The organism is Serratia sp. DD3, from assembly GCF_000496755.2.
Genome location: NZ_AYKS02000067.1, coordinates 1 through 115,343 on the forward strand (window position 1 = coordinate 1; position 115,343 = coordinate 115,343).

117 protein-coding genes and 1 pseudogene (1 of these 118 running past the window's edge) are annotated in these 115,343 nt (G+C 50.1%); 83 read left to right on the forward strand and 35 right to left on the reverse strand.

The window, feature by feature from the left end:
- Both IO95_RS11625 and IO95_RS25180 read left to right on the forward strand, forming a co-directional pair.
- Positions 1-315 (forward strand): integrase core domain-containing protein (locus IO95_RS11625; RefSeq protein ID WP_037385466.1); only part of this gene is annotated, 315 nt, incomplete at its 5' end.
- Positions 316-691: 376 nt separating this feature from the next.
- A complete protein-coding gene (locus IO95_RS25180) occupies positions 692-994 on the forward strand; it encodes a hypothetical protein (protein WP_023492354.1) in 303 nt (100 codons plus the stop codon).
- Positions 995-1,132: 138 nt separating this feature from the next.
- Here IO95_RS25180 and IO95_RS11635 read toward each other — a convergent pair whose 3' ends face one another.
- The 3 genes from IO95_RS11635 to IO95_RS11645 form a co-directional block, all read right to left on the reverse strand.
- Entirely contained in the window at positions 1,133-2,332 is a 1,200-nt protein-coding gene (locus IO95_RS11635) for a M20 family metallopeptidase (RefSeq protein WP_023492355.1), read from the reverse strand.
- A gap of 245 nt (positions 2,333-2,577) precedes the next feature.
- Positions 2,578-3,015, reverse strand: coding sequence for a type II toxin-antitoxin system HicB family antitoxin (locus IO95_RS11640; protein ID WP_037385471.1), 438 nt, complete (start codon positions 3,013-3,015; stop codon positions 2,578-2,580).
- Between the two features lie 24 nt (positions 3,016-3,039).
- Positions 3,040-3,222 (reverse strand): type II toxin-antitoxin system HicA family toxin, encoded by a 183-nt coding sequence (locus IO95_RS11645; RefSeq protein ID WP_037385474.1) that lies wholly within the window; start codon positions 3,220-3,222, stop codon positions 3,040-3,042.
- Between the two features lie 263 nt (positions 3,223-3,485).
- On the opposite strand from IO95_RS11645, the gene IO95_RS11650 reads away from it, so the two are divergent.
- A complete protein-coding gene (locus IO95_RS11650; protein WP_037385477.1) occupies positions 3,486-4,181 on the forward strand; it encodes a pirin family protein in 696 nt (231 codons plus the stop codon).
- A 44-nt stretch (positions 4,182-4,225) separates the two neighbouring features.
- On the opposite strand, the gene gntR is transcribed toward IO95_RS11650, so the two are convergent.
- On the reverse strand, positions 4,226-5,221 hold the full coding sequence (gntR, locus tag IO95_RS11655) for a gluconate operon transcriptional repressor GntR (protein WP_023489086.1): 996 nt from the start codon (positions 5,219-5,221) through the stop codon (positions 4,226-4,228).
- Positions 5,222-5,606: 385 nt separating this feature from the next.
- Here gntR and asd point away from each other — a divergent pair, with 385 nt between their 5' ends.
- The 6 genes from asd (at position 5,607) to glgP (ending at position 16,612) form a co-directional block, all read left to right on the forward strand.
- Positions 5,607-6,710 (forward strand): aspartate-semialdehyde dehydrogenase, encoded by a 1,104-nt coding sequence (gene asd / locus IO95_RS11660; RefSeq protein WP_023489087.1) that lies wholly within the window; start codon positions 5,607-5,609, stop codon positions 6,708-6,710.
- 423 nt (positions 6,711-7,133) lie between these two features.
- A complete protein-coding gene (gene glgB / locus IO95_RS11665; protein ID WP_023489088.1) occupies positions 7,134-9,317 on the forward strand; it encodes a 1,4-alpha-glucan branching protein GlgB in 2,184 nt (727 codons plus the stop codon).
- A complete protein-coding gene (gene glgX, locus IO95_RS11670) occupies positions 9,317-11,320 on the forward strand; it encodes a glycogen debranching protein GlgX (RefSeq protein WP_023489089.1) in 2,004 nt (667 codons plus the stop codon). Before glgB ends, glgX begins: the two co-directional genes overlap by 1 nt.
- 12 nt (positions 11,321-11,332) lie before the next feature.
- Positions 11,333-12,610, forward strand: coding sequence for a glucose-1-phosphate adenylyltransferase (gene glgC / locus IO95_RS11675; protein WP_023489090.1), 1,278 nt, complete (start codon positions 11,333-11,335; stop codon positions 12,608-12,610).
- Positions 12,611-12,706: 96 nt separating this feature from the next.
- Positions 12,707-14,140, forward strand: a complete 1,434-nt coding sequence (glgA, locus tag IO95_RS11680; RefSeq protein WP_023489091.1) for a glycogen synthase GlgA — start codon at positions 12,707-12,709, stop codon at positions 14,138-14,140.
- Positions 14,141-14,164: 24 nt separating this feature from the next.
- On the forward strand, positions 14,165-16,612 hold the full coding sequence (gene glgP / locus IO95_RS11685; protein WP_023489092.1) for a glycogen phosphorylase: 2,448 nt from the start codon (positions 14,165-14,167) through the stop codon (positions 16,610-16,612).
- A gap of 57 nt (positions 16,613-16,669) precedes the next feature.
- Here glgP and glpD read toward each other — a convergent pair whose 3' ends face one another.
- The 4 genes from glpD to glpE all read right to left on the reverse strand — a co-directional run bounded on the left by glpD (position 16,670) and on the right by glpE (position 20,483).
- A complete protein-coding gene (gene glpD / locus IO95_RS11690) occupies positions 16,670-18,178 on the reverse strand; it encodes a glycerol-3-phosphate dehydrogenase (protein WP_023489093.1) in 1,509 nt (502 codons plus the stop codon).
- 211 nt (positions 18,179-18,389) lie between these two features.
- Entirely contained in the window at positions 18,390-19,148 is a 759-nt protein-coding gene (locus IO95_RS11695; protein WP_037385481.1) for a DeoR/GlpR family transcriptional regulator, read from the reverse strand.
- Positions 19,149-19,175: 27 nt separating this feature from the next.
- On the reverse strand, positions 19,176-20,012 hold the full coding sequence (gene glpG / locus IO95_RS11700) for a rhomboid family intramembrane serine protease GlpG (RefSeq protein ID WP_023489095.1): 837 nt from the start codon (positions 20,010-20,012) through the stop codon (positions 19,176-19,178).
- Between the two features lie 144 nt (positions 20,013-20,156).
- Positions 20,157-20,483, reverse strand: coding sequence for a thiosulfate sulfurtransferase GlpE (gene glpE / locus IO95_RS11705; protein ID WP_023489096.1), 327 nt, complete (start codon positions 20,481-20,483; stop codon positions 20,157-20,159).
- Between the two features lie 277 nt (positions 20,484-20,760).
- Here glpE and araD point away from each other — a divergent pair.
- Positions 20,761-20,868 (forward strand): annotated as a pseudogene (araD, locus tag IO95_RS25185) (L-ribulose-5-phosphate 4-epimerase); the annotation flags it as partial.
- A gap of 14 nt (positions 20,869-20,882) precedes the next feature.
- Here araD and IO95_RS11710 read toward each other — a convergent pair.
- Genes IO95_RS11710 through IO95_RS11725 form a run of 4 tightly spaced genes read right to left on the reverse strand, consistent with a single transcriptional unit; the run spans position 20,883 to position 24,518 of the window.
- The gene (locus IO95_RS11710) at positions 20,883-22,172 is read right to left on the reverse strand and encodes an FAD/NAD(P)-binding oxidoreductase (RefSeq protein ID WP_023489097.1); all 1,290 of its coding nucleotides are present in this window, start codon (positions 22,170-22,172) and stop codon (positions 20,883-20,885) included.
- Entirely contained in the window at positions 22,169-22,417 is a 249-nt protein-coding gene (locus IO95_RS11715; RefSeq protein WP_037385551.1) for a 2Fe-2S iron-sulfur cluster-binding protein, read from the reverse strand. The genes IO95_RS11710 and IO95_RS11715 overlap by 4 nt, the downstream gene beginning before the upstream one ends.
- Before the next feature lie 5 nt (positions 22,418-22,422).
- Complete coding sequence (locus IO95_RS11720; RefSeq protein ID WP_023489099.1) at positions 22,423-23,571, reverse strand: FAD-binding oxidoreductase; 1,149 nt, start codon at positions 23,569-23,571, stop codon at positions 22,423-22,425.
- Positions 23,568-24,518, reverse strand: coding sequence for a 4-hydroxyproline epimerase (locus IO95_RS11725; protein WP_023489100.1), 951 nt, complete (start codon positions 24,516-24,518; stop codon positions 23,568-23,570). The genes IO95_RS11720 and IO95_RS11725 overlap by 4 nt, the downstream gene beginning before the upstream one ends.
- Before the next feature lie 177 nt (positions 24,519-24,695).
- Here IO95_RS11725 and IO95_RS11730 point away from each other — a divergent pair, with 177 nt between their 5' ends.
- The 5 genes from IO95_RS11730 (at position 24,696) to IO95_RS11750 (ending at position 31,193) form a co-directional block, all read left to right on the forward strand.
- Positions 24,696-25,547, forward strand: a complete 852-nt coding sequence (locus IO95_RS11730) for an AraC family transcriptional regulator (protein WP_023489101.1) — start codon at positions 24,696-24,698, stop codon at positions 25,545-25,547.
- A 398-nt stretch (positions 25,548-25,945) separates the two neighbouring features.
- Positions 25,946-26,869, forward strand: a complete 924-nt coding sequence (locus IO95_RS11735) for a dihydrodipicolinate synthase family protein (RefSeq protein ID WP_023489102.1) — start codon at positions 25,946-25,948, stop codon at positions 26,867-26,869.
- 39 nt (positions 26,870-26,908) lie between these two features.
- The gene (locus tag IO95_RS11740) at positions 26,909-28,504 is read left to right on the forward strand and encodes an aldehyde dehydrogenase (NADP(+)) (protein ID WP_023489103.1); all 1,596 of its coding nucleotides are present in this window, start codon (positions 26,909-26,911) and stop codon (positions 28,502-28,504) included.
- 25 nt (positions 28,505-28,529) lie between these two features.
- Complete coding sequence (locus tag IO95_RS11745; protein WP_023489104.1) at positions 28,530-30,134, forward strand: APC family permease; 1,605 nt, start codon at positions 28,530-28,532, stop codon at positions 30,132-30,134.
- A 21-nt stretch (positions 30,135-30,155) separates the two neighbouring features.
- The gene (locus IO95_RS11750) at positions 30,156-31,193 is read left to right on the forward strand and encodes an Ldh family oxidoreductase (RefSeq protein WP_023489105.1); all 1,038 of its coding nucleotides are present in this window, start codon (positions 30,156-30,158) and stop codon (positions 31,191-31,193) included.
- A 104-nt stretch (positions 31,194-31,297) separates the two neighbouring features.
- On the opposite strand, the gene malT is transcribed toward IO95_RS11750, so the two are convergent.
- A complete protein-coding gene (gene malT / locus IO95_RS11755; protein ID WP_037385565.1) occupies positions 31,298-34,012 on the reverse strand; it encodes an HTH-type transcriptional regulator MalT in 2,715 nt (904 codons plus the stop codon).
- 501 nt (positions 34,013-34,513) lie between these two features.
- Between malT and malP the strand changes: the two genes are divergently transcribed.
- Positions 34,514-36,919 (forward strand): maltodextrin phosphorylase, encoded by a 2,406-nt coding sequence (gene malP, locus IO95_RS11760; protein WP_023490078.1) that lies wholly within the window; start codon positions 34,514-34,516, stop codon positions 36,917-36,919.
- Positions 36,920-36,928: 9 nt separating this feature from the next.
- Positions 36,929-39,010 carry a 4-alpha-glucanotransferase gene (malQ, locus tag IO95_RS11765; RefSeq protein WP_023490079.1) on the forward strand — a complete coding sequence of 694 codons (2,082 nt, stop codon included), beginning with the start codon at positions 36,929-36,931 and terminating at the stop codon, positions 39,008-39,010.
- Between the two features lie 56 nt (positions 39,011-39,066).
- Here malQ and nfuA read toward each other — a convergent pair whose 3' ends face one another.
- Both nfuA and gntX read right to left on the reverse strand, forming a co-directional pair.
- Positions 39,067-39,642, reverse strand: coding sequence for a Fe-S biogenesis protein NfuA (nfuA, locus tag IO95_RS11770; RefSeq protein ID WP_023490080.1), 576 nt, complete (start codon positions 39,640-39,642; stop codon positions 39,067-39,069).
- 58 nt (positions 39,643-39,700) lie between these two features.
- Positions 39,701-40,384, reverse strand: a complete 684-nt coding sequence (gene gntX, locus IO95_RS11775; protein WP_023490081.1) for a DNA utilization protein GntX — start codon at positions 40,382-40,384, stop codon at positions 39,701-39,703.
- A 68-nt stretch (positions 40,385-40,452) separates the two neighbouring features.
- On the opposite strand from gntX, the gene bioH reads away from it, so the two are divergent.
- A complete protein-coding gene (gene bioH, locus IO95_RS11780) occupies positions 40,453-41,238 on the forward strand; it encodes a pimeloyl-ACP methyl ester esterase BioH (RefSeq protein ID WP_023490082.1) in 786 nt (261 codons plus the stop codon).
- 34 nt (positions 41,239-41,272) lie between these two features.
- Here bioH and IO95_RS11785 read toward each other — a convergent pair whose 3' ends face one another.
- From IO95_RS11785 to greB, 5 genes are all read right to left on the reverse strand, one after another.
- Positions 41,273-41,509: a FeoC-like transcriptional regulator gene (locus IO95_RS11785; RefSeq protein ID WP_023490083.1), complete on the reverse strand. Its 237-nt coding sequence runs from the start codon at positions 41,507-41,509 to the stop codon at positions 41,273-41,275.
- On the reverse strand, positions 41,509-43,821 hold the full coding sequence (feoB, locus tag IO95_RS11790; RefSeq protein ID WP_037385568.1) for a Fe(2+) transporter permease subunit FeoB: 2,313 nt from the start codon (positions 43,819-43,821) through the stop codon (positions 41,509-41,511). The genes IO95_RS11785 and feoB overlap by 1 nt, the downstream gene beginning before the upstream one ends.
- A 63-nt stretch (positions 43,822-43,884) precedes the next feature.
- Positions 43,885-44,109 (reverse strand): ferrous iron transporter A, encoded by a 225-nt coding sequence (gene feoA, locus IO95_RS11795; RefSeq protein WP_023490085.1) that lies wholly within the window; start codon positions 44,107-44,109, stop codon positions 43,885-43,887.
- A gap of 282 nt (positions 44,110-44,391) precedes the next feature.
- Positions 44,392-46,725, reverse strand: a complete 2,334-nt coding sequence (locus IO95_RS11800; protein ID WP_023490086.1) for a Tex family protein — start codon at positions 46,723-46,725, stop codon at positions 44,392-44,394.
- 153 nt (positions 46,726-46,878) lie between these two features.
- Positions 46,879-47,373 (reverse strand): transcription elongation factor GreB, encoded by a 495-nt coding sequence (gene greB, locus IO95_RS11805; RefSeq protein WP_023490087.1) that lies wholly within the window; start codon positions 47,371-47,373, stop codon positions 46,879-46,881.
- A gap of 459 nt (positions 47,374-47,832) precedes the next feature.
- Here greB and ompR point away from each other — a divergent pair, with 459 nt between their 5' ends.
- A complete protein-coding gene (gene ompR / locus IO95_RS11810; protein WP_023490569.1) occupies positions 47,833-48,552 on the forward strand; it encodes a two-component system response regulator OmpR in 720 nt (239 codons plus the stop codon).
- Positions 48,549-49,919, forward strand: a complete 1,371-nt coding sequence (gene envZ, locus IO95_RS11815) for a two-component system sensor histidine kinase EnvZ (protein ID WP_023490570.1) — start codon at positions 48,549-48,551, stop codon at positions 49,917-49,919. Before ompR ends, envZ begins: the two co-directional genes overlap by 4 nt.
- Positions 49,920-50,002: 83 nt before the next feature.
- Here the strand turns inward: envZ and pckA are convergent, their stop codons facing one another.
- The 5 genes from pckA to IO95_RS11840 form a co-directional block, all read right to left on the reverse strand.
- Complete coding sequence (gene pckA, locus IO95_RS11820; RefSeq protein WP_023490571.1) at positions 50,003-51,622, reverse strand: phosphoenolpyruvate carboxykinase (ATP); 1,620 nt, start codon at positions 51,620-51,622, stop codon at positions 50,003-50,005.
- 196 nt (positions 51,623-51,818) lie between these two features.
- The gene (gene hslO, locus IO95_RS11825; protein ID WP_023490572.1) at positions 51,819-52,697 is read right to left on the reverse strand and encodes an Hsp33 family molecular chaperone HslO; all 879 of its coding nucleotides are present in this window, start codon (positions 52,695-52,697) and stop codon (positions 51,819-51,821) included.
- 26 nt (positions 52,698-52,723) lie between these two features.
- Entirely contained in the window at positions 52,724-53,134 is a 411-nt protein-coding gene (hslR, locus tag IO95_RS11830; RefSeq protein WP_023490573.1) for a ribosome-associated heat shock protein Hsp15, read from the reverse strand.
- Positions 53,131-53,811, reverse strand: a complete 681-nt coding sequence (gene yrfG, locus IO95_RS11835) for a GMP/IMP nucleotidase (protein ID WP_023490574.1) — start codon at positions 53,809-53,811, stop codon at positions 53,131-53,133. Before yrfG ends, hslR begins: the two co-directional genes overlap by 4 nt.
- Positions 53,812-53,913: 102 nt before the next feature.
- Entirely contained in the window at positions 53,914-56,046 is a 2,133-nt protein-coding gene (locus tag IO95_RS11840; RefSeq protein ID WP_037385487.1) for an IgaA/UmoB family intracellular growth attenuator, read from the reverse strand.
- Between the two features lie 646 nt (positions 56,047-56,692).
- Between IO95_RS11840 and nudE the strand changes: the two genes are divergently transcribed.
- Positions 56,693-57,268, forward strand: coding sequence for an ADP compounds hydrolase NudE (gene nudE, locus IO95_RS11850; RefSeq protein ID WP_023489039.1), 576 nt, complete (start codon positions 56,693-56,695; stop codon positions 57,266-57,268).
- A 58-nt stretch (positions 57,269-57,326) separates the two neighbouring features.
- Here the strand turns inward: nudE and mrcA are convergent, their stop codons facing one another.
- Positions 57,327-59,885, reverse strand: coding sequence for a peptidoglycan glycosyltransferase/peptidoglycan DD-transpeptidase MrcA (mrcA, locus tag IO95_RS11855; protein ID WP_023489040.1), 2,559 nt, complete (start codon positions 59,883-59,885; stop codon positions 57,327-57,329).
- 121 nt (positions 59,886-60,006) lie between these two features.
- On the opposite strand from mrcA, the gene pilM reads away from it, so the two are divergent.
- From pilM to IO95_RS11940, 17 genes are all read left to right on the forward strand, one after another.
- Positions 60,007-60,852 carry a type IV pilus biogenesis protein PilM gene (gene pilM / locus IO95_RS11860; protein WP_023489041.1) on the forward strand — a complete coding sequence of 282 codons (846 nt, stop codon included), beginning with the start codon at positions 60,007-60,009 and terminating at the stop codon, positions 60,850-60,852.
- Positions 60,852-61,388 (forward strand): PilN domain-containing protein, encoded by a 537-nt coding sequence (locus tag IO95_RS11865; protein WP_023489042.1) that lies wholly within the window; start codon positions 60,852-60,854, stop codon positions 61,386-61,388. The genes pilM and IO95_RS11865 overlap by 1 nt, the downstream gene beginning before the upstream one ends.
- A complete protein-coding gene (locus tag IO95_RS26070) occupies positions 61,381-62,295 on the forward strand; it encodes a DNA utilization family protein (RefSeq protein ID WP_023489043.1) in 915 nt (304 codons plus the stop codon). The genes IO95_RS11865 and IO95_RS26070 overlap by 8 nt, the downstream gene beginning before the upstream one ends.
- A gap of 10 nt (positions 62,296-62,305) precedes the next feature.
- Positions 62,306-63,553 (forward strand): DNA uptake porin HofQ, encoded by a 1,248-nt coding sequence (gene hofQ, locus IO95_RS11875; RefSeq protein WP_023489044.1) that lies wholly within the window; start codon positions 62,306-62,308, stop codon positions 63,551-63,553.
- A gap of 639 nt (positions 63,554-64,192) precedes the next feature.
- A complete protein-coding gene (aroK, locus tag IO95_RS11880; protein WP_023489045.1) occupies positions 64,193-64,714 on the forward strand; it encodes a shikimate kinase AroK in 522 nt (173 codons plus the stop codon).
- A gap of 291 nt (positions 64,715-65,005) precedes the next feature.
- Positions 65,006-66,118, forward strand: coding sequence for a 3-dehydroquinate synthase (gene aroB, locus IO95_RS11885; protein ID WP_023489046.1), 1,113 nt, complete (start codon positions 65,006-65,008; stop codon positions 66,116-66,118).
- A gap of 284 nt (positions 66,119-66,402) precedes the next feature.
- Positions 66,403-67,374 (forward strand): SPOR domain-containing protein, encoded by a 972-nt coding sequence (locus tag IO95_RS11890; protein WP_023489047.1) that lies wholly within the window; start codon positions 66,403-66,405, stop codon positions 67,372-67,374.
- Positions 67,375-67,457: 83 nt separating this feature from the next.
- Positions 67,458-68,270, forward strand: coding sequence for an adenine-specific DNA-methyltransferase (gene dam / locus IO95_RS11895; protein ID WP_023489048.1), 813 nt, complete (start codon positions 67,458-67,460; stop codon positions 68,268-68,270).
- A gap of 35 nt (positions 68,271-68,305) precedes the next feature.
- Positions 68,306-68,983, forward strand: coding sequence for a ribulose-phosphate 3-epimerase (rpe, locus tag IO95_RS11900; protein WP_023489049.1), 678 nt, complete (start codon positions 68,306-68,308; stop codon positions 68,981-68,983).
- On the forward strand, positions 68,976-69,674 hold the full coding sequence (locus tag IO95_RS11905) for a phosphoglycolate phosphatase (protein WP_023489050.1): 699 nt from the start codon (positions 68,976-68,978) through the stop codon (positions 69,672-69,674). The genes rpe and IO95_RS11905 overlap by 8 nt, the downstream gene beginning before the upstream one ends.
- A 2-nt stretch (positions 69,675-69,676) precedes the next feature.
- Positions 69,677-70,681 carry a tryptophan--tRNA ligase gene (gene trpS / locus IO95_RS11910; RefSeq protein WP_023489051.1) on the forward strand — a complete coding sequence of 335 codons (1,005 nt, stop codon included), beginning with the start codon at positions 69,677-69,679 and terminating at the stop codon, positions 70,679-70,681.
- Positions 70,682-71,068: 387 nt separating this feature from the next.
- Positions 71,069-71,638, forward strand: a complete 570-nt coding sequence (gene ppiA / locus IO95_RS11915) for a peptidylprolyl isomerase A (RefSeq protein WP_023489052.1) — start codon at positions 71,069-71,071, stop codon at positions 71,636-71,638.
- Between the two features lie 220 nt (positions 71,639-71,858).
- Complete coding sequence (locus IO95_RS11920; RefSeq protein ID WP_023489053.1) at positions 71,859-73,544, forward strand: sensor histidine kinase; 1,686 nt, start codon at positions 71,859-71,861, stop codon at positions 73,542-73,544.
- Complete coding sequence (gene btsR / locus IO95_RS11925; RefSeq protein ID WP_023489054.1) at positions 73,544-74,278, forward strand: two-component system response regulator BtsR; 735 nt, start codon at positions 73,544-73,546, stop codon at positions 74,276-74,278. The genes IO95_RS11920 and btsR overlap by 1 nt, the downstream gene beginning before the upstream one ends.
- A 2-nt stretch (positions 74,279-74,280) precedes the next feature.
- Entirely contained in the window at positions 74,281-74,856 is a 576-nt protein-coding gene (locus IO95_RS11930) for an aminodeoxychorismate synthase component II (protein WP_023489055.1), read from the forward strand.
- Between the two features lie 76 nt (positions 74,857-74,932).
- Positions 74,933-76,159, forward strand: a complete 1,227-nt coding sequence (locus IO95_RS11935) for an aspartate aminotransferase family protein (protein ID WP_023489056.1) — start codon at positions 74,933-74,935, stop codon at positions 76,157-76,159.
- A 194-nt stretch (positions 76,160-76,353) separates the two neighbouring features.
- Positions 76,354-76,740: a VOC family protein gene (locus IO95_RS11940; RefSeq protein WP_023489057.1), complete on the forward strand. Its 387-nt coding sequence runs from the start codon at positions 76,354-76,356 to the stop codon at positions 76,738-76,740.
- A 55-nt stretch (positions 76,741-76,795) separates the two neighbouring features.
- Here IO95_RS11940 and IO95_RS11945 read toward each other — a convergent pair whose 3' ends face one another.
- Both IO95_RS11945 and crp read right to left on the reverse strand, forming a co-directional pair.
- A complete protein-coding gene (locus tag IO95_RS11945) occupies positions 76,796-78,868 on the reverse strand; it encodes a YccS/YhfK family putative transporter (protein ID WP_037385572.1) in 2,073 nt (690 codons plus the stop codon).
- Between the two features lie 55 nt (positions 78,869-78,923).
- Positions 78,924-79,556 carry a cAMP-activated global transcriptional regulator CRP gene (gene crp / locus IO95_RS11950; protein ID WP_023489059.1) on the reverse strand — a complete coding sequence of 211 codons (633 nt, stop codon included), beginning with the start codon at positions 79,554-79,556 and terminating at the stop codon, positions 78,924-78,926.
- A 443-nt stretch (positions 79,557-79,999) separates the two neighbouring features.
- Between crp and IO95_RS11955 the strand changes: the two genes are divergently transcribed.
- The gene (locus IO95_RS11955; protein WP_023491066.1) at positions 80,000-80,407 is read left to right on the forward strand and encodes an OsmC family protein; all 408 of its coding nucleotides are present in this window, start codon (positions 80,000-80,002) and stop codon (positions 80,405-80,407) included.
- Positions 80,408-80,597: 190 nt separating this feature from the next.
- Here the strand turns inward: IO95_RS11955 and IO95_RS11960 are convergent, their stop codons facing one another.
- The 3 genes from IO95_RS11960 to IO95_RS11970 all read right to left on the reverse strand — a co-directional run bounded on the left by IO95_RS11960 (position 80,598) and on the right by IO95_RS11970 (position 82,770).
- Entirely contained in the window at positions 80,598-81,467 is an 870-nt protein-coding gene (locus IO95_RS11960; RefSeq protein WP_023491067.1) for a phosphoribulokinase, read from the reverse strand.
- Between the two features lie 92 nt (positions 81,468-81,559).
- Positions 81,560-81,793: a YheU family protein gene (locus IO95_RS11965; protein WP_023490146.1), complete on the reverse strand. Its 234-nt coding sequence runs from the start codon at positions 81,791-81,793 to the stop codon at positions 81,560-81,562.
- Positions 81,790-82,770, reverse strand: coding sequence for a hydrolase (locus IO95_RS11970; RefSeq protein ID WP_023490145.1), 981 nt, complete (start codon positions 82,768-82,770; stop codon positions 81,790-81,792). Before IO95_RS11970 ends, IO95_RS11965 begins: the two co-directional genes overlap by 4 nt.
- A gap of 147 nt (positions 82,771-82,917) precedes the next feature.
- On the opposite strand from IO95_RS11970, the gene IO95_RS11975 reads away from it, so the two are divergent.
- Both IO95_RS11975 and IO95_RS11980 read left to right on the forward strand, forming a co-directional pair.
- Positions 82,918-83,520 (forward strand): LysE family translocator, encoded by a 603-nt coding sequence (locus IO95_RS11975; RefSeq protein ID WP_023490144.1) that lies wholly within the window; start codon positions 82,918-82,920, stop codon positions 83,518-83,520.
- 10 nt (positions 83,521-83,530) lie between these two features.
- The gene (locus IO95_RS11980) at positions 83,531-84,313 is read left to right on the forward strand and encodes a PhzF family phenazine biosynthesis protein (protein ID WP_023490143.1); all 783 of its coding nucleotides are present in this window, start codon (positions 83,531-83,533) and stop codon (positions 84,311-84,313) included.
- A gap of 83 nt (positions 84,314-84,396) precedes the next feature.
- Here IO95_RS11980 and IO95_RS11985 read toward each other — a convergent pair whose 3' ends face one another.
- On the reverse strand, positions 84,397-85,131 hold the full coding sequence (locus IO95_RS11985) for an NUDIX domain-containing protein (protein WP_023490142.1): 735 nt from the start codon (positions 85,129-85,131) through the stop codon (positions 84,397-84,399).
- 197 nt (positions 85,132-85,328) lie between these two features.
- On the opposite strand from IO95_RS11985, the gene prs reads away from it, so the two are divergent.
- Positions 85,329-86,189, forward strand: coding sequence for a ribose-phosphate diphosphokinase (prs, locus tag IO95_RS11990; protein ID WP_037385495.1), 861 nt, complete (start codon positions 85,329-85,331; stop codon positions 86,187-86,189).
- A gap of 10 nt (positions 86,190-86,199) precedes the next feature.
- Positions 86,200-87,696 carry a nicotinate phosphoribosyltransferase gene (locus IO95_RS11995; RefSeq protein WP_037385498.1) on the forward strand — a complete coding sequence of 499 codons (1,497 nt, stop codon included), beginning with the start codon at positions 86,200-86,202 and terminating at the stop codon, positions 87,694-87,696.
- A 42-nt stretch (positions 87,697-87,738) separates the two neighbouring features.
- On the opposite strand, the gene IO95_RS12000 is transcribed toward IO95_RS11995, so the two are convergent.
- Positions 87,739-88,467: an ankyrin repeat domain-containing protein gene (locus IO95_RS12000; RefSeq protein WP_023492623.1), complete on the reverse strand. Its 729-nt coding sequence runs from the start codon at positions 88,465-88,467 to the stop codon at positions 87,739-87,741.
- A 204-nt stretch (positions 88,468-88,671) separates the two neighbouring features.
- Entirely contained in the window at positions 88,672-90,591 is a 1,920-nt protein-coding gene (locus IO95_RS12005; protein WP_023492797.1) for an ABC transporter ATP-binding protein, read from the reverse strand.
- 173 nt (positions 90,592-90,764) lie between these two features.
- Here IO95_RS12005 and kefG point away from each other — a divergent pair, with 173 nt between their 5' ends.
- From kefG to slyD, 4 genes are all read left to right on the forward strand, one after another.
- Entirely contained in the window at positions 90,765-91,316 is a 552-nt protein-coding gene (gene kefG / locus IO95_RS12010) for a glutathione-regulated potassium-efflux system ancillary protein KefG (RefSeq protein WP_037385501.1), read from the forward strand.
- A gap of 2 nt (positions 91,317-91,318) precedes the next feature.
- Entirely contained in the window at positions 91,319-93,127 is a 1,809-nt protein-coding gene (gene kefB / locus IO95_RS12015; RefSeq protein WP_023492747.1) for a glutathione-regulated potassium-efflux system protein KefB, read from the forward strand.
- Between the two features lie 75 nt (positions 93,128-93,202).
- Entirely contained in the window at positions 93,203-93,406 is a 204-nt protein-coding gene (locus tag IO95_RS12020) for a YheV family putative zinc ribbon protein (protein WP_037385504.1), read from the forward strand.
- A gap of 216 nt (positions 93,407-93,622) precedes the next feature.
- On the forward strand, positions 93,623-94,210 hold the full coding sequence (gene slyD / locus IO95_RS12025) for a peptidylprolyl isomerase (protein WP_023491345.1): 588 nt from the start codon (positions 93,623-93,625) through the stop codon (positions 94,208-94,210).
- Between the two features lie 48 nt (positions 94,211-94,258).
- On the opposite strand, the gene IO95_RS12030 is transcribed toward slyD, so the two are convergent.
- The gene (locus IO95_RS12030) at positions 94,259-94,486 is read right to left on the reverse strand and encodes a protein SlyX (RefSeq protein ID WP_023491347.1); all 228 of its coding nucleotides are present in this window, start codon (positions 94,484-94,486) and stop codon (positions 94,259-94,261) included.
- Positions 94,487-94,870: 384 nt separating this feature from the next.
- Here IO95_RS12030 and fkpA point away from each other — a divergent pair, with 384 nt between their 5' ends.
- From fkpA to rpoA, 36 genes are all read left to right on the forward strand, one after another.
- Complete coding sequence (gene fkpA / locus IO95_RS12035; RefSeq protein WP_023491349.1) at positions 94,871-95,728, forward strand: FKBP-type peptidyl-prolyl cis-trans isomerase; 858 nt, start codon at positions 94,871-94,873, stop codon at positions 95,726-95,728.
- Between the two features lie 453 nt (positions 95,729-96,181).
- On the forward strand, positions 96,182-96,904 hold the full coding sequence (locus tag IO95_RS12040; protein ID WP_023491351.1) for a transcriptional regulator: 723 nt from the start codon (positions 96,182-96,184) through the stop codon (positions 96,902-96,904).
- A complete protein-coding gene (tusD, locus tag IO95_RS12045) occupies positions 96,904-97,293 on the forward strand; it encodes a sulfurtransferase complex subunit TusD (protein WP_023491352.1) in 390 nt (129 codons plus the stop codon). Before IO95_RS12040 ends, tusD begins: the two co-directional genes overlap by 1 nt.
- A gap of 9 nt (positions 97,294-97,302) precedes the next feature.
- Entirely contained in the window at positions 97,303-97,662 is a 360-nt protein-coding gene (gene tusC, locus IO95_RS12050) for a sulfurtransferase complex subunit TusC (RefSeq protein WP_023491353.1), read from the forward strand.
- Between the two features lie 9 nt (positions 97,663-97,671).
- Positions 97,672-97,959, forward strand: a complete 288-nt coding sequence (gene tusB, locus IO95_RS12055; RefSeq protein ID WP_023491354.1) for a sulfurtransferase complex subunit TusB — start codon at positions 97,672-97,674, stop codon at positions 97,957-97,959.
- A gap of 143 nt (positions 97,960-98,102) precedes the next feature.
- Complete coding sequence (gene rpsL, locus IO95_RS12060) at positions 98,103-98,477, forward strand: 30S ribosomal protein S12 (RefSeq protein ID WP_004930426.1); 375 nt, start codon at positions 98,103-98,105, stop codon at positions 98,475-98,477.
- 97 nt (positions 98,478-98,574) lie between these two features.
- Positions 98,575-99,045, forward strand: a complete 471-nt coding sequence (gene rpsG / locus IO95_RS12065) for a 30S ribosomal protein S7 (protein ID WP_023490241.1) — start codon at positions 98,575-98,577, stop codon at positions 99,043-99,045.
- Positions 99,046-99,141: 96 nt separating this feature from the next.
- Positions 99,142-101,256: an elongation factor G gene (gene fusA / locus IO95_RS12070; protein ID WP_023490242.1), complete on the forward strand. Its 2,115-nt coding sequence runs from the start codon at positions 99,142-99,144 to the stop codon at positions 101,254-101,256.
- Between the two features lie 67 nt (positions 101,257-101,323).
- Positions 101,324-102,508, forward strand: coding sequence for an elongation factor Tu (gene tuf, locus IO95_RS12075; RefSeq protein ID WP_037385509.1), 1,185 nt, complete (start codon positions 101,324-101,326; stop codon positions 102,506-102,508).
- Between the two features lie 460 nt (positions 102,509-102,968).
- Positions 102,969-103,280, forward strand: coding sequence for a 30S ribosomal protein S10 (gene rpsJ, locus IO95_RS12080; RefSeq protein WP_001181005.1), 312 nt, complete (start codon positions 102,969-102,971; stop codon positions 103,278-103,280).
- A gap of 32 nt (positions 103,281-103,312) precedes the next feature.
- The gene (gene rplC / locus IO95_RS12085) at positions 103,313-103,942 is read left to right on the forward strand and encodes a 50S ribosomal protein L3 (protein ID WP_023489866.1); all 630 of its coding nucleotides are present in this window, start codon (positions 103,313-103,315) and stop codon (positions 103,940-103,942) included.
- Between the two features lie 10 nt (positions 103,943-103,952).
- Positions 103,953-104,558, forward strand: coding sequence for a 50S ribosomal protein L4 (gene rplD / locus IO95_RS12090; RefSeq protein WP_023489867.1), 606 nt, complete (start codon positions 103,953-103,955; stop codon positions 104,556-104,558).
- A complete protein-coding gene (gene rplW, locus IO95_RS12095; protein WP_023489868.1) occupies positions 104,555-104,857 on the forward strand; it encodes a 50S ribosomal protein L23 in 303 nt (100 codons plus the stop codon). The genes rplD and rplW overlap by 4 nt, the downstream gene beginning before the upstream one ends.
- Before the next feature lie 18 nt (positions 104,858-104,875).
- On the forward strand, positions 104,876-105,700 hold the full coding sequence (gene rplB, locus IO95_RS12100) for a 50S ribosomal protein L2 (protein WP_023489869.1): 825 nt from the start codon (positions 104,876-104,878) through the stop codon (positions 105,698-105,700).
- A 14-nt stretch (positions 105,701-105,714) separates the two neighbouring features.
- Entirely contained in the window at positions 105,715-105,993 is a 279-nt protein-coding gene (gene rpsS / locus IO95_RS12105; protein WP_004929772.1) for a 30S ribosomal protein S19, read from the forward strand.
- 14 nt (positions 105,994-106,007) lie between these two features.
- Positions 106,008-106,340, forward strand: coding sequence for a 50S ribosomal protein L22 (gene rplV / locus IO95_RS12110; protein ID WP_023489870.1), 333 nt, complete (start codon positions 106,008-106,010; stop codon positions 106,338-106,340).
- 17 nt (positions 106,341-106,357) lie between these two features.
- Complete coding sequence (rpsC, locus tag IO95_RS12115; RefSeq protein WP_004956187.1) at positions 106,358-107,056, forward strand: 30S ribosomal protein S3; 699 nt, start codon at positions 106,358-106,360, stop codon at positions 107,054-107,056.
- Positions 107,057-107,069: 13 nt separating this feature from the next.
- Positions 107,070-107,480 (forward strand): 50S ribosomal protein L16, encoded by a 411-nt coding sequence (gene rplP, locus IO95_RS12120; protein WP_023489871.1) that lies wholly within the window; start codon positions 107,070-107,072, stop codon positions 107,478-107,480.
- Positions 107,480-107,671 (forward strand): 50S ribosomal protein L29, encoded by a 192-nt coding sequence (rpmC, locus tag IO95_RS12125; RefSeq protein WP_002218942.1) that lies wholly within the window; start codon positions 107,480-107,482, stop codon positions 107,669-107,671. Before rplP ends, rpmC begins: the two co-directional genes overlap by 1 nt.
- Positions 107,672-107,926: a 30S ribosomal protein S17 gene (gene rpsQ, locus IO95_RS12130; RefSeq protein ID WP_023489872.1), complete on the forward strand. Its 255-nt coding sequence runs from the start codon at positions 107,672-107,674 to the stop codon at positions 107,924-107,926.
- A 166-nt stretch (positions 107,927-108,092) separates the two neighbouring features.
- The gene (rplN, locus tag IO95_RS12135; protein ID WP_000613954.1) at positions 108,093-108,464 is read left to right on the forward strand and encodes a 50S ribosomal protein L14; all 372 of its coding nucleotides are present in this window, start codon (positions 108,093-108,095) and stop codon (positions 108,462-108,464) included.
- Positions 108,465-108,474: 10 nt separating this feature from the next.
- A complete protein-coding gene (gene rplX, locus IO95_RS12140) occupies positions 108,475-108,789 on the forward strand; it encodes a 50S ribosomal protein L24 (RefSeq protein ID WP_023489873.1) in 315 nt (104 codons plus the stop codon).
- A 14-nt stretch (positions 108,790-108,803) separates the two neighbouring features.
- The gene (rplE, locus tag IO95_RS12145) at positions 108,804-109,343 is read left to right on the forward strand and encodes a 50S ribosomal protein L5 (protein WP_023489874.1); all 540 of its coding nucleotides are present in this window, start codon (positions 108,804-108,806) and stop codon (positions 109,341-109,343) included.
- A gap of 14 nt (positions 109,344-109,357) precedes the next feature.
- Entirely contained in the window at positions 109,358-109,663 is a 306-nt protein-coding gene (gene rpsN / locus IO95_RS12150; protein WP_023489875.1) for a 30S ribosomal protein S14, read from the forward strand.
- 30 nt (positions 109,664-109,693) lie between these two features.
- Positions 109,694-110,086, forward strand: a complete 393-nt coding sequence (rpsH, locus tag IO95_RS12155; protein ID WP_023489876.1) for a 30S ribosomal protein S8 — start codon at positions 109,694-109,696, stop codon at positions 110,084-110,086.
- A 14-nt stretch (positions 110,087-110,100) separates the two neighbouring features.
- A complete protein-coding gene (gene rplF, locus IO95_RS12160) occupies positions 110,101-110,634 on the forward strand; it encodes a 50S ribosomal protein L6 (protein ID WP_023489877.1) in 534 nt (177 codons plus the stop codon).
- Between the two features lie 9 nt (positions 110,635-110,643).
- Entirely contained in the window at positions 110,644-110,997 is a 354-nt protein-coding gene (gene rplR, locus IO95_RS12165) for a 50S ribosomal protein L18 (protein ID WP_023489878.1), read from the forward strand.
- 14 nt (positions 110,998-111,011) lie between these two features.
- Positions 111,012-111,512, forward strand: a complete 501-nt coding sequence (gene rpsE, locus IO95_RS12170; RefSeq protein WP_023489879.1) for a 30S ribosomal protein S5 — start codon at positions 111,012-111,014, stop codon at positions 111,510-111,512.
- Between the two features lie 6 nt (positions 111,513-111,518).
- Entirely contained in the window at positions 111,519-111,698 is a 180-nt protein-coding gene (rpmD, locus tag IO95_RS12175) for a 50S ribosomal protein L30 (protein ID WP_004956161.1), read from the forward strand.
- 3 nt (positions 111,699-111,701) lie between these two features.
- On the forward strand, positions 111,702-112,136 hold the full coding sequence (gene rplO / locus IO95_RS12180) for a 50S ribosomal protein L15 (protein ID WP_023489880.1): 435 nt from the start codon (positions 111,702-111,704) through the stop codon (positions 112,134-112,136).
- Positions 112,137-112,144: 8 nt separating this feature from the next.
- Positions 112,145-113,476 carry a preprotein translocase subunit SecY gene (secY, locus tag IO95_RS12185; protein WP_023489881.1) on the forward strand — a complete coding sequence of 444 codons (1,332 nt, stop codon included), beginning with the start codon at positions 112,145-112,147 and terminating at the stop codon, positions 113,474-113,476.
- A 33-nt stretch (positions 113,477-113,509) separates the two neighbouring features.
- A complete protein-coding gene (rpmJ, locus tag IO95_RS24105; RefSeq protein ID WP_002227352.1) occupies positions 113,510-113,626 on the forward strand; it encodes a 50S ribosomal protein L36 in 117 nt (38 codons plus the stop codon).
- Between the two features lie 146 nt (positions 113,627-113,772).
- On the forward strand, positions 113,773-114,129 hold the full coding sequence (rpsM, locus tag IO95_RS12190; protein ID WP_012147213.1) for a 30S ribosomal protein S13: 357 nt from the start codon (positions 113,773-113,775) through the stop codon (positions 114,127-114,129).
- A gap of 16 nt (positions 114,130-114,145) precedes the next feature.
- Positions 114,146-114,535 carry a 30S ribosomal protein S11 gene (rpsK, locus tag IO95_RS12195; protein WP_004929731.1) on the forward strand — a complete coding sequence of 130 codons (390 nt, stop codon included), beginning with the start codon at positions 114,146-114,148 and terminating at the stop codon, positions 114,533-114,535.
- A 33-nt stretch (positions 114,536-114,568) separates the two neighbouring features.
- On the forward strand, positions 114,569-115,189 hold the full coding sequence (rpsD, locus tag IO95_RS12200) for a 30S ribosomal protein S4 (RefSeq protein ID WP_023491837.1): 621 nt from the start codon (positions 114,569-114,571) through the stop codon (positions 115,187-115,189).
- A gap of 26 nt (positions 115,190-115,215) precedes the next feature.
- A protein-coding gene (rpoA, locus tag IO95_RS12205) for a DNA-directed RNA polymerase subunit alpha (protein ID WP_023491836.1) crosses the window boundary here: on the forward strand, positions 115,216-115,343 show its beginning. 862 nt of this gene lie beyond the right edge of the window; the window shows 128 of its 990 coding nt (coding positions 1-128); it begins with the start codon at positions 115,216-115,218; its stop codon lies off the right edge, out of view.

Here is a 115,343-nt window from a genome sequence, read left to right on the forward strand (position 1 = left end):
CCGGCTAAACCGGTGCAGTGGCTGACGGATAACGGTTCAGCGTACACCGCGCATGACACAAGGAAGTTCGCCAGAGAGTTGAATCTGGAACCGTGTACAACAGCAGTAAGTAGCCCGCAAAGTAACGGAATGGCAGAGCGGTTCGTGAAAACGATGAAGGAAGACTACATCGCGTTCATGCCAAAACCGAATGTGAGAACGGCACTGCAGAATCTTGCGGCGGCGTTCAATCATTACAATGAAAGTCATCCGCATAGTGCGTTGGGATATCACTCCCCGAGAGAATACCGACGCCAGCGGGCATCGTTAACTTAAGATACAAAAGCTGTCTGGAGATGGCGGGTCAAGAACAGTATTTTAAAATGCTCTATCTGGGGTGTTCTACATTCCAACGTCATTTTTCCGATGTATGGTATCGCTAATTTTTAATATGTTAGCGAATCAGACTTCAACATCGATACTGGCAGCAACGACAAGGCGAGCTTGCTGAATGGGTACCCCGGCAGATTTGTTGCTCCCTCACGGTCACATGGCTGATCATGCCGCGGGCTTCTCATCATTGCGGTCTATTTGCATATGCTGATATTGGTGCAATGTGACTTAAATCAAAAAATGATCTCAGAAACGATTTACTATTGAACAGGGTCTATTATTGATTATGTTCAATTACGTTTAGACGAGGAGTGCTGTGATGCCATGGGGTCATGAAATTCAACAGGCAATTAATTTGTTAGAGGGATGTCAGCACCATAATGCAGACCATCTTCCTTGTCCTGCTAGGGGCGACCAGCCAGGAGCAGTGGGTACCTGCGCAGAAAAAATCATGCCGCTGATCATCTTGATTAATGCCTTCGCTGATGTACTGCCGCAGCATCAGGAATTACATCGTGTAGGTATGAAGCTGGAGGAGAAGGGGTTGATTAAGAAACTGGAGTCGGGGGAGAGTTATAGCCAAAATGCGTTGAATTATTTGAGTGCTTTGGTTGAGTCTTAGGCCGCTAGCTATAGATCTTGATGATGCAATTAAAAGTCAAGAATATCAATTATTCGAGTAGAAACCCAAGGCCTCGTCTTGCATAAACAGCAATCGTTGCGTCGTCATTTCTCGGTAGCGTGAATGACGACGGCATGATCATGGTATTTCATTAACAGCGGCTGCGGTCAGATTACCGGTTTGCTGTGCCAATTGTAGATAGTAACGTACCCCGGCAATTAGCGCCCGTTCGTCAGGTGAGAAGCAGGCGTTATGTAGTGCCGCATTATTAGCTCCCGCTTCGCCGACACCGAGCCAGGCAAAACAGACTGGGGCAATCTGCTGATATTCTGAAAAATCCTCTCCCACTGACATGGGTAAGGCGGCTAGGTGAAATGCCTCTGCCCCCAATGCCAGGCGAGCTGCACGACCTGCCAACTCGCAAAGTTGCGGATCGTTATTGATGGCGCTGTAATCCCACTCATCGAAGCGGATATCGCACTTACAGCGATAAGCCTGTGCGGTGGAATGACAAATACGGGTCATTGCAGTGCGCAGATGCTCGCGGACCTGCGGCGTGAAACTGCGGGTCGTTCCACACAGGCTGGCGCTATCGGGTAGGCGAGCCGTAGAGCCATCACCACATAACAGGCTACACAGAGAAACGACGGCGGCGTCACGCGGGTCTATTTCACGCGCGACGATGCTCTGCAAAGCACCCACTACCGCAGCTGAGGCGACAATCGGGTCGATAGAGAGCTGTGGCATCGAGCTATGTCCCCCTCTGCCTGTAATTTCAATATGAAAAGTATCGCGGTTGGCAGTGGCAATGCCCGGTTTAATCTCGATCTGGCCACTGGGTAGATTTGGCTGCAGATGCAGGGCAAAGAACATCTGAGTTTGGTCCAAACAGCCAGAATCTACCAGCTCTTTGGCACCCCCCGGTGACATCTCCTCCCCACGTTGGAAGATAAAGATCACCTCACCAGCAAGTTGGTCTCTCAGTTGCGAAAGCAGCGCTGCGGCACCCAGTAGCATGGCGCTGTGCCCATCGTGGCCGCAGGCGTGCATGACACCAGGTTGTTGTGAGTCAAAATCACGGTGGTTTTGTTCTACTACGGGTAAGGCATCGATATCAGCCCGCAAGGCAATGGTTGGCCCAGGGTGTTTGCCACGCAGATAAGCGACGACGCCTGTGGGGGCCGGTGTCGTAATATCTATGCCATCGAAAGTGGCCAGTTGTTCGATCAGATAACCGGTTGTCCAGTGTTCCTGGTGAGAGAGTTCTGGGTGACGATGCAAGTCACGGCGCCAACCAATTACCCTTTTTTCTGTTGCTTTCCAGTCAAGTGTCATCATGGTCTATACCTGATTAATCTCCCCGAACGGGGTTTCTTTTTCTCTAAAACCAGGGTCGTTCAACAGGACAAATTTTTACGCCATAGCCAATAAAATCGCTTGCAAATACAAATGATAATCATTACTATCTTTGGTGTTCAGAGACAATATTACTGTCTGATACTGTCTTCCTGAATGCAAGGCATTGCTCACATTGCTTCCCGTGTTTACTTAGCCAGCCCAAGTGCTGGCTTTTTTTTGATAAGCTATTTCACATTGAGCTCATGCCTTGCTGCTTCCGCTAAGAAGTGACTCCGATCACGGTAAGTTGCTTGATTATCCCGAATATAGTAATCAATGCGCTTAATGAGTACGTCAGGAAGTGCAATATTAATACGCTGTTGTTTTCCTTCAAAAGAGGATAAATCAACATCTATAACAAACCATGTATCGTAATCAAGATACTCAGGATTAGCAGAATAGAGCATAAACCCCCCATCCTTAATATCGCTAACTGAATGTTTTCCGCTTAATATCATATCCTCTACCGTCAGCAAGATAGCTTCTCTTGCCATGACTGCGATATCTTCCTGAGAATCAGCAGCCGAGAAACATCCATAATCATAAGCAGAAAATGCCGGAACAATCATACCGTATGCGGTTTTTTCATCTTTTGGTGTTTCTACACCTACTGAAAATAACATATCAACCTCCAAAGTCGGCGGGGATCAGATCCCCGCCATTTTTTTGATCGAGCTAACAGTGCCAAGAGGTAAGTCTTTTTTCGGGTGTGGAACAGGAAATGTTTTTCCTGTAATAGGCGACCACCATATTTGATGGCTCCCTCCATTATGCCGTTTAAGTTCACAACCAGCAGCCATTAGCTCTTTTATCAGGTCAGTAGATTTCATGTTTCCTCCTAACCTAATAATCAATATACACACGCATACACACAATGCAAGTTGTACACGATTTTATCGTACTGAAAAGGGGTCAACAATGCATATTCTCTACAAACTTTGAGATAGCTCTAGCCACTTCATTGTTGGTTAACAAGCAGTTAACATTTTCCATCAAAACTAAATCTAATTTTTTGAATGTATCTGTGCGATTTTTGCACTTTTATATTTCAATTCCAGCGCTATTCTATAGAAAATGTTACGGAGAGTTGAATATGATTTATTTACGTAAAGCAGCAGATCGCGGTCATGCTAATCATGGTTGGCTGGATAGTTGGCACACCTTTTCATTTGCCGACTATTATGACCCAAATTTTATGGGGTTTTCAGCGTTACGAGTGATCAATGAGGATGTGATCGATGCAGGCCAGGGGTTTGGCACTCACCCCCATAATGATATGGAGATCCTGACTTACGTACTGAGTGGTACGATAGAGCACCAGGATAGTATGGGTAACAAAGAGCAGATTCATGCTGGCGAGTTTCAGGTGATGAGCGCGGGTACCGGTATCCGCCACTCAGAGTACAATGCCAGCTCTGAAAACCCATTGCATCTCTACCAGGTCTGGATTATTCCCGATCAGACGGGGTTGCAACCACGTTATGAACAGCGCTTGTTCGATGAACCACAGGGTCGACAATTAATCCTGTCGCCGGATGCGCGTGAGGGTTCACTGAAAGTCTTCCAGGATATGACATTGTCGCGCTGGCGGCTGAAAAAAGATCAGCAGTCAGCCTATTCAATGCCGGCTGAACGACGTGTTTGGGTCCAGGTAGTGTATGGCAATGTATCGATTAACGGCCAGCAAGCCGCTACCAGCGATGCGTTTGCAATATGGGACGAAACAACATTGTCGATTGATGCCGCTGAAGACAGTGAGATCCTGTTGTTTGATTTGCCACCCGTGTAATGGTAGGCGCGTGAGCGCATTGAAGTAATAGCCTGGCGTTGAGCTTAGATGCTACCACCAGGAGCCACCGTGAAACCCACATCCACCATGCGGGGGGAGACGCTCTCTCCTCGCAGCCGGGCTAACAGGCGCTCCGCAGCAATTTTTCCCATTTGCTCACGGGGCGTCAGTACACTGGCCAGTTTGGGCATCATCACCTGACCGATATCATGCCCATGGAAACCGGCAATCGCCATATCTTGCGGAATTGACAACCCCTGACGTTGGCATTCAAATGCGGCACCGATAGCCAGGTCATCATTGGTACAAAAAATACTGTCGATCTGCGGATAGTCCCGCTGTGCTTCCCGTAGCATCTCACCCCCAGCAGAGTAAGAAGAGGAACGATCACTCATGATGCTGTAGGCTTCAAGGCCAGATTCACGCATCGCTTGCTCGTAGCCTTGTTGCTTGATGATAGTCCGTTCATCTTGACGCGCGCCGAAGTACACCACATGACGATGACCGCGGACGATGATTTGCTGCGTCATCTGGCGTGCCGCTTCAAAGTTATTGAACCCTACTGCCAGATCGATGCAAGGTGAGACGCAGTCCATCAATTCCACCACTGGGACGCCTGCGACTTCGATCATCTTTAGGGTCCGGTCGGTATGGTGGCGTTCAGATAGAATCAGGCCATCAATATTATAAGAAAACAACGAGGTCAGGCGCTCTTCTTCCCGCTCAGGTAAATAGCCGTAGTGTGCCAGCATGGTCTGGTAGTTATGTGCATCAGTTACGCTCTCGATACCACGTAACACTTCAGCAAATACCTGGTTGGTTAATGAGGGGAGCAATACACCAATCGCACGGCTGGTGGCGTTGGAAAGAATATCTGGCGCTCGGTTGGGAATATAGCCAAGTTGGTCCAATGCGCGGGCAATTTTTTGCTGCAAAGCGGCAGAAACCTGATCGGGATGACGCAAATAACGGCTCACCGTCATTTTGGTCACACCAACCTGATCTGCAACATCTTGAAGCACTGGCCGTTTTTTCTTCATTATCAATGGACTGGCTAAACGTAAGTAGGGTATCAGTTTAGCAAAAAAAATGGTCTATCGGTACGTGGATGTCGCAGACGGCATAAAAGCTGGTCTCCTTTTTGGGAGTCATGACTCTTGGACAGGGTTAAGCTGGGGATGATCATTAGCAGCATTACTTGGAAGCGCGGGTTTATCGAATAAATTCACTTTGCGCCTGCGCCAACATTTTGTAAGGTGAATGACAGTAAATTTTATTCACAGAGTTGTTCGCGGCCAGCGCATGCAGTGCAAAGTACGGGCTGGCATGCTTCCTGCTGTTTGGATAACGCTGGGTATCATTCTATTTTTTGCTTTTCCCTGACAGGGGTTGAGCATAGTCATCCTCCAAGGCAGGACTGTAAATATGAAAAACGTTGGTTTCGTTGGTTGGCGCGGCATGGTGGGTTCCGTACTTATGCAGCGCATGATGCAAGAGCGCGATTTTGATGCTATTCGCCCGGTATTTTTCTCCACTTCACAGCATGGTGATGCCGCTCCGGCATTCGGTGGTCAACAGGGTACGCTGCAAGATGCCTATGATGTGGAGGCATTAAGTGCACTCGACATTATTATTACTTGCCAGGGGGGGGATTATACCAATCAAGTCTACCCGGAACTGCGTGCAATCGGCTGGCAAGGCTACTGGATCGATGCGGCTTCTTCACTGCGGATGAAAGATGATGCCATTATCATTCTTGACCCCGTTAACCATGAGGTGATTCAACAAGGGTTGAATCAAGGTATCAAAACCTTTGTGGGGGGAAACTGTACGGTCAGCCTGATGCTGATGTCGTTGGGCGGCCTGTTTGCCAATAATCTGGTGGATTGGGTCTCGGTGGCGACTTATCAGGCGGCATCTGGTGGTGGGGCGCGGCATATGCGTGAACTATTGACTCAGATGGGGATGTTACACGCAGATGTGGCAAAAGAGCTGCAGAACCCAGCCTCAGCAATCCTGGATATTGAACGCAAGGTGACGGAGGCAACTCGCTCCGGCAAATTACCGACCGATAATTTTGGTGTGCCTTTGGCGGGCAGCTTGATCCCGTGGATTGATAAGCAACTGGAGAATGGTCAGAGCCGTGAAGAGTGGAAAGGTCAGGCGGAAACCAACAAAATCCTCAATACCTCTAGCATTATCCCGGTTGATGGTCTGTGTGTGCGCGTTGGTGCACTGCGTTGCCATAGCCAGGCATTTACGCTGAAACTGAAGAAAGATGTCCCGCTGGCTGAAATTGAGCAATTGCTGGCGACCCATAATGACTGGGTTCGGGTGATCCCGAATGATCGCGAACTGACGATGCGTGAACTGACACCAGCAGCGGTGACGGGCACACTGAATACACCGGTTGGCCGACTGCGCAAACTGAACATGGGGCCGGAGTACCTTTCGGCGTTTACCGTTGGTGACCAGCTGTTGTGGGGGGCTGCGGAGCCGTTGCGCCGTATGCTGCGCATTTTGCTATAACGGTATTGAGTACCACTGGGTAGATAATAATCAATTTTACGAGGGTTGTGTTCTTTCAACCCTCTAAACTCTTTTTTTCCACTTTTCCATTCGTGATAGCGCGTATGACGTTGGGCTGGTCGCTTCCCAAGCGCGGCTCACAGCATGAATTTCCCACACAAAAAAAATCCTTCATCTGGCGGCAATATTTTTGACGGATATTGTCTATGCTTAACGGGTTGGCAGATGACTTCTAAAATAATGTTGAAGTTTTGTCCGAAAAATAAGCATAAAAAGCGAAACTATGATTTGGCCGTGAATGGATTTATCAATAACCGACCGAAATCACGCTTTAAGTAGCAAATGAATTGCATGATAGACGTATTGGCTGCTTTTTAAACGTAGCTCCCAAAAAGTCATGCTGTTAAATAAAGGAAGAATAACATGTCTGTACTTCCCGAACGTGACCTGATTAATCAGATCATTTCTGGTCACTATGCCGACCCTTTTTCACTACTTGGTATGCATGTTACTGCGAATGGGTTGCAAGTTTGTGCCCTGTTTCCTGATGCTAGCGCCGTGTGGCTGATAGAGAGCAAAACAGGTAAACGTTTAGTTCAACTTAATTGTGAAGATGAACGCGGTTTTTTCAGTGCTATCGTGCCGCGCCGTAAAAACCCTTTCCGTTATCAGTTTGAAGTCAGTTGGCATGATCATCAGCAAATTGTCGAAGATCCCTATCGTTTTGGCACCTTGTTGCAGGATATTGACAGTTGGCTGTTGGCTGAAGGAACCCATTTGCGGCCTTATGAACGTTTGGGGGCACATCCAGATCAGCTGGATGAGGTTGAAGGTGTCAGTTTCGCGGTCTGGGCGCCGAATGCGCAGCGAGTTTCGGTAGTCGGGGAGTTTAACTTCTGGGATGGCCGTCGACACCCGATGCGCTTACGCAGGGAAAATGGCATTTGGGAGCTTTTTTTACCCGATGTCAGGGTCGGGCAACTGTATAAATATGAGCTTATTGACTGTTACGGTAATGTTCAGCTGAAATCCGACCCTTATGCTTTTGAGGCGCAGATGCGGCCAGACACCGCTTCTTTGATTTCGCCGTTGCCTTCGGTGGTGGAAAATAGCCCTGAGCGGGGCAGAGCCAACAATTTTGACCGCCCTATCTCTATTTATGAAGTCCATCTCGGTTCCTGGCGTCGTCACTCCGATAATAATTTCTGGCTCAGCTATCAAGAATTGGCTGAGCAGTTAATCCCTTATGTTAAAGCGATGGGGTTCACCCATATTGAGCTGTTGCCGATCAACGAACACCCATTTGATGGGAGTTGGGGCTATCAGCCTCTTGGTTTATACGCGCCCACCCGGCGTTTCGGTACGCCATCGGAGTTTAAAGCTTTTGTGGCGGCGGCCCATGAGGCGGGGATTAATGTGATCCTTGATTGGGTTCCTGGGCATTTCCCTTCTGATACCCACGGCTTGGCGAATTTTGACGGTACTGCACTGTACGAATATGCCGACCCGCGCGAAGGGTTTCATCAGGACTGGAACACCCTGATTTACAACTATGGTCGTCATGAAGTGCGTAACTATCTGTCTGGTAATGCATTTTATTGGCTGGAACGCTTTGGCATTGATGCTTTGCGCGTCGATGCGGTGGCATCGATGATTTATCGTGACTACAGCCGTGCGGACGGTGAGTGGGTGCCGAACTACTTTGGCGGTAAAGAGAATCTGGAAGCGATCTCTTTCCTGCGTTACACCAACCAGACGTTGGGTAAAGAGCGCCCAGGGGCGGTGACCTTGGCGGAAGAGTCAACGGATTATCCCGGTGTCACACTACCACCGGAGGCTAACGGTCTGGGGTTCCATTACAAATGGGATCTGGGCTGGATGCACGATACGTTGAGCTATATGAAGCTTGACCCGGTACATCGTAAATACCATCACAACATGATGACTTTCGGCATGCTTTACGCTTATACCGAAAACTTTGTGTTGCCGATCTCCCATGATGAAGTGGTGCATGGTAAGGGTTCGATCCTCGATCGGATGCCGGGGGATGCCTGGCAGAAGTTTGCTAACTTGCGGGCCTATTACGGTTTTATGTGGGCACATCCCGGCAAGAAACTGCTGTTTATGGGCAGTGAATTTGCTCAGGGGCGTGAATGGAATTTTGATAGCAGCCTGGATTGGCATCTGCTGGAAGGGGACGACAGTTGGCACCATGGTGTTCAACGGTTGGTGCGTGACCTAAACCATTGCTATCAGCACAATCCACCATTGTATCAACAAGATTATCAGCCAGCGGGTTTTGAATGGCTGGTGGTGGATGATCATGAAAATTCGGTATTTGCCTTTGCGCGCTATGACTCGCAGGGGAACGAGCTGATCGCCATCAGTAATTTTACACCGGTCCCTCGTCATCACTATCGCATCGGTATTTCCCGTCCAGGGGAATATCAGGAGATCCTGAATACCGACTCTTATCATTATCACGGTAGCAATACCGGTAATCAGGGGCGAGTGGTCTCAGAACCGGTCAACAGCCATGGTCGTGAGCACTCGATCATGGTGATGGTGCCGCCATTGGCGACGGTTTACCTGAGGCGGGAGTCTTAATGATGGATCTGATGCCGGGTCTTGCTGCGCCCTTAGGGGCTTATTATGACGGTAATGGCATCAATTTTACCTTGTTTTCCGCCCATGCCACAGGGGTTGAGCTTTGTCTGTTCGATGAGCAGCATCGTGAGACGCGGATACCACTCCCCGCGCGCAGCGGGGATATTTGGCATGGGTATCTGCCAGGGGGGAGGCCGGGGCTACGTTATGGCTACCGGGTTCATGGGCCATTTAAACCGCAACAAGGGTTGCGGTTTAATGCCAACAAGCTGTTGCTTGACCCGGCCGCCCGATCAGTAGAAGGACCTGTCGCTGATCACCCCTCTCTGCATGGCGGTCATGATCTGCCCGACCCACACGATAGTGCTGCGTTGATGCCAAAGTGCATCGTGATCGACGAAAGTTATGACTGGCAAGATGATCGTCCGCCCGTCACGCCTTGGAGCAAAACGGTGCTTTATGAAGCCCATGTCAGAGGGTTGACGTTATTGCATCCGCAGATCCCAGAAGAGTTGCGCGGCAGTTTTGCCGCCCTGGGTCACCCGGTAATGATCAACTACTTCAAGCGATTGGGGATCACCGCGCTTGAACTGTTGCCGATACAGCAGCACACCACGGAACCCCGTCTACAACGCATGGAGCTGACCAACTACTGGGGATATAACGTGTTGGCGCCTTACGCACCAAACAATCGTTATTGCAGTTTGAGCAGCAAGATGACGCCGCTGCGTGAATTTCGCGATGCGGTAAAAGCACTGCACAAAGCCGGGATAGAAGTGATTCTGGATGTGGTGTTTAACCATAGTGCAGAACTGGATGCTTATGGGCCCACCTTGTCGTTTCGCGGCATTGATAACCTGAGTTATTACTGGCTCACCGCCGATGGCGATTTCGAGAACGTCACGGGTTGCGGCAATACGTTGCGTTTGGATCAGCCTGCCGGTGTGGCCTGGGTGATGGATTGCCTGCGTTTTTGGGTGCGTGAATGTCATGTGGATGGTTTTCGCTTTGATCTCGGTACGGTGTTGGGGCGTATCCCTGAGTTTGAGCGGGATGCACCACTGTTTCAGGCGATGCTGGCAGACGATACGCTGGGTCGTTGTAAGTTGATTGCTGAACCTTGGGATATCGGGCCGGAAGGGTATCAGCTTGGGGCGTTTCCTGGTCGGTTTGCCGAGTGGAATGACCATTTTCGTGATGATATTCGCAGCTTCTGGTTGAAAAACGATCGGCCACTGGGGCAGTTTGCCCAACGTTTTGCCGCTTCCAGCGACATATTTGATCTGCGTGGGCGCGCGCCTTATGCCTGCATCAATCTGCTGGCGGCTCATGATGGTTTTACGCTGCGCGATGCGGTGAGTTTTAACCACAAGCATAATCAACTTAATGGTGAGAACAACCGTGATGGTCATGACTATAACTTTAGTAATAATCATGGGGTTGAAGGCAATGGTGTCGAAGGACTGATTGCCGACCAAGCTGTTTTACAGCGCCGTAGAAATAGCCAACGCGTGCTGCTTGCCACGTTGTTGCTGGCCCAGGGAACACCGATGCTGTTGGCGGGCGATGAGCATGGTCATAGTCAGCAGGGGAATAACAATGCGTATTGTCAGGATAACGCTATCACTTGGCTCGATTGGGCCAAAGCAGATGATTCTCTTACTGAATACACCGCGGCCTTGATCCGCTTGCGCCAGCAGATCCCCGCTTTGCAGGGGGGAACCTGGTGGCAGGAGGGGGACGGTAACGTACAGTGGTTAAACGCACAAGGCCAACCACTGAAGGTGCAAGAGTGGGAAGACCTGGACGGGCAGCATATACAGATCCTCCTTTCACAACATTGGTTGCTGCTGATTAACGCGACAGCGAAAGCTGTGGAGATGACACTCCCTGAGGGGGATTGGCAGCCAGTTCCCCCTTTCACGCAGGAATATTCATTGGTTGATTTACCCTCTTGGTGCCAGGTTGCGCATTCTCTTTGTGTGCTGGCAAGGAAAAATTAAAAGGAGTCAGTTGTGGTCACGTTTGAAAATAAAGATTCTTTGTTGTTAGCGCGGCAACTACCTAATAAAGCTGTTGCCCTGATTCTGGCCGGGGGACGAGGTTCACGTTTAAAAGATTTAACCGCTAAGCGCGCCAAGCCCGCAGTGCATTTTGGCGGTAAATTCCGCATTATCGATTTTGCCATGTCGAACTGCCTGAATTCAGGGATTCGCCGCATGGGGGTTATTACCCAATATCATTCGCATACGCTGGTACAGCATATTCAGCGTGGCTGGTCGTTCCTCAATGAGGAGATGAATGAGTTTGTTGACCTGTTACCCGCCCAACAACGTCTGAGTACTGAGCATTGGTACCGGGGAACGGCGGATGCAGTTTGCCAGAACCTGGATATTATCCGCCGCTATCAGGCGGAATATGTGGTGATTTTGGCCGGTGACCATATTTATAAAATGGATTATTCGCGCATGTTGTTCGACCATGTGCAGAAAGGGGCGCAATGTACCGTGGCCTGTATTCCGGTGCCACGTAAAGAAGCCGGTGAATTTGGTATCATGAAGGTAGATAGTCATGACCGGATTTTGGATTTTCTGGAAAAACCGGCGGATCCGCCCGCGATGCCAGACAATCCTGAGATGTCGTTGGCCAGTATGGGGATCTATATTTTCAACGCCGACTATTTATACCAACTGTTGGAAGAGGATATGTTACTGCCTGATTCCAGCCATGATTTCGGCAAGGATCTGATTCCTAAAATTACTGCGCAGGGCGCAGCTTGGGCTCACCCGTTTACCCTTTCCTGCGTCACCTCCAATGACGAACTGCCACCTTACTGGCGTGATGTCGGTACGCTGGAAGCTTACTGGCGAGCCAACCTGGATCTTGCTTCGGTAACACCGGAATTGGATATGTATGACCGCGCCTGGCCAATCCGCACCTATATGGAGCCGCTACCGCCGGCGAAATTTGTTCAGGACCGATCCGGGAGTCACGGAATGACCATGAATTCGCTGGTGGCTGGTGGTTGTATTGTTTCGGGTTCGGTGGTGGTTCATTCGGTGCTTTTCTCGCGAGTGAGGGTCAATTCCTTCTGTACTATCGACTCCTCAGTGCTATTGCCGGATGTGAATGTTGGTCGTTCGTGTCGCTTGCGTCGCTGCATTATTGATCGAGCCTGCCATATTCCGGAAGGAATGGTGATTGGTGAAAACGCAGAGGAAGATAGCCAGCGTTTTTATCGTTCGGCAGAGGGCATTGTGCTGGTCACGCGCGAAATGTTGTCAAAGCTGTAACGACTGATTTTGTCGAGCTGATTTTGTCGAATAGTGGGCATGGATAGAGGCGGCAGCTATCGGTGCAAAAGAGTTTTGCCGCTTTCAGGAGTGAGAATGCAGGTTTTACATGTATGTTCTGAAATATTCCCGTTGCTAAAAACCGGCGGCCTTGCCGATGTGGTGGGGGCATTACCGGCAGCACAAATTGCCGAGGGGGTGGATGTTCGGTTGTTGTTACCGGCGTTTCCTGATGTGTGCAATGGGATTCCAGATACGGTATTGGTGACCCAGGTTGACTCTTTTGCTGGTTTAGTCAGCCTACGTTACGGTATTTATCAGGGTATCGGTGTTTACCTGATTGATGCACCTTGGCTGTATAACCGTTCGGGCAGCCCATACCATGACCAATCAATGAGTGCATATCCAGATAACCACCGCCGTTTTGCTTTATTGGGGTGGATGGCTTGTGAACTGGCGAAAGGGTTGGATCGTTATTGGCGGCCACAAGTGGTACACGCTCATGATTGGCATGCTGGATTGACCTGTGCCTACCTGGCAGCCAATGGTCACCCGGCTCGTTCTATTTTTACGGTTCATAATCTGGCCTATCAGGGGCTGTTCGCTGCCCAACATCTGCAAGAGTTGTGGTTACCTTCGGCGTTTTTCAATATCTACGGGTTGGAGTTCCACGGGCAGATTTCATTTCTGAAGGCGGGCCTATACTACGCCGACCATGTCACCACCGTCAGTCCAACCTACGCATGTGAAATTACACGGCCTGAATTTGGTTATGGCATGGAAGGATTACTGCAGGAGCGCCAGCGTCAAGGGCGGCTTAGCGGTATTCTCAATGGCGTTGATGACAACATCTGGGACCCGGCCCGTGATGCCAATCTGACGGCGCGTTACGATGCAGACCATCTGAAGAATAAGATCAAAAACAAACTGCATCTGCAAAAAGCGATGGGGCTACAGGTGGATGAGTCGTTGCCCCTGTTTGCGGTGGTGAGTCGCCTGACCAATCAGAAAGGGTTGGATCTGGTGCTGGAAGCGTTGCCTACGTTGTTGGCGCACGGTGGGCAGTTGGCGTTGCTGGGGGCCGGTGATGCCGTCTTGCAGCAGGCGTTTCTGGATGCCGCCGCCGATTATCCTGATCAGGTGGGTGTGCAGATTGGCTACCATGAAGCTTTTTCTCACCGTATTATCGGTGGTGCAGATGTGATCCTGGTGCCCAGCCGCTTTGAGCCTTGTGGGTTAACACAACTTTATGGTTTGCAATATGGTGCCTTGCCGTTGGTGCGCCGCACGGGGGGGTTGGCGGACACCGTGGTGGATTGCGCGCTGGAGAATCTGGCAGACGGTAGCGCCAGTGGGTTTGTTTTTGATGATTGTGATGCTGTCGCCTTGAGCAATGCTATTCGGCGTGCGCTGGTGTTATGGAGCCGGCCGAAACATTGGCGGCGAATACAGCGCCACGCTATGAATCTGGATTTTGGTTGGCACGTAGCGGCAAGGGATTATCTGTCGCTTTATCAACGCTTATTGTAATCGCGTACTTGGGATTGAATTACTATGACTTCACCGTTTAGTTACACCTCACCCACGGTCAGTGTTGAAGCGCTGAAACATTCCATCGCCTATAAACTGATGTTTATTGTTGGTAAGGATCCGGCTATCGCGACTCAGCACGACTGGCTTAATGCTGTGCTGTTTGCGGTACGAGACAGGATGGTGGAACGCTGGTTACGCGCGAGTCGCGCCCAGCTTTCGCAAGATGTTCGGCAGGTTTATTACCTGTCGATGGAGTTTCTGCTTGGCCGGACGTTATCGAATGCCCTGTTATCCATGGGAATTTATCGGGATCTTGAGGATGCACTCGATGAAATGGGCCTGAGCTTGAGTGAATTGCTTGAAGAGGAAAATGATCCTGGCTTAGGCAATGGGGGCTTGGGCCGTTTGGCTGCCTGTTTCCTGGATTCGTTGGCGACGTTAGCCTTGCCAGGAAGAGGCTATGGCATCCGCTATGAATATGGCATGTTCAAACAGAATATTGTTAACGGCCAGCAGATGGAGTCGCCGGACTACTGGTTGGAATACGGTAACCCGTGGGAATTCCCGCGCCACAATACCCGCTATAAGGTGCGTTTCGGTGGGCGTATTCAGCAGGAGGGAACCAAGGCCCGCTGGGTAGAAACTGAAGAGATCATTGCTATCGCTTATGATCAGGTGATCCCTGGTTTTGATACTGACGCCACTAACACACTCCGTTTATGGAGTGCGCAGGCCAGTAACGAAATCAACCTGGGTAAATTCAACCAGGGTGACTACTTTGCTGCGGTGGAGGATAAAAACCATTCAGAGAACGTATCGCGCGTGCTCTATCCTGATGACTCCACTTATTCTGGGCGTGAGCTACGTCTGCGGCAAGAATACTTCCTGGTTTCAGCGACAGTGCAGGACATTCTTCATCGTCACTGGATAATGCACAAAACCTTTGCCAATCTGGCTGACAAGGTTGCCATTCACCTGAATGATACCCACCCCGTTTTGTCCATTCCTGAATTGATGCGTTTACTGATCGACGAGCATAAATTCAGTTGGCTGGATGCTTGGGCGCTGGTGGAAAAAGTATTCTCTTACACCAACCATACGTTGATGAGTGAAGCTCTGGAGACCTGGCCGATAGAAATGCTGGGTAAGATCCTGCCACGTCATTTGCAGCTTATTTTCGAGATTAACGACCATTTTCTCAAGCAAGTTCAACAGCAGGTGCCGGGTGATAATGACTTACTGGCGCGGGTCTCTCTGATTGATGAAACCGGTGGCCGACGGGTTCGCATGGCATGGTTGGCGGTGGTAGCAAGCCATAAGGTGAATGGCGTATCAGCACTGCATTCGGAGTTGATGGTGCAATCTCTGTTTGCTGATTTTGCGCGGATTTTCCCGGGTCGTTTCTGCAATAAAACCAACGGGGTGACGCCGCGTCGCTGGTTAGGGTTAGCCAACCGACCGCTGTCGAAAGTATTGGATGACAGTATCGGTCATCAATGGCGTACCGATCTTAGCCAACTGGCCGAGCTTAAGCAGGATGTGGATTACCCGAGTTTCTTGCTGGCGGTGCAAACAGCCAAACGGCAGAACAAAGAGCGGCTGGCCAGTTATATTGCCAAAAAGCTCAATGTGGTGGTGAATCCGGATGCCTTGTTCGATGTGCAGATCAAACGTATTCACGAATATAAGCGGCAGTTGCTTAATGTATTACATGTGATTACTCGCTATAACCGTTTGCTGCAGGATCCTGAAACCAAGCCGGTACCTCGTGTGGTGATTTTTGCGGGTAAGGCGGCCTCGGCTTACTATGCCGCCAAACAGATTATTCGTTTGATTAATGATGTCGCTAAAGTGATCAACAATGACCCGCGGGTCCACGATGATTTGAAAGTGGTGTTTATCCCCAACTATGGGGTCAGTTTGGCACAGATGATTATTCCGGCGGCTGATCTGTCAGAACAGATTTCACTGGCAGGGACTGAAGCTTCAGGCACCAGTAATATGAAGTTTGCTCTGAACGGTGCTTTGACGATTGGTACTTTGGATGGCGCTAACGTTGAAATGCTCGAGCATGTCGGGCAAGAGAATATCTTTATCTTTGGTAATACCGCCGAACAAGTAGAAGATTTGCGTCGTAATGGTTACAACCCGCGTCAATATTTTGAACAGGATGAGGAGTTGCATTTGGCGCTAACGCAAATCGCTACCGGTGTATTCAGCCCTGATGAGCCGAAACGGTATAGCAGTTTGTTTGATTCACTGGTCAATCTGGGGGATCACTATCAATTGCTGGCAGATTATCGCAGCTATGTGGATACGCAGGATAAAGTGGATCAGTTATATCTTAACCAAGATGACTGGACACGCAGTGCGGTGCTTAATATTGCCAATATGGGCTATTTCTCTTCTGACCGTACCATTCAAGAGTACGCGGATGAGATCTGGAACATCAAGCCGATAAAATTGTAAGCTGATAAAGTTGTAATGGTGAAAAGGGCCGGGTAACCGGCCCTGATACTCTGTTGATTAACTTACCTGTGACGCTATTTTCGCTTCAGCCTGTGCGGTTAGCCAGGTTTTAACCCGTGCTTGTTGCGCTTCGCTGAGCCACATTCCCAGTTTGGTCCGCCGCCAAATGGCGTCATCCAGCTCACTAACCCACTCTTGATCAACCAGATAACGCAATTCAGCTTCATAGAGCTCGTGCCCAAAGTGTTCACCTAAATCACTCAGATTGCTAGCGTTGGCCAGGATCTGTTGACTGTGACTGCCATAAGTCCGGGCGTAGCGGCGAGCCAGTGATTCCGTTAACCAGGGGGACTGTTGGCGCAGTTTGGCCGCATAGTGATCACGGCTGCCCGCGATGTCGCCCCCTGGCAGTAAACCGTTTTTGGTCCATGCTGGCCCACACCCTGGGTAATAATGCGCCAGTTTTTCCAGCGCATGTTCCGCCAGCTTGCGGTAGGTGGTGAGTTTGCCACCAAATACCGAAAGTAGCGGGGCCTTGCCCTGAACATCATCAATATCCAAGGTGTAATCGCGGGTCACTGCTTGTGGTGAGTCTGATTCATCATCGCACAGCGGGCGGACACCGGAATAAGTCCAGACGATATCGTTACGACCCAACTGTTTTTTGAAGTGGTGATTATAGACCTTCAGCAGATAGTCGATCTCGTTCTCATCGATCTGGACCTCTTGGGGATCGCCGTGGTACTCCACATCGGTGGTGCCAATGATAGAAAATTCATCCATCCACGGGATCACAAACACAATACGGTGGTCTTCGTTCTGTAAAATATAGGCTTGTGGTTGATCATGCACTCTGGGGACCACGATATGGCTGCCCTTAATCAGGCGAATACCGTAGGGGGATTTCAGCTTCAACCCATCATCAAAGAAGTGTTTCACCCAAGGCCCGGTGGCATTGACCAACCCCTTGGCTCGCCAGGTAAGACGCTTGCCGCTATTGACTTCGGTAGCTTCCACCACCCACAGGTCATTCTCCCGCCAAGCCCGGGTGACTTGAGTGCGGGTACGTACTTCACCACCCCGTTCGGTAACAGCCTGGGCATTTAAGACCACCAGACGGGCATCATCTACCCAGCAGTCGGAATATTCGAAACCGCGCTTTAATTCTGCGTTTAAAACCGAATCAGCGCCAAAGTGCAAGCCTTTGCTGCCTGGCAGGCTGGTGCGTTTACCCAAATGATCATATAAGAACAGGCCGGTGCGAATCATCCAGGCTGGGCGCAAATGGGGTTGATGTGGCAAGCGGAAACGCATGGGAAAGGTGATATGTGGGGCTAGCTTTAGCAGCACTTCACGCTCAGCCAGTGCTTCGCTGACCAGGCGGAACTCGTAATGTTCCAGGTAGCGTAGGCCACCATGGATCAGTTTTGAACTGGCGGAAGAGGTTGCACTGGCCAAGTCTTGTGCTTCCAGTAGCAGAACGGAGAGCCCACGGCCAGCAGCATCTGCAGCGATGCCCGCACCGTTAATACCGCCGCCAATAACGATCAAGTCTTTGGTTTCCACATTAACCTCGCAAGAATGTTCGTAATAGTTCTTTAATGTTCTATTTTGCTCATTATTGTAATCATAAACCAACAATTAAGCCAATAATTAACCGGGGCAATCTGTTTTAACGAAAAATGTTGAACGACAAATTTAACAATTTGCCGGGTATGCACATCAATTGAAGAGGCGATCGGGGGAAACCTCTCCTGTGATAGGAGAGGAGGGGAACTTAGCAGATCTCTAGTTGTACATCATACTGCTCGATAATTTTCATCACGCTAGGGGGCGGGTTTTGGTCGGTAAACAGGTAGTCAATCAGGTTCATATTGCCAAGATTAACCATCGCATTACGGCCAAATTTGGAATGATCGGTGACTAACATCACACAGCGGGAGTTTTCGATAATGGCTCGTTTGGTGCGTACTTCATGGTAATCGAATTCAAGTAGTGAGCCATCCATATCGATACCGCTGATGCCGAGAATGCCGTAGTCGAGGCGGAATTGGGAAATAAAATCCAATGTCGCTTCCCCCATAATGCCACCATCTCGAGTGCGCACTTCGCCACCAGCCAGGATCAGGCGGAAATCCTCTTTGGCGGTGAGCAGGGTGGCGACATTCAAGTTGTTGGTGACGATGCGCAGATTTTTATGCCCCATCAATGCATGGGCGACAGCTTCCGGCGTGGTGCCGATATCAATAAACAGTGTCGCGCCATCAGGGATCTGGCTAGCCACGCGCTGAGCGATGCGATTTTTTTCTTCTGAGTACATGATCTTGCGGTCATGATAGGCGGTATTCACTGAGCTGGAGGGGAAGGCAGCACCACCATGGTGGCGCTGTATCTTGTTCTGATCAGCCAGGTCATTTAAATCACGTCGAATGGTTTGCGGACTGACGGCGAAATGCTCCACCAACTCTTCGGTGCTGACATAACCCTGTAAGCGCACCAATTCGATAATTGCGTCATGACGCTGAGTTTGCTTCATGATAATCCCCTAATATGTACCTGGCTGTTATTGCTCATTGCGCGTGTGATGTCGCGTATCCCAGAATGCCATCAATAACCCTAACACTAAACCGGCGATGTGTGCTGCATTAGCAATCGATATGCCAAAAACATCGAAATGGCCGATGACCAGCCAGAGCACGGAAAATACCATTAGACCCCGTGGCAGATTGATGCCTCGTTCTGGTGCGCGCTCACCGGTTAACCAGACGTAACCTATCAGGGCGTAAACCACACCAGAAAGACCGCCAAAGAGAAACCCACTAAATAGCGATTGTGCCCAGCCACTGAAAAGGGCTGAAACCACGGTGATGACAAATAACTTACCGCTACCGAGTAATTTTTCCACTGGGCCACCCAGATACCACCACCAGAGCAGGTTAAACGTAATATGCAGTAATGAAAAATGCAGGAAAATATGGCTGACCCAGCGCCATAGCTGACTATATTGCGAGCTGTTTTGCGGCCAGGAAAGCCAGAACATCACCGTGTTATCCCCCAATATCTGCATCAGAATGTAGATCAGGATGCACGATACCATTACCGTGAGGGTCAGTGGTCCCGCTTTGCTGCGGATGGTTTGCAGATAGGAAAATTGTTGGTAGTTCAACCCGGTGTCGGTGTTGCCGGTTTGCCAACTGGCGGCCTGATAACGTTGGTTGAGGGGATCGTGCAGAAACTGTTGCAGTTCGTGCTGAACTTGCTCCAGATGAGTCTCATCTGCCAGCCAGATTTCGGCCGCTTCGTCGCTAGCCTGGACACTAAGCTGCACCCCAAGTGTTGCCATATAATCGACAAAAGCTTGTGCCAAACGCGGGTTGGATACGGCGATCACTCGAACCATAGGTTTTCCGTCTCGGTAGATAATATTGACCACGGATATGACTAGCAGTGGTATTGAGGGATGATTATAGCGTTGAAATCCTGCCGATAGGCAATGGAATGGATAAAAAGCGGGGGATAATTGATCCACCGCTTAGATGAGCTGTTATGAAGAGGCGGTGACCTCTTGCGGAAACTGACGTGCCCAGGCTTCGAAACCACCATCAATGCTATAGACGGCTTCAAACCCTTGTTGCCGTAGGTACTGTGCCGCACCGCGGCTGCTAACACCGTGGTAGCACATGACCATCACCGGGTGCTCGAACTCATTGTGCTGCATAAAGGTTGTCAGGCTGTCATTGGTAAGATGGAATGCGCCTGGTACATGGCTTACGGCAAAACTTTGTGGGTCTCGAATATCGACCAGCGTCGCACTGCCCTCTTTCAGGTGAGAATAGGCCTGCTCAATATTGATCGTTTCAGCTTGCTGCATAATGTTAACGTGCCTCATTGTGCGGGGGAATTTTGGGAGAGTGTACCCCATTTTGCTGTTATTAAGACCAGAGCAAACCTATGGTTATCGGTAACGACAATTAGCCCCCCTCGAGCCCCTAAACCAGCGGCACTTCAACTCCTTGGTGACGCTGAAAAAGCCGGTCTGCTTTGGCGATAAGGACAAGGAGAACAAGATGACCAATACCTTACCGATGTTGCAAGTGGCCCTGGATAACCCGTCAATGGATGATGCCTAGCGGACCGCGCGCTTGATTGCCAATGAAGTCGGTGGCGAGTATGAATTGGCCACCGGGCGGGTGATTGGCGAAACGCTGGGGCAACAAGAGCCGTTGTATACGTCAGGGATAGTGGTTTATCAGCATTGGCACAATGCTTATTACGGGCAGTGTTGAGTCTTGCTGCTTAATGTTCCAACTAATGTTCCAATCCGCACCGGAGAAAGTGGCACTCTGGGGGCGGGTGGAGCCCAGCCCAGTAGCGTGTGAGCGGCGGTGGCACAAATTTTTCCCTGACAAGCCCCCATGCCACATCGGCTGTGGAGTTTAGCCTGCTGCCAATTGTCATGGGGCGTCAGCATAGAGAGTGGGACATCTTCGCAGCGGCAGAGCAAGGTCTCTGGTGTTGCCAACTGTTTGACTGCCTGGTTCAGGGTGAACGCGGTGGCCACATGGTCTGCAAACTGCAACCAACGGTGGCGTAAGTGAAACAGCGTTGCTGCCTGGGAATAGTGTTCTATTGCGGCATAACCGGCGATAGTGCCTTCCACCAGCGCTAATTCGCTGCCGCCTATACCAGTACACTCTCCTGCGGCATAAATAGTTGGCTGGCTGCTCTGCTGCCATTGATCCACGGTTATCTTCTGTGCGTTTAAATGGCAACCCAGTAATTGGGCTAATTCGCTATTCGGGACCAAGCCAAAGCCACAGGCAAGCCTATCGCAGGAGACCGTTTTTTCCCGTTGGCCCAACCTGATACGCACCGCCTCTAAGCGTTGTTCTCCTAATGCTTCCAGCACCATGCTGTCTGGCCGATAATGGCGTTGAAATAGGCGCAATGCCTGCCATCCTTTGCTCGGCCAGCGCCATAATTGGCAACTGAAGGCCAGTAATGCCGGCCATTTGGCCTGTTCGGCGATGCCGACCACCTGGCCACCCACTCGCTGCACACTGTTGGCTACCGCCAACAATAATGGGCCGCTACCGGCAATCATGACCCGCTGTCGTTGCAGGGGTAGGCCATTTTTCACCATCGCCTGCAATCCACCTGCACCTGTGACACCTGGCAAGGTCCAACCGGGGAAAGGCAGTAACTGTTCTCGAGCGCCGGTACACAGGATCAGTCGTTGGTAACTGATGGTGCCATATTGGTCAGAACTTTCATAAATTAGGCGCTGAGGGCCGTTGCTCCCAACGATCTTTGTATTGCTAAGCAGTGTGATGTTTTGGTTTTTTTTGATCATCTCGATATGTCGCTTTGCCTTGGCAGCGATTGGCATCACTGGGCCATCACGCCAGATTTGCCCGCCGGGGCGAGGGTTATCATCAATGATCAGGATCGGCGTCTGTTTAGTGGCAGCGGCGTTGGCTGCCGCCATCCCTGCGGGGCCAGCGCCGATAATCAGAATGTCGCAATGCCAGTTTTTTAGCGTGCAAGCGGAAGACATCATGAGTGTGTCCTCGTGATCATCATATCGTTGCGGCACAGCGTTTGGCAGGCGGGGCGGCGTAACCCGTCAATGGTCACTCGGCACTCCTGACAGATCCCCATACCACAGAATGGGGTACGCCATTGCCCAGTAAGCGATTCTCTGCAACCAGCTTGATCAGTGAGGCTTAATGCCACCGCTACCGTGATACCGCAAGGAACGGAAAACAGCTCGCCATCAATTGATAACTGAATAGAACGCGCCATGTTTATCATCGGTTATTCTCCGTAACTGCAAGGGGGATGTGTGTGGATAAAAAACGACTTGCCAGATAGGGCGTGGCATCAATCGGCGGCGTATGTCCCTGGATCAACGCCGTGAGGATTTGTGCACTGCCCGTTGCTGTGGTGACGCCTAACCCTTCATGGCCCACTGCCAGCCAAAGCCCTTTATACCTGGGATGCGCACCTAGCAGGGGCAGGTTATCGGGGGATGTTGCACGAAATCCACTCCAACTGCGGATCAGGTTCATCTCTGCCAAACTCGGTAGATAGTGCAGTGCACGTTGCAGCATGGCTTGCAAGACCGGCATCTCTACGGTGGGGTCGAGGGTGTTAAATTGGCGTGAAGATCCGATGAGCAGTTGCCCGGTAGGGCGCGGCTGTACATTAAAGGCCACTGAAGTTCCGCTGTTGGCATGAGCGCTTGCCACGTAGCCTAATTCGACAAGTTGATGATGCACCCGCAGAGGGTAGCGATCAGTAATGGCCAACTGGCCTTTTTTGGGTTGTAGAGGCAACTCAGGCAGCAGATGTTGTGCGTGAATGCCATTGGCTAGAATGATGGCTGGCGCGCTAAGGTTTTCTCCATCAGCCAACACCACGCTTTGTTCTTCCAAGCGAACCACCTCTGCATGGCGTAGCGTTACTCGCTCTTTCCCTTGTTGGACTAACCATTGTGCGACATTGGGGGCATAGAGAATGCCCTCGCTCGGTACGCGTAAGCCCCCAGTCAGGCCTTGACGCAGCATCGGTTCAATATGTTGAAGCTGCTGGGCGCTCAGCAGTGCGCTCTGGATGCCAACACTGGCCAAGCGCTGCTGTTTTTGTTCTGCCAGTGACATCTCTTCAGGGTGGGCGGCAATCCACAGTGTGCCGCAAGCGTGCCAAGCACATGAGGCGGGCATTTGCTCAAGGAGTGGACGCCACTGTGCAATAGAATAACTGCTCAGCGCCAGCTCGGCCGGGTTATCATCCATGCAGACCAGATGCCCCATCCCTGCGGCCGTTGCAGCGCGGCTCTGATTGTCAAGTAACAGGATACGGTAACCGGCCTGGGCTAACTGATGAGCGCAACTTGCACCGATGATACCTGCTCCCACCACGATCACATCTGCCTGCGTCAGTCGTGAGTGACTCATCCGGTAATGCCCCAGGCGAAAGGGTCCTGCCCATCGATCAGTAAGCGGGTGTCACCGCACACATAGGCATGACCACGAATGACAGGCATAATCTCTCCCCCTACCAAGCTATAATATGCCTGAAATTCACTGCCGATCACGCTTTTTTGCCGCCAGATCTCCCCAGGTTTCAATCGTCCATCGGCGGCCAGACAGGCGAGTTTGGCGCTGGTTCCGGTACCACAGGGGGAACGGTCATACGCCTTGCCGGGACAGAGAACAAAATTACGGCTATCGGCTTCGGGATCAGGGGAAAATAGCTCAATATGGTCGATTATTGCGCCATTTTCTCCATGAATACCCGACTGTTCCAGAGCCTGACGTACCGCCCAACTATAGTGTGTGAGGGCTTCAAGATTATGCGGGCCGACCACTAACGGGTGATCGTTAATCAGAAAAAACCAATTTCCCCCCCAAGCGATATCGCCACAGACGGTTCCGTAGCCAGGAACCTCGACGGTCACTTGTTTGCGATAACGGTAGGCTGGCACGTTATGCACGGTAACGCTGCCATCCTGATGTAACTCGGCCTCCACTGTACCGACTGGCGTATCGATTTTATGCCGTCCTGCACTGATCCTGCCCAAATAAGCCAGCGAGGTCACGACGCCGATGGTGCCATGACCGCACATGCCTAAGTAACCGGTATTATTGAAGAAAATAACGCCAGCGCAGGCATCGGGGGTGGTGGGGGGGCAGAGTAACGCCCCGACCAGGACATCATTGCCACGGGGCTCCAGAATGCTGGTACATCGCCAGTGATCAAACTCCCGCTCCAATATGGTTTGTTGTTCGGCGACACTCCCCGTACCTAATGCAGGAAAACCATCGACCACCAAGCGAGTTGGTTCGCCTCCCGTATGAGAATCAATCACATGGATCATGGTGAATTGAGAAGATGGAGTCATAGCGGCCCTATAAGTTAATGAAATGTTATTTTTACTAAGATAGAGTGAGGGATAGGCGGTGTTAGTGCTTGACGCTTTTCTGTTTTTTGCATAGAGAAATCAGCACAATTTCTGGCGCGGTGATCCATGACGCGGCAGTGACAGCCTGAAAAATAGTGTGTCAAAGAGGGTTAACTAATGGACCAGACCTTTGAAATAGACTTTCCGGCTGCAGCAGATCAGACCATCACTGAATCACCCGTCGCCGCCTCGGCCACACTGTCTGTTGACCAATTAGCCACACTATGTGAGGGATTAGTATTCCAGCGCCCGCAGGATATCAACGCGGTACTCAATGCCATTGCCCTGATCACGCCCTTGCTGAACGCTATCTCGAATGTGGTTTTTTTTATCAAAGACAGTGAAGCTCGTTACCTGATTGCCAATTTGACGCTTGCCAAACGTTGTGGCTTTAAAACTGTTGCCTCACTCCTAGGAAAAACGTCGTCAGAAGTCTTTCCATCCAAGCTGGGTTTTGGCTATACCGAACAGGATCAGCGTGTATTACAGCAGGGGATGCGAATACAGGATCAGTTGGAAATGCACCTGTATGCGGGTCGAGAAACAGGCTGGTGTTTAACTCAGAAACTACCGCTTTATGATGTGCAGGGCAGGATCATCGGTATGGCAGGGATTTCTTACGATTTACAACAAGCCAAGGCCAACCATCCGGCTTATCGTCGCTTGGTCGCCGTGGATGATTATATCCGCCAACATTACAGCCAGCCGATAATGATGAGTGAATTGACTCAGTTGACGGGTTTGTCTGTGGCACAGTTGGAACGTTACTGTAAACGTATTTTCCACCTGACTCCCCGGCAGATGATCCATAAAGTCCGCTTGGAGAAAGCATCTGAATTGCTGGCAACCGACATGCCGATCACCGAGATTGCACTGCATTGTGGCTATACTGACCACAGTGCTTTTAGCCGTCAATTTAAAGCACTCACTGGCACCACACCACGGTGTTTTCGATTATCGCTGAAGTAGCGGTGATCCGCAGGTCCAATCCCCACCCATTTCCTGGTTGATCGCCCTTGAACTGGCTAGCCACTGTTGTGCTGTTTTCGTTGCTCCGCCCCCTTTTTCTCACACTTTATGCTGGCAGTGATAGCCATTACGCGTTTCGGCATTCCAGATCACTATGCTGATTTCATCATAGCAATCAGAGAAAACCCTCAAGCGGAGTGACGGGTTCATTGTCAGTATGGGGCAGAAGTTCACCATTGGTTTACATTAAATTAACATTTCCCTGGTGGCCTTCTATGCCCAAGTTCAATGAAGTTGCAGGTAGGCGGCAAGCGAGTGGAAGCCGCCAACACCACTGCTTCTTAAAGGATGAAAGGTATATCCATTTACCTCATGACTTAACGAATAGGTGTGACAATATGAGCCATAAAACAGTGAACTGGCACGGTGTTTTTCCTGCGGTAAGCACTCAGTTTAAAGCGGATTTCTCTTTGGATCTCGACGCGACACATCGCGTGATCAAAAACTTGGTGAAGGATGGTGTTTCAGGCTTGGTGGTCAATGGCACCGTGGGGGAAAACACCTCAATGACGACCCAAGAAAAACGTTCTGTTATTGAAGTTGCCGTGGATGCCGCTGCTGGTCAGGTGCCGGTCTTATCCGGTGTGGCGGAACTGACCACCGCCAATGCGCGTGAAATGGTGGCGGAAGCCGGTAAAGCGCAGGCGGATGGCATTATGCTGATGCCGCCGTTGGTGTATAGCCCGACGATCCGTGAAACCGTTGCTTATTTTCGTACCATTGCCGCCTCAACCGACCTACCGATCATGCTCTACAACAACCCGTTGATCTACAAAAACGATGTCACTCCCGATGTCCTCACCACCATGGCCGATTGTGACAACATCGTGGCGTTCAAGGATTCCTCTGGGAACACGCGCCCTTTCATTGATATTCCTAATGCGGTGGGGGATCGCTTTGTGTTGTTTGCGGGGCTGGACGATGTGGTACTGGAGTGTGTCGCGGTGGGGGCTGCTGGATGGGTCTCTGGGATGTCCAATGTCTTTCCTCGCGAGGGTGAAACGTTATTCCGCCTGGCAAAGCAGGGGCGTTTTGACGAGGCATTAGCACTTTATCGCTGGTTTATGCCATTGCTCCACCTTGATTATCGTCCTGACCTGGTGCAGTGCATCAAACTGTGTGAGGAAATGGTCGGCCGTGGTAGTGCCATCACTCGGCCACCACGTTTGCCTCTGGAAGGTCAGACCTTGGCTGAGGTGAAGGCAGTGGTTGAAAAAGCGCTGGCTTGCCGACCAACGACATTGCCGGATGTTGGACTCTAAATGTGTTTTTTCAATAACCAATTGAATAATGGAGTGTAAATGACACATTTTACAGAGCAGCAAGACAGCGGGCGGCAGTTTATTGGCGGTGAACGTGTCGCTGAAGGTGAACGTAAACTGGTCAGTCTCTGTGCGGCGAATGGCCAGCCTAGCGGATATCGTTTTTATCAGGGGACAGCCACTGAAGTGGATCGTGCAGCGTTAGCCGCTGCACGGGCTTTCCCCGCCTATAGTCAGACCGATGCAGCACAAAGAGCCGATTTTCTTGCGGGTATTGCGGATGAGCTGGATGCACTGGGTGATGAGTTTATTGCGTTGGTGGCGGCAGAGACCGCCTTACCTGTAGCAAGGATCCAAGGGGAACGTGCCAGAACCAGTGGGCAGATGCGGCTGTTTGCAGCGCTATTGCGACGTGGTGATTTTTACGGTGCACGCATCGATAGCGCATTACCGCACAGGACACCGCTGCCACGCCCTGATCTGCGCCAGTACCGCGTAGCAATCGGGCCTGTGGCGATATTTGGTGCCAGTAATTTTCCCCTGGCCTTTTCCACCGCAGGGGGGGATACCGCCGCAGCGTTGGCAGCCGGTTGTCCGGTGGTGTTTAAAGCACATAGCGGTCATATGGCGACGGCAGAGTGGGTTGGGCGCGCCATTGAACGGGCGAGAGTTAAACACGCTATGCCTGCTGGGGTATTTAATATGCTGTATGGCGGTCAGATCGGTGCTGATTTAGTACAACATCCAGAAATCAAAGCGGTTGGATTTACCGGTTCACTGGCGGGTGGCCGGGCGTTGTTTGATCTGGCGATGCGTCGCCCGCAACCTATCCCAGTTTTTGCTGAGATGTCGAGCATTAACCCCGTGGTGGTGATGCCGCAGGCGTTGAGTTCAGGTGCCGAGCGGATTGCGCAAGATCTGGCGGCATCGTTCACCTTGGGATGTGGCCAGCTTTGTACCAAGCCTGGAGTCATTATCGGTGTGCGGTCCAGCAATTTTGAGCGTTTTGTCAACAAGTTATGCCAAGAGGTAACTTCTTCCCCAGCGCAAACCATGCTGAACCCAGGGACATTACAGAGCTTTCAACAGGGTATCATCGCCTTAGAGCAGCACCCGAGGATTGAGCGGATTGCTGGGCAGAGTGGTGTTGCCGAGCAGGCATCGGCGCAACTGTTTCGTGCGGATATTGCTTTGTTGCTTGATCAGTCTCCCCTGTTGCAAGAAGAGGTCTTTGGCCCGGTTGCCGTGGTCGTTGAAGCGGCCAATGAAGCCGAGTTGTTTCAGGCTTTACAGGGTCTGCAAGGACAACTGACCGCCACCCTGATTGGTGAAGAGGCAGAAATTGCACAAGCCCATTCACTTACACAGCTACTGACGCATAAAGCCGGGCGATTAATCATCAATGGTTACCCGACTGGCGTCGAGGTGTGTGATGCGATGGTTCATGGTGGGCCTTATCCCGCCACCAGTGATGCCAGAGGGACGTCGGTCGGTACACTCGCGATTGAGCGTTTTTTACGCCCAGTCTGCTTCCAAAATTACCCTCAAATCCTGCTACCGGATGCCTTGCAGGATACCAACCCACTCAATTTATTGCGTTTAGTCAATGGCGTTTATACCCGCGAATCATTATGAAGCTCATCAATAGAGGGTTACATCAATGTCACTATCTCAATGCGAAACACCTATTCAGAGTAAGGGTCTTGTTCAAGGAAGGTTTAAAAAGCGGCTGACGCTGACCGATTTAACATTTATTGGTCTGGGGGCCATTTTTGGTTCCGGCTGGCTGTTCGCAGCCAGCCATGTGGCTGCCATTGCCGGGCCTGCCGGGATTTACTCTTGGCTGATTGGTGGGGTTGCTGTGTTGCTTCTAGGGATTGTCTATTGTGAACTGGGGGCGGCCTTGCCCAAGGCGGGCGGGGTGATCCGTTACCCCGTTTTTTCACATGGCGAGTTGATGGGGTATTTAATGGGGTCGATTACCCTTATTGCCTTCTCCAGCCTGATCGCCATTGAAGTGGTCGCCGCGCGCCAATATGCGGCAGCCTGGTTTCCCTCGTTGACACAAGTCGGTTCCAGCAGCCCGACCCTGCTTGGGTGGGGCGTGCAGTTGGCACTGCTCTGCTTCTTCTTTTACTTGAACTATTACAGTGTCAAAACGTTCGCCAAGTCCAATAACATCATCAGTATTTTCAAGTTTGTGGTGCCGCTACTGGTGATTGGTGTCCTGTTTACTTTTTTCAACCCCGATAATCTCACTGTACAAGGGATTGCGCCATTTGGTGCTGCTGGGGTGCAATCGGCGATCTCTGCGGGTGGGATAATTTTTGCTTATCTGGGGCTGACCCCCATTGTTTCGGTGGCCGGTGAGGTAGAAAATCCGCAGCGTACTATTCCGATCGCCCTGATCCTGTCGGTGGTGCTTTCCACAATTATCTATGTGATGTTGCAACTGGCGTTTCTTGGTGGGGTGCCTACGGCGTTACTTGCCAATGGCTGGGGCTCGATAGTGCAACATTTCACTCTGCCTTATCGCGATATTGCGTTGATGCTCGGGGTGGGGTGGTTGGCATTTTTAGTGGTGAGTGACGCGGTGGTCTCACCCAGTGGTACCGGTAATATTTACATGAATGCCACACCGCGAGTGGTGTACGGTTGGGCCCGCAGTGGGACTTTATTTAAGGTTTTCACGCGGATTGATGCTGACTCCGGCATCCCTCGCCCTGCTCTATGGCTGACGTTTGGTCTGTCGATTTTCTGGACGCTTCCCTTCCCCTCGTGGGAAACCCTAATCGGTGTGGTGTCTGCCGCGCTGGTACTGAGTTATGCGCTGGCCCCGGTGACGGCCGCAGGGCTGCGCCGCAACGCCCCCGATCTGAAACGCCCCTTCTATGTACGCGGGTTCGCTGTGTTGGCTCCACTGTCATTTATTATTTCAGCCCTGATTGTCTACTGGTCTGGCTGGGGCACGGTGTCTTGGCTCTTAGGGCTGCAAATCGCCATGTTTGTGGTGTATGTGCTGTGTAAGAAATTTGTTCCGGTAGATAAGGTCAGTTTTAAGCAACAGGTGTTTTCGTCTTTCTGGCTGATCGGTTTTTATGCCCTGATGATGGCGGCTTCTTACCTGGGGACTTTTGGCGGGCGCGGTATCGTGCCTGAGCCTTGGGATACCTTGATGGTCGCGGTGATCGCATTGCTGGTGTTTTATTGGGGGGCTCATACTTGTTTGCCGAAGGCCAATTTGCCCCATGACGATGAGGATTGATGAACAATGGAGACAGCGTGTATGAAAGATCGGGAAAGTACGGTACAGATGACGGTGGCGCAGGTGCATCAGTTAGCTTATTCAGCTCTGTTATCGAATGGGTTCAGCGAGCGGCATGCGCAGGTGGTGGCGGAAAATGTCACGGCGGGTGAGCGTGACGGTTGTGCCTCGCATGGTCTCTATCGGCTGTTGGGTTGTGTCCATTCGCTTAAGGCTGGCAAAGTGTCTGCGGATGCCATGCCGGTGATTACACGCCAGACACCCGCGTTGGTACGCGCGGATGCACAGGGAGCATTCTCGTTATTGGCGCATCGACAAGCGCTTCCTTTATTGATTGAGCAGACCCGTCAATTAGGCATTGGCGTATTGGCGATCAATAATTGTGTCCATTTTTCTGCGTTATGGATGGACATTGAGCCCCTGACGGAAGCGGGTCTGGTTGCCTTGGCATTTACCCCCAGCCATGCTTGGGTTACCCCTGCGGGGGGGCATCGTCCACTGTTTGGCACGAATCCCATTGCTTTTGGTTGGCCTCGGCCGAACCATCCACCTTTTATCTTTGACTTGGCCACCAGCATGGTGGCAAGAGGTGAGATTGAGCTGCATCGGCGAGCCGGGAAACCGATCCCCGAAGGGTGGGGGATCACCGCTCAGGGCGAGGCAACAACGGATGCGGCTGCGGTGCTGGAAGGGGCGATGCTGACCTTTGGGGGCCATAAAGGCTCGGCGTTAGCGGCCATGGTTGAGTTGATTGCCGGTCCGTTGATCGGCGATATGACCAGTGTTGAATCGCTGGCCTTTGATGAGGGGACTCGCTCATCGCCACGTGGTGGGGAACTGATTATTGCCATTGATCCAGAGCGCTTTTTGGGGGCAGAAAAAGAGCAGCATTTTTCTCGAGCTGAAAAGATGTTCGCCGAGATGGTCAGCCAGGGGGCCAGGCTGCCCGGACAGCGCCGTTACCTGGCGCGTGAACGGGCTCTGAAACAGGGCTTGGCGATCCCACAGGCGTTATATCAGGATATAAAAGGGTTAATTCAACCTTCATACGCTAAATAATAGACTTAAGCTCAACAGCGCCGCCGCTTTATTGAGATTGATGACGAGTATAAAAACACTTGGCGTTTTTCATCAGCATTTGAGCAGACTCAAATGCTGATGTTCTAAGCGCCGTAACCCATCATTTTCAGCAATTGTTGTGCCTGTTGTACCGCTTCTTGCCGGTGGGCGACCCCGAGCTTTTGATACAGATTACGGATATGGGTTTTGATGGTGGTGGCAGCCACATCCAGTTCATTGGCGATCTGTTCATTGCTGTAACCGGAGTAAATCAGCCCCAACACTTGCCATTCACGCTGGGTCAGGGGGCTGGTGCGGATCAGCTCCGGTACTTGCGGATGCGTCAGCAGTTTATCGACAAAGTTTTCGTCAAAATGGGCAAATTTGTGGCGATGGTGCTGGTTAATATCGCGCAGAATACGTTGCGCACGATGTTGTTCCATTTCCGGCAAGGTGTTGAGCTGAAGCAATTGACGTAATTGTTGGGCTATCGGTTCCCCTTCGATAACAAAGTGGCTGATAAACCCGGTACGATTAGCCAGTGAAAGCGCCTCTATCAGAACCCGTAACGCATCGCTTTTGCGGTCCATCTGCCAGTAGAGTTGATTGCTGAGCAGTAAATTACGGTTGAGGTCGCTTACCAGGCGCAGGCGGCGAGCATTATCGTTTAATTCGTCGAGCACCACTTCTGCTTCTTCATACTGACCAAGCAGGACTTGCACACGGGCAATATTACGCCATTGCCCCTGCATAAAGTGGTTGTCCGCCATGCCGGGTTTTTCGGTATGGCGGAGCCAATGGGCCGCCGCAGTGGTATCACCGGTCATCTGCCAATAAATCACGCGTGGTTTATCCGCATTGGTGATCCAGTCGCGGTGGTATTGCGCGCCTTGTTGCAGGTCGTCGCAACGTTGCAAATAGCGGTTGGCATTATCCAGATCGCCCCGTGCCAAGGCGCATTTTGCCAACATGGCCAAGCATTGTAACTGTTGCTGGGGTTGGTAGTTGGCTAAAATCTTCAACCCTTCACGGGCAGCCTCTTCCGCTTCACCCAATCTTGACCATGACCAGAGAAGTTGTGAGCGGATACGCAGTAGGAACTCGTGCATGGGCAGTTGTTCCAGATGCTGCTCATGTACCAGTTCGAAGGCTTTTTCCTGGGTTTCATAGGCGGCTTGCAGAAAACCTTGGGCAATCAGAATCTCACTCTGTTGTAACAGAGCCCACAGCGCATAATGATAAGTTTGATGGCGACGGGCCATCTGTTCTGTCTGTTGCATTATCGGCAACGCTCGCGCCAGCTCGCCTTTACAATGGTGAACTTCACCGGTCACCGAAGTGGTCACGATGCGACTGTAATAACTGGACAGTGGCAGGAATTTTAAGGCTTCGCTGGCTAACCGCGCGGCTTCTTCCGGTTTGCCGGCGTTGATGGCCACTTGGGCTCGCAGTGCGTCAAACTCCGCATGCAACGTTTGGTCAATGGTGAGTTGCTGCTGGCGCATGGCCTGTTCAGCCCGCTCCAGTTGGGTGTTGACTTCGTTGTAACGGTGTTGGCTTTGTGCCAACCAGGCTTGCAATAGCGCCAGTTTGGGTATCTGCACCAGTTGTTCATAAGGTAATGCGTTTAAGCACTCCTCTAACAGTGCCAGCTCACTGTGGTGGAACAGCGACCAGGCATGTTGCAACAGGATGTCGCGTAACATGCTGACATCGCTGGCTGCCAACGCATGGTGAATGGCCTCTGCCGGGTAACCCAGTGCCAGCCAGCCTTCGGCGGCGGTATGATGCAAGTCTGGTAACTCCAGCGCCAATTCCCACTGGCAGCGCTGACGCAAAAATGAGGCGAAAAGTGGGTGGAAGCAGAACCATTCACCGGTATCGTCCATGCGATGGATAAATAACCCTTGCCGCTCCAGCTCTTCCAGCCGCTGTTGGCCATTATCTTCCCCCGTCAGGCGAACGATCAGTGAGTCGTTCATTGAGCGCAATACGGAACAACGCAACAGAAATGCCCGGGAATGGGGATCAACGCGATCCAGGACTTCATCAGCCAGATAATCGGAAAGGTGGCTAGCGTTGAGCCGGGCCAGACGTTTGGCGGATTGTTGAGCCGATGAGGGAGATTGGCGAGCCGAGAGGGCGATCAGCTGTAGTGCGGTTGCCCAGCCAGCAACTTCATCGCACAGGCTGCTACTGTCATCTTGTTCTAGAGGTGAGCTCAGACGGCAGTCAAAGAACTGTTTGGCCTCCGGATGGGTAAACGCCAGTTGTTGTGTATTCAATTCTAATAATTGGTCGCGTACGCGCAGGTTGGCGATGCCAATTGGCGGTAAGGTGCGCGTGAGCAAAAATAGCGTCAGATTCTCTGGCTGGTAGCGCAGGAAGAAACGCATCGCTTCGTGGATCAGGTCATTGGTGATCAGATGGTAATCATCAATCACCAGGTACAAAGGTTGATGCCAATCAGAAAGCTCAATAAACAGTTGTGAAAAGAGTGTGGAGAGACTGGCGTACTGGTGTTTTTGGCTTAATGCTTCACTTTTCACGCAGTGGCCGTTAGTCGCTTGCTGTAGCGCGGCGATCAGATAACTGGCAAAGCGCTCTGGCTGGTTGTCACTCTCGTCCAGAGAATACCAACCCAAATCAGATTTATCGGCGGCCCACTGTGCCACTAAGGTGGTCTTACCATATCCTGCGGGGCAATTGACCAACGTCAGGCGATAGTTCGCTGCACCGGCTAACTTCGCCAGTAGACGTTCACGTACCACGGTATTTTGTAGCCGTACCGGGCGGCTCAGTTTTGATGGAATCAGCATAATATTCCAGATGTAAAGTATGGTCCCTGCCGCTGAAGGAGTCGCTAACAGCATCTCCTTGTAACATGATCCTGTTTTACTACTGAAGTTGCACTAATTATTTTGTGGTTCGTAATTAATAGCGCTTATTAAATTCGAACATCAGCAAACGTAATGCAACAAGGATAAGTTTTGGCTTAGAGTTTAATTGCTATTGATCACATTTTTTAGGTAGACACCATCGCAGTTTGTTGTATAGACAGGTAGTAATGCCCTTGTCTATTACAGGGTAATAAGGATAGGTTAATGTCGTAGACCAGCCCGCTATTTTGCTGTGCATTGATGACTCTTATGAGTTAATGGCTTCGCTAGAAGGGGGTTAAACAGTGTCCAAGATCACAATTCCAGCTACGCCCCAATCCTCCTCCCCAGCTAATCCTCAAGCGGGATGATGCTGTTATCTCTTCTCCCCGGCACGATAGTGAAAAAATTGGCTCATTTATCCGATAGAGAGTTTTTCTTATGCCACAACTTATGCTCGATAAGGGTGTTTTTCAGGCTGCGCTGACTCGTCAGTGGCAGCGTTTTGGCCTCATCTCCGCACAGCAGATGACTCAGCATCAATGGTGGGAAGCTGTGAGTGCAGCTCTTGCCGAACAATTGGGCGCACAGCCAGCACCGAGTAAAAACAGCCTTTCGTTGCGCCATGTGAACTACATCTCAATGGAATTTCTGATTGGCCGCCTGACCGCCAATAATCTGATCAATCTTGGTTGGTATGACACTGTAGAAACCGTACTGGCAGAGCAGAATGTGAAATTGGCGGACCTATTGGAACAGGAAACTGACCCGGCATTGGGGAATGGTGGCTTGGGGCGTTTAGCTGCCTGTTTCCTCGACTCAATGGCCACCGTTGAGCAACCGGCTACGGGTTATGGTTTGAACTACCAATATGGTTTGTTCCGTCAATCCTTCAAAGAGGGGCGGCAACAAGAGGCACCGGATAATTGGCAGCGCGAGAGTTACCCCTGGTTCCGCCATAATGCGGCGTTGTCAGTGGATGTGGGTATCGGTGGCAAGCTGGAGAAGTTGGCCGATGGCCGTGAGTTATGGCATCCGGCATTCACTCTGCGCGGTGAGGCTTGGGATTTGCCGGTGATCGGCTACCGCAATGGCGTCACCCAGCCGCTACGTTTGTGGCAGGCAAGCCATGCTCATCCGTTTGATTTGGCGGCGTTCAATGAGGGTAAATTCCTGCAGGCGGAAAAACAGGGTGTTGAAGCGGCCAAGCTGACCCAAGTGCTCTATCCGAATGATAACCACCAGGCGGGTAAGCGCCTACGCTTGATGCAGCAGTATTTCCAATGCGCTTGCTCAGTGGCTGACATTCTGCGTAAACACCATCAGGCTGGGCGTAAGATTGAAGATTTACCCAAGTACGAAGTGATCCAGCTTAATGACACCCATCCGACCATCGCCATTCCTGAGCTGCTACGAATTCTGCTCGATGAGCACCAATTGGATTGGGATGCCGCTTGGGCGATTACCAGCCAGACCTTTGCTTATACTAACCACACATTGATGCCAGAGGCGCTGGAGTGTTGGGACACCAAGCTGGTGCGCAGCCTGCTGCCGCGCCATTTCTCGATTATTATGCAGATCAACGCCAACTTTAAGCGGGTGGTGGAAAAGCAGTGGCCGGGTGATGAGACGGTTTGGGGCAAACTGGCGGTGGTTCATAACAAACAGGTACGCATGGCTAACCTCTGTGTTGTCAGCGGCTTTGCGGTTAACGGTGTGGCACAGTTGCACTCGGACCTGGTGGTGAAAGACCTGTTCCCGGAATATCACCAACTATGGCCAAATAAGTTCCACAATGTCACTAACGGCATCACCCCACGGCGCTGGCTCAAGCAGTGTAACCCACAGTTGTCACAGCTTATCGACAGCACCTTGAAAGTGGAGTGGGCTAATGACCTTGATGCTTTGCGTGGGTTGGAAAAATATGCCGAAGATGGCGCATTCTGTGACAAATACCAGCAGATTAAGCGCGATAACAAGGTGGCGTTGGCCAACTATGTTCACCAGGTGATGGGGCTGACACTCAACCCGGACGCCATCTTTGATGTGCAGATCAAACGCCTGCACGAGTACAAGCGGCAACATCTTAACCTGCTACATATCCTTTCGCTGTATCGCCAACTGCGTGATAACCCGCAATTGGATATCGTGCCTCGGGTGTTTTTGTTTGGTGCCAAAGCGGCACCGGGTTACGACCTGGCGAAGAATATTATCTACGCCATCAATCAGGTAGCAGAAAAAATCAATAACGATCCGCTCGTTAAGGAACGCCTGAAGGTGGTCTTTATTCCTGACTATCGCGTTTCTGTCGCTGAATTGATGATCCCTGCCGCTGACGTTTCTGAACAGATTTCTACGGCGGGCAAAGAGGCTTCAGGTACAGGTAATATGAAATTGGCACTCAATGGTGCCCTGACCGTCGGTACGCTGGATGGTGCCAATGTCGAGATCGCACAGCAGGTGGGTGAGGATAATATCTTTATTTTTGGTAACACGGTGGAACAGGTGAAGGCCCTGCTGGCTAAAGGCTATGATCCGCGTAGTTATTGTAAGAAAGATAAACACCTGAAAACGCTGCTTGATGAGTTGGCGAGTGGCGCATTCAGCCATGGTGATAAGCACGCCTTTGACATGATGTTACACAGCTTGTTGGCGGGGGGAGATCCTTATCTGGTATTGGCCGATTTTGCTGGCTACTGCACGGCGCAACAGCAGGTGGATCAATTGTATCGTGACAGCGGTGAATGGACACGACGTACTATCCTTAACACAGCCCGTGTAGGTATGTTCAGTTCTGACCGTTCGATTCGCGACTACCAGCAGCGCATTTGGCAGGCCAAGCGTTAAGGAGAGCGAATGAGTAAAGGTATTGATCAGGCGGCCACCCAGGCCGGAATTGCTGCCAACTACATGAATGCCCATGGTAAACGCCAGGCGACTTCGCCGGAAACCAAGCGTAAGTTGCTGGCTGCGATGCGTGGCAACCCATCGCAGCCCGAGGGGGCTCCACTACCGAATGTTAAAATTTTTTATCATGGTAGTCCGTTGGCCTTGCCACTAGCGGGCAAGGGTGAATATCTCTGGACGTTGCACTGTGAAGATGGCCACCAGCAACAAGGTCGCGCCAGTGCGGGGAAAACCTTGACGCTGCCTGGCAAATTACCACTAGGCTATCATCAACTCATCTTGAGTCAGGGGGAACAACAATGGGCCTGCCGGCTGATTATCGCGCCGAAACGTTGTTATGAACCGGATGTGTTGTTAAGTGGCAAGAAGCTGTGGGGGGCTTGTGTCCAACTTTATACGCTGCGTTCCGCACGTAATTGGGGCATCGGTGATTTTGGCGACTTGCGCGTGATGATCGATGAGGTTGGGCAGCGTGGTGGTGCCTTTGTTGGGCTTAACCCGATTCATGCTCTTTATCCAGCCAGCCCGGAAAGTGCCAGCCCTTATAGTCCTTCTTCCCGACGCTGGTTGAATGTGGCGTATATCGATGTCAATGCAGTAGAGGACTTTCAACGCAGTGAAGGGGCCCAACAGTGGTGGCATCAGGCCACCACACAGCAGTTACTGGAGCAAGCGCGCAACAGTGACTGGGTAGATTATAGCGCGGTGATGCAATTGAAACTGACCGCGCTGAAGCTGGCTTTTCCACTGTTTCAGGCTCGTCAGGAAGAGGATGCGCTGAAACAGGCATTTGCCCATTTTGTTGAGCAAGGTGGCAGCAGCCTCTATCAGCAGGCGGCTTTTGATGCACTGCATGCCCATCTTTTGGCGCAAGACAGCAGTATGTGGGGCTGGCCGGTCTGGCCTGAAGCCTATCGCCAAGGCAACAGCCCGGCAGTGTTGGCATTCTGCCAACAGCATGAGGATGAAGTCAGGTTCTATCTGTGGTTGCAATGGCTGGCAGCCAGCCAGTTTAGCGACTGCTTCCGCCAAAGCCAGCAGCGGGAAATGCCGATTGGCTTGTATCGGGATCTGGCTGTGGGGGTGGCAGAAGGGGGATCTGAAACCTGGTGCGAGCAGGATCTGTATTGCCTGAAGGCTTCGGTAGGGGCACCGCCGGATATTCTTGGTCCACTGGGGCAGAATTGGGGGTTACCACCGATGGATCCCCACGTCATGGTGGCGCGTGGCTATCAGCCTTTTATTGACTTACTCCGTGCCAACATGACCAGTTGTGGTGCTCTGCGTATCGATCATGTCATGGCGTTGTTGCGCTTATGGTGGATCCCCTACGGTGAGACGGCGGATCAGGGGGCCTATGTAAAGTATCCGGTTGACGATCTGCTGGCGTTATTGGCGTTAGAGAGCCAGCGTCATCACTGTATGGTGATTGGTGAAGATCTTGGCACGGTACCGGTGGAGATTGTCGCTAAATTGCGTGAGAGCGGCATTTACTCTTACAAAGTGCTCTATTTTGAGCATGATGAGGAAGAGCAGTTCCGTGCGCCGCAGTCTTACCCGGTACAGGCGATGGCGACGATTACCACCCATGATCTGCCGACAATGCGTGGTTATTGGCAAAGTGGTGATTTGACGCTGGGTAATAAACTGGGGCTCTACCCGGATGCCGAAGTGCTTAAAACACTGTTTGCTGACCGAGAGCGCGCCAAGCAAGGCTTGCTGGATGGGCTGCACCATTATGGTTGTGTGCCACAAAAGGTGAGCAAGAAGGCACTCTTGCTGGCAATGAACCCGACACTTAACCGTGGTCTGCAGCGTTATGTGGCTGACAGTGCCAGTGCGTTGCTTGGTCTACAGCCGGAAGATTGGTTGAACATGGTGGAACCGGTGAATATTCCAGGTACCAGTGATCAATATCCTAACTGGCGGCGCAAACTGAGCCATACACTGGAAGAGATGTTTGCCGATCCGCAGGTGAATCGTTTATTGAAAGATTTAGATAAACGACGCAGGAAAGTATCGGTCGCTTAACGTTGTCAGGTTGATCAGTCATCCCCCAGTCAAATGAGTGGGGGATGACTTAAATATCAATAATATGAATGCTCACCACGTTGATGTTCGGTCAGGTCCCGTACACCTTTGAGTTCAGGGAAGCGCTGTAGCAGCTCTTTCTCGATCCCTTCCTTCAAGGTGACATCAACCATTGAACAACCATTGCAACCCCCACCAAACTGCAGGATGGCCAGCCCGTCGTCAGTAATTTCCATCAACGTCACATGGCCGCCATGACCCGCCAACTGTGGGTTGATCTGCGATTGCAGCACATACTCTACGCGTTCCATCAGGGGCGCGTCATCGGTCACCTTACGCATTTTGGCGTTAGGTGCTTTTAGCGTCAGTTGTGAACCGAGTTGGTCGGTCACGAAGTCGATTTCAGCCTCTTCCAAATAGGGCGCACTGAGTTCGTCAACGTAAGCAGAGAGTTTGTCGAACTTGAGTTCAGTATCCGTGGCTTCCACCGCATCGGGTGGACAATAGGAAACGCCACATTCAGCCGTTGGCGTACCTGGGTTGATCACAAATACGCGGATTTGGGTGCCTTCTTCTTGATTCGCCAGCAATTTGGCAAAGTGTTCCTGTGCAGCATCGGTTATACGAATCATAGTGTTAGCTCAATAGTTGACTTCTATAGTAGGGTATAATACGCCTATTGCTGTGGTACTACAATGTGCGGCAGATACACCATATCTGTAATGATGCCACACCTTGTTTCTGTAGTAGTGTAGCGATTTCTGCCACGGTGCTGCCAGTGGTGACGACATCATCCAGCAAAGCCACATGCCGCCCAGCCAGATTTTCATCGCAGCGAAAAGCTCCACGTAGATTACGCCGTCGTAAGCGTGCTATCAATTGCTGTTGTGGTGAGGTGGCTCTCACTCGGCGTAAGGCCGCAGGATGATACTCACACCCTAGCCAGTGCGCCAATGGCCGCGCCAGCAGGTCACTTTGGTTGTAACCACGCCGCCAGCAACGCTTATTCTGCAACGGGACGGATAAAATGATCTCCGGTTTGTTCAGAGAGTGTTCGCGTCGTGCCTTTAGCCAGTGCAGCAGGAGTAAACGCGCCAAGGTAGTCGCCAGTGCGGGTGTGCGCTGGAACTTGAAACGCTTAATCAGCGAGCTGAGCGGAGGACGGTAATCAGTCACAAAAACCAGAGACTGCCAAGGGGGCGGTTTCAGTAGGCAACGGCCACAGGGCTGATGTGGGTCGCCACTGGGCAGACCGCAGCAGGGGCAACAACAGGGGTTACTGGGTAATAAGCGTAGGCAGTAACTGCATATACCCTGTTGCTTAAGCTGTAATGGTTGTCGGCATAGCCAACAGCGGCTGTGGATTGGTAGCATAGTCCCCCCTTGTGTTAGATCCATCGTCATGCAAGTGGCAAGGCGAAGTGTAGTGAGGACAATAATTGATGACAGCGTTGTATTGGCAAACATTAGGTGAAGGCGATCGCGATCTTGTGCTGTTGCACGGATGGGGGCTGAATGCGGAAGTGTGGGGTTGCTCGGTAGCGCGATTAGCGCCGCATTTTCGTCTGCATCTGGTCGACCTGCCCGGTTATGGTCGCAGCCAAGGGTATGGTGCACTTTCCTTACCACAAATGGCCGAGATTTTATTGGCCCGGGCCCCCGCACAGGCTTACTGGTTAGGCTGGTCACTCGGCGGGCTGGTGGCTGGGCAAGTTGCCTGGATGCAGCCAGAACGCGTGATGGGGCTGATTACCGTCGCCTCTTCCCCTTGTTTTACCGCACAAAGTTTTACCGCACAAACACCGTGGCCGGGGATCCTCCCCGAGGTGTTGAGTCGCTTTCAGCAACAGCTGAACGAGGATTTCAAGCGGACCGTAGAGCGTTTTCTGGCGTTACAGACTTTGGGTACCGAGAGTGCCCGTCAGGATGCCCGTCAGTTGAAAACGGTGGTGCTTAATCAACCGATACCGAGCGTTGAAGTTCTGGATAATGGATTGGAGATGTTGCGTACTGTAGACCAGCGGCAGCAATTGATAAGTTTAACGTTACCCATACTGCGCGTTTACGGTGCTCTGGACGGGCTGGTCCCACGTAAAGTGGCCCATCAGCTTGATGAACTGTGGCCAAACTCGGCGTCGGTGGTGATCCCCAAAGCGGCTCATGCCCCTTTTATTTCTCACCCCGAGGAGTTTGCTCGCATTATTCATCAATTTGTTGCTGCCGTTTGAATGAACTGGGGTATCAATGAGATGCCCCCGATGTTCATTTCAAACGATAAACCACCAAGCTACAACCTTGGCCTTGGGGGCAGTTTCGGCAACTACCGCTCAGGCAGGATTGACTGCTTTGTTCAATACGTTCCACCTTGCCCATCGCAGTCAAGCGTTCCAGAATCGCCTCTACCAGTGGCAACGGTGTCGCCAATTGGCGGCTCAGTTGCTGTGCCTGGGCACTGCCCAGCAGGGCCAGCGCATCACGAATTTGTAGCAAGCTGGCCATTAATGACAATCACCTTGTGGATGCTGCTGGCATGTCACGGGGGTTGCACTGCGTAGCCGGATGGTGATGCGGTTGCGTGCTTTACGTAAACCGAGCAGAACCAGTGCATTGAACAGGAGCACCAACAGGATTGACACCATACTGTATTGTGGATGTTGGCTGAAGGTTACCACTTGATAGAACAGGGTGGACAGTGAGTAGGCCACATTGAGTCCCCAGAGAATGGAGAAGGTCATCCAGCCACGGCTAGACTCACGGGCAATGGCCCCCATCACTGAAACACAAGGGACATACAGCAACACGAAGATCAGGTAGCTGTAGGCTGAGATGGCAGAACCAAATTTGCTGCTCATCACCCCCATTGAACCGGTGTCCATTTCCCCATCGCCTTTGCTGGCCTCGATGGGGTTGGCGAGTACACTGAGGCTGAAGGTTTGCTTGATACTCTGCCAAGTTTCTTTGGCCGCGGCCCCCAGTTCATCAAGCAGGTTAAAGCTGGCGGCATCAAACGGTTGTTGAGTGATCTGTTCGGCGGTATACAAGGTGTTAAGTGTGCCAACCACCACTTCTTTCGCCATTGCACCGGTAACCAGGCCAACGGTAGCCTGCCAGTTATCAGGGTGAATCCCGATGGGCTGCAACAGAGGCGTGAGCACTTTGGACACCGACGCCAAGGCGGAATCATTGATGTTATCTACCGGTTTACCATTGAATGAGAAGCTGTTCAGGCCGCCAATCAGGATACTGGCTATCACGATCACTTTTCCTGCGCGTAGCACAAACCCTTTCAGACGTTGCCAGGTTTGCAGCAGCAGGCTTTTTAAATGTGGCACATGATAGACCGGTAATTCCATCACAAAGGGTGAGGCTTCACCGCGCATGATGGTGTATTTCAATACCAAGCCGGTGAGGATAGCAACCGCAATCCCCAGCATATAGAGTGAGAACACCACACTCGCACCATGTTGGCCGAAGAAGGCGGCAGCGAATACGGCGAAGATTGCCAAGCGGGCACCACATGACATAAACGGTGCCATCATGATGGTAATCAACCGTTCACGTTGGGCATCCAGCGTGCGAGCGCCCATGATCGACGGCACGTTACAACCAAAGCCGACAATCAGTGGGACGAAAGATTTGCCAGGGAGCCCAAGTAATTGCATCAGGCGATCCATCACAAACGCCGCGCGCGCCATATAACCGGAGTCTTCCAGAAATGACAGGAACAGATACATCATGCCGATTTGTGGCACCAGCGGCAGAACCGTATTGATACCGCCCCCCACACCTTGTGCCAGGAAGATAGTGAGCCATTCCGGGAAGTGCAACGTGTAGCCGACCCATTGGATACCCTGGATAAAGATCGCTGCTGAGCCGAGATCGAAAATCGGCTGTAGAGCGCCACCGATATTAATCGCTAACAGGAACATCAGGTACATCACCAGCAGGAAGATCGGCACACCTAGCCAGCGGTTGAGGATCACGCGATCCAAGGCGGCGGTCAGACGGTTGGGCTGAGCTTGCTGAGCGTTGCTGACGGCATTGCAAATGGTAGCGATGGATTGGTAACGGGCATCAGCAATCACCAGCGCTGGGTCATCCAGGTGTTGTTGTAACGTCAGTTTGACCTGCGGCAGCATGTTCACCGCATCACCTGCCAACTGAACACTGTAGATGTCACCTTCTAGCATTTGCAGTGCCAGCCAGCGGCGCTGTTCCGTTGGTAGATTCTGTGGCATGGCAGCGGTGAGTTTGGCGATTTCTTCTTGTAGCTGCGGCGGGTAATTTACCAGTGGTTTGAGTTGGTTAAACTGATGACGGTCAATGGTCCACTTTAAGCTGTCGATACCATTGGCTTTGGTGGAAATCAGCGAGACCACCGGGCAGCCGAGGCGATCAGAAAGGGCGTCGATGTCGATTTCGATATTCTGACTTTTGGCGATATCCTGCATGTTCAAGGCGACGATACAAGGAATACCCAGTTCCAGCAGTTGGAGCGTCAGGTAGAGGTTACGTTCCAGATTGGAGGCATCAACCACGTTAATCAGCAAATCTGCTTCACCGCCCAGGATATAGTGGCAGGCAATCTGCTCATCCAGAGAGGTTTGCTCTGAGATGGTGGTGAGCGAGTAGGTTCCGGGGAGGTCAACCAGCGTCACTTGTGATTGTGGAGTGCTGAACTGACCTTCTTTGCGTTCAACCGTGACGCCAGCCCAGTTACCGACATGCTGACGCGCGCCGGTAAGTTGGTTGAACAGCGTGGTTTTCCCTGAATTCGGGTTACCGATTAAGCCAATAGTTATTTTCTTCATCATACAACGTGATACCCGTCAGTCAGTTAAGACGGCAAAAAACGGCGGCAGGCGGATATCCTGCTACGGTTGATTCTCAAGCAGAATCAGGTCTAAATCTTTTTTCCGCAGCACCAGGCTGACGCGGTGAGTTTTTATTTCAATGGGATCACCCAGTGGAGCCACCCGCACGACGTTAAATAGCGAGCCGGGCAACATTCCCAGTGACAGGAGTTTCTGGCGATAGGCCGGGCTGATTTCGCTGGAGAAACCGGTAATTTTATATGTCTGTTTAGGAAGAAGATTCATATTACCTTCTTAATGATCGCTCTTTTCTGCTGGAACATCGTGTTCAGAACCCTTTGTTACCCATGCTACCTGCATTGATAAAGTGAAGGTAAGTTGGTTAGGGCATTCTACTCCGACCATTGAGTAAAGAACAGACTAATACTAATGAGAATGATTATCAAATTCAATATGGGAAGTATTCGACAATAATGATGGGGTGTGACAGCACTCATCGTTAATCAGATGACTGCTGTCGTTAGGCCCGTTGCAGCGGTGTTGGCGGCAACGGGCTATTGCATCGGTTTAACTTTTTTTGCCAAAAGCTGCGGCCAGTGCATCTCCCATAGCGCTGTTGCCGGCTGGTGAGCTGTTACGTGGCTTGGCTTTGTTGTCTGCGGCTCGGGCAGGGGGGTTACGCGTGGCAGGGCTATTGTTACCGCCGCCACGGCGAGCTGAACCTTCACCGGGTTGTTCATCAAGGCGCATGCTCAACGCGATACGTTTACGCTGCAAATCGACTTCCATGACCTTCACTTTAACGATGTCACCGGCTTTCACCACAGTATGCGGATCCTCAACGAACTTATCCGCTAACGATGAGATATGGACCAAGCCATCCTGATGAACACCAATATCAACAAAGGCACCAAAGTTAGTGACGTTGGTTACTGAGCCTTCCAGGATCATGCCTATCTGCAGATCATTGAGCGTTTCCACACCTTCAGCAAAGAGTGCCGTTTTAAACTCTGGGCGAGGGTCACGCCCGGGTTTCTCTAACTCTTTGAGGATATCGGTGACGGTGGGAACACCGAATTTTTCATCGGTAAAGTCACTGGCTTTGAGAGTGCGAATTGCATTGGGGTTACCCATCAAATCCTGCAATGCTTGCTGAGTTGCGGCAAGAATACGCTCTACCACCGGATAACTTTCAGGGTGAACCGTTGAGGAGTCCAACGGGTTATCCCCGTGGTTGATGCGTAAAAAGCCAGCGCATTGTTCAAAGGCCTTTGGCCCTAAACGACTGACTTTCAGCAACTGCTCGCGGTTGCTGAAGCGACCATTCTCATCACGCCAAGTGACGATGTTTTGCGCCATCATGCGAGTGAGACCGGCTACACGCGTCAATAACGGTACCGAAGCGGTATTGAGGTCAACACCCACCGCGTTCACACAATCTTCTACCACCGAGTCCAACTTTTTCGCCAACTGGCTCTGGCTGACATCGTGCTGGTATTGACCAACACCGATCGATTTAGGATCGATTTTTACCAGCTCCGCCAGCGGATCTTGCAAGCGACGGGCGATGGAAACAGCTCCCCGTAGCGATACATCGAGGTTTGGAAACTCCAGCGCAGCCAACTCAGAAGCAGAATAAACGGAAGCGCCAGCCTCACTGACAATCACTTTTTGTGCATTCACTGCCGGGAATTGCTGTTGCAATTGCGTATAGAAGCGCTCGGTTTCCCGGGATGCGGTGCCATTACCGATGGCAACCAGCTCAACTTGGTGTTTGATGCACAGTCGAGCCACGATCTCTGCCGCTTTTGCTGTCTGCCCGGTATGTGGATAAACGGTATCGGTAGCAACCAGCTTGCCGGTAGCATCGACCACCGCCACTTTGACGCCCGTACGTAGGCCCGGATCCAGGCCCATGGTGGCGCGCATACCAGCTGGTGCTGCCATCAGCAGGTCGTGCATGTTGCGGGCGAAGACGTTGATCGCTTCATCTTCAGCACGCTCACGCAGGGTACTCATCAATTCAGTTTCCAGATGCAGTAACACCTTGATACGCCATGTCCAGTTAACCACGGATTTGCGCCAGGCATCTGCGGGGGCGTTGTTCAGCCGCAGATTGAGGTGATTGATGACAATCAGCTCGCCCTGGCTTTCACGTGGTGTTTCTTCAAACTGCGGATCGGCATTTAACGTCAGTTGCAGTATGCCTTCATTACGGCCACGGAACATCGCTAAAGCACGGTGTGAGGGGACCTGAGCAATAGGTTCATGGTGGTCAAAGTAGTCGCGGAATTTCGCGCCCACTTCTTCTTTGCCTTCCACCACTTTGGATACCAGATGGGCATTTTTCCACAGGTAATGACGGACTTTAGCCAACAGTGTGGCATCTTCAGCAAAGCGTTCCATCAGGATGTAGCGCGCACCATCCAGTGCCGCTTTGACATCACTAATCCCTTTTTCTGCATCAACAAACTGTTCCGCCAGTTGTTCTGGCTGTTGTTGTGGATCCTGCCAAAGAGAGTCAGCCAGCGGTTCCAGCCCAGCTTCGATGGCTATTTGCCCGCGCGTGCGCCGTTTAGGCTTATAAGGCAGGTACAGATCTTCCAGCTCGGTTTTACTCTGCGTGGCGTTAATTGCCGTGGCTAATGGCTCGGTCAGTTTGCCTTGTTCATCAATGGATTTGAGAATGGTTTGGCGGCGATCTTCCAGTTCACGCAAATAACTCAGGCGAGTTTCCAATTGTCGTAGTTGGGTGTCATCCAGCCCACCAGTGACTTCCTTACGGTAGCGTGCGATAAACGGCACGGTATTACCTTCATCCAGCAGGCGGATAGCGGAGTCAACTTGCTCCGGTCGGGCCTGCAGTTCGGTTGCAATAATTCGGCTTAGTGGGTCAGTCATAAGTCAGTTATCTGTTAGGAACGAAAATCGATAGGGGGGACAGTTATACGTATTGCTGGGGCAAAATGCCAGTCTCAGTATAGGAGGGGATGATTTTGGTCTGGCTGGGATCAGCAGCATCATCGCCCCTTCTCTCTGAGTCCGGGGCACAGGTTAAGAGCTGAATGAATCGCACTGCCTGATATATTCGATCTCGTTGATTGACCAATAGGCAGCCCCCAACGGTGTTTGTACCGTGGCGGTATCCCCCACCTCTTTTTTCAGTAATGCGCGCGCCATGGGTGAGTCGATAGAGATGTAATCTTTGCGACCAAAAATTTCGTCATAACCCACGATGCGGAAGCGTTTAATATCGCCATCATCATTTTCAATCTCGACCCAAGCGCCAAAAAACACCTTGCCTTCCTGCTGTGGCGAGTAATCGACAATTTTCAGTTGTTCAAGGCATTTGGTGAGATAACGTACCCGGCGATCGATTTCTCGTAACCGTTTTTTATTGTACTGATAATCAGCATTTTCACTTCGGTCACCCAAACTGGCCGCCCAGGTGACTTTTTTGGTGACTTCCGGGCGTTCTTCGCGCCAAAGATAATCCAGTTCTTGCTTTAACTTGTTGTAACCCTCGCGGGTGATCAGCAATGTTTTCATCAAAACGTCCATCCAGGCACCGGGTAATCGGCATTAATGACCAGAATTCTCGCATAAAGTAGTAATCATGTGATACCCCAGTTTCTTCAAGCGGTGAGACGATGGTAGTTACCTGAATAAATTGGGATCAATAATGGGGGCATAGTATTTCTCCAGTCGGCGGTGTTAAATCAGAAAACGGTGTTTGGTCAACCCTATCGGTTACCATGCAGGCATCAAGAATGGAGCGAATTGATGCATTTACCAACGAAAGGATAAGCTTTGTAACAATTTCGGCTAGAATAGATCTCAGTAATTGCTGTCAGTAATGATGGTTTTTTTTAACAATATGGGATTGTTGCCAAAAGAGACATCGTGCAACTTCAACAGCGTATAGTTGTCAGTATATTGGCGTCATATCGATGTATAAGTGCGGAGCACAGCCTATAATCCGGCAATTCAGCCTTTGGGAGTGAGACAATGCAAGAGAACCATAAAATTCTGGTGGTCGATGATGACATGCGCTTGCGTTCGCTATTAGAGCGTTATTTAACTGAGCAGGGTTTTCAGGTTCGTAGCGTAGCCAATGCGGAACAAATGGATCGTTTGATGACGCGTGAGTCTTTTCATCTGATGGTTCTGGACCTGATGCTTCCTGGGGAAGATGGCTTGTCTATTTGCCGTCGCCTGCGGAGCCAGAGCAACCCGATGCCGATCATTATGGTGACCGCTAAAGGTGAAGAGGTTGATCGTATTGTCGGTCTGGAAATTGGCGCAGATGACTATATCCCGAAACCCTTCAATCCGCGTGAATTGCTGGCGCGTATCCGTGCGGTGTTGCGCCGTAAGGGCAATGAATTACCTGGGGCGCCGTCTCAGGAAGAAGCGGTGATTGCCTTCGGTAAATTCAAACTGAATCTTGGTACGCGCGAAATGTTCCGTGAGGATCAGCCTATGCCATTGACCAGCGGTGAATTTGCGGTACTCAAGGCGTTGGTGATCCACCCTCGTGAACCACTGTCACGTGATAAATTGATGAACCTTGCCCGAGGTCGCGAATACAGTGCGATGGAGCGTTCGATTGATGTGCAGATTTCGCGCCTGCGCCGTATGGTAGAACTAGACCCGGCACATCCACGCTATATCCAGACCGTGTGGGGGCTTGGCTACGTTTTTGTGCCGGATGGCAGTAAGCCATGAGGCGATTGCCTTTTTCTCCACGCAGTTCGTTTGCCCGCACGTTGTTATTGATCGTCACCTTGCTGTTTGTCAGCTTGGTGACGACCTATCTGGTGGTGCTTAATTTCGCGATCCTGCCCAGTCTGCAGCAGTTTAATAAAGTGTTGGCTTATGAGGTCCGTATGCTGATGACTGACCGTCTGCAACTGGAGGATGGCACATTACTGGAAGTGCCACCGGCTTTCCGGCGCGAAATCTATCGCGAGTTGGGTATTTCGCTGTATACCGATGCGGCGGCACAGGAGAGTGGGTTGCGTTGGGCGCAACATTACCAATTCCTGAGTCAGCAGATGGCACAACAGTTGGGTGGGCCGACGGATGTGCGTGTCGAGGTCAACAAAAATTCACCGGTTGTTTGGCTGAAAACCTGGTTGCAACCGGATATTTGGGTGCGTGTTCCGTTAACTGAAATCCATCAAGGGGATTTCTCACCCTTATTCCGCTACACCTTGGCTATCATGTTATTGGCGATAGGCGGGGCATGGTTATTTATCCGTATTCAGAACCGCCCTCTGGTGGAACTTGAACACGCGGCTTTACAGGTGGGGAAAGGTATTATTCCCCCACCGTTGCGTGAATATGGTGCCTCTGAAGTTCGTTCAGTGACGCGAGCTTTCAATCAGATGGCTTCTGGAGTGAAGCAACTCGCCGATGATCGTACCTTGTTGATGGCGGGGGTGAGCCATGATCTGCGTACCCCATTGACGCGTATCCGCCTGGCAACGGAAATGATGAGTGTCGAAGATGGTTATCTGGCGGAGTCGATCAATAAAGATATCGAAGAGTGTAATGCGATTATCGAACAGTTTATTGATTACTTGCGTACCGGTCAGGAAATGCAGACAGAAGTTTGTGACTTGAATTGCATTCTGGGCGAAGTTGTCGCGGTAGAAAGTGGCTATGAGCGGATCATTGAAACGGATATCTTGCCGGATGAACTGAGGGTAAATGTGCATCCGTTATCGATTAAACGAGCGGTAGTCAATATGGTGGTCAACGCCACGCGTTATGGTAACGGCTGGATCAGAGTCAGTAGTGGGCGAGAGTTACAACGTGGTTGGTTCCAGGTTGAGGATGACGGCCCAGGCATTAAGCCAGAAGAGTTGCCGCATTTGTTACAGCCTTTTGTGCGTGGCGATAGTGCGCGCAGCACCAGTGGCACAGGGTTGGGGTTGGCGATCGTTCAGCGGATTATTGATGCCCATGCGGGTGAGTTGGAGATCGGCGCCAGTGAGCGTGGAGGCTTGTGTATCCGTGCATATATTCCCTTGCTGATAGACAAAAAAGAAGCCACCCAAGGGCTTTCATCAGTGAGAGAGAACGTCTAAACACAGCGTTCTGCTGTATTTTCGGCAAAAACATCCTCAAGTTGATTAAAGTGGCAGGGCAACCATTGCCCTGCCAGTGGGGATTACAGTTTCGGACCGGCACTGACCAGCGCCGCCCCAGCAGGTGTATCGGTGTATTTATCGAAGTTGGTCATAAAGCGGTTGGCTAGATCGTGCGCTTTCTCTTCCCATTGCTCTATGCTGGCATAGGTCGCACGAGGGTCGAGAATAGCCGGATCAACACCCGGTAAGCTTATTGGCATCGCCAAATCGAAAATTGGCAGCGTGATGGTTTCAGCTTTATCGATCTCACCATTGAGGATGGCATCAATAATACCGCGGGTATCCTTGATAGAGATACGTTTACCGGAACCATTCCAGCCAGTATTGACCAGATAGGCCTGAGCACCCGCCGCTTGCATACGTTTAACTAACACTTCTGCGTATTGTGTTGGGTGCAAAGAGAGGAATGCCGCACCGAAACAAGCAGAGAAGGTCGGGGTAGGCTCGGTGACGCCACGTTCGGTACCTGCCAGTTTAGCGGTGAAACCGGACAGGAAGTGATACTGCGTCTGGTCAGCCGTGAGACGGGATACTGGAGGGAGTACACCGAAGGCATCCGCAGTCAGAAATATCACTTTTGTCGCATGACCCGCTTTTGACACCGGTTTGACAATGTTATCGATGTGATAGATAGGGTAAGAAACACGGGTGTTTTCTGTTTTCGAACCATCGTTGAAATCCACGGTACCGTCAGCCAGCACGGTGACGTTTTCCAAGAGCGCATCGCGTTTGATGGCATGATAGATATCGGGTTCAGCTGCGGCGGACAGCTTGATGGTTTTGGCGTAACAGCCACCTTCGAAGTTGAACACACCATCATCGTCCCAACCATGTTCATCGTCGCCGATTAATTGACGTTTCGGATCGGTGGACAAGGTGGTTTTGCCGGTACCAGACAGACCGAAGAAGATGGCGACATCGCCTTTCTCACCCACGTTGGCGGAGCAGTGCATGGAGGCGATGCCTTTTAGTGGCAGCAGGTAGTTCATGATTGAGAACATCCCTTTCTTCATTTCACCGCCGTACCAGGTACCCCCGATCAACTGCATACGCTCAGTCAGGTTGAATGCGACAAAGTTTTCCGAATTCATTCCCTGTTGCTGCCAGTTTGGATTGGTGCATTTGGCGCCATTCATCACCACAAAGTCAGGGACAAAATCTTGCAGTTCTTCTTCGCTTGGGCGGATAAACATGTTTTTCACGAAGTGTGCCTGCCAGGCGACTTCGGTGATAAAACGCACCTTCAGACGGGTGTCCTCGTTGGCACCACAAAAGGTATCCACCACAAATAGACGCTTGCCAGAGAGTTGCTCTGTGACCAATTTTTTCAGATCTGCCCAGACTTCAGGGCTGAGGGGTTTATTATCGTTTTTGCCTTTACCTTGGTCGGCCCACCAGACGGTATCACGGGTGGTATCGTCACGGACGATGTATTTATCTTTGGGCGAACGACCGGTAAAGATGCCTGTATCAACGGCAACGGCACCCAGTGTGGTGACGACACCGCGCTCAAACCCCTCAAGTGATGGGTCAGTTTCTTCCTTAAACAGCAATTCATAACTCGGATTGTGAACGATTTCACCAGCATTATGGATCCCATAAGCGGCAAGATCATGGTGGGTTAATTCTTTAACTCGCATGTCACTGCTCCTTGATCACAGAATTTCTGCGGCTAATTGTAAGCATTCAGACCAGAGTAACAGCGATAGGTATCAAATATTTAACATAATGAAAATTTATAGTTACATTATGAGATGTAGAGCACGGAAAAAAGCAATCATGTAAACGGTGGGACCTGGCGGGCATCACGACCACCCGCCAGGGAGTGAGACTATTTTAGTGTAACTGTGGCTGATTATCGGTACTACCCGCATGGCAACCGGCAATATCTAACGCATCAAACACGTAATGGCTGCCACAGTAGTCGCAATGCATATCAATGTTACCATCCTGTTGTAACATAGTGGCGACTTCTTCCTCTGGCAGGGTCATCAACGCATCGATACAGCGTTGGCGTGAACAGGTACAACGGAAGATAACGTCCTGTGGTTCATACAATGTCACCTCTTCCTGATGGTATAGACGATACAGCACCTCGTTCGCCGGCAGAGTGAAGAGTTCTTCACTTTTAATGGTGGCGGTGAGCTGTACCAGATGATCAAATTCATCCAGGTTCCTTTCTTCCGCAGGTAAGACTTGTAATAGCATGCCGCTGGCGGCTGGTTTCCCCTCGGCTTCACCGGTGCGGATAAACAGGCGGGTTGGCAATTGCTCAGATTGGCGGAAATATCCTTCCAGGCACTCAGCCAGGGTTGCGCCTTCCAGGCCGACGATGCCCTGATAACGTTCCCCCTCCGAAGGGCTGATAGTGATCACCATAATGCCGTTACCCAGCATCTGCTGCAGGGAACTTTCCGCAGCAATATCCCCTTCAATACGGGCGACACCACGCATCTCCTGGCGGTTGTTGCCGTTGATCACTGCCAGCTTTAACGGGCCGTCACCTTGTAACTGGACCGTAATATCCCCTTCGAACTTCAGTGTGGCCGTGAGCAGGCTGGTAGCAACCAGTAATTCACCGAGCAGTGCTTGTACCGGTGCTGGGTAATCATGGTTGGCTAAAATGTGTTGATAGGTTTCGCTGACAGTAACCAGCTCACCGCGCACTGCGTAGTCTTCGAACAGATAACGGTGCAATTGGTCATGATTTGACATGGTATTCTCTCATTATGGTGAAGATGTTATTCGTGTTCACCAAACTTAAATTTAATTAAATCACGTCGTTCCTTCTTGTCTGGACGACGGTCCGGGTGTGGCATCGTTAGCGCATTCATCTTACGCGCCAATGCCACTTTTTCGCGGTTGGTGATGCTGGCCGGTGTTTCTTGATACATCAGTTGCGCCTCGCTAGCCATCCGCCGCTGGCTGCTGACTGCCAGGACAATCACGGTACGCTCTTCGTTACCTTGGCGTAGCTTGATTTCGGCATTAACTTCGACAACTTTGCTCGGCTTGCTACGTTGCCCGTTATAGTGCACCTTTCCGCCATCGACCATTTCACGAGCCAGTGCCCGGGTTTTATAAAAACGGGCTGCCCATAGCCATTTATCGAGGCGAACGGCATCATCATCCGATACAGTTTTGGCTTTCATGGTTCTCTCCGTTCCAACGCTGGGATCAACTGGCGGTAATCGCTCATCGACGGGTAACGCTGGAAAGTTTTACTCGCCATACTGGAATCCGGGTTTTGTACACCAAGACAGTAACGGATACCGAATGCTTGGGCGGCATCCAGAATGGTTTCACTATCATCCACAAACAGTGTACGTTGCGGATCAAAGCCGATTTGCTGTTGCACAGCCTGCCACAAACGTTGATCTTCTTTTGGATAACCAAATGTATGGGTGGAAAGTAATAAATCAAGGTGTTGGTCCAAACCGGTGTGTTCCACCTTCACTGACAGGCTGTGCGGATGGGCATTAGTCAGCAGGATAGTACGATGCCCCGCAGCACGTAATGCACGTAAAAAGGGTTCGCTATCTTCACGTAAACGCGCACGATTCCCCACTGCACGGGTCATTTGGTAGATATCGAGATTGAGCCGTTCACTCCAGTAATCAAAGCAGTACCATTGCATGGTGTGTTGTACGGCAAGATATTCTTTATGGATGATTTTACGTGCATCATCAAAGGATATGGCTCGTTGTGCACTTAACGCTTGCGGCACCAGAGTAAGCCAGAAATGGCTATCGAACTCCAAATCCAGCAAGGTGCCGTCCATATCCAGCACCACGGTCTCAATATCGCACCAGTCAAATTCAGGCACCATGTCACAACTCCATAGGTAGGTCACGCATAGGCAGGTCACGGATGGCCCAACGATAATGGGTATATGACAGTAGCGTAGCATAATCAGATAGTAGAGCGGAGGCTACTTGTCCGGATCTATTGAGCTAGCAATGCATTTTGGCTTGAAGCAACTTTCATAATAACGTTGGATATCCGTCAAGCGGTGTTTACTTTTACACCAGCGTTGTAACCATCGCCATGAGTTGTAGCCAAAAATCATCACCAGTGTCAGCAACAGCAAGCTGGTAGCCAGGTATCGCCACTGAGTGACTTTATCGGGTTCACTGTGCAATTCAATATGACGGGTACCATTGGCATCAATAAAGATATTGGTGATCACTCCCTGAGCTTGGAACTGTGTATGCAATAAAAGATTGCTGAGGCGCTGTAATCCGTACCATTGGTCGAGTATAGGAGGGTCATTGAACGTTTGAGGTGGGGGCGGATGGTCAACCAACGACTTCCCCTCATCGCTGGAAATTAAAAAGCCACCTGCGGGTATTTTGCTAAGCAATTGGGATGCCTGACGTGTTTCACGAGTAATCAAGGCCAAGGTAACCGCCTTGGTGAGGTTTTCCAGTGCATCGGCGCTGATGGGCCGCAACAGGACGTTAACCCCTTTCAGGTTACCTGACTTGGCATTTTTCACCAGACTGCCCCAGTTTTTTGTATTACCCAGATTAACCAAGGCCTTTTTTAACCGCGTACATACGGTTTCTGCTCCACACAAATCCTGCGTTTTTAAGATGATATCCGAAAAATCCGCCAGAAGAATCATACCGGACTTATCGATTGCATTGATCAGTCTTGGGTCAATATTTGGTTTGGTACCGTTTGAATGCAGTTGTTGATTGATGGCGCCCAGCAGTGCGATGGCTTTATTAGTTACCGCGGATTCAGGCTGTACTGGTGTGACGGTATTATTCCAATAGATCTCTGAACAGTCGAAAGGTGCAAAATCCGGGGTCTTAATGCTACGGGGATCAAGAGGCGCGTAGCACCTTCCATTACCCTTTACTTTCAATATATTACCAATTGATAGAGGTGTTTTTTCCAGTCGTTGGACATCAGTGACTTCGATGTTCTGTGAGCCTTGCAACCATGCTCTAGTTAACTTTGCTGGCAGACTGAGTGGAATGTAGGTCAGTAGTAATAACAGTATCACCAGCGAACTGGTGGCCAGCACGGCATTCTTGCCCCATTGTTGTAAAGGAAATTTTTTTACTTCGTCATGTAGAGAAAGATAGCGCCCCTGGCGGACGACCTGCCGGTTGAGCTTTATATCCACATGGGTGATTTTGCACAGGTCTTCCATCAGGTAAGGTTGCCAGTGCGGCGGGTAGATCAAATCGATCATCCCCAGGGAGATATTATTGGTTTGCTCCTGGTTGGATTCGCCGAACAATCCCCAGCACTTAAGTGTGCCGCGTAGGCAGTGTATCTCTTGTTGTTTGCTTGCATCGGGGCGTCGCAACAGATTCCATCCCCCCCAAGTGAGTATCAGTATGGCAATAAAAACCATCCAGGGGGTGGCGGCTATGGGGCTAATCAGACTGAAGAACAACAGGAGTAGAGCCGTGGAGATGATAACGGCTTCTTTTATGCCATTGGGATGGTTAATGGCGTGTTCTTCAGGGGTTTCCTGACGAATATTCACTAACTCAATATATTCGTTCTCGTGCTGGTGAATGTGGGCATTTTGGGATGATGTGGCAGCCATCACCGTCACGGCAGAGGAATCATTAATATCACTAAGTAACGAATGACCGTTAAGTGAAATAACGAGAAGTAGTGTCTGTGTTTTGATTAATTCAACACGGTTGTCAGTACTAATGTAGGGGTCCCAAAACGCTGGTAAGTGGATCTCTTCGGCATTCAGGTAGTAGCGCCAATTATTGGGTTCATCGCTTGCCAGGCCATAGCGAGTGATGGCATGAGTGATAGCATAGACGGTGTTACTCTGTGCATTCAGGGCCAACTTGTTGGCCGATAGGGGCGCAGAATCAGACGATGGCGTGTTATCTAATGCATTGTATTTATTGAGATAATATTCAATGGCTCGCCGCTCTTCCGTGCTCAGTTTCCGGCGTTCGGGTTTCCTCGATAACTGTAAACCCGCCAGGGATGATCGATTACGGCGTTTCAAATAGCAATAAAAGGCAGTAGCAATCAGGCAACCTGATACCAAGGCGAATATCAACACTATTGTGCCCATGTTATAACCATCATCATTTTTCAAGCCGCAGTGTTATCGGTTGCACTCGTTTGTTACTGATTTGCGTGATCATAACAAACCTTATATAGGTGTTATATCGTCTTTATCCTAATTTTTTTATCGGTTTTAATGAATTTATATAGAAAGGATAGGCTATTGGCAACATTTGTTAAAAAAAATTGAGTTACTATTCAGGCTGGTTGCAGCAGGGGTTCGAATTAACGCACAATGTCCGCAGGGTGGTATTTGCCCCCAAGGTTAGGCAAGTTGCGGGGGGAGGGTCACTATTTGTTGAGTATTTTTGGTCCGGTGTGATAGACACACCATTATTATTCTGGATCCTGGTTTTTCGCTTGGCGGCTCTGATGATCGCTAAGGTTATGTCAGTTGCAGGTGTGTTGGTTGCGTATGCTTACCCGAACAAAATACCATCGGGATGGATATCGTGGACCATCTATAGCCCAAGTTCAATGAAGTTGCAGTTAGGCGGCAAGTGAGCGGGACCCTAGGAGCATAGATAATTATGTGACTAGGGCGAACGAGCGTAGTCAACAACCCTGCAGCGTCATTAGTGACGGGTATATCTGTAAATTGCATCAACCTAGGGATAGTCAGGGAGACGGTGGTTAACCTATTTGAGGTAATTATGGATAAACACCTGCAAAAACCTAAAATTCTGAAAGTAGAAACGGTCGCCCGTTCACGGTTATTTAATGTTGAATCGGTGGATCTGGAATTCAGTAACGGTGTCCGGCGGGTCTATGAGCGTATGCGGCCTTCGGAACGTGAAGCGGTGATGATAGTGCCGGTGATTGGGGATGACTTGTTATTGATCCGTGAGTACGCCGTGGGCACTGAGTCCTATGAGTTGGGTTTTCCTAAAGGATTGATCGATCCTGGCGAAGGGGTGTTGGAAGCGGCTAATCGTGAGTTGATGGAAGAGGTTGGTTTTGGTGCTGGTCGTTTTGACTTCCTTGGCAAGCTGACCATGGCCCCATCCTATTTTTCCAGTCAGATGAATATTGTTTTGGCCCATGAGCTTTATCCGCAAAGCCTGGAAGGGGATGAGCCCGAGCCGTTACCTCAGGTACGTTGGCCTATCGCCAACATGATGGACTTATTGTCGGAAGTGGACTTTCGTGAAGCGCGTAATGTCAGTGCACTTTTCCTGGCGGAGTTGTTCCTGCGTGATGCCCGCCAAAGTGGTGGGCATCGGCGTTGATAAATGGCCAGATTGCTCTGGCCATTTTTAGGTAGATGAATAATAAATAACGCTGTTTTTAGAACAGCTCCTGGCTTTCCCCCCCAGGCTCGGTGAGCGTCATTCCTGCATCAGGCACTGAGAATTCTGTTGGTTGAGTACCATCGATAAAGTATTCCGCGCGACTATTCGCTCCGCCATTGGACAGTTTTCCAGTGCTTCTATCAATGGATACACTGACAACCCCCGGCGGTGGCACGACCTTCTGTTCAGGAATATCCTCTAAGGCGACTTTCATAAAGTCATCCCAGGCAGGTTGTGCACTCTTCGCGCCCCCTTCACCACCTGCAATCTGATCGTCAATTGCGCCAGACGCCGTTGAGCGTCCTAAGTCACGGCGATGATCATCAAATCCGATCCAGACTGACGTCACCGTATTGGGGCCGTAGCCAGAGAACCAAGCGTCTTTTGAACTGTTAGTGGTACCGGTTTTACCACCAATATCATGGCGTTTGAGGTCGCGGCCTGCCCGCCAGCCAGTCCCCATCCAACCGGGTTCACCGAAGATATTGCTATTAAGTGCATCGCGGATCAGAAACGACAGCGGTGTGCTGATCACATGAGGTGCATATTGCTGATCATTATCCTGCTGTATTTGTGCAGGGGTAACCTGTTCAAGCTGTGGCATGGGCACATTGGCATTACTGCCTTCTTGTGAAACCGCTACGCTCTCCACATTATCGTCAGAAAGTATGGCTGGACGACGAGTGTCACCATAGATCACCGGCAGGTTGCAGCTTTGGCACACTATCTTCGGTTTGGCTTCAAACACCGCTTTGCCCGTATCGTCCTCAATCTTGGTGATAAAGTAGGGGTCAACCAGATAACCACCGTTTGACAATACGGCATATCCACGAGCCACCTGGATGGGGGTAAATGAAGCGGAACCCAGCGCTAACGATTCTGAATGAACGATATTCTCAGCCGGGAAACCGAAACGTTGTAGATATTCAGCTGCGTAATCCACCCCCATGGCGCGCATGGCGCGGACCATAACCACGTTCTTAGACTGACCTAGACCTTGGCGTAGACGAATGGGGCCATCATAGGTAGGTGGTGAGTTTTTAGGACGCCAGTCAGTACCTGCACCTGCATCCCAGCGTGTAATCGGCACATCGTTAAGGATGGTGGCCAGTGTCAGCCCTTTGTCCATCGCGGCGGTATACAGGAATGGCTTAATGTTGGAACCCACCTGACGCATCGCCTGGGTGGCTCGGTTGAACTTGCTTTGGTTGAAATCGAAACCACCCACCAATGCTTTGACTGCACCATTGTCAGGATCGATAGAAACCAGGGCTGAATTGACGTCCGGTACCTGTGCCAGCCACCAGCTATCATTGACCTTACGTACCCAGACTTGTTGGCCAGCCTGAACCACGTCGGTGACGCGTTTCGGTATCGGGCCTTGCTGCGTATCGCTTTTAAATGGGCGAGCCCAGCGCATGCCGGACAGCGGTAACTCGATACTGCTGCTGTCAGCCAAGATAGCGGTAGCTTGCTCAGCATTTGCCAAGGTAATGACGGCGGGTACCAGCGAGCCGTAAGTCGGCAGGTTTTTAAGCGACTCGACAATCTGTTTCTGGTCCCAAGCAGTTTCACCCACCTTCCATAACACGTTTGATGGGCCACGATAACCATGGCGCATATCATAATTCAATACGTTGTTGCGTAAAGCGTCCTGGGCTGCCAACTGTAATTTTTTAGTAACGGTGGTGTAGACCTTGTAGCCATCGGTATAGGCGTTTTCACCGTAACGATTGAGCATCTCCTGGCGCACCATTTCGGCAAGATAAGGTGCCGAGAAATTGATCTCGGGTGCATGGTAATTGGCAACTAACTCTTCGCTACGCGCCTGATCGTACTGTGCTTGAGTGATGTAGCCCTCGTCCAGCATACGTGATAGCACCACGTTACGGCGTGCAACGGCACGATCATGAGAGTAGAGCGGGTTAAACGTTGAAGGGGCTTTCGGCAACCCGGCGATAGTGGCCATCTCACTGAGCGTAAGCTCATTGACATCTTTACCAAAATAGACATAAGCGGCAGCACCTATCCCATAAGCACGGTAACCGAGATAGATTTTATTCAGATACAGCTCAAGGATTTCATCCTTGTTCATCATCTGTTCAATACGAATCGCCAGGAAGACTTCCTTGATTTTTCGCATCAACGTGCGTTCTGGGCTCAAGAAGAAGTTTCTTGCCAGCTGTTGAGTGATGGTACTGGCGCCCTGTGAGGCGTGACCAGAAGCCACCGCCACCGAGGCAGCACGAAAAATGCCTATTGGATCTACACCATGGTGGTCATAGAAACGGCTGTCCTCAGTGGCGATAAAAGCGTGCACCATCAGCGGTGGGATTTGTTCCAGCGTGAGAGGAATACGGCGTTTTTCACCGAACTGAGCGATCAATTCGCCATCGGCACTGTAAACCTGCATTGGCGTTTGCAGCCGTATATCTTTCAGCGTCGCGACATCTGGTAGTTGTGGCTCGACATATTTGTACAAGCCAAAAATCGAGGCTGCTCCCAATAAGATGCAACATACAGCAAGGATTAGAAAATACTTTACGAACTTCACCTGAGATTTCCCATTTCATGTCAGTTGGGCAGTTTATAAACAGTCGGGCAGTAGTATAAAGGCAAGCCTGCAACATGGATATGTTCTTTTGTTATCTAACGATACGGAGGTGGCTGAAAATATGTTTTCGCAAGGGTGGCAAGTGGGGCTGGATATACAAGGTCACAGTATCAGAGCATTGGCAGCACAACGCCGCCGTAACGGCTGGCAACTGCGGCACTGGTGGCAACAACGGCTTCCACAGCCGATATTGCGAGAGAGCCAGATAGAAACCTCTGACCTGTTGGTGTCCTGGCTGAAGCAGTGGCGTATTCGTTTACCAAGACATATTTCGTTACGTATTGCCTTACCTGCTCAGCGGGTTTTACAGCAAACCTTACCACTACCGGATAACCGTCTACGAGAGCCGATACGTCATGATTATATTATCAGCCAGGGGATGAAACAGTTTCCGTTAGCCAGCCAGACGTTGGCGGTAGATTATCGTCAGGCACAACCCAACACCCATCAATTGCTGCTTACAGCGGCGCGTCAGCAAGAGCTTGAACAGTGGTTGCGCTGCTTGCAACTGGCTGACTTACAACCGCAGGTTATCGATATCGCTCCCAGTGCTTTGTCACAGATGGCTGAGTTTGCTGGCCTGGACCCGCAAGCGGGTCTGTTGCACCGCTTGGAACAGGAGTGGCTGTGGGTGGCACCGCGGACGGTACCTTTTGCCTACGGCACGCTTTCTTGTCAGGAAGCCCAGAGTGCCAGGCAGGCATTGGCGATGATACAGCGGGAGTGCCCAGCATTAGAGGCTAAAAAAGAGGTGTATTACAGCACGGTACTGGATGAGCCCTTACCGGAAGCGGTGATGCCCTGGTCACCCTTTACGGCATTCAGCCAGTTGCATCCACCGTTACCTACGTTACCTTCGGCATTTGTGCTTGCTGGCGGTTTGGCCCTTCGCCATGAGGATAATTGATGTATCAAGTTAATCTTTTACCCTGGCGGACCCATCGGTTGCGGCAACGTTATCGCTTCTGGTTATCTTGTTTCTGCCTGCAACTGCTGGTGATATTGGTTTTGCTTGCCTTGATATACGGGTCACTCAGTTATCAACAATTGCAGCAACATCGTGTTCTGCAAGAAAAGGCACAGCAATATGCCAACCTTGAGGGGCAGATCCAGCAAAAGCAACAAATCATCGCCGAATTGGCACGTCTGGCGGCAGTGCAAGTGCGTCATCAGCAGAATGAGGCCCATAATCGCCGCTATCTTTTATTGCTACAGCAACTCTCTCGAACGTTACCCGAAGCGTTATGGCTCACTGAACTTGAAGATAATGCAAAAGGGATTTCGTTGCATGGACAGGGTGGGCATTATGCCGCCATAGCCTTGCTTGAACAGCGTTTATCAGCCTTGCCTTGGTTGCGGAGTAGTCATTTGACTGACGTGATACAGGGTAAAGATGGGGTATTGGCTTTCATCCTGACAGCATTTTGGCGGCAAGATGAATAACCCGATACCAGATTGGCTGATACCTTGGTTAAATCGACCTGGTTGGCAGATATTGAGCCTGCAATGGTCGGGGTTGGCTGGCCTGGTGCTGTTAACCTGCATAGGGCTGCTGGCTGACCAGTGGCAACGGTATCAACAGCTAGATCAACAGCGGCAACAGCTTGAATTACAGATTGCGGAGCATCAGAAACAATGGGATCGGTTACCCGCGCTGGAAGAACTTGAACTGCGCTTGCAGCAGGCTGCGGAACAACCTGATCCGCAAAAAGAGAGAGATATTGCTGGTTTACTCCAGCAAGTGGGTGGGGAGCTGTTGCGCTGGCAGCAACAAGATAAGCCACCACAGCAAAAGGTGACTGTTCAGGTGAAATTTGACGGTTTGCTGCATTTTTTGGCGGGAATATCGTCAACTCAGCGGATTGGGCAGATCAGGATCGAGCGGCAACCCACAGGGTTGATGACCCAATTGACGTTACTTGTCTCTGATGGGGCGGGTGATAACTCTCCACAGAGTGATGCTAATTGCCAGGATTCTGGCTGCGTCAGCTCACCTGAATCACTGATTTTTGCCAATTCATCGGGGTTTGCTCCGTTGCCTTCCGTCTTGAGCGCAGATGAACGTGATCCTTTCCAACCCCCTCAGGCTGTTCCCTGCATCCGCCCAATCACTTCCCCAGAAAACTGGCAACTGAAAGGCAGTATTGGCACCGAGGATTTGCGTTACGGCTGGGTGGTGACCCCGCAGGGGCAATGGTTAGGCCTGTTACCCCAGCAACGCTTACTGGATGGGTATTGGCAAGTGGCGCAGGTTCATCCCCGTAAAGTTGAATTGGCTATGCCAGAAATAGACAGCGCCTGTTCTCCGCAGGTGGGTAACCTGGTACTGGCATTAGAGGAAAAACGCTAAGGAACGAGTCATGAAAGGATACAACGGGTTGTTAGCCTTGTTACTGGTACTGCCGATGATGGTGTCAGGGGCGGTGCAGAAAGAAAAACCGGTGTCGCTGGTGTTTCACGATACGCCAATTAGCTTGATTTTACAGGCGCTGGCGGAATATCAGCATTTGAATCTCGTGGTGGGTGAAGGCGTTAAAGGTAACTTAACGTTGCGGTTGGAGGAGGTGCCTTGGCAACAGGCACTGGCGGTCGTGTTGCGCATGGGGCATTTGGCGATGTCTATTGAGGGGAATGTGATGATGATTCTCCCCGAGCCCGATGAACAGGAGCAGCAGCGCCGGCAGCAGCTTTTGACTCAACAGTTACCGCTGCAAAATTTGACCCTAGCACTGCACAATGCTGAAGCGAGTGACATCGCTCTCAGTCTGGACAACGCCCGCAGCAAGCTATTGACTGAGCGTGGTAGTGTGATCGTCGACAAACGCACTAATTCGTTGTTGTTGCGAGATACCGCAAGCGCACTTGCTCAAATCAAATCCTGGGTGAGGGAGATGGATGCCCCTTTGCAGCAAGTACAACTGTCGGCGTATATCGTCACTATTAGCAGCGAAAACCTGCGTGAGCTTGGCGTGCGCTGGGGGTTGGCTGCAGAAGAACGGCCTGCGAAAGCCATGCGCATAGATAATTTCAATGTGAGCTTGCCAGTAGAAAATAGCGTGGTGACGGCGGGCTTTCACTTGGCACGTATCAGTGGGCGTATTCTGGATCTGGAGTTATCCGCGCTGGAACAAGAAAATGAGGTCGAGATTATTGCCAGTCCACGTCTGCTCACCGCCCATCAGCAAACTGCCAGTATCAAACAGGGTACGGAGATCCCATACGAAGTGTCGAGCGGAGCCAGTGGTGCGACATCCATAGAGTTCAAGGAAGCGGTACTGGGTATGGAGGTAACGCCCAAAATCCTGCCCAATGGCCGAATCACCCTGACATTGCAGATTAGTCAGAATGTGCCAGGGCGTTCGATAAAACAGGGGGCAGGAGAGGCACTCGCCATTGATAAGCAGGAAATTAAAACTCAGGTGACCGTGAAAAATGGTGAAACCATTGTGTTGGGGGGGATATTCCAACGGCAGAACACACAAGGTGTTGATAAAGTGCCCGGTGTGGGGGATGTCCCTCTATTGGGTGCGTTGTTCAAGCAGCAAATCAAACAGCATAAAAGACGTGAGTTGGTCATTTTCATCACACCTACGTTGATCAAGCTTTAGGTGGTTTCCTTTAATTAGCCTTAGTGCCATTGTATAGGTCACGGTGGTGATACTGGTCATCTATCTTTCTACTTTACGATGGGGGTTGTTTATTTTTGGGGAAGGTTAATCCACTTTTTTAGATGATCCCGAGTCAGTAATCGAGTAGCCGCTGATTTCAATAGAGATTGTTTAGCATCTGACCGACTGAACAACCTTCAAAGTGGACGGATAAATACACTTTTTTATCACCTTGTAGGCATCTGGGTTTGACGCTGCCGCCGATTTAGCTTACAAGGGTTACCGAATTGAGTACCGAGTTTTTTATTAATGCTATACCTGCCGTCTTTCAGGCTGCTATGTTGTTGGCTTCACGTACTTATCCTGGTGATTTGCTTTAGTAAGTTCCCAGCGGTGGCTACGTTTGCTCTCTGGCTGCAACTTGAAACCCATAAGGTATAAGACGCCGTTAAAAACCTATGGTTTCCCTCCCGCGGCGTGGATAGCGATTTATTCGGTTGCCAAACTACCAGGAGTGTTGAGATAATTTTCCACCTGATCTCGCATTATCGCTCATGAGGTTTCAGTTTAGGTCCCGTTGCTGATTTGATTGGCGGGGCGGGTTATCATTAACGAATTGTCTTAGTAATATCGAAAAACATGGCAGAGAAACGCAATATCTTTCTGGTTGGGCCTATGGGTGCCGGCAAAAGCACTATTGGTCGTCAGTTAGCTCAGCAACTCAATATGGAGTTTTTCGACTCTGATCAAGAAATAGAGCGACGTACCGGTGCCGATGTGGGCTGGGTGTTCGACGTGGAAGGGGAAGAGGGATTCCGTGATCGTGAAGAAAAAGTCATTAATGAACTGACGGAAAAACAAGGGATTGTGCTGGCTACTGGTGGGGGCTCGGTTAAGTCGCGTGAAACGCGTAACCGCTTGTCGGCGCGTGGTGTAGTGGTCTATTTGGAAACCACCATTGAAAAGCAGTTGGCTCGGACCCAACGCGACAAAAAGCGCCCATTATTACAGGTTGACACCCCTCCACGTGAAGTCTTGGAGGAGTTGGCTAAAGAGCGCAATCCGTTGTATGAAGAAATTGCAGATGTCACCATCCGCACTGACGACCAAAGCGCTAAAGTAGTGGCTAACCAGATAATCAATATGCTGGAAAGTAATTGATATACTGATCATACTTTGAATTGTATGATTATTGACAGTGTCTGTTGGCGCTTGTCATTTCGTTTATCTATGCGCCTGGGAAATGATGAACTTTCACCCTGCGGATTAGCGCAAGCGGCGATTCAAATCGGTTGCTAACAGATTTGTTTCGGCCTTGTCGGTAATAGGCAACGCGAATTGTTCAAGATATCGTGATTTTCGTATTGGCCGCAGGTTGCTGGTTAAGGCGAGGATTCTTTTAGTGTTCCCCGCCTGGGCGAGGATCAATTACACCGAGAACTGAACTCGAATATGGAGAGAGTGATCGTAACGCTTGGGGAGCGTAGCTACCCGATTACCATTGCTACCGGATTGTTTAACGATCCGGTTTCTTTTATGCCGTTGAAGGCTGGTGAGCAGGTTATGCTGGTCACTAACCAGACTCTGGCACCGCTGTATCTGGAGCGTATCCGTAAGACGCTTGAGCAGGGGGGCATCGTGGTGGATCAGGTGATACTGCCTGATGGTGAACAGTATAAATCCCTCGCCACTCTGGAACAGGTTTTTTCGGCACTGCTGGAAAAGCCCCATGGGCGTGATACCACGCTGGTGGCTTTGGGTGGCGGCGTGATTGGTGATCTGACTGGCTTCGCCGCTGCCTGCTATCAACGTGGTGTCCGTTTTATCCAGGTTCCAACCACATTACTCTCGCAGGTGGACTCCTCCGTTGGCGGTAAAACAGCCGTCAATCATCCGCTCGGTAAAAACATGATTGGCGCGTTTTACCAACCGGCCTCGGTCGTGGTGGATCTTGATTGCTTATATACTTTACCGCCAAGAGAGCTCTCCTCTGGCCTGGCAGAAGTGATCAAATACGGCATTATTCTTGACCGTGATTTCTTTATTTGGCTGGAAAATAATATTGATAATCTGATGGCGCTTGATAGGAGTGCGTTGGCTTATTGTATCCGGCGTTGTTGTGAACTGAAGGCCCAAGTGGTCGCTGCCGATGAGCGAGAGAGTGGTTCACGGGCGTTGCTTAATCTGGGACATACCTACGGTCATGCCATCGAGGCGGAAATGGGCTATGGGGTATGGTTGCACGGTGAAGCGGTGGCGGCAGGTATGGTGATGGCAGCGCAAACTGCTCGTCGTTTGGGGCAATTTTCTAGTGATGACATCGACCGGATTAAAGGGCTGTTATCACGTGCCGGTTTGCCGGTTTGCGGTCCGCAAGAGATGGTTCCTGAAGCTTATTTGCCACATATGATGCGTGACAAGAAAGTCTTGGGCGGGGTGCTGCGTTTAGTATTACCAACGGCAATGGGTCAAGCGGAAGTGCGTGGTGGTGTCCCCCATGACGTAGTATTGGCGTCAATAGCCGATTGTCTGCCACCCTCACTGCAATCAGAGAGTCACGCTTAAGCTTGAAATATGAGGGGAATACTCGTCATACTTTGATGGGGATGTGGTGTTGGCTGTCCGCATTTATTTTAGCTTGGCGCTTGGGCTTTTATTTTTAGCTTGGCGCTTAAGGCTATTGGTGGTGCTGAGTGTTTGTCAGCCGCCGACGCCGTAGCAGTTTGATTGACAACGGGTGTTTAATGAGCAAGGTGAGGTAGATATCCCCTTGCCGTCATTGGGTTAATAGTCTCGAACCATACCGTATCTTGGGTGGTGAGCTTTTGCCTCTAGTTGGAGGGTTTCAGATGGAAGAGTTTAAAGCGGAAGACGATCTCAGGCCTGATGCCAGTGACCGCCGCCCTTTGCGAACACGACGCCCAGCGACTGCGCCGCGCTTTGCTATTTCACGTCAACATATGATGATTGGTATTGGTATTGTGGTGCTTTTACTGCTGATAGCTATGATTGGCTCAGCCATGAAGTCACCAACCAAACCAGAAACAGCACAATCAGGGGGGGCTCGAGACATCAATTTGTCAGGGACCTCATCGTTGACGACGAACAACAGCGGTGTTGCTGGAGGGACAACCGATTCCCATGATAACAATGGTGTTGGTCAAACTCAGCCGCAGACTATCAACATTCCTCCTATATCCAGTACGCCAACCGAAGCACCACCACTACCAGCGCCTGGTGGGGCTCAGCAGCGCGTTGATTTGCCAGGTGATATGTCCACCGCGCTGTCATCACAACAGGGCCAGGTGGATGCGGCAGTTCAAGATATCAATACACCCGTTGCAGGTTTGCCAACGGCACCGGCAACCGTGATGAGTGGTTCGACTCCACGTGAAATAGCGCGGACTAAACCGCTGACAACGGCGAAGCCAGAAACGTCAACCACCAAGCCAGGAACAGCGGCGAAACCTGCGGCAAACGCTACCACCGTGTATATCCCTCCGGCAGTCAGTAACAGGAGTGCGGTGAGCAGTGGTAGTACGGGGTCGCTTAAGAGTGCTCCAGGTAGCCATTACACGCTGCAATTGAGTGGGGCTTCACGTTCTGACACATTGAATGCCTTTGCCAAGCAACAGAATCTGCAACATTTTACGGTGTATGAAACTAAACGTGATGGTAAGCCGTGGTATGTGCTGGTGGCGGGTAACTATGCTTCTTCAGAAGAGGCGAAACGTGCAATTGCTACTTTACCGGCGGAGGTTCAGGCCAAGAAGCCTTGGGCTCGACCCGTCAGTCAAGTACAGCAAGAGCTAAAAAAATAAACTATTAACTTTGTGCGCTGATGTGCTGTTTGAAACAAGGTACAATCCGCCGCTCTGAATTGTATAAGTAGCTAACTGACGGCATGAAGAAAAACCGCGCTTTTTTAAAATGGGCTGGTGGAAAATACCCTCTGATTGATGAGATCCGTCGCCATCTGCCAGAGGGCGACTGCCTAATCGAACCCTTTGTGGGCGCGGGTTCAGTCTTCCTGAATACCGAGTATGACCGCTATATCCTTGCTGATATTAATAGCGATCTCATCAATTTGTATAATATCGTTAAATCGCGCACGGATGATTTCGTGCGCGATTCCCGCGCTCTTTTTACTAGCGAATTCAATCATTCGGAGCAGTTTTACCTGCTGCGTGCTGAGTTCAATGCCAGTACTGACGCTTATCGGCGTGCTTTACTCTTCCTGTATCTGAATCGTCACTGTTACAACGGCTTATGCCGCTTCAATTTACGTGGCGAGTTCAATGTTCCGTTTGGTCGGTACAAAAAACCTTATTTCCCGGAACAAGAGTTGTATTGGTTTGCTGAAAAATCGCGTAATGCGACGTTTGTCTGTGAGCACTACCGAGATACTATGCTAAAAGCAACGCCGGGTGCGGTGATCTATTGCGATCCGCCTTATACCCCGTTGTCAGTGACGGCAAATTTTACTGCTTATCATACCAACAGCTTCAGTCTTGCCGACCAGCAAGGGTTAGCTCAAATTGCACGCCAACTCTCAGTGAAAAATCAGGTGCCTGTCTTGATTTCAAATCATGATACTGAATTGACTCGTGACTGGTATCAGCATGCTGTGCTGCACGTGGTAGAGGCACCCCGCACTATTAGCCGGAATATTCTTGGCCGCAGTAAAGTGAACGAACTTCTGGCACTGTTTAAATAAGCTGAATAACTCAGCCCCCATATTTGGAGATGAGGATGAAAAAATTTTTGATTGCCCCGTCCATTCTGTCAGCAGATTTCGCCCGATTGGGTGAAGATACGGCTAATGTGTTGGCGGCTGGTGCAGATGTGGTGCACTTTGATGTTATGGATAATCACTATGTGCCAAATTTGACGATTGGCCCGATGGTGTGCGAAGCGTTGCGTAATTATGGCATTACGGCACCGATTGATGTTCACCTGATGGTGAAACCGGTGGATCGTATTGTACCGGACTTTGCCAAGGCGGGGGCAACCTACATCTCTTTTCATCCTGAAGCTTCTGAACACGTTGACCGTACCATTCAATTAATCAAAGAGAACGGTTGTAAGGCGGGCTTGGTATTTAACCCGGCTACACCGTTAAGCTATCTTGATTATGTGATGGATAAAATTGATGTGATCCTGCTGATGTCAGTCAACCCAGGCTTTGGTGGTCAATCATTTATTCACGGTACATTGGATAAATTGCGCCAGGTACGTCGGCTTATCGATGAAAGTGGTCGTGATATTCGCCTGGAAGTCGATGGGGGTGTCAAAGTCGATAATATCGCCGAGATAGCTGCCGCAGGGGCAGATATGTTCGTCGCGGGTTCGGCCATCTTCGGTCAGCCGGATTACCGCGTGGTGATCGATAAAATGCGCAGCGAGTTAGCGAAGGTAAGCCATGGCTGATTTTTCTGCTATTCGTGGGGTGGCCTTCGATCTTGATGGCACCCTGGTTGATAGTGCTCCTGGCTTGGCTGCTGCGATAGATCTGGCGTTAACCGCCATGGGGTTGCCAGTGGCAGGAGAGGCGCTGGTCAGTACCTGGATTGGCAATGGAGCTGATGTGCTGGTGCAACGTGCACTGCGATGGGCTGGCGTAGAGCCGACGGCAGCACAAAGCCTGCAAATGCGCCAACACTTTGATCATTTCTACGCTCAAACCGTGGAGAGTGGTAGCCGTCTGTTCCCACAAGTGGAACAAACATTAAGCTGTCTGGCTGAACAGGGTTACCCGCTGGCGTTGGTGACGAATAAACCGACGCCCTTTGTCGCACCGTTATTAGCATCACTGGGTATTAGCGACTTTTTCTCGTTGATTATCGGCGGTGATGATGTGGTGGAGAAAAAACCACACCCCGCACCGTTGTATATGGTGTTTGGCAAACTCGGCCTGCGAGCCCGTGAGGTGTTGTTTGTCGGTGATTCGCGTAACGATATTCAGGCCGCTCAGGCGGCGGGTTGCCTAAGTGTTGGCCTGATTTACGGCTATAACTATGGTGAAGCGATCGCATTGAGCAAGCCAGACCGCGTGTTGGAACATTTTGCCGATTTATTGCCCGTTCTTGGGCTGTCATCTTTCGCAGATCAGGAAATTTAACTATGAGTAAGCCTATCGTATTCAGTGGCGCACAGCCATCCGGTGAACTGACTATTGGCAACTATATGGGGGCGTTGCGTCAGTGGGTGCAGATGCAGGATGAGTTTGACTGCATTTACTGTATCGTTGATCTGCATGCCATCACGGTGCGTCAGGATGCGCAACAGTTGCGTAAAGCGACACTGGATACCCTGGCGTTGTACTTGGCCTGTGGTATCGATCCAGAGAAAAGCACTATTTTCGTGCAGTCTCATGTGCCGGAACATACACAACTAAGCTGGGTGCTCAACTGTTACACTTATTTTGGTGAACTGAACCGCATGACCCAGTTTAAAGATAAGTCTACGCGCTATGCGGAAAACATTAATGCCGGCCTGTTCAGCTACCCGGTATTGATGGCGGCAGACATTCTGCTGTATCAGACTAATCAAGTGCCAGTAGGAGAGGATCAAAAACAACATCTGGAATTGAGTCGTGATGTTGGTCAGCGTTTCAATGCACTGTATGGCGATATTTTCAAGGTTCCTGAGCCGTTTATTCCGAAATCCGGTGCACGTGTGATGTCGCTGCAGGAGCCGACTAAGAAAATGTCCAAGTCCGATGAAAATCGCAACAACGTGATTGGTTTGTTGGAAGACCCGAAGGCGGTGACCAAAAAAATCAAACGTGCGATGACGGATTCACAAGACCCACCGGTTATCCGCTATGACGTGGCGAACAAGGCAGGTGTTTCCAACTTGTTGGATATTCTGTCTGGCGTGACGGGTAAAAGCATCGCCCAATTGGAAACGGAGTTCGAAGGCCAGATGTATGGCCACTTGAAAGGGGCGGTTGCTGAAGCTGTTTCCGACATGTTGAGTGGCCTGCAAGAGCGTTATCACCGTTACCGTAACGATGAAGTGTTCCTGCAGCAGGTGATGCGTGACGGAGCGGCGAAAGCCCGGGCTCGGGCACAGGAAACGTTGGCGAAAGTGTATCAAGCTGTGGGTTTTGTTCCCCATCCTTGAGTTGTGTACTTTATAGCTGTTGTCATGCAAGCTGCTGGCTTATTGCGGTAGCTTGCATGGGCGTCGAGGTGCAAGGCGGGCTGATATCAACTGATCTATTTATCTGGATATCTACAGACCACCGAGCAACCCGCCTGGTAGAGGCTGAAGTGGTAAGTCTGGCGGTTTTTCCGGCCTATTGTCATAAAAAGTAAAAGTGATAAATAGTGTCGTGAGCGACTTGGCAAAAAGAGGGATGGGGACCATACTGTCGGCAGCGAAATTCAGCCTAATTAAGAAATGTCTAATTGTTGAGTAAATATAAGTAAATGGCTGGCGCTGTCGGGTGTGGCTGTTTAAAATCAGAGCGATTTTCCGTTGTTTGTCTCTTAGAGAAAGGACCCGTTCATGTTCAAACGTACTTTAGTGACCTTCGTTGCACTGTGTTCCTTGTCAGCGATGATCCCTGCTGCCTTGGCTGCTGCGGGACCTCACATCATGCTGACTACCACCGCAGGGAATATCGAGTTAGAGCTCGATAGTAAGAAGGCCCCCATTTCTACCAAGAACTTTGTTGACTACGTGAACAGTGGTTATTACAACAATACGATATTTCATCGTGTGATCCCCGGCTTTATGGTGCAAGGTGGTGGTTTTACTGCCGATATGCAGCAAAAAACCACCAATGCTTCGATCAAAAATGAGGCTGATAATGGTCTGCGTAACTTGCGCGGCACCATTTCCATGGCGCGTACCGCGGATCAAGACAGCGCGACCAGTCAGTTTTTCTTGAATGTGGCAGACAATGCTTTTCTGGACCATGGCCAACGTGATTTTGGTTATGCGGTGTTTGGTAAGGTGGTGAAAGGGATGGAAGTGGTAGACAAAATCTCCCAGGTACCAACCAGCAATGTTGGCCCTTATCAGAATGTACCCAGTAAACCGATTGTTATCCTGTCAGCGAAAGTGCTGCCATAACTCAAGTGTGGCCGGTTCCCATCAGGAGCCGGTCTGTTTTCCCTCACGAAGCTTTGTTGGCATCACGGTTTTTTTCAATGCCGCATGATTTAATATACCCCTGTAGATACCCTGACTTATTCAAGTGGCTGGTGCGCGACGATAGCCAACGCCTAGGCGACTTGAGTTGCAGATAACAGACTTCTTTTATTTGCCTCCGTTATCCCGATGAGCTGCTGCTATGTTCGAATTTAACCAGGTCTTGCTGCTACTACAGCAGATGTGCGTCTATCTTGTCATTGCCTATTTACTGAGCAAGACGCGACTCTTTATTCCATTGACGCAGGTGACTATTCGTCTGCCACACAAACTGTTGTGTTACGTTATTTTCTCTGTGTTCTGCATTATGGGTACCTATTTTGGTCTGCATATTCAGGACTCAATTGCTAATACCCGTGCTATTGGTGCCGTCTTTGGCGGGCTGCTGGGGGGGCCTTCTGTTGGCTTTCTGGTCGGCCTGACCGGCGGTTTACACCGTTATACACTGGGGGGAATGACGGATGTTGCTTGTGCCATATCCACAGTAGCAGAAGGATTGGTCGGTGGCGTGGTGCATATTATTGCCATGCGGCGAGGGCGGATTGACTTGCTGTTTAATCCTTTGTTTGTCGCGGGGGTCGCATTAGCGGCAGAAGTGTTACAAATGGCCATTATTTTGCTGGTCGCACGCCCTTTCCCGGAAGCGCTACGGTTGGTAGAGCATATCGCTTTGCCGATGATAATTGCCAATACGGTGGGTGCTGCCATGTTTATGCAGATCTTGCTGGATAGACGGGCAATGTTCGAGAAATATACCAGTGCATTCTCCTCCAAGGCACTGAAAATTGCTGAACGTACTGAAGGTATTTTGCGTCAGGGATTTGATCAAGAAAACAGTATGAAGGTAGCGCGGGTGATTTACCAGGAGCTGGGTATCGGCGCTGTAGCCATCACCGATCGTGATAAGTTGTTGGCCTTTATCGGCATGGGAGCCGATCATCACCTGCCGGGTACCCCTATCTCTTCCGTTCATTCTCAGCGTGCCATTGATAATAACGAAGTGGTTTACGCGGATGGCAATGAACTCTCTTTCTGCTGTTCAATTAACTCCAACTGTAAATTAGGTTCAACCTTGGTGATCCCTATGCGGGGTGAGAATCAGCGAGTGATTGGGACTATCAAGCTCTATGAGCCCAAAACCAAACTATTCAGTACCATTAATCGTACCCTTGGCGAAGGGATTGCCAGCTTGCTGTCGGCGCAAATCATGGCCGGACAATATGAGCGTCATAAACAGCTATTGGCGCAGTCAGAGATCAAACTGCTCCATGCCCAAGTTAACCCACATTTCCTGTTTAATGCCTTGAATACCCTGGTGGCGGTGATTCGCCGTGATGGTGAGAAGGCTTGTGAATTGGTTCAGTATCTCTCCACTTTTTTTCGCAAAAATCTGAAGCGCTCAGATGATGAAGTCACATTGGCTGATGAAATTGAACACGTGAACGCTTATCTGCAGATTGAAAAGGCCCGTTTTGCTGAACGGTTGGAGATCAAAGTTTCATTGCCTGAAGAGTTATTGGCGGCGAAGTTGCCGGCTTTCTCACTGCAGCCGATTGTAGAAAATGCGATTAAGCATGGGACATCACATCTGTTGGGGGTAGGGCGTATTGATATCGGTGCCCGGCAGGAGGAGGAACACTTGCTGTTGCAGGTGACGGATAATGCGGGATTGTTCGGTAAACCCACCGCAGGTAGCGGACTGGGAATGAATCTGGTCGATCGGCGTATCCGTGTCCGTTATGGCGAGGGTTACGGTATACAGGTTTCTTGTGAGCCTGAAATGTTTACCTGTATTACCCTGCATGTGCCATTGGCGAGGTTGGCCTGATGTTGCGAGTATTGATTGTTGATGATGAGCCCTCTGCGCGTGATAACCTGCGTCATCTATTGGAAGCGGAGGAGGGGGTCACCGTTATTGGTGAGTGTGCCAATGCGATTGAAGCGATTAGCCAAATCCACCGTTTGCAACCGGATGTGGTATTTCTCGATATCCAAATGCCTCGAATCAGCGGCTTGGAAATGGTGGGTATGCTTGACCCCAATCGTATGCCCTATATCGTGTTTTTGACGGCTTATGATGAATATGCACTGCGGGCCTTTGAAGAGCATGCGTTCGATTACTTACTGAAACCTGCTGAGCCTCAACGGTTGAATAAAACACTGCAGCGTTTACATCAACGCCGTGCTCCGCAGGATATTGAAGCGCTGGAAGAGAGCGCCGGTTATCTGAAATACATTCCCTGTACCGGCCACAGCCGGATTTATTTGTTGCGCTTCGACGAGGTAATTGCCATTCGCTCCCGCTCAACGGGGGTGTATGTGGTGCGTAATGATGGTATGGAGTGCTTCACTGAACTGACATTGCGCACCTTGGAAAATCGCACGCCGTTGGTACGTTGCCATCGGCAATATCTGGTCAATCTTGAGCAGGTTAAAGAGATCCGTTTTGAAGAGAGTGGCGCGGCAGAAATGATTATGTCGGTGGGGGAACCCATACCCGTTAGCCGTCGTTATCTGAAATCGCTGAAAGAAGAGTTGGGTATCGTTTCTAAATTGAGATAACTATGGTTCTGCTGATCGATAACTATGATTCTTTTACTTATAACCTTTATCAGTATTTCTGCGAGCTGGGAGCAGAAGTGCGGGTTAAGCGTAATGATGCACTGCAACTGGCCGATATTGAGCAGTTGGCTCCGCAGCATTTGGTGATCTCCCCCGGCCCCTGTACGCCGAATGAGGCGGGTGTTTCATTGGCGGCTATCCGCCATTTTGCCGGTAAATTACCTATCCTCGGAGTTTGCCTGGGGCATCAGGCGATCGGTCAGGCGTTTGGTGCTGATGTGGTGCGTGCGCGGGCGGTGATGCATGGTAAAACGTCGGCTATTCGCCATACTGGGCAGGGCGTTTTTAAGGGACTGAATAATCCGTTGACGGTTACCCGTTATCATTCGTTGATATTGGATGCCGCCACATTGCCAGATTGTTTTGAGGTGACCGCCTGGAGTGAACGTGATGGTGAGCGTGATGAAATTATGGGTATCCGCCATCGCACGTTGGCTCTGGAAGGGGTGCAATTTCATCCAGAGAGCATTCTGAGCGAACAGGGGCATCAACTGTTGGATAATTTCCTTAAAATTTAAGTTTGCTCTCGCTTGGTTTTTTATGCATATTTTGTGATTATATTTTCACTTGATAGCTATTCGTCTGGAGCCAGTAATGAGCGAAAAAACCGTCGTCAATCGCAGTACTTTTGATCAGGTGATCCTGCCTGTTTATGCACCCGCACAGTTTGTGCCAGTAAAAGGCCAAGGCAGCCGAGTGTGGGATCAGCAAGGGAAAGAGTATGTTGATTTCTCGGGGGGGATTGCGGTAACAGCGTTGGGACACTGCCATCCCGCACTGGTCGCCGCGTTAAAGCAGCAGGGTGAAACCCTGTGGCATACCAGCAATGTATTTACCAATGAACCCGCGTTGCGTTTGGCAACCAAGCTGATCAAAGCTACCTTTGCGGACCGGGTGTTTTTTGCCAACTCCGGCGCTGAAGCCAATGAAGCGGCTTTCAAGCTCGCTCGTCACTATGCCATCACTCGCCACAGTCCCTATAAAACCAAGATTATTGCCTTTAATAATGGATTCCATGGTCGCACGCTGTTTACGGTTTCCGTGGGTGGGCAGGCAAAATATTCTGATGGTTTTGGCCCGAAGCCCGCGGATATCGTCCATGTACCGTTTAATGATTTGGCCGCAGTGAAAGCGGTAATCGACGATCACACCTGTGCGGTGGTGATGGAGCCGATACAAGGGGAAGGCGGTATCACGGTGGCTGATGCGACGTTCCTCAAAGGGGTGCGTGAATTGTGCGACAAGTATCAGGCGTTGCTGGTGTTTGATGAAGTGCAAAGTGGCATGGGGCGTAGTGGCAAGCTGTTTACCTATATGCATTACGATGTTACCCCGGATATCCTGACTACCGCCAAGGCGCTAGGGGGCGGCTTCCCGGTGAGTGCGATGTTGACCACTGAGGAGATTGCCGCAGTGATGCAGGTGGGTACACATGGCACCACTTATGGGGGTAATCCACTGGCCTGCGCAGTGGCAGAAGCAGCATTGGACGTTATCAATACGCAGGAAGTGTTGAGTGGTATTGAACAACGTCGGGGCGTATTTGAACGCGCTTTGCAGGCGATTAATAAGAAGTACGCTATTTTCAGTGATATTCGCGGCATGGGCTTATTGATTGGCGCAGAGTTGAAGGCGGAATACCACGGCAAAGCGCGAGATTTTCTTACTGCGGCAGCAGCCCGTGGTTTGATGATCCTCAATGCTGGGCCAAATGTGATCCGTTTTGCACCTTCCCTGGTGGTGGAGTTGCAAGATATTGATAAAGGTATGGCGCTGTTTGAATTGGCGGTACAGGATGTGGTGAATGCCAGCAACCAATAATCGTCAAGACAAGTCGGCCGAGAACAAGAAGATGGCGGTAGACTGGTCTAACAAGGCGGTGAATGTGCTTGGAACCTCAATTCCAACTTAATTCGATGATGCGACATGTTCTTCTCTTTGGAATACTTCACCAAAGTTGGGGGTAACATGACGCATCATTGCTTTGATGAGTGATGGACAGACGAGGACATAAGATGAAAATAGAATACCTGGACCATTTAGTCTTGACCGTTAACAGCGTCGAACGCAGTTGCGACTTTTACCATCAGGTTCTTGGTTTTGATATTGTCACCTTTCGGGGGAACCGCAAAGCGTTAGTCTTTGGGCAGCAAAAGATTAACCTGCATCAGGTCGGTGAGGAGTTTCTCCCTAATGCAGGCCATCCGACGCCCGGATCCGCCGATTTGTGTTTTATCTGTGCGACACCTCTACGGCAAGTTGTTGAGGAGTTAGTTAAATTAGGGGTAACAATAGAACAAGGGCCGATAGAGAGGACGGGGGCTATCGGCTCAATTATGTCACTCTATATTAGGGACCCCGACAATAATTTGATCGAAATTGCTAATCAAATACCCGTATAGACACCGTGGCCTGACAAAGAGCTGTTAGCGGCTTTTTATCCAGAGTTTAGCCTAGTCACTTATCCCGTAGTTTCCGTTTTAGCCAGAGACCATGATGTGGGCGCTGGCGCCAAGCCAGCGAAGAGATGGTATGCATTAACGCCAAGTGGGAAAGAATACGCTGTAAGTGACGTTCCATTTCGCTAATGGGCATATTGGGTTGTAAAACCGGTGGGCGCATAACGCTGTTGCTGACGCTTGGGCCATCATATTCCAGCCGCTGCTGACAACTTTGCAGCGCGATTTCACAACTTTGCAGATACTCTTCCGCCAACTGGGGTGTCAGCATGTAATGTTCACGGGCCAGAATGGTCATGGCATTGAGGTGTTCGACAATAAACTGACTGTGGGTGATCCACAAACGCATATCTGCCAGATAATTTGATTCAAAACCCGGCTCCTGCATTGCCTGATTGAGCGAAGTAAATAAGGCATTGTGTGACTGGTTTACCTGCATCCGCGCATAAGCCAGTTTGCTTGGGTTCGGCTCTTGTTCTTCCAGTAATAAACGTAATGCGGCCTGATCCTGTTCCAGCGCCTGGTGAGCGTTTTTGCGTAGTAGACCGCTTTGCCATTGTGGCCATAACCAGATCGTTCCACCAAAGACCAACACACAACCAATCAAGGTATCAATCAGCCGAGGTATCAGTAAATGACTGCCGCTGAGATCCAGTATTTGCAAGGTATAGACGGCGGTAATGGTAAATCCGGTTACTGCCAGCCCATAGTTTTTACGCAAGAACAGATAAGCGGTTAGGGTGATCGCCAGCATAATGCTTAGCGTCACATATTCTGGTAACTGCAGTTGCAAAAGCCCTGCTGCAATCACCAGCCCAATCAGTGTGCCGAGGGCACGGTGCTGTATTCTTACTCGTGTAGCGTTATAACCGTTCTGGCTGACAAACATGATGGTCAGTAAGATCCAATAGGGTTTTGGCAGATGCAACAGCAGGCCTAGGCTACTGCCTACAGCCAATATGACTCCCAGCCGGGCTGCATTGCGTAGTGCGTTGGATTTGAACGATAAATAGCTTACCACTGCAGGCCAGAAGGGTAACCGTGACTGGTTGGCCATCAGGTCTCGGCGATAAAGAGGATGCTGTGTACGTAACAGGCGAGCAATACGGCTGAAATGGTAGTAACAAAACTGGCCAACGGGATTATCAGCATGCCGTGTAGCCACTTTCTCCAGCGCGGCCAATTCGTGTTTCATGCTAAAACGGCGAGAGTGCCGATGATAGAGGATATCTTCTGCGACAACGCGTAAACGTGCAGCGATTACTTGAGCATTACGACGAATGATCGCCTCAGCTTGGCTCTGCTCCACCAATTTTTGCACTTCTTCTGGCTGGTGGAGGCTGACGCTAATGTGTTCTTGCAGGTCGAGTGCCACTTGGAACGTTCGTTGCAGGCGTTTTTGTTCCATATTATTGGCGTGTGGCAGAAAGTTAATCTGCTGATATAGCAAACTGATCAGGTCCATCACTTGCTGTTGGCGTTGCAACAGTGGCGGTAGCGCGGTTTCAGGATCAGTATGTTGGGTCAGCAGCGAATATTTGGCTTCAAAATAATCAGCTAACTGTATATAGAGTTGGTTTAAAGATTCACGGATTGGCTGTTCTTTCCATAACTTAAACCAAAACCAAGTGAACAGGCCGTACCAGAGAGTGCCTACGGCATACAGTAGCGGGGCATACCAAATAGGTAGGCCATCCATGCTCAGAGAGAAAATGGCCGCAACCAGTGCTGCGGGCAGCAAGCGTGCATGTAGTGGGCTGATTTCCCCGCTGACACCCAGCAATAGCGCCATAGCAAGCATCAGTAAGGGTAATGGGATATGCCACAACAGCGCCTGTTGCAACAAAACACAGCTGAGAGCGAACAGTGCCCCGCCGATTATCAGGCGCTTGAAAAAGCGCTTATGAGGGGTATCCAGCCCGGCGATATTGCAACAGACAGGCACTAACGAGAACAACAGCCCCTGTTGCAGGTGGCCCAGCAGTAAACCCACAACGACAGGCAGGCACAACACCAACGTTTGTCGCAGGGCATAGTTCACTTCTGGATGGTAGATCAGGCGGCGCCACATGTTTTGCTGTTCAGCAGACAAAGAACGGCGCATTGCAGCGCCGTTTCTTTAATGATTAACGGGTACCGTACACGACAATGGTTTTGCCATGAGCGGAAATCAAATTTTGATCTTCAAGCATTTTCAAAATGCGGCCAACAGTTTCACGTGAACAACCGACGATCTGACCAATTTCCTGGCGGGTAATTTTGATTTGCATACCATCCGGGTGAGTCATCGCATCAGGCTGTTTTGCCAGGTTCAGCAAGGTTTGTGCGATACGGCCAGTCACATCAAGAAAAGCGAGGTTACCTACCTTCTCTGAGGTGACTTGCAGGCGACTTGCCATTTGTGCAGATAGGCGCATCAGAATATCCGGGTTAACCTGAATGAGCTGGCGAAATTTCTTATAGGAAATTTCAGCTACTTCACAGGCACTTTTCGCCCTTACCCAGGCACTTCGTTCCTGGCCTTCTTCAAATAATCCAAGCTCGCCGATGAAATCCCCCTGATTTAGGTAGGAGAGGATCATCTCTTTGCCTTCTTCATCCTTAATCAACACCGCGACGGAACCTTTGACGATGTAGTAAAGAGTTTCCGCTTTTTCACCTTGGTGAATCAGCGTACTCTTTGATGGATATTTGTGGATGTGGCAATGAGACAGGAACCATTCAAGAGTCGGGTCTGTTTGCGGTTTGCCGAGAACCATGCGCTATTATCCTCTGTTGTTATCGCTGCCTTGTATCACAGGGGTCAGAGTTCCCTGTAAAACGTGCTTATAGCCTGATGTTTTAGTTGTGGCTATCAACAGGTTTTGAGGTGAGGTATATCCCCGTTGTCACTCAAGCCGTAGTTGACTCGTTCGTTTGTCGCCTACCGGCAGTTTGAACGAATCTGGGTAAAAAAATCACTTATACACTAACATATTAACTCGTATTAAGTGCTGCAAGCTAGGTTCCATTAACTCACCAATGATCTTAGGATATATCCCTGAAATTGATGCCATGAAAAAAGTATTGCAGCTGTGTTTGTAGCACAGAGTGAGGCGGGTGTCTTGTGTTGTCTCGTTTCAGCATGATTAGTGTCAGGTTTCGTTGCCAGTTTCTCTATGAAAGCGTACGTTGATTTTAAAAAATAATCGGAGTGAACAATATGCAGGCAAGAGTGAAGTGGGTAGAAGGGCTGACATTTTTGGGGGAGTCTGCTTCCGGCCATCAGATTTTGATGGATGGTAATGCGGGTGATAAGGCCCCAAGCCCAATGGAAATTGTGTTGATGTCTGTGGGGGGCTGCAGCGCTATCGATGTGGTGTCGATCTTGCAAAAAGGCCGCAATGATGTGCGCGATTGTGAGGTGAAACTGACTTCAGAACGCCGTGAAGAGGCACCTCGACTGTTTACCCACATCAATCTGCATTTTATTGTCACCGGAAAAGGGCTAACCGAAAAGGTGGTGGAACGTGCGGTAGACCTTTCTGCCGAAAAATATTGCTCCGTTTCCCTGATGCTGGGCAAAGCGGCCACTATTACCCACAGTTTTGAAATCCATGAAGTTGATTGAGCACTACTCTGTGTCATGTTGACACGGAATAACGCTAAGCATCGCCGTGCCGTTTTGGGCTGCGGCGATTTTTGTGCAAACGTTGTGTCTGCAGCAGACTGTCGAGAGGGCGTGTCACCCGCCTGGATTGCAGATGAAACGGAGTATCACAGGCGTGAGATTAATCGCCTCCCACCTACATGATTCGATATTATTCGATTTTCTTGCCTTCCAGTAGTCGTTGCACCAGTGGCGTCATAATCAGCTCCATTGCCAGCCCCATTTTACCACCAGGTACCACCAACGTATTGATATGTGAAATAAATGACCCTTGCAACATGGCTAGAAGATAGGGGAAATCGATCTGTTCCAAGCCACGGAAATGGATCACCACCAGGCTTTCATCCAGCGAGGGGATCGCTTTGGCCGCAAAGGGATTGGACGTATCTACGGTGGGAACCCGCTGGAAATTGATATGGGTTCGTGAAAATTGTGGCGTGATGTAGTTGATATAATCTTCCATTGAACGGACCACAGAATCCATCACGGCTTCACGGGAGTGACCGCGTTCGCCAGTATCGCGAACTAACTTTTGCATCCACTCCAGGTTAACGATGGGGACGACCCCCACCAGCAGGTCAACATGCTTGGCTACGTCGATTTGATGGGTCACCACGCCACCATGCAATCCTTCGTAAAACAGGACATCGGTTGGTGATGGCAAGGGTTCCCAAGGGGTAAAGGTACCCGGTACCTGGTTGTAAGGGACGGCTTCATCATAGGTGTGCAGGTATTTACGTGACTGCCCAGTGCCATTTTTACCGTATTGGATAAAGCTCTGCTCCAGTAGGTTAAAGTCATTAGCCTCTGGGCCGAGATAGCTGATATGACGACCAAGATCGCGTGCTTTACGGATTTCCGCATCCATTTCAGGTCGGGTATAGCGGTGAAAACTGTCCCCCTCCAGTTGCGCTGCACTGATTTTCAACTGTTGAAAAATTTTGCGAAACGCCAGACTGGTGGTAGTGGTACCCGCGCCACTGGAGCCGGTCACTGCGATAATGGGGTGTTTGGCAGACATGGTGTTTTGTCACTCCGTATTAACTGCATAGGCGTTGTTCAACGATAATCCATTGTTACCTGATTTTTTTGGTCAATCATAGGCTGGCGTGACTAAATATTCTCTTGCTCAGTGGGGATCTGACCACTCGGCATGATATTGATAGTTTCATGTAATTCCGACCATATCAGTACCACTTCGCCATTTTTCAGTTGACGGACCACATCATGCACTTTTTGTTCCAGTGACCGTTCGTGCTCGCCATAATCGGTGCCTTCTCGCAGGACGAAGGATTCGATCAAGTTATTCAGGGTTTCTGGTGCAATATCTCGCCAGGGGATAATCATTTGCCTAATTCCAAAAAAGGAGTGAGCCAGGTTGGAATTCGCTGTTCCAGCCACATTTGCGGTTTTCTAAAGTTACCGCTGACAAAGCCTAGGTGACCCCCATATTCCGTCAACTGATATTCGATATTAGGTGGTAAGTGAGCAAGGTCAGGGATCACTTTATCGGTCATAAAAGGATCGTCTTTGGCATGAATAATCAATAACGGCAGGGTGACCTTTGGCAATAACGGTAATGCGCTGCAGCGCCGATAGTAATCAATGGCATTAGTAAAACCGTAAATGCGCGAGGTAATCACTTCATCAAATTCACGGATACGCCGCAGTTTACTTAACTGTGCCAGATTCAGTGGTAAGGTACCGGGATAATGCAGGAGTTTACGCGTAGCATTCTGTTTTAACTGGTCCAGCAGATAGTGTTGATATACACGCGAAAATCCTTGTTCCATGCGAATAGCACAAGGTTCCAGCATCAGTGGGGCAGAAATAACCACTGCAGCTTGTAACAGGCTGCTGTCTCCCTGTTGTGCCAGATAGTAAGCCAACATATTGCCACCAAGGGAAAACCCGACCGCAGCCGTCGGGACTTCGCCAAAATTGTTGCTTAACCACTGTAGGAAAAAACGGGCATCTTCCGTTTCACCTGAATGATAGAGGCGTGGTTTGCGATTGGGTACGCCACTGCAGCCACGGAAATGCATCACGACACCCAGCCAACCTTTGTTGCGGCAGGCATTGAGTTGTCCATGGGCGTAAGGGCTGTAAAAACTCCCCTCCAACCCATGGAATAACACCACACGCGGTTTTTCCCGCGCCAGTTGTGGGTCTTCACTCCAAGCCAGATCGACAAAATCACCATCGGGCAATGCCAGCCGTTGCCAGTGGGGTTGCAGCAGTACGCGGCGACGAACCAGCCGCGGTAACAGCGTTTGCAAATGTGGATTGCTGGCCCCTATCAGAGGGCGAAAGGATTCATGCATAGTGAATAAAAATCGCGTTGGTGGCTATTGTGTGATTAATTCCGCACTGTTAGTTTCAATACCCTGACATCTGCGCCTGACAAGCAGTAGCCTTGTTGTCTCTAATCATACGGCAAAAAAAGCATTTGGGTGAGGAGTACCCACTTCATGGAACTGAGTTTATTTGTTTCGTTGTTAGGTTTCCTATGGGTTGCGGCGATTACACCAGGCCCGAACAATTTATTACTGACCACCTCCGGGGCCAATTTCGGTTTTATGCGTTCTCTGTGGCTGATGGTGGGTATCATGCTGGGGATGCAAAGCATCTTATTGTTGGTGGCATTTGGTGTGGGGGGCTTACTTTTAATTTATCCTGCTTTGCATATCACCTTGAAGGTCCTGGGTAGCCTCTATCTATTATGGTTGGCGTGGAAAGTGGCCACCGCCGCTTATGAACGATTAGAGATGGATGCGGCACCGCCAGAGCCAGTAAGGTTATATCAGGGGGGATTACTGCAATTCCTTAACCCTAAAGCCTGGTTGATGACGTTGGGGGCGGTCACCAGCTTTAGCTTGGCTGGTGTTCAGTACTATCACTCTATTTTGATCATCTCCGGTGCTCTACTGCTGGTGAATCTTGTTGCTGGGGTCATCTGGTTGGGGTTCGGTACGGTGATTGGCCGTTTGCTACGTAGCAAAAAGGCCTGGATTATTTTTAACGTTTCGATGGGGCTGTTAACTGCGGCCTGTGTCCTACTGATTTGGCGTTGAGGAAATGCTAATGAACGACAATTACTTTCATGTTGACGCTTTTATCGGTGTCGGGCTGCGTGGCAATCCTGCAGGTGTTTGTTTGCTGAAACAACCGCTGGAAACGGCGCAAATGCAAGCTATCGCCAATGAGTTACACCTACCTGAAACCAGTTTTGTCTGGAATGATGGCGATATGCAGGCGATCCGCTGGTTTACGCCAACGAGGGAGGTTGATCTCTGTGGGCATGCCACGTTGGCCGCGGCGCATGTGTTACTCAACGTGGTCGATGCGGGGTTGAAAGAGATTCGTTTCCGTTCTGCCAGCGGTGAACTGCAAGTTAAGCGTGATGTGGCTGACGGTGAGCGTTTGATTCTGGATTTCCCGTCTCGCCCTCCTCAAAAAATCGATGAACCGGCACAGTTGGCGGCATTGCTGGGGGTTCAACCGCAGGAGGTCTGGCAAGCCAAAGCGATGATGGTGGTATTGGCTAATGAAGCCCAGGTCAAAGCGTTACAGCCGGATATTCCCGCCCTGATTGATCACTTTGGCTGTGGCATTATCGTGACGGCACCTGGAGATAACGTGGATTTTGTCTCGCGCTACTTTTCGTTGGATCGCTGTGAGGACCCGGTGACGGGCTCAGCACACTGCACATTGTTGCCCTACTGGACCGCCTGTTTAGGCCGCCATGAGTTACATGCCAGGCAGATATCATCCCGCGGGGGTGAATTGTTCTGTGAATTGCACGGGGAACGCTCACTATTAGGGGGCTATGCTCAGATCTTCTTGCGGGGTAATATCAATCTCTGACAGGATTTGGCCGTTAAAATCGTCAACAGCCCTTAGTTAATGTTTGGCTCGAGGTATTGTTTCGTTTTTTTGCTAGGCTGCCTTTATTCGCCTGAAAATGAGTCTATCAGCAGGTTTCGAGAAAAATTTCTCATATCGACTCCTGCTTTTTTACGATATAAGCGGGCCTTACGTGCCCCTGTCACTGCCATCTCGCCAGTTTCTTCAAACATTTCTGAGGCAGTAAAACGCCGTACCAGGCTTTTGCGCTGCACCGGATGTGACAGGATAATCTCAATGACTTCTTGTAGCTGGGATAAAGTGAACTCTGTTGGTAGGCAGTAGATCGGCAACATGGAGTAAGTCGTTTTCTGCCGCAGCCGTTGTAAGGCCGCGTCGATAATTTGGCGATGATCGAACGCCAGCGAGTGGGCTGACAATGTTTCCAGTGGCAACCAGGCGACGTCATCCACATCAATGATATGTGCCTGGCAATCGGCATGAGCGATCAACGCAAAATAGACAGTAGTCAGGCTCCAGCCGCGTGGATCTCTTTTCGCGCCGGAAAAACTCTCCAACTGTGCAAGATACGGCGGTACGATCCCGGTTTTCTCCATCAACTTTCGTTCTGCGGTTGCTTGTGTGGAACTGTCACGCAACAGATCGATAAAACCACCCGGTAGCCCCCAATGATGCAAAAAAGGGTGATTGGCACGTTTGGCCAAGAGCACACAAAGCTGCCCGCGATAAACGGTAAACAAGACGCTGTCTACAGTCACGATCGGTGAAGGGAAACGTTGAGGATCGTAATTTCTGAGGTATTCGGTTTCTGTTGTCATCGCTGTGTTCGGAAAAGGTCTTTAAGACAATAATAGCAACTGATACCCGATGCCGCAAGGCAAGTACATTGAAAATAAATTCCTTATAAACAATGCTTTATCAATAATTTATTCATTGGTTAATTTTCTGCTTGCTAGTTATTGTCCCTTAGACAATAATATAAGTGTCTAAGGGACAATAACTATCAGGGGGAAGTATGAGCGTAAAACTACAGTTGTTTTTGGACCAAATGGCAGTGGAAGTGACTACCGGGCAGTTTCCTGATGGGGCGGTTTATGCCCGCTTTCAACCGCCAGCAAGGCGTGATGTTTCTCACATGCGTATTCGTGCAGCGGCCATGAATAGCATGGATGATTTTATGCTGTTGGCACAATTGGTGCAGGCAGTACGCCACCACTACCTGATTAGCACCAGTGTGCTCGAACTGGCTTATTTACCCTATGCCCGTCAGGATCGTCATATGACATCGGGTGATAGCTTTGCACTGAAAGTGTTCGGTCAGTTATTGAATACCCTGGGTTTTGACCGAGTGCGGGTGCTGGATCCTCATAGTGAAGTGTCTGCCGCTGTGGTTAATAACATGCACATCACTAGCCAACAACAGTGTATGGAACACAGCAGTAGGTTGACCGCGTTATTGAGCCAACCCCAACTGTTGTTGATGGCACCAGACGCCGGGGCGTTGAAAAAGATCCACGCGGTCGCGGCACATTTCGGCGTTACGGAATACGGCATTATGTCTAAGCAACGTGATGTACTCAGCGGTAAATTGACGGGTTTTGAAGTGTTAAAGGGGGATGTATCTGGTAGGGACGTGCTGATTGTTGATGACCTGTGTGACGGTGGTGGCACTTTTATTGGTGCAGCAGCCGTATTGCACGCAGCCGGTGCACGTCAGGTAAACCTGTATGTTACCCATGGCGTGTTTTCACAAGGTACCGCGCATTTACTGAACCAGGGCATCGCAAACATTTACACCACGACGTCGTATGCAACTGCGGATCTCGCTGAGAAACGTGTTGAATTAATTGATATTGAAAAAATCTACGCCTGTTAAGGAACTCATTATGTTAACAAATCCCATTCTGGCAATTGATGGTTACAAAGTCTCTCACCGTGAGCAGTATCCGTTGGGTACCACTCGGGTGTATTCGAACTTCACACCACGCAGTGATCGCTTTTTTATCTCTCCGCAGCCAGATGGACAACTGGTGTTCTTTGGTTTACAGGGTTTTTTGCGCTGGTTTATGGTGGATCTATTCAACCAGCAGTTTTTTGCTCAACCGGAAGAGCAAGTGGTAGCAGATTATAAACGCTTGATGGACAGCTATATTGGTCAGGATCGGGTGTCTGTGGAACATATTCGTGACTTACATCGATTGGGTTATCTGCCCCTGCATATCAAAGGGCTGGATGAAGGCAGCAAAGTAAAGATGAAGATACCGGTACTGACTATCACCAATACCATCGATGAGTTCTTTTGGTTGGTCAATTACTTGGAAACCGTGATCTCTGCTGAACTGTGGAAAGCGTCGACTAATGCCACCATTGCCCATCACTACCGCAAGATCTGCCAGCAGTGGGCAGAGAAAACCTGTGATGATATGACACACATTGACTTCCAATGTCACGATTTCTCTTTCCGTGGTATGTCGGGTATGCATGATGTTGCTCAAGCCGGAGTAGGGCATTTGCTCAGTTTCAAAGGTACCGACAATATACCTGCCATTCTCTATGCGCAGCGCTATTACCCCACCACTGATGACTACTTTGTGGCTGGCAGTATCCCTGCCACCGAACACAGCGTGATGTGTATGGGAGAACAGGCAACGGAAATAGAGACTTTTCGCCGTTTGATTGAAGACCTTTACCCCAATGGCCTAGTTTCTATTGTTTCGGATACCTGGGATTACTGGAAAGTGCTCACAGAGTTTACCCGTGAGTTATACAGCAAAATTATGGCGCGTGATGGCCGTGTGGTATTTCGCCCCGACAGTGGCGACCCGGTAGCTATTCTGTGTGGTACTGGTGATGACAGTGATCATCGTGCGCAGCGTAGCGCAGAAGAGAAAGGTTCAGTGGAAGTGTTGTGGGAAATATTTGGTGGCACGGTCAACAGTAAGGGCTACAAGGTATTGGATCCTCACGTTGGGCTGATCTATGGCGACTCTATTACCCTGGAACGTGCACAAGAAATAATGCGTCGCTTGGAGGCGAAAGGTTTTGCCAGCTCCAATGTGGTCTTTGGAGTTGGTTCCTTTACTTATCAATATAATACGCGTGATACTTTTGGGTTTGCCATGAAAGCCACTTATGGTGAGGTGAATGGTGTTGGGCGTGCGATTTTCAAACAACCCAAGACAGACAGTGGGTTAAAACAGTCTGCACGTGGTTTATTACGGGTGATTCGCGATGACCAAGGCGAATACCAATTGCTGGATAATCAGGATTGGCAGCAGGAACAGCAAGGGGAACTTAAAACGCGTTTTCTGGATGGTCAACTCTATCATCAGGAGTCATTGGAACAGATTCGCCAACGTTTGGCTGGTTTACAAGCAAGTTAAAAGTGCAGATGGCCCTTCTCGCGAGGAGAAGGGCCTGGAGCATTAATCGCAGCTTGATTTACCTGTTTTATGGTTGATCGCCCCTTTTTCTATCAGAAGATTTGCAACGTCGGTAAAGCCACGTTCGCAAGCTCCGCTGAGAGGGCTAGCATTAATTTTAGGCTTCTCGTTTACTGCAACGACATTCAAGTCCGGATTGAATTGTAGAATGTATTTTACGATGTCGAGTCTGCCATCTACAGCGGCGACCATAAATAATGTTTCACCATCCTGCTCTTTGGCATCCCAGTCCACTTCATTCTTTAAGCGTTCATGCAGATATTTAACAACCTCGGCATTTTTACCCATAACAGCGGATTTGACCGTATTATAAACATCTGCTCTATCTGTAGCGCGAATATCAGCCCCTTGCTCCGTCAGATATTTAACGATATCTAAATAACCAATGAACGCCGCCCAGCCTAATGCTGTTTGCCCTAAAGATGCTTCGTCTTTAGCCTCAAGATTTTGCCCTGCTTCGACCATCTTTTTAACCGCAGCTAAATTGCCTTGCTTCACGGCATCAAACCAAGCTGCATCTGGACCTACAGAAGGGTTTTGATAGAAAATACGGTGAGATAGCAACTTGGGATTGGCAATTTGCTGCATTTCTTCGTAGCTAAATCTGAACTTTGACAAGTCTACATTTTGTTTGTTTTCTTGCGCGTATGCATTAAAAGAGCCTGAGGTGATAATGCCAGCAAAGAATATTATTTTAGCTAATTTCATCATGTTAATTATCCAGAGGTGAATTTAAAATATTTAAAGATTAAAGCCATACCATTTTTATACTATTTTTATTGATACTACCCACAATATTATTGTTGATGATGCTCAAAATAATTGAGTATCTGAAGGGGTGTTCATATGCTGGTTTAAATAATAAGCTCACCTTGTTATATAAGGTGAGCTTCAATTGCTGTAGTAAGATAAGGTCTAATTTCCTGACTCAAACTCCTGAGTTAGATGCTCCAACTGCTCTTGCGCTTCCAGCCAGGTCATTTCCGTCTCTTCCAGGGCTGACTTGGCTTGGCTTTGTTTTTGCAAACATTCAGTCAGTTCAGTTTTACGATTGATATCATACAGCGCAGAGTCTGCTAATTGCTCTTCCACCAACGCCAATTCTGCTCCCAGTTTTTCCATCTGCTGTTCCAGTTTGGTGATTTGTTTGCGCAGAGGCTGGGTTTGGGTGCGAAATTCTGCTTCACGGCGCTTTTGGTCTTTACGTGCCTGTGCGCTGTTGCCGTTATCTTGTTTCGGTGCCGCGTCCTGTTGTGCCTGCTGCTTTTGCAGGTCACTCAGCCACTGTTGATAATCATCGAGATCACCTTCAAACGGCTCCACCTGGCCATCATGCACCAGATAGAGGTCATCGGTGGTGGAACGCAGTAAGTGGCGATCGTGCGAAACCACCACTAACGCGCCTTCGAAGTCAATTAGCGCTTCAGTCAGTGCCTGGCGCATATCCAAATCAAGGTGGTTGGTGGGTTCATCCAATAACAGTAGGTTAGGGCGTTGCCAGACGATCAATGCCAGTACCAGCCGTGCTTTTTCCCCGCCAGAAAAACGCTCGCTGACTTCAGTGACTTTATCGCCCTGGAAGCCGAAGCCACCGAGATAATCACGCAACTGCTGTTCCAGTACCCGGGGAGCGATACGGCTCAAATGTTGGAGCGGTGACTCATCGGCACGCAGTAATTCCAATTGATGTTGGGCGAAATAGCCTAGCTTGATCCCCTTTGCCAGCCCAACTTCTCCGCTCAGCGGTTGCAGCGTACCGGCCAGTATTTTAATCAGCGTCGATTTACCGGCACCGTTGCGCCCCAGCAGGCCAATGCGTGAACCGGGTACCAAATTGAGTTTAATCGATTGCAGAACCACTGTATCGCCATAACCTGCACTCACTTTCTCCATGCGCAATAATGGATTGGGCAGGTTTTCCGGTTCGCGAAAACTGAAACTGAACGGGTTATCGACATGAGCGGGGGCAATCAACTCCATACGCTCTAACATTTTAATGCGACTCTGCGCCTGCTTGGCTTTGGATGCTTTAGCACGAAAGCGGTCGATATAACTTTGCAGGTGTGCCACTTTTTCTTGCTGGCTCTGATAAAGTGACTGCTGTTGTGCCAGTTTGGTCACCCGTTGGCGCTCAAATGACGAGTAATTACCGGTATATTCGTTAATGGTTTGATTTTCGATATGCAGAATTTTATCGACAATCGGGTCGAGGAAGTCACGGTCATGGGAAATCAGCACCAAAGTACCCTGATAGCTTTTCAGCCAGCGCTCCAGCCAGATCACTGCATCGAGATCCAGGTGGTTGGTGGGTTCATCCAGTAACAGCAGGTCTGATCGACAAATCAGCGCCTGTGCCAGATTAAGGCGCATACGCCATCCCCCCGAGAAAGCACGCACCGGACTTTGTAACTGTTCGTTGGAAAAACCTAATCCATGTAGCAGGCTGGCTGCCCGAGGGCGAATCGTCCAGGCATCCAGGGCATCGAGTTTGCCGTGCAAGGTGGCAATCGCGTGGCCATCATTACGTTCATTGGCTAACTGCAATTCCCCTTCAAGCTGACGAAACTCCCGGTCACCATCAATAACATACTCAATGGCAGGCACGTCTAATGCCGGAGTCTCCTGATTAACCCAGGCTAGTCGCCAGTTACTGGGGAAGGTGTAGCTACCACCGTCTGCGCTAATCTCCCCTTTCAGCAGTGCCAGCAGGGTCGATTTACCACAGCCGTTTTTACCGACCAGGCCGACTTTTTGACCAGGATTAACCGTCGCAGTAGCGTTGTCCAGCAGGACACGAGTACCGCGTCGGATTTGTAGCGAGGAGAAAACAATCATAGAGCGCCGTTTGTTCAGAGTATGTTAAATTGGCATGATTGTAAGTGAACAGGTCATAGATACCCAAGTTGTTTCAAGTTGAGTCTCCATTTCAGCCACTTGAAGGGCACCAGGTATTTTATCGGATTTAATTGTATGGGGAAGGGAGACTGGCAATTTTGAACGTAGAAATAATGTCGCAGCCGCCTAAGATTCTGTTGTTATATATTCACCCTGAGCCCCAGGAATCGGTGGTAAACCGTATTCTATTAGGTGCGGCAGAGCAATTGCAGCATGTTACCGTGCATGATCTCTATGCACACTACCCCGATTTTTTTATTGATATTGAGTATGAGCAGCAGTTGCTGCGTGATCATCAAGTCATCGTTTTCCAACATCCACTCTATACCTATAGTTGCCCAGCATTGATGAAAGAGTGGATTGATCGCGTTTTGGTTCGAGGTTTCTCCAGCGGTGTGGGGGGGAATGCGCTGGCAGGCAAATATTGGCGTTCGGTGATCACCACGGGTGAGCCTCAAGGCGCCTATAGTACCAGCGGCTATAATCGTTATCCGATAGAGGAGATATTGCGGCCTTTTGAGCTAACAGCAGCGATGTGTCATATGCACTGGATAAAGCCAATGATTATCTATTGGGCTCGTCGCCAGAAGCGTGAGCTAGTGTATAGCCATGCCAGTGCCTATGCGGATTGGTTACGTAACCCGTTACCCTATACGGGGAGATAAAGATGGAAGGTTCAACGCAACTGACCGCGATAATGTTGTTTCTGTTTGCGGCTGTCGTGACGGTGCCAATCGCCCGTCGCTTGGGTATTGGTGCCGTCTTGGGCTATTTGATTGCCGGTATTGCCATCGGCCCTTGGGGGTTGGGGTTTATCAAGGATGTGGATGAGATCCTGCACTTCTCAGAGTTGGGTGTGGTGTTTCTGATGTTTATTATTGGATTGGAACTCAACCCCAACAAATTGTGGCAATTACGCCGTTCGATTTTTGGTGTGGGGGCTGGGCAATTGTTGCTCACGGCTGCCGTGTTGGCAGCATTACTGTATTTGAGCCATTTTGCCTGGCAGGCGGCGGTGATTGGCGGAATTGGTTTAGCGATGTCCTCCACGGCGATGGCACTACAGTTGATGCGCGAGAAAGGCATGAACCGTAATGAAGGCGGGCAGCTAGGATTTTCGGTGCTGTTGTTCCAAGATATGGCCGTCATACCTGCATTGTCCTTGATCCCGATTTTGGCTGGTCGCGGGGGAAGTAGTGATGATTGGGCAGAGATAGCCATTAAAGTGGCCGCGTTTGGCGGCATGTTGATCGGTGGTCGATTCCTGTTGCGCCCACTATTTCGCTATATCGCTGCGTCCGGTGTGCGTGAGATTTTTACTGCCGCTGCCTTGCTGGTGGTGTTAGGGGCGGCGCTATTTATGGATGTTCTGGGGCTATCAATGGCGCTGGGAACCTTTATCGCTGGGGTACTGTTGGCGGAGAGCGAATATCGCCATGAGCTGGAAATCGCTATTGAGCCTTTCAAGGGGTTATTGCTTGGGTTGTTTTTTATCTCGGTAGGCATGGTACTGAATATGGGGGTGTTGTATACCCATCTGACCGAGATACTGCTTGGTGTGCTGCTTCTGGTAGTAGTCAAGTCAGGCGTATTGTATTTGCTGGCACGCATTGTCGCTCTACGGAGTTCAGTACGCCTTCAGTTTGCAGGCGTGCTAAGTCAGGGCGGTGAGTTTGCTTTTGTGTTGTTTTCAGCGGCGGCGACGCAACATGTGTTAAATACCGCACAGTTGGCATTACTGCTGGTGGTGGTGACGCTTTCGATGATGACGACACCATTATTGATGCAGGTTATTGATCGCATCTTGGCTCGCCGTTACAACGCTAAAGAAGAAGATGAAGAGGCACCTTATGTGGAAGATAACGATCCGCAGGTGATTGTCGTCGGTTTTGGGCGTTTCGGTCAGGTGGTGGGCCGTTTGCTGATGGCCAACAAGATGCGTATCACGGTACTTGAACGTGATGTCAGCGCGGTTGCTGCGCTGCGTCGTTATGGCTATCAAGTCTATTATGGTGATGCCACCGAACTCGAATTACTGCGGTCAGCGGGTGCTGAGAAAGCCCAATCCATCGTTATTACCTGTAATGAACCTGAAGATACCGTAGCTATCGTCCATCTATGCCAGCGGCACTTCCCGAATCTTACCATTTTGGCGCGCGCCAGGGGGCGTGTGGAAGCCCATGAGCTATTGCAAGCAGGGGTGACACTGTTCAGTCGGGAAACCTTTTCCAGTGCCTTGGAGTTAGGGCGCAAGACATTGGTAGAGTTGGGAATGCACCCTCATCAGGCCTATCGTGCGCAACAGCATTTTCGTCGGCTGGACATGCGGATGTTACGTGAGTTAATGCCACTTCATCAGGGGGATGTTTCGCAGCTCTCTCGTGTTAAAGAGGCTCGGCGGGAACTTGATGAGCTGTTTCATCGTGAAATGCAAAAAGAAAAGCGGCAGTTTGATGACTGGGATGAAGACGACTAGGCGATTATATTTTGTCGATTATGTTGAACTCAGATAGCGAACCCAATAACTCCCAACATACGGGTAACCATAAATATGTCGACAACACGGAAACGATTTATTGCTGGGGCAATTTGCCCGAGTTGTAATGCGATGGATACGTTGGCAATCTGGCGAGAAGATCAGGTCGAGGTCGTAGAGTGTGCTAAATGTGGTCACCACCAGCGCCAGACCAGCCAAATGGAAGAAAAACCGTTACGCCCGCAAGAGCAGGTGATCGCTATTTTTCATCCAGATTAGTCTAATTCAGTGTGATTTTTCATGCTGAAGGGTACAGCGGTGCAGATTTCCGTTACAATCTTCACCGATTTAGTGTCTGCCCAAAGTACTTTGGGTTGCTAGCAGGGGGCATTGAGAGCCACTGATAAGCTTACTGCGTAAGTGATTCAGGTGAGCAAACGCCGCCAATACCGCAGCAACCTAGAGTTAGAAGGGTATCCAACGGTAGGAGATATCATGAAAGTAGCAAAAGACTTGGTGGTCAGCTTGGCTTACCAAGTACGTACAGAAGACGGTGTTTTGGTTGATGAGTCTCCGGTGAGTGCACCGTTGGACTATCTGCACGGCCATGGTTCCTTGATCTCAGGTCTGGAAAACGCGCTCGAAGGTCACGATATCGGTGATCGTTTTGACGTACATGTGGGTGCTAATGAAGCTTATGGCAACTACGACGAAAACCTGGTGCAACGCGTGCCTAAAGATGTCTTTATGGGCGTTGATGAATTGCAGGTAGGTATGCGCTTCCTGGCGGATACCGATCAGGGTCCGGTTCCGGTTGAGATCACGGAAGTGGATGGTGACCATGTCGTGGTTGATGGTAACCACATGCTGGCTGGTCAGAATCTCAACTTCAATGTTGAAGTGGTTGCTATCCGTGAGGCGACGGAAGAAGAGCTGGCCCATGGTCATGTCCACGGCGCGCACGATCATCATCACGGTGATGGTTGCTGTGGCGGTCATGATGAGGGTTGCTGCGGAGGCGACGATCATGACCATGGCAAGAAAGAAGGGTGTAACGGTAACGGTGGTTGCGGCTGCCACTAACGTTGATACTATTACGATAAAAAGGTCGCTTTTGCGGCCTTTTTGCTTTTAGTAATGTGGTGGAGGCGTCTCTTCTGACTGTGATGCAATCATTGAGGGTTGGGTGGCGCGTAGTTTATCGGTCAGCAGGCGGAGATGTTCCTGAATTTTCAGCATCTCGAACTGATGTTGGACGATCGTTTGATTCAACTCTTCGATGGTCACTTCCTGAAAGGCCAGTCGGCTTTCCAACTCTTCCAGTCGTTGTAGCAAGTTCTTGTTGTCTACCTCGAGCATACGATTACCTCTTGCACGATTAAATCTGGGGCTGGCGTTATGTTAACAGTAGCCGCTGACTTTGTACTAGGCTCTTTCTATTTCGCTGGGCATTCAAGTTGCTGGAGCGATAGGTGTTAACTTAAAGCTTGGGTATATCTCAGTTGACTGGGGGAGTAGTATGGGCCTTCTTTCTGCCACTGGTGTCACTTTGGGGCTAAAAGTAAAGGGCGGTAAAACTTCTATTTGAATCCCAAGTCACATCTTGACTCAATTGATGAGCTGTGTGACTGTTTGGGTTTGTTTCTGGCAGCTATTGGTTTCTGGCAGCGATAGTAGCTTGGTTAATTAATTTTACTTAATGAATGATCGTTTGAGGCTTTGCTTCAGACTCTGGAGAACTGGATGAAATCTTTGTTTAAAGTCACACTTCTGGCCACTACGATGGCTTTTGCTCTGGGTGCGACTCAGGTTATGGCGGCTGATGATACTAACACCGCGGCCAAGCCGGCAGAAGCGGCTAAGCCTGCAGAAGCAGCAGCGGCACCCAGTGCTGCCAAGTTTAAGAGTGATGATGAGCAGGCAGCTTATGCACTGGGTGCATCGTTGGGCCGCTATATGGAAAATTCACTGAATGAACAAGAAAAGCTCGGTATCAAGCTGGATAAAGTACAGTTGATCGCGGGTGTTCAGGATGCATTGGCCAACCAGAGCAAATTAAGTGACGCCGATATCGGTAAATCTCTGCAAGATTTTGAAGTCCGAGTGCAGGCTAAGATCGAGCAAGACGGCGCTAAATTTGCTGAAGCTTTTGCCAAAGAAAAAGGCGTGAAGAAAACTGAGTCTGGTTTACTTTACAAAGTAGAAAAAGAGGGAACGGGCGACGCACTGAAAGACAGTGATACGGTAGTCGTGAACTATAAAGGGGCCTTGTATGATGGCCGGGTATTTGATAGTTCTTACGATCGTGGTGAGCCAGTCACACTCCGTCTGGATAGCGTGATCCCTGGCTGGACTGAAGGGCTGAAGCACGTCAAAAAAGGCGGTAAAATCAAGTTGGTGATTCCACCAGCATTGGCTTATGGCAAAGCGGGGATCCCAGGAACCATTCCTCCAAACGCGACACTGGTCTTTGATGTCGAACTGATGGATGTGAAACCGGCTGCCAAGGCTGAGGCGAAAGCAGAAAAAGCGGCTGATGCTGATGCTGCGGCTGATAGCAAAGCCAACGATGCAGCACCAACGGATACCAAAGCTCAATAAATCAGTTGATTGCTTAACCGCCGCGGATTATGTTCGCGGCGGTTGTCGTTTTGCTTCTCGTCAATAATGCCAAATTTCCAGCAAGTTTTATTTATCACCTTACTGATAACTTGACGTTTGCCGGGTCTCGGGCTTAACGTCAATACCTCGCACAGATGTCGCGGTTCTGGTCTGGCCGTTTTGTCAGATTAATGGTCTGTACTTGTTAATTATGCACTGCCTTTGAGGGCGTGTATCAATACCTCATTGTTTGCAAATAGTTGTTGGTTGGTACAAGGCCGGTAGCGGGCTCAAGTCATCAAGCCGACACATCTGTTGTTTGAAATCAATTGGGTATTAAGTTGCTCCTGGTTATCAGGGTCCACGGAAGACGGACATATTTTCCAGGCGCAACAGCACGAACAGTTTTATCTGTACCCCAGGCACAGGCGATTTATGAGGGTGGTATCTTCAATGTCTAATTCGCTTTTATCCAGCGAAGCCAGCGAACCTGATTTGCTGAATGAGCGCCCGTTTAGTCAAACGGATCATGAAATTTTGCAATCGTATGAAGCCGTAGTGGATGGTTTGGCTATGCTGATTGGTGGGCACTGTGAAATTGTGCTCCACTCGCTGGAAGATCTGAAATGTTCCGCGGTGCGCATTGCTAATGGCGAGCACACTGGGCGTAAAATCGGCTCGCCTATTACTGATTTGGCTTTGCGTATGTTGCACGATATGGCTGGCGATGATAGCAGCGTATCCAAGGCTTATTTCACTCGGGCCAAAAGCGGTGTACTGATGAAGTCGGTGACGATTGCCATCCGTAACCGTCAGCAACGTGCTATCGGTCTGTTGTGTATCAACATGAACCTCGATGTCCCGTTCTCGCAGATAATACAAACTTTTATGCCGCCAGAAACACAGGAAGTGGCTTCCTCGGTTAACTTTGCTTCCTCGGTGGATGATCTGGTGGCACAGACCTTGGAGTTCACCATCGAAGAGGTCAATGCCGATCGTGGTGTCACCAACAATGCCAAAAATCGTCAGATAGTGCTTAACCTTTATGAAAAAGGCATCTTTGATATCAAGGATGCCATCAATCAGGTCGCTGACCGCCTGAATATCTCTAAGCACACGGTGTACCTGTATATTCGCCAATTTAAAAGTGGCGACTTGTTGGGGGATGACCGCTGATGCTGAGCTATTGTTTATTGGTTACTGGTCCGGCTTATGGTACTCAGCAAGCCAGTAGTGCTTGGCAGTTCGCCAACGCCTTGTTGGCAGCAGGTCATGGCATTACCTGCATTTTCTTTTATCGTGAAGGGGTGTCGAACGCCAATCATCTGACTTCACCCGCGAATGATGAGTTCGATTTGGTTCGTGCCTGGGTGACGTTGGCGCAACAGCATGGCATTGAGCTGAGTGTCTGTGTGGCCGCTGCTTTACGCCGTGGTGTTACTTCTCAACAAGACGCCGCACAGCTTGGATTGTTGGCGGCAAATCTGCAACCGGGGTTTACCCTCAGCGGGTTGGGGGCGTTGGCAGAGGCGGCACTGAGTTGTGATCGTTTGGTACAGTTTTAAGTGAGCAAGATGAAACGAGTTGCGTTTGTTTTTACCCAAGGGCCACATGGCAATGCGACAGGAAGGGAAGGGTTGGATGCGTTGCTCGCCACGGCGGCCTTGGGTGGAGACATTGGTGTGTTTTTTATTGGCGATGGCGTGCTGCAATTGCTCCCTGGTCAGCAGCCTGAGAAGATCCTGGCGCGTAACTATATTGCAACCTTCGGTGTGTTGCCGTTGTATGAGGTGGAGAAATGTTATCTGTGTGCAAGCGCTTTACAGGAGCGTGGTTTGCAACAGGTCGTGGATTGGGTTTTACCGGCAGCGATCCTGCCAGAGGAAGCTTTACGCCAAAAGTTGGCTAGCTATGATGTCGTGATGACTTTTTAGGATAGTTTAATGTTGTATACCCTCAGTCGTTCGCCAACGCATTGTGATTTGCCAGCCATGTTAAGACTGATGGCATCTGGTGATGAGCTGTTGCTGTTGCAAGATGGTGTATTGGCTGGTCTTGTCGGGAGTGCCAGTCTTGATTTACTGCTTAATGCCCCCATATCGTTGTATGCATTACAAGATGACCTAGAGGCCAGGGGGCTTGATGGCTATTTTTCACACAAAATCGCCATCATCAGCTATACTGATTTTGTTCGATTGACCGAAAAACATCATAGCCAAATTGCATGGTAATCGTCTTGATGTTGTATATTTCTTGACACCTCTTCTGGTCAGCCATAAAATTCTGCGTCCTCGTACTTTGCCAGTAGTGCATACGAGGTGATTTATCACATGTTTACGAAGCAAAAACGAAGCAAAACCCAGGAGCTTTTTGAATGGCAACAATTAACCAGCTGGTTCGCAAACCACGCTCTGTGAAGGCTGCTAAAAGCAACGTTCCAGCGCTGGAAGCCTGCCCGCAGAAACGTGGTGTATGTACCCGCGTATATACTACCACTCCGAAAAAACCAAACTCTGCACTGCGTAAAGTATGCCGTGTGCGTTTGACTAATGGTTTCGAAGTGACTTCCTACATTGGTGGTGAAGGTCATAACCTGCAGGAGCACTCCGTGATCCTGATCCGTGGCGGTCGTGTTAAAGACCTGCCAGGTGTGCGTTACCACACCGTCCGTGGTGCACTTGACTGCTCCGGTGTTAAAGACCGTAAGCAAGCTCGTTCCAAGTACGGCGTGAAGAAGCCAAAGGCTTAATGGTTCTCCGTTAAGTAAGGCCAAACATTTTCACTTTAATGTCAAAATAAACTCGTAGAGTTTTGGACAATCCTGAAATTTTAAACGGAGTATTTCCATGCCACGTCGTCGCGTAATTGGCCAACGTAAAATTCTGCCAGATCCTAAGTTCGGATCTGAGCTGTTGGCTAAATTTGTAAATATCCTGATGGTAGATGGTAAAAAATCTACTGCAGAAACAATCGTTTATACCGCGCTGGAGACCCTGGCTCAGCGTTCTGGTAAAAATCATCTGGAAGCCTTCGAGGTTGCTCTCGACAACGTTCGCCCGACTGTAGAAGTTAAGTCTCGCCGCGTTGGTGGTTCTACTTATCAGGTACCAGTTGAAGTTCGTCCGGTTCGTCGTAATGCGTTGGCAATGCGTTGGATCGTTGATGCTGCTCGTAAACGTGGTGATAAATCCATGGCTCTGCGCCTGGCGAACGAACTGTCTGACGCGGCAGAGAACAAAGGTTCTGCTGTTAAGAAGCGTGAAGATGTTCACCGTATGGCAGAAGCCAACAAGGCGTTCGCCCACTACCGTTGGTAATACCACACTGTAGTTATGCTAACCAGGCGGGCGCTTTAGCTAGCCAACCCGCTTGGCTTAACTGAACTTGAACGCCCAAGGCAATAGAGGAATCAAATGGCTCGTATAACACCCATTGAGCGTTACCGTAATATCGGTATCAGTGCTCACATCGACGCCGGTAAGACCACCACTACCGAACGTATTCTGTTCTACACCGGTGTAAACCATAAAATCGGTGAAGTTCATGATGGCGCAGCTACCATGGACTGGATGGAACAGGAGCAGGAGCGTGGTATTACCATTACTTCTGCAGCAACAACTGCTTTCTGGTCTGGTATGGCCAAGCAGTTTGAGCCGCATCGTGTCAACATCATTGATACCCCTGGGCACGTTGACTTCACCATCGAAGTTGAACGTTCCATGCGTGTTCTTGATGGCGCTGTAATGGTTTATTGTGCTGTCGGTGGTGTTCAGCCGCAGTCTGAAACCGTATGGCGTCAGGCTAACAAATACAAAGTTCCACGCATCGCGTTCGTTAATAAAATGGACCGTATGGGTGCTAACTTCCTGAAAGTTGTTGGTCAGCTCAAATCTCGTCTGGGCGCGAATCCAGTTCCATTGCAACTGGCTATCGGCGCAGAAGAGAAATTCACCGGTGTTATTGACCTGGTGAAAATGAAAGCCATCAACTGGAACGAAGCAGATCAGGGCGTGACCTTCGAATACGAAGAGATCCCAGCTGACATGCAAGAACTGGCTGCTGAATGGCACCAGAATCTGGTTGAGTCTGCTGCAGAAGCGTCAGATGAGCTGATGGACAAATACTTGGGCGGCGAAACGCTGACCGAGGAAGAGATCAAGAAAGCTCTGCGTAAGCGTGTGCTGAACAACGAAGTGATTCTGGTAACCTGTGGTTCAGCCTTTAAAAACAAAGGCGTACAGGCAATGCTGGATGCGGTTATCGAATACCTGCCAGCACCAGATGACGTTGAGGCTATCAACGGTATTCTGGACGACGGTAAAGATACCCCGGCTGTGCGTCATTCAGATGACTCAGAGCCGTTCTCTGCACTGGCGTTCAAAATCGCTACCGACCCATTCGTGGGCAACCTGACGTTCTTCCGTGTGTACTCTGGTGTTGTTAACTCCGGTGACACGGTTCTGAACTCAGTGAAGTCAACGCGTGAGCGTCTGGGCCGTATCGTTCAGATGCATGCTAACAAGCGTGAAGAGATTAAAGAAGTTCGTGCAGGCGACATCGCTGCGGCAATCGGTCTGAAAGACGTCACTACCGGTGATACGCTGTGTGATCCTGCAAGCCCGATCATTCTTGAGCGTATGGAGTTCCCTGAGCCGGTAATCTCGGTAGCGGTAGAACCAAAAACCAAAGCTGACCAGGAAAAAATGGGTCTGGCTCTGGGCCGTCTGGCGAAGGAAGACCCATCATTCCGCGTATGGACTGACGAAGAATCAGGTCAGACCATCATCGCAGGTATGGGTGAACTTCACCTGGATATCCTGGTTGACCGTATGCGTCGTGAATTTAACGTTGAAGCGAACGTGGGTAAACCGCAGGTTGCTTACCGTGAAGCGATTCGCGCGAAAGTTACTGACATCGAAGGTAAACACGCCAAGCAGTCTGGTGGTCGTGGTCAGTATGGTCATGTTGTTATCGACATGTACCCACTGGAGCCGGGCTCAAATCCGAAAGGCTACGAGTTCGTCAATGACATTAAAGGTGGTGTGATCCCAACGGAATACATCCCTGCCATTGATAAAGGTCTTCAGGAGCAACTTAAGGCTGGTCCACTGGCCGGTTATCCGGTAGTTGATCTCGGTGTGCGTCTGCATTTCGGTTCTTTCCACGATGTTGACTCCTCCGAATTGGCGTTTAAACTGGCCGCGTCTATCGCCTTTAAAGATGGCTTTAAGAAAGCGAAACCTGTTTTGCTTGAGCCTATCATGAAGGTTGAAGTTGAAACGCCGGAAGAGAACACTGGTGACGTCATCGGTGACCTTAGCCGTCGTCGTGGTCAACTGAAAGGTCAGGAATCCAACGCTACTGGCGTTCAGATTCACGCTGAAGTTCCGTTGTCCGAGATGTTTGGATACGCAACTCAACTGCGTTCTCTGACCAAAGGCCGTGCTTCTTACTCCATGGAGTTCCTGAAGTACGATGATGCGCCGAACAACGTCGCTCAGGCCGTTATCGAAGCCCGTGGTAAGTAATTCGGGTTTAACACATTGATCAGTGCTCCCTCCATGAGGGGGGAGCACAAGAGTAAGGAATATAGCCGTGTCTAAAGAAAAATTTGAACGTACAAAACCCCACGTTAACGTCGGTACTATCGGCCACGTTGACCATGGTAAAACCACTCTGACAGCTGCAATCACCACCGTTCTGGCTAAAACCTACGGCGGTAATGCACGTGCTTTCGATCAGATCGATAACGCACCAGAAGAAAAAGCACGTGGTATCACCATCAACACTTCACACGTTGAATATGATACCCCGACTCGCCACTACGCACACGTTGACTGCCCAGGGCACGCCGACTATGTGAAAAACATGATCACCGGTGCTGCTCAGATGGACGGCGCTATTCTGGTTGTGGCAGCGACTGATGGCCCAATGCCTCAGACTCGTGAGCACATCCTGCTGGGTCGTCAGGTTGGCGTTCCTTTCATCATCGTATTCATGAACAAGTGTGACATGGTTGATGATGAAGAGCTGCTGGAACTGGTAGAAATGGAAGTTCGTGAACTTCTGTCTGCTTATGATTTCCCTGGTGATGACCTACCAGTGATTCGTGGTTCAGCGCTGAAAGCACTGGAAGGCGACGCAGAGTGGGAAGCGAAGATCATCGAACTGGCTGGCTACCTGGATTCTTACATTCCAGAACCAGAGCGTGCGATTGACAAGCCATTCCTGCTGCCAATCGAAGACGTATTCTCTATTTCTGGCCGTGGTACTGTAGTGACCGGTCGTGTAGAGCGCGGCATCATCAAGGTGGGTGAAGAAGTTGAAATCGTCGGTATCAAGGATACCGTGAAATCAACTTGTACCGGTGTTGAAATGTTCCGCAAACTGCTGGACGAAGGTCGTGCTGGTGAGAACGTGGGTGTTCTGCTGCGTGGTATCAAGCGTGAAGATATCGAGCGTGGTCAGGTTCTGGCCAAGCCAGGCTCAATCAAGCCGCACACTCAGTTTGATTCAGAAGTGTATATCCTGAGCAAAGAAGAAGGTGGTCGTCATACCCCATTCTTCAAAGGTTACCGTCCACAGTTCTACTTCCGTACAACTGACGTAACCGGTACCATCGAACTGCCAGAAGGCGTAGAGATGGTGATGCCAGGTGACAACGTGAACATGAAAGTCACCCTGATCCACCCAATCGCGATGGATGACGGTTTGCGTTTTGCAATCCGTGAAGGTGGCCGTACCGTTGGTGCAGGTGTTGTTGCTAAAGTTATCGCTTAATTGCAGATAATTTTTAAGTAGTAAAATAGGGCACTTATCCAGGTGCCCTTTTTTTATGCTTTTTTAACCATAAATAAAGACCATGACTTAGCCTTGATTGCATAAATTAGGCCGCAGCAGCAGATAGAGTCATTACCCACACAACAGATTATTGCGCTCCTGCAGTTTGATTGCCGTGGATATAACGCCTTTCATTATGCTAGCGATAAGTCACCATGGTTTTTCCTGTGGTTATATTTCATCCTTGGCTTGCTTCTTACCCTGTTTTGCGTATAATGCGCGGGCCTACCTGATCTTGGTGGCCTGATTTTAGCGAATCAGTCGACTGGCAAGTTCGTTTTGCCTCTCGAACAATACTCCCGATATGGGGGTTATATGTTGACGATTACACTCTCCCATCAATCGAAATGGGTGCGAGGAGTAATTATTTACGTTTATAAATAATTGGAGCTCTGGTCTCATGCAGAACCAAAGAATCCGTATCCGCCTGAAAGCGTTTGATCATCGTCTGATCGATCAATCAACTGCGGAAATCGTCGAGACTGCTAAGCGCACTGGTGCGCAAGTTCGTGGTCCGATCCCGCTGCCAACTCGCAAAGAGCGCTTTACCGTTCTGATTTCTCCGCACGTTAATAAAGATGCGCGTGATCAGTACGAGATTCGCACTCACAAGCGTCTGGTTGACATCGTTGAGCCAACTGAGAAAACCGTTGATGCTCTGATGCGTCTGGATCTGGCTGCCGGTGTAGACGTGCAGATCAGCCTGGGTTAATCAGGTCATTGAGCGATTGAGAGGTTGAAACAATGATTGGTTTAGTCGGTAAAAAATTGGGCATGACCCGCATCTTCACTGAAGATGGCGTTTCTATCCCAGTAACCGTAATTGAAATTGAAGCGAACCGCGTGACTCAGGTTAAAGACCTGGCGAGCGACGGCTACCGTGCCATCCAAGTCACTACTGGTAGCAAAAAAGCTAACCGTGTGACCAAACCGGAAGCGGGCCATTTCGCTAAAGCTGGCGTTGAAGCTGGCCGTGGTCTGTGGGAATTCCGCCTTGCAGAAGGTGAAGAATTCGCTGCAGGTCAAGATATCAGCGTAGAAATTTTTGCTGATGTCAAAAAAGTCGATGTTACCGGGACTTCAAAAGGTAAAGGTTTTGCTGGCACTGTAAAGCGCTGGAACTTCCGTACCCAAGACGCTACCCACGGTAACTCCTTGTCTCACCGTGTTCCGGGTTCTATCGGTCAGAACCAGACTCCGGGCAAAGTGTTCAAAGGCAAGAAAATGGCTGGCCACCTGGGTGATGAGCGTGTGACTGTTCAAAGCCTGGACGTAGTACGTGTTGACGCTGAGCGTAACCTGCTGCTGGTTAAAGGTGCTGTTCCGGGCGCAACCGGTGGCAACCTGATCGTTAAACCAGCTGTGAAGGCGTAAGGGGATAGCAATGGAATTAGCATTGAAAGACGCGCAAAGCGCGCTGACTGTTTCCGAAACTACCTTCGGTCGTGATTTCAACGAAGCGCTGGTACACCAGGTTGTTGTTGCTTATGCAGCAGGTGCCCGTCAAGGTACTCGTGCTCAGAAGACCCGTGCTGAAGTGACTGGTTCCGGTAAAAAACCGTGGCGCCAGAAAGGTACTGGCCGTGCGCGTTCAGGTTCTGTCAAGAGCCCGATCTGGCGTTCCGGTGGTGTGACCTTCGCTGCAAAGCCACAAGACCACAGTCAGAAAGTAAACAAGAAGATGTACCGCGGCGCGCTGAGAAGCATCCTGTCCGAATTGGTACGTCAAGATCGTCTGATCGTTGTCGAGAAGTTCTCTGTAGAAGCACCTAAAACCAAGTTGCTGGCACAGAAACTGAAAGATATGGCGCTGGAAGATGTGCTGATCGTAACCGGTGAACTGGATGAGAATCTGTTCCTGGCTGCTCGTAACCTGTATAAGGTTGACGTGCGCGATGTAGCAGGTATCGACCCAGTTAGCCTGATCGCCTTCGACAAAGTGGTTATGACTGCTGATGCTGTGAAGCAAGTTGAGGAGATGCTGGCATGATCCGTGAAGAACGTTTGCTGAAAGTGCTGCGTGCACCGCACGTATCTGAAAAAGCATCCACTGCGATGGAGAAAAACAACACCATCGTTCTCAAAGTTGCCAAAGACGCGACCAAAGCAGAAATCAAAGCTGCAGTGCAGAAACTGTTTGAAGTCGAAGTCGAAGACGTAAACACCTTGCTGGTTAAAGGCAAAGTGAAGCGTCACGGTCAGCGTGTTGGTCGTCGTAGCGACTGGAAAAAAGCTTACGTCACCCTGAAAGAAGGCCAGAATCTGGACTTCATGGGCGGCGCAGAGTAAGTCGGAGGAGTAAGAACAATGGCAATTGTTAAATGTAAACCTACATCTCCGGGCCGTCGCCACGTCGTCAAAGTGGTTAACCCTGAGTTGCATAAAGGTAAGCCTTTTGCCCCGCTGTTAGAAAAAAGCAGCAAGACCGGTGGTCGTAACAATAATGGTCGCATCACTACGCGTCATATCGGTGGTGGCCATAAGCAGCATTATCGTTTAGTTGACTTTAAGCGCAACAAAGACGGTATTCCTGCAGTCGTTGAGCGTCTGGAGTACGATCCGAACCGTTCCGCGAATATCGCGCTGGTTCTGTACCAAGATGGTGAGCGTCGTTACATCCTGGCACCGAAAGGGCTGAAAGCTGGTGACCAGATTCAATCTGGCGTTGATGTGGCAATCAAAGCAGGTAACACTCTGCCGATGCGTAACATCCCAGTAGGTTCAACGGTTCATAACGTAGAAATGAAACCCGGTAAAGGCGGCCAACTGGCTCGTTCCGCGGGTGCCTATGTTCAGATCGTTGCACGTGATGGTTCCTACGTGACTCTGCGTCTGCGTTCAGGCGAAATGCGTAAAGTTCCAGTTGATTGCCGCGCCACCTTGGGTGAAGTCGGTAACGCTGAACATATGCTGCGCGTCCTGGGTAAAGCAGGTGCTGCTCGTTGGCGTGGTATTCGTCCTACCGTTCGCGGTACGGCGATGAACCCAGTCGATCACCCACACGGTGGTGGTGAAGGTCGTAACTTTGGTAAGCACCCGGTCACACCGTGGGGCGTTCAGACCAAAGGTAAGAAGACCCGTAGCAACAAGCGTACTGACAAGTTCATCGTACGTCGCCGTAGTAAAAAATAATTAGAGGATAAGCCATGCCACGTTCTCTCAAGAAAGGTCCTTTTATTGACCTGCACTTGCTGAAGAAGGTAGAGAAAGCGGTGGAAAGCGGTGACAAGAAGCCTTTGCGCACTTGGTCCCGTCGTTCAACGATCTTTCCTAACATGATCGGTTTGACCATCGCTGTCCATAATGGTCGTCAGCACGTACCAGTATTTGTTTCCGATGAAATGGTCGGTCACAAACTGGGTGAATTCGCGCCGACTCGTACTTATCGCGGCCATGCGGCTGATAAAAAAGCCAAAAAGCGCTAAGGTAGGAGGAAGAGATGGAAACTATCGCTAAACATCGCCACGCTCGTTCTTCTGCTCAGAAGGTTCGCCTGGTGGCAGACCTGATTCGCGGTAAGAAAGTGTCGCAAGCTCTGGATACACTGACCTACACCAACAAGAAAGCGGCTGTATTGGTTAAGAAAGTGCTAGAGTCTGCTATTGCTAACGCAGAGCACAACGATGGCGCCGACATTGATGATCTGAAAGTCACGAAAATCTTCGTTGATGAAGGCCCAAGCATGAAGCGTATTATGCCGCGTGCAAAAGGTCGTGCAGATCGCATCCTGAAGCGCACCAGCCACATTACTGTGGTTGTGTCCGATCGCTGAGACTCTGGAGATTAGCAATGGGTCAGAAAGTACATCCTAATGGTATTCGCCTGGGTATTGTCAAACCTTGGAACTCTACCTGGTATGCGAATACCAAAGAATTCGCTGACAACCTGGACAGCGACTTTAAAGTTCGCCAATTCCTGACTAAAGAATTGGCGAAAGCTTCCGTTTCTCGCATCGTTATCGAGCGTCCTGCGAAGAGCATCCGTGTGACTATTCACACTGCTCGTCCAGGCATCGTTATCGGCAAGAAAGGTGAAGATGTCGAAAAACTGCGTAAGGTCGTAGCGGATATCGCTGGCGTTCCTGCGCAAATCAATATCGCCGAAGTCCGTAAACCGGAACTGGACGCAAAATTGGTTGCTGACAGCATCACTTCACAGCTGGAACGTCGTGTTATGTTCCGTCGTGCAATGAAGCGTGCTGTACAAAACGCCATGCGTCTTGGCGCTAAAGGTATCAAAGTTGAAGTAAGCGGCCGCCTTGGCGGTGCTGAAATCGCGCGTACTGAATGGTACCGTGAAGGTCGTGTTCCGTTGCATACCCTGCGTGCGGATATCGATTACAACACCTCTGAAGCGCACACCACTTATGGTGTAATCGGCGTTAAGGTATGGATCTTCAAAGGTGAGATCCTGGGTGGTATGGCTGCAGTTGAACAACCTGAACCGGCTGCTCAACCTAAAAAGCAGCAGCGTAAAGGCCGCAAGTAAGGAGAGTCGCTGAATGTTACAACCAAAGCGTACAAAATTCCGTAAGATGCACAAGGGCCGCAACCGTGGTCTGGCACAAGGTACGGATGTTAGCTTCGGCACTTTCGGTCTGAAAGCTGTTGGCCGTGGCCGTCTGACTGCTCGTCAAATCGAAGCAGCTCGTCGTGCAATGACTCGTGCAGTTAAGCGTCAAGGCAAGATCTGGATCCGTGTATTCCCGGACAAACCGATCACCGAGAAGCCGCTTGAAGTGCGTATGGGTAAAGGTAAGGGTAACGTGGAGTATTGGGTTGCCCTGATCCAGCCTGGTAAAGTCCTGTACGAGATGGACGGTGTACCGGAAGAAATTGCCCGTGAAGCATTCAAGCTGGCAGCAGCGAAACTGCCTATCAAAACCACCTTTGTAACTAAGACGGTGATGTAATGAAAGCACAAGAGCTGCGTGAAAAGAGTGTTGAAGAGTTAAACACTGAGCTGCTCAACCTGCTGCGTGAGCAATTTAACTTGCGCATGCAGGCGGCGAGTGGCCAACTGCAACAAACTCACCTGTTGAAACAAGTGCGTCGTAATGTCGCACGTGTGAAGACTTTATTGACTGAAAAGGCGGGTGCGTAAATGACTGATATTATCCGTACTCTGCAAGGTCGTGTTGTTAGTGATAAAATGGAGAAATCCATCGTTGTTGCTATCGAGCGTACGGTGAAGCACCCAATCTACGGGAAATTCATCAAGCGTACGACTAAGCTACACGTACATGACGAGAACAACGAGTGTGGTATCGGTGACGTGGTTGAAATCCGCGAATGCCGCCCACTGTCCAAGACTAAGTCATGGACGTTGGTTCGCGTTGTAGAGAAAGCGATTCTGTAATAGAGTAGCTGGCTCTAACTGAATAAACGGCTCGGAAAATGGGCCGTTTATTTTTTCTACCCAACTTTTGGAAGCGGTGTTATAATGCTGCGCCCTCAGGTATGGGGCTTTTAAACGACCTGTTAATAGGTCCTAAAGTTGTAGTTGACATTAGCGGAGCACTAACATGATCCAAGAACAGACTATGCTGAACGTGGCCGACAACTCCGGTGCACGTCGCGTAATGTGTATCAAGGTTCTAGGTGGCTCGCACCGTCGCTACGCAGGCGTCGGCGACATCATCAAAATTACCATCAAGGAAGCAATTCCTCGCGGTAAGGTGAAGAAAGGCGATGTGCTGAAAGCGGTAGTGGTGCGCACCAAGAAGGGTGTACGTCGCCCGGACGGTTCTGTCATTCGCTTCGATGGTAATGCATGCGTTATTTTAAACAATAACAGTGAGCAACCCATCGGTACGCGTATTTTTGGGCCGGTAACTCGTGAACTGCGTAATGAGAAGTTCATGAAAATTATCTCTCTGGCACCAGAAGTACTCTAAGGAGCGAACCATGGCAGCGAAAATCCGTCGCGATGACGAAGTTGTCGTGCTTACCGGCAAAGATAAAGGTAAGCGCGGGAAAGTAAAAAATGTCCTGTCTGCTAGTAAGGTCATTGTTGAAGGTATCAACCTGGTTAAGAAACATCAGAAGCCTGTACCGGCTCTGAACCAACCAGGTGGCATTGTAGAAAAAGAAGCAGCTATTCAAATTTCTAACATTGCACTGTTCAACGCGGCTACTGGCAAGGCTGACCGTGTAGGCTTTAGATTCGAAGACGGCAAAAAAGTCCGTTTCTTCAAATCAAACAGCGAAACTATCAAGTAATTTGGAGTATGACGATGGCGAAACTGCATGATTTCTATAAAGACGAGGTAGTCAAACAACTGATGACTCAGTTTGATTACAACTCTGTCATGCAAGTCCCTCGGGTCGAGAAGATCACCCTGAATATGGGTGTTGGTGAAGCGATCGCTGACAAGAAACTGCTGGATAATGCAGCAGCTGACTTGACAGCAATCTCCGGTCAAAAGCCGTTGATCACCAAAGCACGCAAATCTGTTGCAGGCTTCAAAATCCGCCAGGGCTATCCGATCGGCTGTAAAGTAACTCTGCGTGGCGAACGCATGTGGGAGTTCTTTGAGCGTCTGATTTCCATTGCTGTTCCACGTATCCGTGACTTCCGTGGTTTATCCGCTAAGTCATTCGATGGTCGTGGTAACTACAGCATGGGTGTGCGTGAGCAAATCATCTTCCCAGAAATCGACTATGACAAAGTCGACCGCGTTCGTGGTTTGGATATTACCATTACCACTACTGCGAAATCTGATGATGAAGGCCGCGCGCTGTTGGCTGCTTTTAACTTCCCTTTCCGCAAGTAAGGCAGAGTTGACTTATGGCAAAGCAATCAATGAAAGCACGCGAAGTAGTTCGCGTAAAACTGGCTGATAAATACCGCGCTAAACGTGCGGAATTGAAAGCTATTATTTCTAGTGTGAACTCATCCGATGAAGATCGTTGGGATGCTGTTCTCAAGCTGCAGACTCTGCCGCGTGATTCAAGCCCGTCTCGTCAGCGCAAACGCTGCCGCCAAACTGGCCGTCCACATGGTTATGTGGGCAAATTCGGGTTGAGCCGTATCAAGTTGCGTGAAGCCGCTATGCGCGGTGAAGTACCAGGCTTGAAAAAGGCTAGCTGGTAATTACCAATTGAATCACGGGAGTAAAGACAGATGAGCATGCAAGATCCGATCGCGGATATGCTGACCCGTATCCGTAACGGTCAAGCCGCGAACAAAGTTGCGGTCACCATGCCTTCCTCCAAGCTGAAAGTGGCGATTGCCAACGTGCTGAAGGAAGAAGGTTTTATTGAAGATTTTAAAGTCGAAGGTGATGCCAAGCCTGTTCTGGAACTGGTACTTAAGTACTTCCAGGGTAAGGCAGTGGTAGAGAGCATTCAACGTATCAGCCGTCCAGGTCTGCGCATCTATAAGAAAAAAGATGAGCTGCCAAAAGTTATGGCCGGTTTGGGTATCGCTGTTGTTTCTACCTCTAAAGGTGTTATGACCGATCGTGCAGCTCGCCAAGCTGGTCTTGGTGGCGAGATTATCTGCTACGTAGCTTAATTCGGGAGGAAAGAATGTCTCGTGTTGCAAAAGCACCCGTCGTCATTCCTGCCGGCGTAGAGGTAAAACTCAACGGTCAGGTTATTTCGATAAAGGGTAAGAACGGCGAGCTGACTCGTACAGTCCATGACGCTGTTATCGTTAAGCAAGAAGCTAACGCACTGACTTTCGCTCCGCGCGAAGGTTTTGCCGATGCATGGGCCCAAGCGGGTACCACGCGCGCTCTGTTGAACGCAATGGTTATCGGTGTTACCGAAGGCTTCACCAAGAAGCTTCAATTGGTAGGTGTTGGTTATCGTGCTGCTGTTAAAGGCAATGTGGTGAATTTAGCCTTAGGCTTCTCTCACCCGGTCGATCATCAGCTGCCAGCAGGTATTACTGCTGAATGCCCAAGCCAAACTGAAATCGTGCTGAAAGGCGCTGATAAGCAGATTATTGGCCAGGTTGCTGCAGATCTGCGTGCCTACCGCCGTCCTGAGCCCTATAAAGGCAAGGGTGTCCGTTACGCCGACGAAGTCGTGCGTACCAAAGAGGCTAAGAAGAAGTAAGGTAACACTATGGATAAGAAATCTGCTCGTATCCGTCGTGCGACCCGCGCACGCCGTAAGCTCAAAGAACTGGGTGCAACCCGCCTGGTGGTACATCGTACCCCGCGTCATATTTACGCACAGGTTATTGCTCCCAATGGTTCTGAAGTACTGGTAGCTGCTTCTACAGTAGAAAAAGTTATCACTGAGCAAGTAAAATATTCCGGAAATAAAGACGCCGCAGCGGCTGTAGGTAAAGCTATTGCTGAGCGCGCGTTGGAAAAAGGCATTGCGAAAGTATCCTTTGACCGTTCCGGTTTCCAATATCATGGTCGAGTCCAGGCACTGGCAGATGCTGCCCGTGAAGCTGGCCTTCAGTTCTAAGGAAGAGGTTTAAGATGGCTCACATCGAAAAACAAGCTGGCGAACTGCAGGAAAAGCTGATCGCGGTAAACCGCGTATCTAAAACCGTAAAAGGTGGCCGTATTTTCAGCTTTACCGCACTGACAGTTGTTGGTGATGGTAACGGTCGCGTTGGTTTTGGCTACGGCAAAGCACGCGAAGTTCCAGCAGCGATCCAGAAAGCGATGGAAAAAGCCCGTCGCAACATGATGAACGTCGCGCTTAACAGCGGCACCCTGCAGCACCCTGTTAAAGGTGCTCACACAGGGTCTCGTGTGTTTATGCAGCCAGCTCACGAAGGTACCGGTATCATCGCGGGTGGTGCAATGCGCGCTGTTCTCGAAGTTGCTGGGGTGCACAACGTATTGGCTAAAGCTTATGGTTCCACTAACCCGATTAACGTGGTTCGTGCAACTATCGATGCTTTGGAAAGTATGAAGTCTCCTGAAATGGTCGCTGCCAAGCGTGGTAAATCCGTTGCAGACATTCTGGGGTAATTGACCATGGCTAAGACTATCAAAGTTACACAAGTTCGCAGCTCCATTGGCCGTCTGCCGAAGCATAAAGCTACATTGCTCGGCCTGGGTCTGCGTCGTATTGGTCACACCGTAGAGCGCGAGGATACTCCTGCTGTTCGTGGTATGATCAATCTGGTTTCCTACATGGTTAAGGTTGAGGAGTAACAGATGCGTTTAAATACTCTGTCTCCGGCTGAAGGTGCCAAGCATGCGCCGAAGCGTGTAGGTCGTGGTATTGGTTCTGGCCTGGGTAAAACCGGCGGCCGTGGTCACAAAGGTCAGAAGTCTCGTTCTGGCGGTGGCGTACGTCGCGGTTTCGAAGGTGGTCAGATGCCTTTATATCGTCGTTTGCCGAAGTTTGGCTTCACCTCTCGCAAAGCTATGATCACGGCAGAAGTTCGTCTGTCTGAACTGGCTCTGATTGAAGGCGACGTAATCGACCTGAACGCGCTGAAAGCCGCTAACGTTGTTGGTATCCAGATCGAATTCGCGAAAGTTATGCTTTCAGGCGAAATCGCTCGTCCGGTTACCCTGCGTGGTTTGCGTGTTACCAAAGGCGCTCGTGCTGCTATCGAAGCTGCTGGCGGCAAAATTGAGGAATAAGTGAGCTAATGGCCAAGCAACCAGGATTAGATTTTCAAAGTGCTAAAGGTGGGATCGGTGAGCTCAAGCGCAGACTTTTGTTTGTTATCGGCGCACTGATTGTCTTCCGTATCGGCTCTTTCATCCCGATTCCTGGTATCGATGCCACTGTGCTTGCCAAATTGCTTGAGCAGCAAAGAGGTACCATCATTGAAATGTTTAACATGTTCTCTGGTGGTGCTCTCAGCCGTGCTTCTATTTTTGCTCTGGGCATCATGCCGTATATCTCGGCATCGATTATTATCCAGCTGTTAACGGTGGTTCACCCAACGTTGGCAGAAATCAAAAAGGAAGGGGAAGCTGGTCGTCGCAAGATTAGCCAGTATACCCGTTACGGTACGCTGGTATTGGCCATATTCCAGTCGATCGGTATTGCTACTGGTTTGCCGAATATGCCTGGGATGCAAGGCCTGGTGATAAACCCAGGTTTTGCGTTCTACTTTACTGCGGTTGTGAGCCTGGTGACCGGGACAATGTTCCTGATGTGGCTAGGTGAGCAGATAACTGAACGTGGTATCGGTAACGGTATCTCGATCATTATCTTCGCGGGTATTGTAGCGGGTCTTCCACCAGCAGTTGGCCATACTATTGAGCAAGCTCGGCAAGGTGATCTGCACTTCCTCCTGTTGCTGTTGGTTGCAGTGTTAGTGTTTGCAGTAACCTTCTTCGTTGTTTTCATGGAGCGCGGTCAACGTCGTATCGTTGTTAACTACGCGAAGCGTCAACAAGGTCGTCGTGTTTACGCAGCACAGAGTACACATTTACCACTGAAAGTGAATATGGCTGGGGTTATTCCTGCTATCTTCGCTTCCAGTATTATTCTGTTCCCAGCCACGATTGCATCATGGTTTGGGGGCGGCACAGGTTGGAACTGGCTGACAACGATTTCGTTCTATTTGCAGCCTGGACAACCGCTTTATGTGTTACTCTATGCGTCTGCAATCATCTTCTTCTGTTTCTTCTATACGGCGTTGGTCTTCAACCCAAGAGAAACAGCAGATAACCTGAAGAAGTCCGGTGCCTTCGTACCAGGAATTCGTCCGGGAGAGCAAACGGCTAAGTATATTGATAAGGTAATGACGCGCTTAACGTTAATTGGCGCAATGTACATTACTTTTATCTGCCTGATCCCGGAGTTCATGCGTGATGCAATGAAAGTACCATTCTACTTTGGTGGTACCTCGTTACTGATTGTTGTTGTCGTCATCATGGACTTTATGGCTCAAGTGCAAACTCTGATGATGTCAAGTCAGTATGAGTCTGCATTAAAGAAAGCAAACCTGAAAGGCTATGGCCGCTAGTCAGGTGCGTTTGAGAAGTTACGGAGAGTAAAAATGAAAGTTCGTGCTTCCGTCAAGAAATTATGTCGTAACTGCAAAATCGTTAAGCGTAACGGTGTCGTTCGTGTAATTTGTAGTGCCGAGCCGAAGCATAAACAGCGTCAAGGCTGATTATCTCGCATATTTTTCTTGCAAAGTTGGGTTGAGCTGGCTAGATTAGCCAGCCAATCTTTTGTATGTAGCTGCAACATTATTTGAGTATCCTGAAAACGGGCTTTTCAGAATGGTGTTGCCGTAAAAATAAATAGGAGTGCATAGTGGCCCGTATAGCAGGCATTAACATTCCTGATCATAAACATACCGTTATCGCCTTAACGTCGATTTTCGGAATTGGTAAAACTCGTTCACAGTCTATCTGTGCATCTACGGGTATTGCCGAACATGTTAAGATCAGTGAGCTGTCTGAAGAGCAAATTGAACAACTGCGTGAAGCGGTTGCAAAATTCACTGTTGAAGGTGATTTGCGTCGTGAAGTTACCCTGAGCATCAAGCGTCTGATGGATCTTGGTACATACCGTGGTTTACGCCATCGTCGTGGTCTGCCAGTACGCGGTCAGCGTACCAAGACTAACGCACGTACCCGTAAGGGTCCGCGTAAACCGATCAAGAAATAATCGGGGTGATTGAATAATGGCAAAGGCACCTGTTCGTACACGTAAACGTGTAAGAAAACAAGTCTCTGACGGCGTGGCTCATATCCATGCTTCTTTCAACAACACCATTGTGACTATTACCGATCGTCAGGGTAATGCTTTGGGTTGGGCAACTGCCGGTGGTTCCGGTTTCCGTGGTTCACGTAAGTCAACGCCGTTTGCAGCTCAGGTTGCAGCAGAACGTTGTGCTGACGCAGTAAAAGAATACGGTATCAAGAACCTGGAAGTTATGGTTAAAGGACCTGGTCCTGGTCGTGAGTCTACTATCCGCGCTCTTAACGCGGCTGGTTTCCGCATCACTAATATTACTGATGTGACTCCGATCCCTCATAACGGTTGTCGTCCGCCGAAAAAGCGTCGCGTATAACGCCCCTGCTTTTCGGATTGTTGGAGAAAGAAAATGGCAAGATATTTGGGTCCTAAGCTCAAGCTTAGCCGCCGCGAGGGCACAGACCTGTTCCTGAAGTCTGGCGTTCGCGCGATCGATTCAAAGTGCAAACTTGAGCAACCACCAGGTCAACATGGTGCGCGTAAACCGCGTCTATCAGACTATGGTGTGCAGTTACGTGAGAAACAAAAAGTTCGCCGTATGTATGGTGTTTTGGAACGTCAGTTCCGGAACTATTACAAAACAGCAACTCGCCTGAAAGGTAATACCGGTGAAAACCTGTTGACCCTTCTGGAAGGTCGTTTGGACAACGTAGTTTACCGTATGGGCTTTGGCGCTACCCGTGCAGAAGCACGCCAACTGGTTAGCCACAAGGCGGTTATGGTAAATGGTCGCGTTGTTAACATCGCTTCTTATCAGGTATCTCCGAATGACGTAGTCAGCATCCGCGAGAAAGCTAAAAAGCAGTCTCGTGTTAAGGCTTCTCTGGAGCTGGCTGAGCAGCGTGAAAAGCCAACTTGGCTGGAAGTTGATGCTGCGAAGATGGAAGGTGTGTTCAAACGTATTCCTGAACGTACTGATCTCTCCGCCGACATTAACGAACACCTGATCGTCGAGCTTTACTCCAAGTAAGGCTTGAGTTTCAAAGAGAGGACACAATGCAGGGTTCTGTGACAGAGTTTCTAAAACCGCGCCTGGTAGATATCGAGCAAATCAGTTCGACGCACGCCAAGGTGACCCTTGAGCCTTTAGAGCGTGGCTTTGGCCATACTCTTGGCAATGCACT

Coding starts and splice junctions, on each gene's coding strand:
- IO95_RS11930 (WP_023489055.1), top strand. CDS start 74,281: ATGGTTCTGCTGATCGATAACTATGATTCTTTTACTTATAACCTTTAT.
- btsR (WP_023489054.1), top strand. CDS start 73,544: ATGTTGCGAGTATTGATTGTTGATGATGAGCCCTCTGCGCGTGATAAC.
- aroB (WP_023489046.1), top strand. CDS start 65,006: ATGGAGAGAGTGATCGTAACGCTTGGGGAGCGTAGCTACCCGATTACC.
- IO95_RS11740 (WP_023489103.1), top strand. CDS start 26,909: ATGACACATTTTACAGAGCAGCAAGACAGCGGGCGGCAGTTTATTGGC.
- rplN (WP_000613954.1), top strand. CDS start 108,093: ATGATCCAAGAACAGACTATGCTGAACGTGGCCGACAACTCCGGTGCA.
- IO95_RS11865 (WP_023489042.1), top strand. CDS start 60,852: ATGTATCAAGTTAATCTTTTACCCTGGCGGACCCATCGGTTGCGGCAA.
- rplC (WP_023489866.1), top strand. CDS start 103,313: ATGATTGGTTTAGTCGGTAAAAAATTGGGCATGACCCGCATCTTCACT.
- IO95_RS11940 (WP_023489057.1), top strand. CDS start 76,354: ATGAAAATAGAATACCTGGACCATTTAGTCTTGACCGTTAACAGCGTC.
- IO95_RS11965 (WP_023490146.1), bottom strand. CDS start 81,793: ATGATTATCCCCTGGCGAGATATTGCACCAGAAACCCTGAATAACTTG.
- hslO (WP_023490572.1), bottom strand. CDS start 52,697: ATGTCAAATCATGACCAATTGCACCGTTATCTGTTCGAAGACTACGCA.
- IO95_RS11905 (WP_023489050.1), top strand. CDS start 68,976: ATGGCTGATTTTTCTGCTATTCGTGGGGTGGCCTTCGATCTTGATGGC.
- trpS (WP_023489051.1), top strand. CDS start 69,677: ATGAGTAAGCCTATCGTATTCAGTGGCGCACAGCCATCCGGTGAACTG.
- IO95_RS11720 (WP_023489099.1), bottom strand. CDS start 23,571: ATGAGTCACTCACGACTGACGCAGGCAGATGTGATCGTGGTGGGAGCA.
- IO95_RS11890 (WP_023489047.1), top strand. CDS start 66,403: ATGGAAGAGTTTAAAGCGGAAGACGATCTCAGGCCTGATGCCAGTGAC.
- nfuA (WP_023490080.1), bottom strand. CDS start 39,642: ATGATTCGTATAACCGATGCTGCACAGGAACACTTTGCCAAATTGCTG.
- rpsJ (WP_001181005.1), top strand. CDS start 102,969: ATGCAGAACCAAAGAATCCGTATCCGCCTGAAAGCGTTTGATCATCGT.
- IO95_RS12020 (WP_037385504.1), top strand. CDS start 93,203: ATGTCGACAACACGGAAACGATTTATTGCTGGGGCAATTTGCCCGAGT.
- slyD (WP_023491345.1), top strand. CDS start 93,623: ATGAAAGTAGCAAAAGACTTGGTGGTCAGCTTGGCTTACCAAGTACGT.
- IO95_RS11840 (WP_037385487.1), bottom strand. CDS start 56,046: ATGGGCACAATAGTGTTGATATTCGCCTTGGTATCAGGTTGCCTGATT.
- hofQ (WP_023489044.1), top strand. CDS start 62,306: ATGAAAGGATACAACGGGTTGTTAGCCTTGTTACTGGTACTGCCGATG.
- kefB (WP_023492747.1), top strand. CDS start 91,319: ATGGAAGGTTCAACGCAACTGACCGCGATAATGTTGTTTCTGTTTGCG.
- IO95_RS11935 (WP_023489056.1), top strand. CDS start 74,933: ATGAGCGAAAAAACCGTCGTCAATCGCAGTACTTTTGATCAGGTGATC.
- IO95_RS11800 (WP_023490086.1), bottom strand. CDS start 46,725: ATGACTGACCCACTAAGCCGAATTATTGCAACCGAACTGCAGGCCCGA.
- IO95_RS11970 (WP_023490145.1), bottom strand. CDS start 82,770: ATGCATGAATCCTTTCGCCCTCTGATAGGGGCCAGCAATCCACATTTG.
- rpmC (WP_002218942.1), top strand. CDS start 107,480: ATGAAAGCACAAGAGCTGCGTGAAAAGAGTGTTGAAGAGTTAAACACT.
- IO95_RS12000 (WP_023492623.1), bottom strand. CDS start 88,467: ATGATGAAATTAGCTAAAATAATATTCTTTGCTGGCATTATCACCTCA.
- glgP (WP_023489092.1), top strand. CDS start 14,165: ATGACTTCACCGTTTAGTTACACCTCACCCACGGTCAGTGTTGAAGCG.
- IO95_RS11710 (WP_023489097.1), bottom strand. CDS start 22,172: ATGATGTCTTCCGCTTGCACGCTAAAAAACTGGCATTGCGACATTCTG.
- IO95_RS11725 (WP_023489100.1), bottom strand. CDS start 24,518: ATGACTCCATCTTCTCAATTCACCATGATCCATGTGATTGATTCTCAT.
- glgB (WP_023489088.1), top strand. CDS start 7,134: ATGTCTGTACTTCCCGAACGTGACCTGATTAATCAGATCATTTCTGGT.
- malT (WP_037385565.1), bottom strand. CDS start 34,012: ATGCTGATTCCATCAAAACTGAGCCGCCCGGTACGGCTACAAAATACC.
- gntR (WP_023489086.1), bottom strand. CDS start 5,221: ATGAAGAAAAAACGGCCAGTGCTTCAAGATGTTGCAGATCAGGTTGGT.
- aroK (WP_023489045.1), top strand. CDS start 64,193: ATGGCAGAGAAACGCAATATCTTTCTGGTTGGGCCTATGGGTGCCGGC.
- rplE (WP_023489874.1), top strand. CDS start 108,804: ATGGCGAAACTGCATGATTTCTATAAAGACGAGGTAGTCAAACAACTG.
- rpsD (WP_023491837.1), top strand. CDS start 114,569: ATGGCAAGATATTTGGGTCCTAAGCTCAAGCTTAGCCGCCGCGAGGGC.
- fkpA (WP_023491349.1), top strand. CDS start 94,871: ATGAAATCTTTGTTTAAAGTCACACTTCTGGCCACTACGATGGCTTTT.
- IO95_RS11955 (WP_023491066.1), top strand. CDS start 80,000: ATGCAGGCAAGAGTGAAGTGGGTAGAAGGGCTGACATTTTTGGGGGAG.
- IO95_RS11975 (WP_023490144.1), top strand. CDS start 82,918: ATGGAACTGAGTTTATTTGTTTCGTTGTTAGGTTTCCTATGGGTTGCG.
- malP (WP_023490078.1), top strand. CDS start 34,514: ATGCCACAACTTATGCTCGATAAGGGTGTTTTTCAGGCTGCGCTGACT.
- rpe (WP_023489049.1), top strand. CDS start 68,306: ATGAAAAAATTTTTGATTGCCCCGTCCATTCTGTCAGCAGATTTCGCC.
- feoB (WP_037385568.1), bottom strand. CDS start 43,821: ATGAAGAAAATAACTATTGGCTTAATCGGTAACCCGAATTCAGGGAAA.
- fusA (WP_023490242.1), top strand. CDS start 99,142: ATGGCTCGTATAACACCCATTGAGCGTTACCGTAATATCGGTATCAGT.
- glgA (WP_023489091.1), top strand. CDS start 12,707: ATGCAGGTTTTACATGTATGTTCTGAAATATTCCCGTTGCTAAAAACC.
- IO95_RS11730 (WP_023489101.1), top strand. CDS start 24,696: ATGGACCAGACCTTTGAAATAGACTTTCCGGCTGCAGCAGATCAGACC.
- rplB (WP_023489869.1), top strand. CDS start 104,876: ATGGCAATTGTTAAATGTAAACCTACATCTCCGGGCCGTCGCCACGTC.
- gntX (WP_023490081.1), bottom strand. CDS start 40,384: ATGCTACCAATCCACAGCCGCTGTTGGCTATGCCGACAACCATTACAG.
- bioH (WP_023490082.1), top strand. CDS start 40,453: ATGACAGCGTTGTATTGGCAAACATTAGGTGAAGGCGATCGCGATCTT.
- kefG (WP_037385501.1), top strand. CDS start 90,765: ATGTCGCAGCCGCCTAAGATTCTGTTGTTATATATTCACCCTGAGCCC.
- malQ (WP_023490079.1), top strand. CDS start 36,929: ATGAGTAAAGGTATTGATCAGGCGGCCACCCAGGCCGGAATTGCTGCC.
- hslR (WP_023490573.1), bottom strand. CDS start 53,134: ATGAAAGCCAAAACTGTATCGGATGATGATGCCGTTCGCCTCGATAAA.
- rpsQ (WP_023489872.1), top strand. CDS start 107,672: ATGACTGATATTATCCGTACTCTGCAAGGTCGTGTTGTTAGTGATAAA.
- IO95_RS11735 (WP_023489102.1), top strand. CDS start 25,946: ATGAGCCATAAAACAGTGAACTGGCACGGTGTTTTTCCTGCGGTAAGC.
- dam (WP_023489048.1), top strand. CDS start 67,458: ATGAAGAAAAACCGCGCTTTTTTAAAATGGGCTGGTGGAAAATACCCT.
- ompR (WP_023490569.1), top strand. CDS start 47,833: ATGCAAGAGAACCATAAAATTCTGGTGGTCGATGATGACATGCGCTTG.
- rpmD (WP_004956161.1), top strand. CDS start 111,519: ATGGCTAAGACTATCAAAGTTACACAAGTTCGCAGCTCCATTGGCCGT.
- rplD (WP_023489867.1), top strand. CDS start 103,953: ATGGAATTAGCATTGAAAGACGCGCAAAGCGCGCTGACTGTTTCCGAA.
- tusD (WP_023491352.1), top strand. CDS start 96,904: ATGCTGAGCTATTGTTTATTGGTTACTGGTCCGGCTTATGGTACTCAG.
- glpG (WP_023489095.1), bottom strand. CDS start 20,012: ATGGTTCGAGTGATCGCCGTATCCAACCCGCGTTTGGCACAAGCTTTT.
- asd (WP_023489087.1), top strand. CDS start 5,607: ATGAAAAACGTTGGTTTCGTTGGTTGGCGCGGCATGGTGGGTTCCGTA.
- rpsH (WP_023489876.1), top strand. CDS start 109,694: ATGAGCATGCAAGATCCGATCGCGGATATGCTGACCCGTATCCGTAAC.
- IO95_RS11650 (WP_037385477.1), top strand. CDS start 3,486: ATGATTTATTTACGTAAAGCAGCAGATCGCGGTCATGCTAATCATGGT.
- rpsC (WP_004956187.1), top strand. CDS start 106,358: ATGGGTCAGAAAGTACATCCTAATGGTATTCGCCTGGGTATTGTCAAA.
- IO95_RS11695 (WP_037385481.1), bottom strand. CDS start 19,148: ATGAAGCAAACTCAGCGTCATGACGCAATTATCGAATTGGTGCGCTTA.
- IO95_RS11945 (WP_037385572.1), bottom strand. CDS start 78,868: ATGTGGCGCCGCCTGATCTACCATCCAGAAGTGAACTATGCCCTGCGA.
- greB (WP_023490087.1), bottom strand. CDS start 47,373: ATGAAAACATTGCTGATCACCCGCGAGGGTTACAACAAGTTAAAGCAA.
- IO95_RS11920 (WP_023489053.1), top strand. CDS start 71,859: ATGTTCGAATTTAACCAGGTCTTGCTGCTACTACAGCAGATGTGCGTC.
- IO95_RS12030 (WP_023491347.1), bottom strand. CDS start 94,486: ATGCTCGAGGTAGACAACAAGAACTTGCTACAACGACTGGAAGAGTTG.
- IO95_RS11745 (WP_023489104.1), top strand. CDS start 28,530: ATGTCACTATCTCAATGCGAAACACCTATTCAGAGTAAGGGTCTTGTT.
- envZ (WP_023490570.1), top strand. CDS start 48,549: ATGAGGCGATTGCCTTTTTCTCCACGCAGTTCGTTTGCCCGCACGTTG.
- rplV (WP_023489870.1), top strand. CDS start 106,008: ATGGAAACTATCGCTAAACATCGCCACGCTCGTTCTTCTGCTCAGAAG.
- rpsG (WP_023490241.1), top strand. CDS start 98,575: ATGCCACGTCGTCGCGTAATTGGCCAACGTAAAATTCTGCCAGATCCT.
- glgX (WP_023489089.1), top strand. CDS start 9,317: ATGATGGATCTGATGCCGGGTCTTGCTGCGCCCTTAGGGGCTTATTAT.
- IO95_RS11640 (WP_037385471.1), bottom strand. CDS start 3,015: ATGTTATTTTCAGTAGGTGTAGAAACACCAAAAGATGAAAAAACCGCA.
- IO95_RS12005 (WP_023492797.1), bottom strand. CDS start 90,591: ATGATTGTTTTCTCCTCGCTACAAATCCGACGCGGTACTCGTGTCCTG.
- IO95_RS25180 (WP_023492354.1), top strand. CDS start 692: ATGCCATGGGGTCATGAAATTCAACAGGCAATTAATTTGTTAGAGGGA.
- rpsS (WP_004929772.1), top strand. CDS start 105,715: ATGCCACGTTCTCTCAAGAAAGGTCCTTTTATTGACCTGCACTTGCTG.
- ppiA (WP_023489052.1), top strand. CDS start 71,069: ATGTTCAAACGTACTTTAGTGACCTTCGTTGCACTGTGTTCCTTGTCA.
- rpsK (WP_004929731.1), top strand. CDS start 114,146: ATGGCAAAGGCACCTGTTCGTACACGTAAACGTGTAAGAAAACAAGTC.
- IO95_RS11995 (WP_037385498.1), top strand. CDS start 86,200: ATGTTAACAAATCCCATTCTGGCAATTGATGGTTACAAAGTCTCTCAC.
- IO95_RS11980 (WP_023490143.1), top strand. CDS start 83,531: ATGAACGACAATTACTTTCATGTTGACGCTTTTATCGGTGTCGGGCTG.
- IO95_RS26070 (WP_023489043.1), top strand. CDS start 61,381: ATGAATAACCCGATACCAGATTGGCTGATACCTTGGTTAAATCGACCT.
- tusC (WP_023491353.1), top strand. CDS start 97,303: ATGAAACGAGTTGCGTTTGTTTTTACCCAAGGGCCACATGGCAATGCG.
- IO95_RS11645 (WP_037385474.1), bottom strand. CDS start 3,222: ATGAAATCTACTGACCTGATAAAAGAGCTAATGGCTGCTGGTTGTGAA.
- feoA (WP_023490085.1), bottom strand. CDS start 44,109: ATGAATCTTCTTCCTAAACAGACATATAAAATTACCGGTTTCTCCAGC.
- rpsE (WP_023489879.1), top strand. CDS start 111,012: ATGGCTCACATCGAAAAACAAGCTGGCGAACTGCAGGAAAAGCTGATC.
- IO95_RS12040 (WP_023491351.1), top strand. CDS start 96,182: ATGTCTAATTCGCTTTTATCCAGCGAAGCCAGCGAACCTGATTTGCTG.
- rplR (WP_023489878.1), top strand. CDS start 110,644: ATGGATAAGAAATCTGCTCGTATCCGTCGTGCGACCCGCGCACGCCGT.
- prs (WP_037385495.1), top strand. CDS start 85,329: ATGAGCGTAAAACTACAGTTGTTTTTGGACCAAATGGCAGTGGAAGTG.
- nudE (WP_023489039.1), top strand. CDS start 56,693: ATGGATAAACACCTGCAAAAACCTAAAATTCTGAAAGTAGAAACGGTC.
- pilM (WP_023489041.1), top strand. CDS start 60,007: ATGTTTTCGCAAGGGTGGCAAGTGGGGCTGGATATACAAGGTCACAGT.
- tusB (WP_023491354.1), top strand. CDS start 97,672: ATGTTGTATACCCTCAGTCGTTCGCCAACGCATTGTGATTTGCCAGCC.
- IO95_RS11635 (WP_023492355.1), bottom strand. CDS start 2,332: ATGATGACACTTGACTGGAAAGCAACAGAAAAAAGGGTAATTGGTTGG.
- rplO (WP_023489880.1), top strand. CDS start 111,702: ATGCGTTTAAATACTCTGTCTCCGGCTGAAGGTGCCAAGCATGCGCCG.
- pckA (WP_023490571.1), bottom strand. CDS start 51,622: ATGCGAGTTAAAGAATTAACCCACCATGATCTTGCCGCTTATGGGATC.
- crp (WP_023489059.1), bottom strand. CDS start 79,556: ATGGTTCTCGGCAAACCGCAAACAGACCCGACTCTTGAATGGTTCCTG.
- IO95_RS11960 (WP_023491067.1), bottom strand. CDS start 81,467: ATGTCTGCCAAACACCCCATTATCGCAGTGACCGGCTCCAGTGGCGCG.
- glpE (WP_023489096.1), bottom strand. CDS start 20,483: ATGCAGCAAGCTGAAACGATCAATATTGAGCAGGCCTATTCTCACCTG.
- IO95_RS11715 (WP_037385551.1), bottom strand. CDS start 22,417: ATGGCGCGTTCTATTCAGTTATCAATTGATGGCGAGCTGTTTTCCGTT.
- rplX (WP_023489873.1), top strand. CDS start 108,475: ATGGCAGCGAAAATCCGTCGCGATGACGAAGTTGTCGTGCTTACCGGC.
- IO95_RS11785 (WP_023490083.1), bottom strand. CDS start 41,509: ATGGCCAGCTTGCTACAAATTCGTGATGCGCTGGCCCTGCTGGGCAGT.
- IO95_RS11985 (WP_023490142.1), bottom strand. CDS start 85,131: ATGACAACAGAAACCGAATACCTCAGAAATTACGATCCTCAACGTTTC.
- rplP (WP_023489871.1), top strand. CDS start 107,070: ATGTTACAACCAAAGCGTACAAAATTCCGTAAGATGCACAAGGGCCGC.
- rplW (WP_023489868.1), top strand. CDS start 104,555: ATGATCCGTGAAGAACGTTTGCTGAAAGTGCTGCGTGCACCGCACGTA.
- rpmJ (WP_002227352.1), top strand. CDS start 113,510: ATGAAAGTTCGTGCTTCCGTCAAGAAATTATGTCGTAACTGCAAAATC.
- IO95_RS11750 (WP_023489105.1), top strand. CDS start 30,156: ATGAAAGATCGGGAAAGTACGGTACAGATGACGGTGGCGCAGGTGCAT.
- rpsL (WP_004930426.1), top strand. CDS start 98,103: ATGGCAACAATTAACCAGCTGGTTCGCAAACCACGCTCTGTGAAGGCT.
- rpsN (WP_023489875.1), top strand. CDS start 109,358: ATGGCAAAGCAATCAATGAAAGCACGCGAAGTAGTTCGCGTAAAACTG.
- rplF (WP_023489877.1), top strand. CDS start 110,101: ATGTCTCGTGTTGCAAAAGCACCCGTCGTCATTCCTGCCGGCGTAGAG.
- yrfG (WP_023490574.1), bottom strand. CDS start 53,811: ATGGTGCCTGAATTTGACTGGTGCGATATTGAGACCGTGGTGCTGGAT.
- secY (WP_023489881.1), top strand. CDS start 112,145: ATGGCCAAGCAACCAGGATTAGATTTTCAAAGTGCTAAAGGTGGGATC.